This is a genomic window from Sphingobium sp. GW821-FHT02B05 (assembly GCF_059421905.1).
In genome coordinates this window covers 556,987-669,492 of record NZ_JBWKVW010000001.1, presented here as the reverse complement: position 1 = coordinate 669,492, position 112,506 = coordinate 556,987, and the positions used below count along the sequence as shown (strand labels likewise).

At 64.0% G+C, this 112,506-nt stretch carries 107 protein-coding genes, 5 tRNA genes and 1 other RNA gene (2 of these 113 cut by a window edge); 59 read left to right on the top strand and 54 right to left on the bottom strand.

Going from position 1 to position 112,506, the window contains the following annotated elements; translation table 11 throughout:
• Nucleotides 1–1,224, top strand: partial view of a bifunctional folylpolyglutamate synthase/dihydrofolate synthase gene (locus AC07UX_RS03430; protein ID WP_495190590.1) — the 3' portion only. Its footprint begins 111 nt before the window's first position; 1,224 of the gene's 1,335 nt are visible here — the last part of the coding sequence; its start codon lies beyond the left edge, outside the window; the stop codon is at nucleotides 1,222–1,224.
• A gap of 68 nt (nucleotides 1,225–1,292) precedes the next feature.
• The gene (locus AC07UX_RS03425) at nucleotides 1,293–1,733 is read left to right on the top strand and encodes a DUF6628 family protein (protein WP_495190589.1); all 441 of its coding nucleotides are present in this window, start codon (nucleotides 1,293–1,295) and stop codon (nucleotides 1,731–1,733) included.
• On the opposite strand, the gene AC07UX_RS03420 is transcribed toward AC07UX_RS03425, so the two are convergent.
• Both AC07UX_RS03420 and AC07UX_RS03415 read right to left on the bottom strand, forming a co-directional pair.
• On the bottom strand, nucleotides 1,718–3,034 hold the full coding sequence (locus AC07UX_RS03420) for an AmpG family muropeptide MFS transporter (protein ID WP_495190588.1): 1,317 nt from the start codon (nucleotides 3,032–3,034) through the stop codon (nucleotides 1,718–1,720). The two genes, AC07UX_RS03425 and AC07UX_RS03420, sit on opposite strands and share 16 nt — an antisense overlap.
• Before the next feature lie 81 nt (nucleotides 3,035–3,115).
• A complete protein-coding gene (locus AC07UX_RS03415; protein WP_495190587.1) occupies nucleotides 3,116–3,574 on the bottom strand; it encodes a response regulator in 459 nt (152 codons plus the stop codon).
• Nucleotides 3,575–3,730: 156 nt separating this feature from the next.
• On the opposite strand from AC07UX_RS03415, the gene AC07UX_RS03410 reads away from it, so the two are divergent.
• Nucleotides 3,731–5,116 carry a pseudouridine synthase gene (locus AC07UX_RS03410; protein WP_495190586.1) on the top strand — a complete coding sequence of 462 codons (1,386 nt, stop codon included), beginning with the start codon at nucleotides 3,731–3,733 and terminating at the stop codon, nucleotides 5,114–5,116.
• Nucleotides 5,113–5,652, top strand: a complete 540-nt coding sequence (gene rsmD / locus AC07UX_RS03405) for a 16S rRNA (guanine(966)-N(2))-methyltransferase RsmD (RefSeq protein WP_495190585.1) — start codon at nucleotides 5,113–5,115, stop codon at nucleotides 5,650–5,652. The genes AC07UX_RS03410 and rsmD overlap by 4 nt, the downstream gene beginning before the upstream one ends.
• Before the next feature lie 107 nt (nucleotides 5,653–5,759).
• Here the strand turns inward: rsmD and AC07UX_RS03400 are convergent, their stop codons facing one another.
• Both AC07UX_RS03400 and AC07UX_RS03395 read right to left on the bottom strand, forming a co-directional pair.
• On the bottom strand, nucleotides 5,760–6,236 hold the full coding sequence (locus AC07UX_RS03400) for a Fe-S oxidoreductase (RefSeq protein WP_495190584.1): 477 nt from the start codon (nucleotides 6,234–6,236) through the stop codon (nucleotides 5,760–5,762).
• A 127-nt stretch (nucleotides 6,237–6,363) separates the two neighbouring features.
• The gene (locus AC07UX_RS03395) at nucleotides 6,364–6,762 is read right to left on the bottom strand and encodes a GFA family protein (RefSeq protein ID WP_495190583.1); all 399 of its coding nucleotides are present in this window, start codon (nucleotides 6,760–6,762) and stop codon (nucleotides 6,364–6,366) included.
• Between the two features lie 116 nt (nucleotides 6,763–6,878).
• Here AC07UX_RS03395 and AC07UX_RS03390 point away from each other — a divergent pair, with 116 nt between their 5' ends.
• Nucleotides 6,879–9,155 (top strand): ATP-dependent helicase, encoded by a 2,277-nt coding sequence (locus AC07UX_RS03390; RefSeq protein ID WP_495190582.1) that lies wholly within the window; start codon nucleotides 6,879–6,881, stop codon nucleotides 9,153–9,155.
• Here AC07UX_RS03390 and AC07UX_RS03385 read toward each other — a convergent pair.
• The 4 genes from AC07UX_RS03385 to AC07UX_RS03370 form a co-directional block, all read right to left on the bottom strand.
• Nucleotides 9,143–9,661, bottom strand: a complete 519-nt coding sequence (locus tag AC07UX_RS03385) for a GAF domain-containing protein (protein ID WP_495190581.1) — start codon at nucleotides 9,659–9,661, stop codon at nucleotides 9,143–9,145. The genes AC07UX_RS03390 and AC07UX_RS03385 overlap by 13 nt on opposite strands.
• Nucleotides 9,662–9,781: 120 nt before the next feature.
• Nucleotides 9,782–9,857: transfer RNA gene (locus AC07UX_RS03380), tRNA-Ala, on the bottom strand.
• Nucleotides 9,858–10,019: 162 nt separating this feature from the next.
• Nucleotides 10,020–10,095: transfer RNA gene (locus AC07UX_RS03375), tRNA-Ala, on the bottom strand.
• A gap of 87 nt (nucleotides 10,096–10,182) precedes the next feature.
• The gene (locus tag AC07UX_RS03370) at nucleotides 10,183–10,515 is read right to left on the bottom strand and encodes a TIGR02300 family protein (RefSeq protein WP_093084864.1); all 333 of its coding nucleotides are present in this window, start codon (nucleotides 10,513–10,515) and stop codon (nucleotides 10,183–10,185) included.
• A gap of 147 nt (nucleotides 10,516–10,662) precedes the next feature.
• Here AC07UX_RS03370 and aroA point away from each other — a divergent pair, with 147 nt between their 5' ends.
• The 6 genes from aroA (at nucleotide 10,663) to AC07UX_RS03340 (ending at nucleotide 17,034) form a co-directional block, all read left to right on the top strand.
• Nucleotides 10,663–12,015: a 3-phosphoshikimate 1-carboxyvinyltransferase gene (gene aroA / locus AC07UX_RS03365; protein ID WP_495190580.1), complete on the top strand. Its 1,353-nt coding sequence runs from the start codon at nucleotides 10,663–10,665 to the stop codon at nucleotides 12,013–12,015.
• Nucleotides 12,012–12,647, top strand: a complete 636-nt coding sequence (locus AC07UX_RS03360) for a (d)CMP kinase (RefSeq protein ID WP_495190579.1) — start codon at nucleotides 12,012–12,014, stop codon at nucleotides 12,645–12,647. Before aroA ends, AC07UX_RS03360 begins: the two co-directional genes overlap by 4 nt.
• Before the next feature lie 168 nt (nucleotides 12,648–12,815).
• Nucleotides 12,816–14,528 (top strand): 30S ribosomal protein S1, encoded by a 1,713-nt coding sequence (gene rpsA, locus AC07UX_RS03355; protein ID WP_120249754.1) that lies wholly within the window; start codon nucleotides 12,816–12,818, stop codon nucleotides 14,526–14,528.
• A 177-nt stretch (nucleotides 14,529–14,705) separates the two neighbouring features.
• Entirely contained in the window at nucleotides 14,706–14,993 is a 288-nt protein-coding gene (gene ihfB / locus AC07UX_RS03350) for an integration host factor subunit beta (protein WP_120249753.1), read from the top strand.
• 102 nt (nucleotides 14,994–15,095) lie between these two features.
• Nucleotides 15,096–15,181: transfer RNA gene (locus AC07UX_RS03345), tRNA-Leu, on the top strand.
• Between the two features lie 68 nt (nucleotides 15,182–15,249).
• Nucleotides 15,250–17,034: a cation:proton antiporter domain-containing protein gene (locus tag AC07UX_RS03340; RefSeq protein WP_495190578.1), complete on the top strand. Its 1,785-nt coding sequence runs from the start codon at nucleotides 15,250–15,252 to the stop codon at nucleotides 17,032–17,034.
• On the opposite strand, the gene AC07UX_RS03335 is transcribed toward AC07UX_RS03340, so the two are convergent.
• The 6 genes from AC07UX_RS03335 to AC07UX_RS03310 all read right to left on the bottom strand — a co-directional run bounded on the left by AC07UX_RS03335 (nucleotide 17,031) and on the right by AC07UX_RS03310 (nucleotide 25,504).
• Complete coding sequence (locus AC07UX_RS03335; protein WP_495190577.1) at nucleotides 17,031–17,975, bottom strand: glutaminase; 945 nt, start codon at nucleotides 17,973–17,975, stop codon at nucleotides 17,031–17,033. The genes AC07UX_RS03340 and AC07UX_RS03335 overlap by 4 nt on opposite strands.
• A 27-nt stretch (nucleotides 17,976–18,002) precedes the next feature.
• Nucleotides 18,003–18,566, bottom strand: coding sequence for a nucleoside 2-deoxyribosyltransferase domain-containing protein (locus AC07UX_RS03330; protein ID WP_495190576.1), 564 nt, complete (start codon nucleotides 18,564–18,566; stop codon nucleotides 18,003–18,005).
• Between the two features lie 23 nt (nucleotides 18,567–18,589).
• Nucleotides 18,590–21,253 (bottom strand): alanine--tRNA ligase, encoded by a 2,664-nt coding sequence (gene alaS / locus AC07UX_RS03325; protein WP_495190575.1) that lies wholly within the window; start codon nucleotides 21,251–21,253, stop codon nucleotides 18,590–18,592.
• A gap of 114 nt (nucleotides 21,254–21,367) precedes the next feature.
• Complete coding sequence (locus AC07UX_RS03320; protein ID WP_495190574.1) at nucleotides 21,368–22,627, bottom strand: M24 family metallopeptidase; 1,260 nt, start codon at nucleotides 22,625–22,627, stop codon at nucleotides 21,368–21,370.
• Nucleotides 22,614–23,240, bottom strand: coding sequence for a glutathione S-transferase family protein (locus tag AC07UX_RS03315; protein ID WP_495190573.1), 627 nt, complete (start codon nucleotides 23,238–23,240; stop codon nucleotides 22,614–22,616). Before AC07UX_RS03315 ends, AC07UX_RS03320 begins: the two co-directional genes overlap by 14 nt.
• 152 nt (nucleotides 23,241–23,392) lie before the next feature.
• Complete coding sequence (locus AC07UX_RS03310) at nucleotides 23,393–25,504, bottom strand: malate synthase G (RefSeq protein WP_495190572.1); 2,112 nt, start codon at nucleotides 25,502–25,504, stop codon at nucleotides 23,393–23,395.
• A 94-nt stretch (nucleotides 25,505–25,598) separates the two neighbouring features.
• On the opposite strand from AC07UX_RS03310, the gene AC07UX_RS03305 reads away from it, so the two are divergent.
• From AC07UX_RS03305 to AC07UX_RS03295, 3 genes are read left to right on the top strand one after another with little or no spacing between them, the layout of a single operon-like run.
• Entirely contained in the window at nucleotides 25,599–26,504 is a 906-nt protein-coding gene (locus tag AC07UX_RS03305; protein ID WP_495190571.1) for a LysR family transcriptional regulator, read from the top strand.
• Between the two features lie 27 nt (nucleotides 26,505–26,531).
• Nucleotides 26,532–28,799: an NADP-dependent malic enzyme gene (locus AC07UX_RS03300; RefSeq protein WP_495190570.1), complete on the top strand. Its 2,268-nt coding sequence runs from the start codon at nucleotides 26,532–26,534 to the stop codon at nucleotides 28,797–28,799.
• Between the two features lie 52 nt (nucleotides 28,800–28,851).
• Nucleotides 28,852–29,541 carry a L,D-transpeptidase family protein gene (locus AC07UX_RS03295; protein WP_495190569.1) on the top strand — a complete coding sequence of 230 codons (690 nt, stop codon included), beginning with the start codon at nucleotides 28,852–28,854 and terminating at the stop codon, nucleotides 29,539–29,541.
• Nucleotides 29,542–29,547: 6 nt separating this feature from the next.
• On the opposite strand, the gene AC07UX_RS03290 is transcribed toward AC07UX_RS03295, so the two are convergent.
• Nucleotides 29,548–30,435, bottom strand: coding sequence for an EamA family transporter (locus AC07UX_RS03290; protein WP_495190568.1), 888 nt, complete (start codon nucleotides 30,433–30,435; stop codon nucleotides 29,548–29,550).
• Nucleotides 30,436–30,599: 164 nt separating this feature from the next.
• Between AC07UX_RS03290 and AC07UX_RS03285 the strand changes: the two genes are divergently transcribed.
• From AC07UX_RS03285 to AC07UX_RS03275, 3 genes are all read left to right on the top strand, one after another.
• Nucleotides 30,600–31,796 (top strand): MFS transporter, encoded by a 1,197-nt coding sequence (locus AC07UX_RS03285; protein ID WP_495190567.1) that lies wholly within the window; start codon nucleotides 30,600–30,602, stop codon nucleotides 31,794–31,796.
• Between the two features lie 41 nt (nucleotides 31,797–31,837).
• Nucleotides 31,838–32,977, top strand: a complete 1,140-nt coding sequence (locus tag AC07UX_RS03280; protein WP_495190566.1) for an aspartyl/asparaginyl beta-hydroxylase domain-containing protein — start codon at nucleotides 31,838–31,840, stop codon at nucleotides 32,975–32,977.
• Between the two features lie 90 nt (nucleotides 32,978–33,067).
• On the top strand, nucleotides 33,068–33,694 hold the full coding sequence (locus AC07UX_RS03275) for a YitT family protein (RefSeq protein ID WP_495190565.1): 627 nt from the start codon (nucleotides 33,068–33,070) through the stop codon (nucleotides 33,692–33,694).
• Here AC07UX_RS03275 and AC07UX_RS03270 read toward each other — a convergent pair.
• The 5 genes from AC07UX_RS03270 to AC07UX_RS03250 all read right to left on the bottom strand — a co-directional run bounded on the left by AC07UX_RS03270 (nucleotide 33,691) and on the right by AC07UX_RS03250 (nucleotide 36,080).
• Nucleotides 33,691–34,221, bottom strand: coding sequence for a hypothetical protein (locus tag AC07UX_RS03270; protein ID WP_495190564.1), 531 nt, complete (start codon nucleotides 34,219–34,221; stop codon nucleotides 33,691–33,693). The two genes, AC07UX_RS03275 and AC07UX_RS03270, sit on opposite strands and share 4 nt — an antisense overlap.
• On the bottom strand, nucleotides 34,208–34,603 hold the full coding sequence (gene hisI / locus AC07UX_RS03265; RefSeq protein WP_495190563.1) for a phosphoribosyl-AMP cyclohydrolase: 396 nt from the start codon (nucleotides 34,601–34,603) through the stop codon (nucleotides 34,208–34,210). Before hisI ends, AC07UX_RS03270 begins: the two co-directional genes overlap by 14 nt.
• 120 nt (nucleotides 34,604–34,723) lie before the next feature.
• Nucleotides 34,724–34,800 (bottom strand) — tRNA-His (locus AC07UX_RS03260).
• Between the two features lie 100 nt (nucleotides 34,801–34,900).
• On the bottom strand, nucleotides 34,901–35,497 hold the full coding sequence (locus tag AC07UX_RS03255) for a nucleotidyltransferase family protein (RefSeq protein ID WP_495190562.1): 597 nt from the start codon (nucleotides 35,495–35,497) through the stop codon (nucleotides 34,901–34,903).
• Between the two features lie 10 nt (nucleotides 35,498–35,507).
• Nucleotides 35,508–36,080, bottom strand: coding sequence for a septal ring lytic transglycosylase RlpA family protein (locus AC07UX_RS03250; protein WP_495191775.1), 573 nt, complete (start codon nucleotides 36,078–36,080; stop codon nucleotides 35,508–35,510).
• A gap of 196 nt (nucleotides 36,081–36,276) precedes the next feature.
• Between AC07UX_RS03250 and AC07UX_RS03245 the strand changes: the two genes are divergently transcribed.
• Nucleotides 36,277–36,876, top strand: a complete 600-nt coding sequence (locus AC07UX_RS03245; RefSeq protein WP_495190561.1) for a hypothetical protein — start codon at nucleotides 36,277–36,279, stop codon at nucleotides 36,874–36,876.
• Nucleotides 36,877–37,080: 204 nt separating this feature from the next.
• On the opposite strand, the gene AC07UX_RS03240 is transcribed toward AC07UX_RS03245, so the two are convergent.
• The 9 genes from AC07UX_RS03240 to AC07UX_RS03200 form a co-directional block, all read right to left on the bottom strand.
• Entirely contained in the window at nucleotides 37,081–37,353 is a 273-nt protein-coding gene (locus AC07UX_RS03240) for an HU family DNA-binding protein (protein WP_024019962.1), read from the bottom strand.
• Between the two features lie 182 nt (nucleotides 37,354–37,535).
• Complete coding sequence (gene lon, locus AC07UX_RS03235; RefSeq protein ID WP_495190560.1) at nucleotides 37,536–39,932, bottom strand: endopeptidase La; 2,397 nt, start codon at nucleotides 39,930–39,932, stop codon at nucleotides 37,536–37,538.
• A 252-nt stretch (nucleotides 39,933–40,184) separates the two neighbouring features.
• The gene (locus tag AC07UX_RS03230) at nucleotides 40,185–40,508 is read right to left on the bottom strand and encodes a YbaB/EbfC family nucleoid-associated protein (RefSeq protein WP_120249737.1); all 324 of its coding nucleotides are present in this window, start codon (nucleotides 40,506–40,508) and stop codon (nucleotides 40,185–40,187) included.
• Between the two features lie 3 nt (nucleotides 40,509–40,511).
• Entirely contained in the window at nucleotides 40,512–42,122 is a 1,611-nt protein-coding gene (locus AC07UX_RS03225; RefSeq protein WP_495190559.1) for a DNA polymerase III subunit gamma/tau, read from the bottom strand.
• 52 nt (nucleotides 42,123–42,174) lie between these two features.
• Nucleotides 42,175–42,272, bottom strand: an RNA gene (ffs, locus tag AC07UX_RS03220) — signal recognition particle sRNA small type.
• 154 nt (nucleotides 42,273–42,426) lie between these two features.
• Entirely contained in the window at nucleotides 42,427–43,392 is a 966-nt protein-coding gene (blaSGM, locus tag AC07UX_RS03215) for an SGM family class A beta-lactamase (protein WP_495190558.1), read from the bottom strand.
• An 8-nt stretch (nucleotides 43,393–43,400) separates the two neighbouring features.
• A complete protein-coding gene (locus tag AC07UX_RS03210; protein ID WP_495190557.1) occupies nucleotides 43,401–43,736 on the bottom strand; it encodes a 2Fe-2S iron-sulfur cluster-binding protein in 336 nt (111 codons plus the stop codon).
• Nucleotides 43,737–43,755: 19 nt separating this feature from the next.
• Nucleotides 43,756–44,844: a cysteine desulfurase family protein gene (locus AC07UX_RS03205; protein WP_495190556.1), complete on the bottom strand. Its 1,089-nt coding sequence runs from the start codon at nucleotides 44,842–44,844 to the stop codon at nucleotides 43,756–43,758.
• Nucleotides 44,841–45,887: a cysteine desulfurase family protein gene (locus AC07UX_RS03200; protein ID WP_495190555.1), complete on the bottom strand. Its 1,047-nt coding sequence runs from the start codon at nucleotides 45,885–45,887 to the stop codon at nucleotides 44,841–44,843. The genes AC07UX_RS03205 and AC07UX_RS03200 overlap by 4 nt, the downstream gene beginning before the upstream one ends.
• Nucleotides 45,888–46,039: 152 nt before the next feature.
• Here AC07UX_RS03200 and AC07UX_RS03195 point away from each other — a divergent pair, with 152 nt between their 5' ends.
• Both AC07UX_RS03195 and AC07UX_RS03190 read left to right on the top strand, forming a co-directional pair.
• Nucleotides 46,040–46,696: an alpha/beta hydrolase gene (locus tag AC07UX_RS03195; protein WP_017184627.1), complete on the top strand. Its 657-nt coding sequence runs from the start codon at nucleotides 46,040–46,042 to the stop codon at nucleotides 46,694–46,696.
• Nucleotides 46,697–46,956: 260 nt separating this feature from the next.
• Complete coding sequence (locus AC07UX_RS03190; RefSeq protein WP_495190554.1) at nucleotides 46,957–47,940, top strand: fatty acid desaturase family protein; 984 nt, start codon at nucleotides 46,957–46,959, stop codon at nucleotides 47,938–47,940.
• Nucleotides 47,941–47,980: 40 nt separating this feature from the next.
• Here AC07UX_RS03190 and AC07UX_RS03185 read toward each other — a convergent pair whose 3' ends face one another.
• Nucleotides 47,981–48,172, bottom strand: a complete 192-nt coding sequence (locus tag AC07UX_RS03185; protein ID WP_495190553.1) for a hypothetical protein — start codon at nucleotides 48,170–48,172, stop codon at nucleotides 47,981–47,983.
• Between the two features lie 120 nt (nucleotides 48,173–48,292).
• On the opposite strand from AC07UX_RS03185, the gene rpiB reads away from it, so the two are divergent.
• The 4 genes from rpiB to AC07UX_RS03165 all read left to right on the top strand — a co-directional run bounded on the left by rpiB (nucleotide 48,293) and on the right by AC07UX_RS03165 (nucleotide 51,803).
• Nucleotides 48,293–48,730, top strand: a complete 438-nt coding sequence (gene rpiB / locus AC07UX_RS03180; protein WP_495190552.1) for a ribose 5-phosphate isomerase B — start codon at nucleotides 48,293–48,295, stop codon at nucleotides 48,728–48,730.
• An 11-nt stretch (nucleotides 48,731–48,741) separates the two neighbouring features.
• Nucleotides 48,742–50,040 (top strand): serine hydroxymethyltransferase, encoded by a 1,299-nt coding sequence (glyA, locus tag AC07UX_RS03175; protein WP_495190551.1) that lies wholly within the window; start codon nucleotides 48,742–48,744, stop codon nucleotides 50,038–50,040.
• Between the two features lie 90 nt (nucleotides 50,041–50,130).
• On the top strand, nucleotides 50,131–50,592 hold the full coding sequence (gene nrdR, locus AC07UX_RS03170) for a transcriptional regulator NrdR (RefSeq protein ID WP_120251992.1): 462 nt from the start codon (nucleotides 50,131–50,133) through the stop codon (nucleotides 50,590–50,592).
• Between the two features lie 122 nt (nucleotides 50,593–50,714).
• Complete coding sequence (locus AC07UX_RS03165) at nucleotides 50,715–51,803, top strand: TrmH family RNA methyltransferase (RefSeq protein ID WP_495190550.1); 1,089 nt, start codon at nucleotides 50,715–50,717, stop codon at nucleotides 51,801–51,803.
• A 77-nt stretch (nucleotides 51,804–51,880) separates the two neighbouring features.
• On the opposite strand, the gene AC07UX_RS03160 is transcribed toward AC07UX_RS03165, so the two are convergent.
• Nucleotides 51,881–52,177 carry a chorismate mutase gene (locus AC07UX_RS03160; RefSeq protein ID WP_495190549.1) on the bottom strand — a complete coding sequence of 99 codons (297 nt, stop codon included), beginning with the start codon at nucleotides 52,175–52,177 and terminating at the stop codon, nucleotides 51,881–51,883.
• Nucleotides 52,178–52,421: 244 nt separating this feature from the next.
• On the opposite strand from AC07UX_RS03160, the gene rpsD reads away from it, so the two are divergent.
• From rpsD to AC07UX_RS03140, 4 genes are all read left to right on the top strand, one after another.
• Nucleotides 52,422–53,036: a 30S ribosomal protein S4 gene (gene rpsD / locus AC07UX_RS03155; protein ID WP_088183640.1), complete on the top strand. Its 615-nt coding sequence runs from the start codon at nucleotides 52,422–52,424 to the stop codon at nucleotides 53,034–53,036.
• 133 nt (nucleotides 53,037–53,169) lie between these two features.
• Complete coding sequence (locus tag AC07UX_RS03150; RefSeq protein ID WP_495190548.1) at nucleotides 53,170–54,828, top strand: M28 family peptidase; 1,659 nt, start codon at nucleotides 53,170–53,172, stop codon at nucleotides 54,826–54,828.
• A gap of 66 nt (nucleotides 54,829–54,894) precedes the next feature.
• Nucleotides 54,895–55,251, top strand: a complete 357-nt coding sequence (locus AC07UX_RS03145) for a hypothetical protein (RefSeq protein ID WP_495190547.1) — start codon at nucleotides 54,895–54,897, stop codon at nucleotides 55,249–55,251.
• The gene (locus AC07UX_RS03140) at nucleotides 55,251–56,387 is read left to right on the top strand and encodes a glutathionylspermidine synthase family protein (RefSeq protein WP_495190546.1); all 1,137 of its coding nucleotides are present in this window, start codon (nucleotides 55,251–55,253) and stop codon (nucleotides 56,385–56,387) included. The genes AC07UX_RS03145 and AC07UX_RS03140 overlap by 1 nt, the downstream gene beginning before the upstream one ends.
• Before the next feature lie 3 nt (nucleotides 56,388–56,390).
• On the opposite strand, the gene AC07UX_RS03135 is transcribed toward AC07UX_RS03140, so the two are convergent.
• Nucleotides 56,391–56,852, bottom strand: coding sequence for a DUF6265 family protein (locus tag AC07UX_RS03135; RefSeq protein ID WP_495190545.1), 462 nt, complete (start codon nucleotides 56,850–56,852; stop codon nucleotides 56,391–56,393).
• A gap of 101 nt (nucleotides 56,853–56,953) precedes the next feature.
• Between AC07UX_RS03135 and AC07UX_RS03130 the strand changes: the two genes are divergently transcribed.
• The 7 genes from AC07UX_RS03130 to AC07UX_RS03100 all read left to right on the top strand — a co-directional run bounded on the left by AC07UX_RS03130 (nucleotide 56,954) and on the right by AC07UX_RS03100 (nucleotide 60,984).
• Complete coding sequence (locus tag AC07UX_RS03130; protein WP_495190544.1) at nucleotides 56,954–57,943, top strand: agmatine deiminase family protein; 990 nt, start codon at nucleotides 56,954–56,956, stop codon at nucleotides 57,941–57,943.
• A gap of 94 nt (nucleotides 57,944–58,037) precedes the next feature.
• Nucleotides 58,038–58,412: a DUF2501 domain-containing protein gene (locus AC07UX_RS03125; RefSeq protein ID WP_495190543.1), complete on the top strand. Its 375-nt coding sequence runs from the start codon at nucleotides 58,038–58,040 to the stop codon at nucleotides 58,410–58,412.
• Between the two features lie 78 nt (nucleotides 58,413–58,490).
• Nucleotides 58,491–59,339 carry an N-carbamoylputrescine amidase gene (aguB, locus tag AC07UX_RS03120; RefSeq protein ID WP_495190542.1) on the top strand — a complete coding sequence of 283 codons (849 nt, stop codon included), beginning with the start codon at nucleotides 58,491–58,493 and terminating at the stop codon, nucleotides 59,337–59,339.
• A 6-nt stretch (nucleotides 59,340–59,345) separates the two neighbouring features.
• Nucleotides 59,346–59,606: a hypothetical protein gene (locus AC07UX_RS03115; protein WP_495190541.1), complete on the top strand. Its 261-nt coding sequence runs from the start codon at nucleotides 59,346–59,348 to the stop codon at nucleotides 59,604–59,606.
• A gap of 109 nt (nucleotides 59,607–59,715) precedes the next feature.
• A complete protein-coding gene (folK, locus tag AC07UX_RS03110; protein ID WP_495190540.1) occupies nucleotides 59,716–60,234 on the top strand; it encodes a 2-amino-4-hydroxy-6-hydroxymethyldihydropteridine diphosphokinase in 519 nt (172 codons plus the stop codon).
• Nucleotides 60,235–60,276: 42 nt separating this feature from the next.
• Nucleotides 60,277–60,352 (top strand) — tRNA-Lys (locus AC07UX_RS03105).
• A gap of 62 nt (nucleotides 60,353–60,414) precedes the next feature.
• Nucleotides 60,415–60,984 carry an NUDIX domain-containing protein gene (locus AC07UX_RS03100; protein WP_495190539.1) on the top strand — a complete coding sequence of 190 codons (570 nt, stop codon included), beginning with the start codon at nucleotides 60,415–60,417 and terminating at the stop codon, nucleotides 60,982–60,984.
• Here the strand turns inward: AC07UX_RS03100 and glgX are convergent.
• From glgX to AC07UX_RS03070, 6 genes are all read right to left on the bottom strand, one after another.
• Nucleotides 60,965–62,836: a glycogen debranching protein GlgX gene (gene glgX / locus AC07UX_RS03095; RefSeq protein ID WP_495190538.1), complete on the bottom strand. Its 1,872-nt coding sequence runs from the start codon at nucleotides 62,834–62,836 to the stop codon at nucleotides 60,965–60,967. The genes AC07UX_RS03100 and glgX overlap by 20 nt on opposite strands.
• Nucleotides 62,833–64,293 (bottom strand): glycogen synthase GlgA, encoded by a 1,461-nt coding sequence (gene glgA / locus AC07UX_RS03090; RefSeq protein ID WP_495190537.1) that lies wholly within the window; start codon nucleotides 64,291–64,293, stop codon nucleotides 62,833–62,835. Before glgA ends, glgX begins: the two co-directional genes overlap by 4 nt.
• 8 nt (nucleotides 64,294–64,301) lie before the next feature.
• Nucleotides 64,302–65,561, bottom strand: coding sequence for a glucose-1-phosphate adenylyltransferase (gene glgC / locus AC07UX_RS03085; RefSeq protein ID WP_495190536.1), 1,260 nt, complete (start codon nucleotides 65,559–65,561; stop codon nucleotides 64,302–64,304).
• Between the two features lie 49 nt (nucleotides 65,562–65,610).
• Nucleotides 65,611–67,773 (bottom strand): 1,4-alpha-glucan branching protein GlgB, encoded by a 2,163-nt coding sequence (gene glgB, locus AC07UX_RS03080; RefSeq protein WP_495190535.1) that lies wholly within the window; start codon nucleotides 67,771–67,773, stop codon nucleotides 65,611–65,613.
• Between the two features lie 18 nt (nucleotides 67,774–67,791).
• Entirely contained in the window at nucleotides 67,792–70,260 is a 2,469-nt protein-coding gene (locus AC07UX_RS03075; protein ID WP_495190534.1) for a glycogen/starch/alpha-glucan phosphorylase, read from the bottom strand.
• Between the two features lie 108 nt (nucleotides 70,261–70,368).
• Nucleotides 70,369–71,568, bottom strand: coding sequence for a serine hydrolase domain-containing protein (locus tag AC07UX_RS03070; RefSeq protein ID WP_495190533.1), 1,200 nt, complete (start codon nucleotides 71,566–71,568; stop codon nucleotides 70,369–70,371).
• A gap of 136 nt (nucleotides 71,569–71,704) precedes the next feature.
• On the opposite strand from AC07UX_RS03070, the gene AC07UX_RS03065 reads away from it, so the two are divergent.
• The 4 genes from AC07UX_RS03065 (at nucleotide 71,705) to AC07UX_RS03050 (ending at nucleotide 78,934) form a co-directional block, all read left to right on the top strand.
• Nucleotides 71,705–72,217: an RNA polymerase sigma factor gene (locus AC07UX_RS03065; RefSeq protein ID WP_495191774.1), complete on the top strand. Its 513-nt coding sequence runs from the start codon at nucleotides 71,705–71,707 to the stop codon at nucleotides 72,215–72,217.
• Nucleotides 72,218–72,272: 55 nt separating this feature from the next.
• Entirely contained in the window at nucleotides 72,273–73,202 is a 930-nt protein-coding gene (locus tag AC07UX_RS03060) for a FecR family protein (RefSeq protein WP_495191773.1), read from the top strand.
• Nucleotides 73,186–75,630, top strand: coding sequence for a TonB-dependent receptor (locus tag AC07UX_RS03055; RefSeq protein ID WP_495190532.1), 2,445 nt, complete (start codon nucleotides 73,186–73,188; stop codon nucleotides 75,628–75,630). Before AC07UX_RS03060 ends, AC07UX_RS03055 begins: the two co-directional genes overlap by 17 nt.
• 97 nt (nucleotides 75,631–75,727) lie before the next feature.
• Nucleotides 75,728–78,934: an autotransporter outer membrane beta-barrel domain-containing protein gene (locus AC07UX_RS03050; protein ID WP_495190531.1), complete on the top strand. Its 3,207-nt coding sequence runs from the start codon at nucleotides 75,728–75,730 to the stop codon at nucleotides 78,932–78,934.
• 143 nt (nucleotides 78,935–79,077) lie between these two features.
• On the opposite strand, the gene AC07UX_RS03045 is transcribed toward AC07UX_RS03050, so the two are convergent.
• The 6 genes from AC07UX_RS03045 to gatC all read right to left on the bottom strand — a co-directional run bounded on the left by AC07UX_RS03045 (nucleotide 79,078) and on the right by gatC (nucleotide 83,725).
• On the bottom strand, nucleotides 79,078–79,581 hold the full coding sequence (locus AC07UX_RS03045; protein WP_495190530.1) for a hypothetical protein: 504 nt from the start codon (nucleotides 79,579–79,581) through the stop codon (nucleotides 79,078–79,080).
• Nucleotides 79,582–79,698: 117 nt separating this feature from the next.
• A complete protein-coding gene (gene gatB, locus AC07UX_RS03040; RefSeq protein ID WP_495190529.1) occupies nucleotides 79,699–81,204 on the bottom strand; it encodes an Asp-tRNA(Asn)/Glu-tRNA(Gln) amidotransferase subunit GatB in 1,506 nt (501 codons plus the stop codon).
• Nucleotides 81,197–81,619, bottom strand: coding sequence for a type II toxin-antitoxin system VapC family toxin (locus tag AC07UX_RS03035; protein ID WP_495190528.1), 423 nt, complete (start codon nucleotides 81,617–81,619; stop codon nucleotides 81,197–81,199). Before AC07UX_RS03035 ends, gatB begins: the two co-directional genes overlap by 8 nt.
• The gene (locus tag AC07UX_RS03030) at nucleotides 81,616–81,909 is read right to left on the bottom strand and encodes an AbrB/MazE/SpoVT family DNA-binding domain-containing protein (RefSeq protein WP_495190527.1); all 294 of its coding nucleotides are present in this window, start codon (nucleotides 81,907–81,909) and stop codon (nucleotides 81,616–81,618) included. The genes AC07UX_RS03035 and AC07UX_RS03030 overlap by 4 nt, the downstream gene beginning before the upstream one ends.
• A 44-nt stretch (nucleotides 81,910–81,953) precedes the next feature.
• Nucleotides 81,954–83,438: an Asp-tRNA(Asn)/Glu-tRNA(Gln) amidotransferase subunit GatA gene (gene gatA, locus AC07UX_RS03025; protein ID WP_495190526.1), complete on the bottom strand. Its 1,485-nt coding sequence runs from the start codon at nucleotides 83,436–83,438 to the stop codon at nucleotides 81,954–81,956.
• Nucleotides 83,438–83,725: an Asp-tRNA(Asn)/Glu-tRNA(Gln) amidotransferase subunit GatC gene (gatC, locus tag AC07UX_RS03020; RefSeq protein ID WP_120249709.1), complete on the bottom strand. Its 288-nt coding sequence runs from the start codon at nucleotides 83,723–83,725 to the stop codon at nucleotides 83,438–83,440. Before gatC ends, gatA begins: the two co-directional genes overlap by 1 nt.
• Before the next feature lie 136 nt (nucleotides 83,726–83,861).
• On the opposite strand from gatC, the gene AC07UX_RS03015 reads away from it, so the two are divergent.
• The 3 genes from AC07UX_RS03015 to AC07UX_RS03005 all read left to right on the top strand — a co-directional run bounded on the left by AC07UX_RS03015 (nucleotide 83,862) and on the right by AC07UX_RS03005 (nucleotide 85,991).
• The gene (locus tag AC07UX_RS03015; RefSeq protein ID WP_495190525.1) at nucleotides 83,862–84,980 is read left to right on the top strand and encodes a DUF3089 domain-containing protein; all 1,119 of its coding nucleotides are present in this window, start codon (nucleotides 83,862–83,864) and stop codon (nucleotides 84,978–84,980) included.
• A 46-nt stretch (nucleotides 84,981–85,026) separates the two neighbouring features.
• Nucleotides 85,027–85,500, top strand: coding sequence for a Holliday junction resolvase RuvX (gene ruvX, locus AC07UX_RS03010; protein WP_495191772.1), 474 nt, complete (start codon nucleotides 85,027–85,029; stop codon nucleotides 85,498–85,500).
• An 80-nt stretch (nucleotides 85,501–85,580) separates the two neighbouring features.
• Nucleotides 85,581–85,991 carry a Rap1a/Tai family immunity protein gene (locus AC07UX_RS03005; RefSeq protein ID WP_495190524.1) on the top strand — a complete coding sequence of 137 codons (411 nt, stop codon included), beginning with the start codon at nucleotides 85,581–85,583 and terminating at the stop codon, nucleotides 85,989–85,991.
• Nucleotides 85,992–86,001: 10 nt separating this feature from the next.
• Here AC07UX_RS03005 and AC07UX_RS03000 read toward each other — a convergent pair whose 3' ends face one another.
• From AC07UX_RS03000 to serB, 3 genes are all read right to left on the bottom strand, one after another.
• Nucleotides 86,002–87,495, bottom strand: a complete 1,494-nt coding sequence (locus AC07UX_RS03000; protein ID WP_495190523.1) for a L,D-transpeptidase family protein — start codon at nucleotides 87,493–87,495, stop codon at nucleotides 86,002–86,004.
• A 68-nt stretch (nucleotides 87,496–87,563) separates the two neighbouring features.
• A complete protein-coding gene (locus AC07UX_RS02995) occupies nucleotides 87,564–87,821 on the bottom strand; it encodes a hypothetical protein (protein ID WP_495190522.1) in 258 nt (85 codons plus the stop codon).
• Between the two features lie 154 nt (nucleotides 87,822–87,975).
• Nucleotides 87,976–88,854, bottom strand: coding sequence for a phosphoserine phosphatase SerB (gene serB / locus AC07UX_RS02990; protein ID WP_495190521.1), 879 nt, complete (start codon nucleotides 88,852–88,854; stop codon nucleotides 87,976–87,978).
• Between serB and miaA the strand changes: the two genes are divergently transcribed.
• The 8 genes from miaA to leuA all read left to right on the top strand — a co-directional run bounded on the left by miaA (nucleotide 88,853) and on the right by leuA (nucleotide 96,979).
• Nucleotides 88,853–89,797, top strand: a complete 945-nt coding sequence (gene miaA / locus AC07UX_RS02985; protein ID WP_495190520.1) for a tRNA (adenosine(37)-N6)-dimethylallyltransferase MiaA — start codon at nucleotides 88,853–88,855, stop codon at nucleotides 89,795–89,797. The genes serB and miaA overlap by 2 nt on opposite strands.
• Before the next feature lie 112 nt (nucleotides 89,798–89,909).
• Nucleotides 89,910–91,661 (top strand): acetolactate synthase 3 large subunit, encoded by a 1,752-nt coding sequence (locus AC07UX_RS02980; protein WP_495190519.1) that lies wholly within the window; start codon nucleotides 89,910–89,912, stop codon nucleotides 91,659–91,661.
• Between the two features lie 10 nt (nucleotides 91,662–91,671).
• Nucleotides 91,672–92,046, top strand: a complete 375-nt coding sequence (locus AC07UX_RS02975) for a hypothetical protein (RefSeq protein ID WP_495190518.1) — start codon at nucleotides 91,672–91,674, stop codon at nucleotides 92,044–92,046.
• Nucleotides 92,046–92,561, top strand: a complete 516-nt coding sequence (ilvN, locus tag AC07UX_RS02970) for an acetolactate synthase small subunit (protein ID WP_495190517.1) — start codon at nucleotides 92,046–92,048, stop codon at nucleotides 92,559–92,561. Before AC07UX_RS02975 ends, ilvN begins: the two co-directional genes overlap by 1 nt.
• An 81-nt stretch (nucleotides 92,562–92,642) precedes the next feature.
• Nucleotides 92,643–93,662 carry a ketol-acid reductoisomerase gene (gene ilvC, locus AC07UX_RS02965; protein ID WP_495190516.1) on the top strand — a complete coding sequence of 340 codons (1,020 nt, stop codon included), beginning with the start codon at nucleotides 92,643–92,645 and terminating at the stop codon, nucleotides 93,660–93,662.
• A gap of 147 nt (nucleotides 93,663–93,809) precedes the next feature.
• Nucleotides 93,810–94,427 carry a YceI family protein gene (locus AC07UX_RS02960; RefSeq protein WP_495190515.1) on the top strand — a complete coding sequence of 206 codons (618 nt, stop codon included), beginning with the start codon at nucleotides 93,810–93,812 and terminating at the stop codon, nucleotides 94,425–94,427.
• Nucleotides 94,428–94,445: 18 nt separating this feature from the next.
• Complete coding sequence (locus tag AC07UX_RS02955) at nucleotides 94,446–95,072, top strand: YceI family protein (RefSeq protein WP_495190514.1); 627 nt, start codon at nucleotides 94,446–94,448, stop codon at nucleotides 95,070–95,072.
• A 233-nt stretch (nucleotides 95,073–95,305) separates the two neighbouring features.
• Nucleotides 95,306–96,979 (top strand): 2-isopropylmalate synthase, encoded by a 1,674-nt coding sequence (gene leuA, locus AC07UX_RS02950; RefSeq protein WP_495190513.1) that lies wholly within the window; start codon nucleotides 95,306–95,308, stop codon nucleotides 96,977–96,979.
• Between the two features lie 38 nt (nucleotides 96,980–97,017).
• Here leuA and AC07UX_RS02945 read toward each other — a convergent pair whose 3' ends face one another.
• Entirely contained in the window at nucleotides 97,018–98,385 is a 1,368-nt protein-coding gene (locus AC07UX_RS02945; protein WP_495191771.1) for a M20/M25/M40 family metallo-hydrolase, read from the bottom strand.
• A 192-nt stretch (nucleotides 98,386–98,577) separates the two neighbouring features.
• Here AC07UX_RS02945 and AC07UX_RS02940 point away from each other — a divergent pair, with 192 nt between their 5' ends.
• Both AC07UX_RS02940 and trmFO read left to right on the top strand, forming a co-directional pair.
• On the top strand, nucleotides 98,578–99,891 hold the full coding sequence (locus tag AC07UX_RS02940) for a dicarboxylate/amino acid:cation symporter (RefSeq protein ID WP_495190512.1): 1,314 nt from the start codon (nucleotides 98,578–98,580) through the stop codon (nucleotides 99,889–99,891).
• A gap of 27 nt (nucleotides 99,892–99,918) precedes the next feature.
• Nucleotides 99,919–101,262, top strand: coding sequence for a methylenetetrahydrofolate--tRNA-(uracil(54)-C(5))-methyltransferase (FADH(2)-oxidizing) TrmFO (gene trmFO, locus AC07UX_RS02935; protein WP_495190511.1), 1,344 nt, complete (start codon nucleotides 99,919–99,921; stop codon nucleotides 101,260–101,262).
• Between the two features lie 25 nt (nucleotides 101,263–101,287).
• Here the strand turns inward: trmFO and AC07UX_RS02930 are convergent, their stop codons facing one another.
• Both AC07UX_RS02930 and AC07UX_RS02925 read right to left on the bottom strand, forming a co-directional pair.
• On the bottom strand, nucleotides 101,288–101,752 hold the full coding sequence (locus AC07UX_RS02930) for an EF-hand domain-containing protein (RefSeq protein WP_495190510.1): 465 nt from the start codon (nucleotides 101,750–101,752) through the stop codon (nucleotides 101,288–101,290).
• A 44-nt stretch (nucleotides 101,753–101,796) separates the two neighbouring features.
• Nucleotides 101,797–102,474 (bottom strand): hypothetical protein, encoded by a 678-nt coding sequence (locus tag AC07UX_RS02925; RefSeq protein WP_495190509.1) that lies wholly within the window; start codon nucleotides 102,472–102,474, stop codon nucleotides 101,797–101,799.
• A 153-nt stretch (nucleotides 102,475–102,627) separates the two neighbouring features.
• On the opposite strand from AC07UX_RS02925, the gene AC07UX_RS02920 reads away from it, so the two are divergent.
• From AC07UX_RS02920 to AC07UX_RS02910, 3 genes are read left to right on the top strand one after another with little or no spacing between them, the layout of a single operon-like run.
• On the top strand, nucleotides 102,628–104,631 hold the full coding sequence (locus tag AC07UX_RS02920; RefSeq protein WP_495190508.1) for a TadE/TadG family type IV pilus assembly protein: 2,004 nt from the start codon (nucleotides 102,628–102,630) through the stop codon (nucleotides 104,629–104,631).
• Entirely contained in the window at nucleotides 104,628–105,224 is a 597-nt protein-coding gene (locus tag AC07UX_RS02915) for a TadE/TadG family type IV pilus assembly protein (RefSeq protein WP_495190507.1), read from the top strand. The genes AC07UX_RS02920 and AC07UX_RS02915 overlap by 4 nt, the downstream gene beginning before the upstream one ends.
• 29 nt (nucleotides 105,225–105,253) lie before the next feature.
• Nucleotides 105,254–105,886, top strand: a complete 633-nt coding sequence (locus AC07UX_RS02910; protein WP_495190506.1) for a TadE/TadG family type IV pilus assembly protein — start codon at nucleotides 105,254–105,256, stop codon at nucleotides 105,884–105,886.
• Between the two features lie 85 nt (nucleotides 105,887–105,971).
• Here the strand turns inward: AC07UX_RS02910 and AC07UX_RS02905 are convergent, their stop codons facing one another.
• The 4 genes from AC07UX_RS02905 to eno form a co-directional block, all read right to left on the bottom strand.
• Nucleotides 105,972–107,372, bottom strand: coding sequence for a pyruvate dehydrogenase complex E1 component subunit beta (locus AC07UX_RS02905; RefSeq protein WP_495190505.1), 1,401 nt, complete (start codon nucleotides 107,370–107,372; stop codon nucleotides 105,972–105,974).
• A complete protein-coding gene (gene pdhA / locus AC07UX_RS02900; protein ID WP_495190504.1) occupies nucleotides 107,372–108,451 on the bottom strand; it encodes a pyruvate dehydrogenase (acetyl-transferring) E1 component subunit alpha in 1,080 nt (359 codons plus the stop codon). The genes AC07UX_RS02905 and pdhA overlap by 1 nt, the downstream gene beginning before the upstream one ends.
• 242 nt (nucleotides 108,452–108,693) lie before the next feature.
• Nucleotides 108,694–109,005, bottom strand: a complete 312-nt coding sequence (locus AC07UX_RS02895; protein ID WP_120249688.1) for an FtsB family cell division protein — start codon at nucleotides 109,003–109,005, stop codon at nucleotides 108,694–108,696.
• 79 nt (nucleotides 109,006–109,084) lie between these two features.
• On the bottom strand, nucleotides 109,085–110,359 hold the full coding sequence (gene eno / locus AC07UX_RS02890) for a phosphopyruvate hydratase (RefSeq protein WP_495190503.1): 1,275 nt from the start codon (nucleotides 110,357–110,359) through the stop codon (nucleotides 109,085–109,087).
• 229 nt (nucleotides 110,360–110,588) lie between these two features.
• Between eno and AC07UX_RS02885 the strand changes: the two genes are divergently transcribed.
• From AC07UX_RS02885 to AC07UX_RS02870, 4 genes are all read left to right on the top strand, one after another.
• A complete protein-coding gene (locus tag AC07UX_RS02885; protein ID WP_495190502.1) occupies nucleotides 110,589–111,218 on the top strand; it encodes a hypothetical protein in 630 nt (209 codons plus the stop codon).
• Between the two features lie 63 nt (nucleotides 111,219–111,281).
• Entirely contained in the window at nucleotides 111,282–111,686 is a 405-nt protein-coding gene (locus tag AC07UX_RS02880) for a hypothetical protein (protein ID WP_495190501.1), read from the top strand.
• Nucleotides 111,683–112,006 (top strand): hypothetical protein, encoded by a 324-nt coding sequence (locus AC07UX_RS02875; RefSeq protein ID WP_495190500.1) that lies wholly within the window; start codon nucleotides 111,683–111,685, stop codon nucleotides 112,004–112,006. Before AC07UX_RS02880 ends, AC07UX_RS02875 begins: the two co-directional genes overlap by 4 nt.
• Nucleotides 111,999–112,506, top strand: the 5' portion of a protein-coding gene (locus AC07UX_RS02870) for a hypothetical protein (protein ID WP_495190499.1). The gene runs 122 nt beyond the window's last position; 508 of the gene's 630 nt are visible here — the first part of the coding sequence; its start codon is at nucleotides 111,999–112,001; its stop codon lies off the right edge, out of view. Before AC07UX_RS02875 ends, AC07UX_RS02870 begins: the two co-directional genes overlap by 8 nt.

The window sequence follows — 112,506 nt, the reverse complement described above, 5'->3', positions numbered from 1 at the left end:
CTGGATCGGCTGGGCAATCCGCATCGGTCGCTGCCCCCCGTCTTCCATGTCGCCGGTACCAATGGCAAGGGATCGACCTGCGCCTTCCTGCGCGCGGCGATGGAGGCGGACGGCAAAAGCGTCCATGTCTTCACCTCCCCCCATCTGGTTCGCTTCAATGAGCGTATCCGCATATCTGGCCAGCTGATTTCGGACGAGCAACTCGCTCGCTATCTGGAGCGGGTGCTCGATATCGCCGAAGGCGTGAACGCCAGTTTCTTCGAAGTGACGACGGCTGCCGCCTTCCTTGCCTTTGCAGAGCATGAAGCAGATGCCTGCATCATCGAAGTGGGCCTGGGCGGGCGGCTGGACGCCACCAACGTCATTGCCGATCCTGTCGTCTGCGGCATCGCCCAGCTTGGCATCGACCATCAGGCGTTCCTGGGCGACACGCTGGAAAAGATCGCGATGGAAAAGGCGGGCATCGCCAAGGCCAGCGCGCCTCTGGTGACGCAGCGCTACGCCGACTCGCTCATCCCCGTCATCATGGACGCGGTCGCCAGCGCATCCACCCGCTGGATCGGTCAGGGCGATGGGTGGGATGCCGCCGTCTATCGCGACCGCATTCATTATCGCGACGATCTGGGACGACTGGAAACGCCGCTGCCGCGCCTTGCCGGCGCGCATCAGGTGCAAAATGCCGCGCTCGCCTTTGCCATGTTGCGACATCAGAGCGCAGTGCCTTTGTCCGAAGCCGCACTCAAGGCCGCGCCGCTCTGGGCGCAGTGGCCCGCGCGGCTGCAACGGCTCGATCATGGCCCGCTGCTGCGATCCTTGCCGGAAGAGACCAGCGCCTGGCTCGATGGCGGCCATAATGCCGGTGCAGGCGAAGCGATCGGCGCCTTCTTCACCGATGAGCGGCTGGAGGGGCAGAAACTGCATCTCGTCATCGGCATGCTGGCGAACAAGGAAGTGGACGCTTTCCTCGCGCCCTTCGCGGGCAAGGTAGCCCACATACACGCGCTGCCGGTGCCCGGTCATGACCATCACCCACCCGAACGCTTCGCCGCCATCGCCGACAAATGGGGTATCGCCTGCTCTGCCCATCCGGATGTAAATCAGGCGATCGGCGCCGTGGCCGACGAATGCGCCTTCGCGGGCGACACCGCACCCAAGCTGCTGATCGGCGGCTCGCTCTATCTGGCCGGCGAAATTTTGCGACTGAACGATCAGTTGCCTGACTGATTATAGTTGCGACTAACTCGCAATAGCGTACCATGGCCTTCTCGGACCAATGTAGAAGGCGCGATTCTATGGCTTATGGAGAGACCTCCCCCCTCGACCTGCCCCGACCCATTCCGGGCGGCTATGGCAATCGCCTGTTCCTGTTCGTGATGCGCCGGATGGCGACCGCGGGCGTCAGTGACGCACATGCCGCCAACGCGATGCTGGGCGCGTTCGGACGCAGCTATCGCCGGCCGCTGGTGCTGATGCGGGCGATGATGCTGGAACTGGCCCGCGCGTCCAGCCGCAAGATTTTGGTCGCGCCCTGCTGCTGCGCCCGCATGACCGCAGACGAAGCGTTGATGATGCAGGCGACCGGTGCGGCGCTGCGCAATCCCAACGCCGCTTACGATCAGGTCAGCGAATTGCTGGGCAACGATCATGCGCTCGGAGCGCTGACCTGCCTGCAAGCGGTGGCGCAGGCGCATAGCGATCTGGGCCGGCCCTTGGACCTTTACGCGGGCGGCTGATCGCGCGCCGCCGTGCCGACACTGGCGTCGATCAGCCCAGCGCGCATCATCAGCCAGAAAAGCAAGATGCCGGGCACTGCCAGTGCGGTGGTGAACAGATAAAAATCGACATAGCCGAACCGCTCGATCAGGCCGCCCGCCGTCGTCCCGGTCAGGAAACGCCCGACGATGCTGGCAGCGGCAGAGATGAGCGCATATTGCGCCGCGGTGAAGCGCAGGTCGCAAAGGGCAGAAAAATAGGCGACGACGGTCACGCCGCCGATACCGCTGGCAAAATTTTCAAACCCGATTGCGCCGGCCATGCCCCAATTGCTCTTCCCCAGCGCGGCCAGCGCGGCGAAGCTGCAATTGGACACGCACATCAGGACCAGGCTGAACAGAACGGAACGCTTCATCCCCATGCGGGCGTAGAGGACGCCACCGACGAAAATGCCGATCAGATAGGTCCAAAATCCAATGCCCACATCATAGATGGCGATCTCGTCATTGGTGTAGCCCATATCGTCGAACAATAGTCGGAAGGTGAGGTTGGCCAACGTGTCGCCAATCTTGTGCAACAGGATGAACAGCAGGACCAAAAACGCGCCACGCCGGCGGAAAAACTCTACCAGCGGTCCGGCGATCGACTGCCAGACCTCAGCCATGCCGCGCCGTTCGATCGGATCGCGATGCCGTTCCGGCTCGCCCAGCAGCAAGCCGGTCAGCATGGCGGGCAATGCGAAGACGGCGCAGGCGAGATAAGCGCCCTGCCAGCCGATGCGCGACGCCAGCACCAGCGCCAATGCACCGGCCGCCACCGATCCGATGCGCCAGCCATATTGGGACATGCCCGACCCGACACCCAGTTGTTCCGGTTTCAGCGTCTCGATGCGATAGGCATCGATCACGATATCGAACGTCGCGCCGGCCACGCCAACCAGAATCGCGGCATAGGCGGTCTGGAGGAGGCCGGTCGAAGGATCAACCAGCGCCAGATTGGCGACGGCCGCCATGACCAGGATACCGGCAACCAGCAACCATGACACACGCTGTCCCAGCCGGCCGATCACCGGAAGCCGCACCCCGTCCACAATCCAGGCCCACAGCCATTTCAGATTATAGACAAGAAAAGCGAGGGTGAAGGCCGTCACCGCCTTCTTGTCGATACCGTCCTGTGCCAGGCGGGTGGTCAACGTCGCGCCGATCATCGCGTAGGGGAAACCGGACGACACCCCCAGGAAAAAGGCCGCGACCGGACCTTTTTGCACATAGGGCTTCACGGCATCCAGCCAGCTGTGGCTGCCCTGTGTGGCGTCGGTCATAAATGCGTGCGTCCCCAATGGCGTCTATTCGATGGCCACCATATGGCCAGATCGTCGCCAAGCAAGCCCGCTATGCGGCGATCAGCCCGGCAACTCGAACAGGCTGAGGCCCGGCGGCAGCTTCGGCCGCCTTGCGCCGCGCAGCAACGCATCGACCACGCCGATCGCGGCGATCAAATCGCGCGGGGCGTATGGCTTGGCAAGGCAACCGACCGCCAGCGTGCGCGCTTCCACCGGGCAGCGGCCCGTGACGAACAATACAGGCAGGCCTTGCAGCGCGGCATGGCGGGCGACGTCGATGCCGGTCTTTTCGCCGTGGATGGCGACATCGGCGATGACGAGGTCGACGCCCCCTTCGTCCATCACCCGGACGGCATGGTCATGGTCGTCGACCGTGGCGGCGATGCGATAGCCGGCCTGCGCCAGCGTATGCTCATTGTCGAAGGCAACGAGCGGCTCATCCTCTACCACCAATATGGTCCGGATCGCCTTGCGACGCTTCGAGATAGCGCCTCCCTCTTTCACCAGCCCGAAAAACATTTGCCGATCCGCCCTGATTCCGCCATGCACCCGAAGAAACGCCGCGCCCCCGCACCGGGTTGCCCGATGGACGGTCAGTCCCCCTCGCCCAAGCGCCGGAGCGGCACCATTCAGCCTGTTGCTGGCTTTCATCCCATATGGGAATAGCCAGTGCCCATGAAAAGGAATCCGCCGTTGCAACCGCCGAAAAAATCCGGACCACCCCGCAGGGGAGGACCAGGCGGTCCGAAACGCCCAACTGGCCCCGGTGGGGGCGGGCCAAGTCATGGACGTTCAGGTCCTCGCGCCGGCGGGTCTTCCGATCGTGGCGTGGGTCGTGCCGGTGAACGGGGCGATGCGAAGCCCCGTTTCTACAAGGGCGACGACAATCGTGCGGAACGCCCACGCGGCGAGCGTCCCGACCGGAGCAGCAGCGATGCCGGCGCACGTCCCGCCCGTGCAACAGGTCCGCGCGATGGTGCGGCCAGGCCGCGCGGTCCCCGTAGCGAAAGCGAACGGGGCGAACGCCCCCGGACCGAGCGTCCGCGCAGCGAACGCGCCAAGACCGAGCGGTCCGGCAGCGATGGTTTCCGCCCGAACGGCGTGCGGCAGGAACGGGCGCGCCCCGCCCGTCCCGACGGCCCACGCCAGGACCGTGGCCGGTCCGACCGTCCGCGTGACGACGCCGTCAAATCCTATCCGCCGCGTCGTCCGCGCGGAAAAGGGCCGACCCCGACCACCAACCCGCATCCCGCTCATGCCGCCGCCAGCGAGGGCAAGGGCGAGCCGCAGCGTATCGCCAAGCTGCTGGCCCGCGCCGGTGTTGCCTCCCGCCGCGAAATCGAGCGGATGATCGAGGAAGGCCGTGTAGCCAAGGACGGCGTGGTCATCGACACGCCCGCCACGCTGCTGACGTCGCTCTATGGCGTGACGGTCGATGACATCGCGGTCGCTGCGCCCGAACCTACGCGCCTGTTCCTGTTCCACAAGCCGACCGGCTATCTGACGACCGAGCGTGATCCTGCGGGCCGCCCGACCATCTACGACCGGCTGCCCGCCGATCTGCCGCGCGTCATGCCGATCGGCCGGCTGGACATGAATACAGAAGGGCTGTTGCTGCTGACCACCGACGGCGGCTTCAAGCGCGAAATGGAATTGCCCGCGACCGGCGTGCCGCGCACCTATCGCGCGCGTGCGTTCGGCGAGGTGAGCCAGCAGCAGCTGGAGGATCTGTTCGACGGGCTGGAAATTGACGGTATCCGCTATGGCCCGATCGAGGCGAATCTGGAACGGCGCACCGGGCGCAACCAGTGGATCGAAATGACCCTGACCGAAGGCAAGAACCGGGAGGTTCGCCGCGTGCTGGAGCATATGGACCTGAAGGTCAACCGCCTGATCCGCACCAGCTACGGCCCCTTTCATCTGGGCGAACTGCCGGTCGGCGCCGTCGAGGAAGTCCGCGAGCATGAACTGGCGCATTTTCGCAAGAGCTTGCGGGATGCGGGGAAGACGGCTGACAGAAAGGCAAAGCAGGACGGGGCTGACGGAGACGAGGACGCATGAGGATCATTTCGGGCCAATGGCGCGGCCGTCCCTTGACCGCGCCGAAGGGTGATGCGACCCGACCCACCGGCGACCGGACCCGTGAAACGCTATTTTCCATGCTGCTCAGCCGTATCGGATCGTTCGAGGGACTGACCGTGGGCGACTTTTTCGCCGGATCGGGCGCATTGGGGTTCGAAGCGCTGTCGCGCGGTGCCGCTTCCTGCCTGTTTGTCGAGCAGGACAAGCCAGCACTGGATGCGATCCGCGCAAACGGCGACCGTCTGGGCATTCGTCCGGACATCCGCGCTTCCAGCGTCTTGGCGCTGGGGTCAGCGCCTAAGCCGCTGGATCTCATATTCATGGACCCGCCTTATGGCACCGGCGCGGGTCAGGTGGCGCTCGATAAGCTCGCCCGTCTCGGCTGGACCAACCCCGCGAGCTGGATCAGCATCGAAACGGATCGCCGCGAAGATGTGGTGGTAAAGGGATTTGCCGTGGATGCCGTGCGCGATGTCGGCAAGGCGCGGATTACGCTGCTGCGATCGGAAGACTGAAGTCTGCACGCTCGCCATCAACGATACAGCGAGTTGGACAGCTATATGGCATTTTCAGCCGGCCGGGCGGCACTGATGGCCACCCGGCACGGCGCTGTTAGCCGCTGTTAGCGCTTGCGACCCTTGGGCGCTTCACCGCGATTGACGCAGCTGTCCTGCACAGTGCGGGTGCAAGTCGGATAGTCCTTCGCTTCCGTCGGCGCAGGCGTCATGTTGCCACCCACCGTTACCGGATTGGCCGATGAACCGACAGGCGCCGCCGGATCTTTCGGCACGCCAGCAGGCGCCGGCGCCATGCCCGGATCGGCCGGCACCGCCCCGGTCGGCTGGCCGGCGTTTGGATCGGCCTGTGGCGGCATAGGCGCAGCAGGCGTGGCGGGTGAGGCCGGCGCTGCTGGTGCAGCCGGAGCGACAGGGGCCGAAGGCGGCGTCGCAGCCGGATCTGCCGGCGCCGGCTCGGCCGGTGGCGTCATGGCGTCGGCAGGCGGCGGGCTGCTCTGAGCAGGCATATCCTGCGCGATAGCGGCACCTCCCGCCATGGTGAGGCTCAACATCGCAACGCCAGCAAGCATGATGGATTTCATCGGGATCATCCTTTCCTATTTTCTGTTCTTCGCCCCGTTCGGCGTAAAAACCGTAAGCATGACAGACCCGTTCCACCATGACGACGAAGCGGTGCATATACAGGATCGAATGAGCGGATTTTGCGGCCTATGGTCCTTCGGGATAGCGGGCGAACGACGGCAGGTCATGCGCCTTGTCCACCCAAGGCAAGGCTTCGGCCATCTGGATCTGCGCCTGGGGCGGCAAGGCATCGGGATCGTCCAGCGTCGCCGTCTGAATGTCGATCGCGCCGGGGAAGACCACCGGATTGGTGTAGAACAGGCCCGTGCCGCAAGTGCCACAGAAATGGCGCGTGGCATGTTCGGAGGATTGATACCGCACGACCTCCCCTTCGACCTTGACCGCCTCTTCCGGGAAGAGCGCCCAACCCACCATCGGCGCGCCCGTGCTGGCGCGGCAATCCTTGCAATGGCATAGCGCGCTATAGGCCGGATCGCCGGTCGCTTCGTAGCGGATTGCCCCGCATTGGCATCGTCCCGTCAGCATCGCCCCTTGCTCCCTTGCATGATTCGCCTTTTGTTCTCATAGAAGGGCCGTCGCTGCAAGAGGCCGTTCCCGTCGCGCCCCTTGCCCCTGCACCACCCCATGCCTAGTTGACCCATATGACCGTTCCTGCCCCCTCCCCCAATGATCCGCCCTATCTGGATGGGTTGAACCCGCCGCAGCGAGAAGCGGTGCTGACTACGGAGGGGCCGGTGCTGGTGCTGGCCGGTGCGGGCACGGGCAAGACGGCGGCGCTTACCGCACGGCTGGCGCATCTGATCGGCACGCGCCGCGCCTGGCCGTCCGAGATATTGGCCGTTACCTTCACCAACAAGGCGGCGCGGGAAATGCGCGCGCGGGTCGGCAGGATGATTGGCGATGCGGTGGAGGGCATGCCCTGGCTCGGCACCTTCCACGCCATCGCGGCCAAGATGCTGCGCCGACACGCCGAACTGGTGGGATTGCAATCCAATTTCACGATTCTCGACACCGACGACCAGTTGCGGTTGCTCAAGCAACTTGTGCAGGCGGAGGGGATCGACGAAAAGCGCTGGCCGGTGCGGCAACTGGCCGGCCTGATCGACCAGTGGAAGAATAAGGGCTGGACACCCGCCGACGTCGGCGCGGGTGAGGCGGAGGGCTATGCCAACGGCAAGGGGCAAACGCTCTATGCCGCCTATCAGGCCCGGCTGCGTGACGTAAATGCCTGCGATTTCGGTGACCTGTTGCTCCACACTCTCACCATTTTGAAGACGCATCGCGACGTGCTGGAGCAATATCAGCAGAAATTCCGCTACATCATGGTGGACGAATATCAAGACACCAACAGTAGCCAATATCTGTGGCTGCGGCTGCTGGCGCAGACGCGCAAGAATATCTGCTGCGTGGGCGACGACGATCAGTCGATTTATTCATGGCGCGGCGCAGAAGTCGCCAATATCCTGCGGTTCGAAAAGGATTTTCCCGGCGCAACCATCATCCGGCTGGAGCAGAATTATCGGTCCACTCCGCACATATTGGGTGCGGCGTCAGGGGTGATTGCGGAAAATGGCAATCGACTGGGCAAGACGCTGTGGACCGACATCGACGTCGGCGAAAAGGTGAAGGTCCTGGGCGTGTGGGACGGGCCGGAGGAAGCCCGGCGCGTCGGCGAGGAGATTGAAGCGGTCGAACGGAGCGGCGGCTCACTGGATGAGGTCGCGATCCTCGTCCGCGCCCAGCACCAGACCCGCGAATTCGAAGACCGTTTCATCCAGATCGGCCTGCCCTATCGTATCGTCGGCGGCTTCCGTTTCTACGAACGCGCCGAAATTCGCGATGCGCTGGCCTATTTGCGGCTGGTGAACCAGCCTGCCGACGACCTGGCGTTCGAACGGATCGTCAACGTGCCCAAGCGCGGCCTGGGCGACAAGGCGGTCGAGAAATTGCACCGGCTGGCGCGGGCGGAGGGCATCCCGTTGGCGTTGGCGGCGGCACGCATATTGGACACCGATGAACTGACGCCGCAGGCGCGTCGGTCGCTGGGCAATTTCATCGGCGATCTGGCGCGCTGGCGCGATCGGGCCGGGCAATTGCCCCATGCCGAACTGGCGCGGCAGATATTGGACGAGAGCGGCTATACCGCGATGTTGCAGGCCGAACGCACGACCGAGAGCGCCGGGCGGCTGGAAAACCTGTCCGAACTCGCCCGCGCGATGGAAGAATATGAAACGCTGGGCGCCTTCCTGGAGCATGTCTCCCTCGTGATGGATAATGAAGCGCAGGCGGACGAGCGCAAGATCACCATCATGACCATCCACGCCGCCAAGGGGCTGGAGTTCGACACGGTGTTCCTGGCTGGTTGGGAGGAGGGCATTTTTCCATCGCAGCGCGCGCTGGACGAAGGCGGTTTGAACAGCCTGGAGGAGGAACGCCGGCTCGCCTATGTGGCGATCACGCGGGCGCGCAGGCGCTGCACCATCCTGCACGCCGCCAATCGCCGCATCTACGGCCAGTGGACCAGCAGCATCCCGTCGCGATTCGTCGGCGAATTGCCGCCCGAACATGTCGAATCGGAAAGCAGCATGGCGGGCGGCGCGTCGCTTTGGCGGGCCAACTGGTCGGAACGGGACGATCCCTTCGCCAATGTCGCGCGCGGCAGCGGACGCGGCCCCGGCTGGCAGCGGGCGCAGTCCACCGGGCAGTTCAGCAAGGAACCGGTGCGGATCGTGGAGGCACGGGCATCGGCCGTATCGCTGGGCAATAAGGGGCGCAGCGACATGCGCTTGGGATTGCGCGTGTTCCACCAGAAATTCGGCTATGGCAGCGTCGCGGAGATCGAAGGCAACAAGCTGGAGATCGATTTCGAAACGGCCGGGCGCAAGCGCGTAATGGACAGTTTCGTTCAGCCGGCCTGAGGGCGGGACACTGACGGCGGTATCGATTGGGGCACGGCACAGATTTTGGCCGACAGGATAGCACTTACATCGTTGGCGAAAGCTTCGATGGTCGCCACTGTCGCCGGATCGCTGATCAGGCGCGGTTCGGGGTCGATCGCGCAGAGCGTGCCATAGAAGCTGCCGTCCGACAGGATGAGCGGGAACGAGGCGTAGCTTTTGAAGCCATAGAAGCGCGGCACCGGATGCCGTTGCCAGGCGATGTCGGCATCGACATGGTCGATCACCACATAATTTTCGGTCTGGCGGATATCGTTGCAGATGGTCATCTGCACCTCCAGCTCCGCGCCGGGTTCCAGCCCGAAGGCGATCTTGTCCAGCACCTGGCAGGCGATCCATCGATCCTCGGTCACCCGCGCAACGGCGGCAAAGCCCATCTGCGTGACCTGGCACAGGCGTGCCAATATCGCCCGGATCGTATCGTCATCGCCCTGCGCGGCGGCCTGAACGGCGAATTCATCTTTCATAGCAGCGGAATGGCAGGAAAGCGCGATGTTGACCAGTGGGGAGGATGTGGCGCGAGGAGAGAATTGCAGCGGCAATCGCGATGGCACCAGCCTGTGCTGCATATAGGATTAGATGAATATTGGTGGAGCCTAGCGGGATCGAACCGCTGACCTCCTGCATGCCATGCAGGCGCTCTCCCAGCTGAGCTAAGGCCCCATCCTGCGCGGCAAGGCCGTCGCATCATGGTCAGACCATGTCCGGCATTGCCGTCGGTCTTATATATAAACGCGAAGTCAGGGATAACTTCTCGTCTTTTCCCGCACTTGCGTCCGGGAATTTTCGGAAAAATGTCGCCCGGACATTTTTGGTCCCGAAAATTGGTGGAGCCTAGCGGGATCGAACCGCTGACCTCCTGCATGCCATGCAGGCGCTCTCCCAGCTGAGCTAAGGCCCCGTACCAGTGAGGCGCCGCTTGGGTTCGGCGCCTCGGAGGTCGCTGCCTCTAGGGTCGTGTGACCCCGTTGGCAAGCAGAAATTTCACTTAATTATCGTCGTTGTCGTCGTCACCGGCGGCATCGACGCCCAGGTCGTCGTCACCACCCAGATCGACGTCATTGTCCGGCGAATCGCCGTCGTCGTCGACGTCGATGTCCAGATCGTCGTCAGCCGTTTCCAGCTCGCCATCTGCGGTTTCGATCACCTTCTTGGGCGCCGCTTCCTCATAAGGCAGCGGCTGCTTCGATTTCAGCACCGGTTCCGGTTCCCAGGCACTGTTGCAGTTGATGCAGGTGACCGGATCGTCCTTGCCCAGGTCGTAGAAGCGAGTCGCGCATTTTGGGCAGGTCCGCTTCGTGCCCCATTCAGCCTTCACCATGTCCGGCCTGTTCCTTCTTCGATGCTTCAAACAGAAATCACGCGGCGCAACGCTTGTTGCCCGCGAAACGTCGGGCGCCTTGCCATAGCGGGATCGCGCTGTCAAAAGCCGCTCGCATTTTTTCGGTTCCAACACAATGGATACCCCGTGACCCAGCATGACGATCAACCCACCCCCCGCACCTTCTCCGCCGCGCCAGCCCTGGCGGGCAGCGTCACCGTGCCGGGCGACAAGAGCATTTCCCACCGGTCGCTGATGCTGTCGGCGCTGGCCGTGGGCGAAAGCCGGGTCGAAGGCCTGCTGGAGGGCGAGGATGTGCTGGCCACTGCCGCTGCCCTTCGCGCCATGGGCGCGACGATCGAACGCGACGGTGATGCTGTCTGGCATATCCATGGCGTGGGCGTCGGCGGCCTGCTCCAACCCGAAAACGCGCTGGACATGGGCAATAGCGGCACGTCGACGCGCCTGCTGATGGGCTTGCTCGCCAGCCATGACCTGACCGCGACCTTCGTGGGTGACGCTTCGCTGAGCAAGCGGCCGATGGCTCGCGTGACCGAACCGCTGTCGCGCACCGGCGCCAGCTTCACGGGCAGCCCCGGTGCCAATGGAAATATGACGCTGCCGCTGACGATGAAGGGCGCCTGCCCGGCCGTGCCGCTGGACTACGCTCTGCCCGTCGCATCGGCGCAGGTGAAGTCGGCGATCCTGCTGGCCGGACTGAATACGCCGGGCATCACCCGCGTCGTCGAGCCGATTCCGACCCGCGACCATAGCGAGCGGATGCTCAAGGGCTTCGGCGCGGACCTGACTGTCGAGGTGCAGGCGGACGGCACGCGCGTCATCACGCTGGTCGGCGAAGCGGAATTGCAGCCGCAGAATATCATCGTGCCGGGCGACCCATCCTCCGCCGCCTTCCCCATGGTTGCCGCGCTGCTGGTGCCGGGATCGCAGGTGACGATCGCCAATGTGGGCCTCAACGGCACGCGCGCGGGCCTGATCGACCTGCTGCGCGAGATGGGCGGGTCGATCGAGGTGGTGAACGCCCGCGAGGTGGGCGGCGAGCCGGTCGGCGACCTGATCGTCACGGCATCGGCCTTGAAGGGCGTCGAACCCGACCCCGCCCGCGCACCCAGCATGATCGACGAATATCCCGTCGCCTTCATCGCCGCCGCCTTCGCGCAGGGGCGCAGCATCTTTCGTGGGCTGGACGAACTGCGCGTCAAGGAATCCGACCGCATCGCCACCATGGCACAAGGACTGCGCGCCATCGGCGTAACGGTCGAGGAACTGGAAGACGGCATCATCATCGAGGGCAGCGGCGGCACGCTGCTGCCGGGGGGCGGCCCGATCGCCACCAAGCTCGATCATCGCATCGCGATGAGCTTCGCGGTCGCCGGTCTGGTGTCGAAGGACGGCGTGACCATCGACGATATGCGCCCGGTCGCCACCAGCTTCCCGACCTTCCTGCCCCTGCTCCAGTCGCTGGGCGCGATCGCATGATCATCGCCGTCGACGGCCCTGCCGCATCGGGCAAAGGCACCATCGCCAAGGCGCTGGGCCGCCATTATGGCCTGCCGGTGCTGGACACCGGCCTGCTCTACCGTGCGGTCGGCCTGTCCGTGCTGATGGCTGGCGGCGACCCGGATCTTGAGGCGGACGCGCTGGCCGCCGCCGGCTTTGGCGATCATATCCTGTCCGACCCGGCATTGCGCAGCGAAGCCGTCGGCAGCCTGGCATCGCGCGTGTCCGTGCATCAGAGCGTGCGCGATGCGCTGGTCAAACGGCAGCGCGACTTCGCGACGCAGCCGGGTGGCGCGATCCTGGACGGGCGCGACATCGGCACGGTCATCGCACCGGATGCCGACGCCAAGATCTTCGTCACCGCAAGCGTCCACATCCGGGCCGAACGCCGTTTCAGGGACGCGCTCAGCCATGGGGGCCATCCCGACATGGACAGCCTGATCGCCGACATTCAAGCCCGCGACACGCGCGACATGAGCCGCGATCATGCGCCCTTGAAGCAGGCCGATGGCGCGGACTTGCTAGATACGAGCGATTTGACTATAGACGCGGCCGTCCAGCGGGCCATCGCGCTTGTGGACGCTCAGCTTGAAGGTCGCTCCAACCAGTGACCCGACAAGGCGCGCGGCATTGCCGGGCGCCCTTTTCGCTTAACTCGTCTGCGCGTTTCACGGCCGTAACCCTTTGGATACGCGCCGGATATTCGGTCCTGCGCGTGGTTTGGCCAAAGACCATCGGATACAACCGATTGGCCAGCAATGATGAGTGAAGGACCAACCATGGCCTCTACGGCATTCCCCTCGCGCGACGATTTCGCCGCGCTTCTCAATGATTCTCTCGGTGGTGAAGACGGCGGCTTTGAAGGCCGCGTCGTCAAGGGCACCGTTACCGCCATCGAAAACGACCTGGCCGTCATCGACGTAGGCTTGAAGTCGGAAGGCCGCGTGCCGCTGCGCGAATTCGCCGCGCCGGGCCAGAAGGCTGACCTCAAGGTCGGCGACGAAGTCGAAGTCTATGTCGACCGCGTCGAAAACGCCCATGGCGAAGCCATGCTGTCGCGTGACCGCGCCCGCCGCGAAGCCGCCTGGGACAAGCTGGAAAGCGAGTTTACCGAGAGCGCCCGCGTCGAAGGCGTCATCTTCGGCCGCGTCAAGGGTGGCTTCACCGTCGACCTCGACGGCGCCGTGGCGTTCCTGCCCGGTTCGCAGGTCGATATCCGTCCCGTGCGCGACGTCACCCCGCTCATGGACATTCCGCAGCCCTTCCAGATCCTGAAGATGGATCGTCGTCGCGGCAACATCGTCGTGTCGCGTCGCGCCATCCTGGAAGAAACGCGCGCTGAACAGCGCAGCGGCCTCATCCAGACGCTGGCCGAAGGCCAGATCATCGAAGGCGTCGTCAAGAACATCACCGATTATGGTGCGTTCGTTGACCTGGGCGGCATCGATGGCCTGCTGCACGTCACCGACCTGTCGTACAAGCGCATCAACCACCCGAACGAGATGATCAACATCGGCGACACCGTCCGTGTCCAGATCATCCGCATCAACCGCGACACGCAGCGCATTTCGCTCGGCATGAAGCAGCTGGAAAGCGATCCGTGGGAAGGCGCCAGCGCCAAGTATCCCGTCGGCGCCAAGCTGTCGGGCCGCGTCACGAACATCACCGAATATGGTGCGTTCGTCGAACTGGAAGCCGGCATCGAAGGCCTGGTCCATGTTTCGGAAATGTCCTGGACCAAGAAGAACGTTCACCCCGGCAAGATCGTTTCGACCAGCCAGGAAGTCGAAGTTCTGGTCCTCGAAGTCGATCCCGAAAAGCGCCGCATCTCGCTCGGCCTCAAGCAGGCCCAGTCGAACCCGTGGGATTCGTTCGCCGAACGTCACCCGATCGGTTCCACCGTCGAAGGCGAAGTCAAGAATGCGACCGAATTCGGTCTGTTCATCGGCCTCGACGGCGACGTGGACGGCATGGTCCACATGTCGGACATCGCATGGGGCATTTCGGGCGAAGACGCGCTGGCGCTGCACCGCAAGGGCGAGGCCGTTCAGGCTGTCGTTCTCGACATCGACGTCGAGAAGGAACGCATCAGCCTGGGCATGAAGCAGCTTGAGCGTGGCGGCCCGGCCGCTGGTGGCACCGCTGCCGCGGCTGCCGGCCTCAACAAGAACTCGATCGTCACCGTGACGGTTCTTGAAGTCCGCGACGGCGGCCTGGAAGTCCAGGCTGGCGAAGACGGCGCTGCCGGCTTCATCAAGCGCAGCGATCTTGGCCGCGACCGTGACGAACAGCGTCCGGAACGCTTCCAGGTCGGCCAGAAGTTCGACGCCATGGTGACCGGTTTCGACCGCGCCAAGAAGCCGACCTTCTCGGTCAAGGCGATGCAGATCGCCGAAGAGAAGCAGGCTGTCGCACAATATGGCTCGTCCGACAGCGGCGCGTCGCTGGGCGACATTCTGGGCGAAGCGCTCAAGGCGAAGACGGAAGGCTAAGTCTTCTTTCGCTACTGAAGAAAAATGGCCCGCCGGATATATGTCCGGCGGGCTTTTTCATGCCCTGACAAGATCTTTCTTATGTAAACGTAACGATCGCCTTGTTGCCCGATTGTCAACGCCTTGCGGATTCTCTATGACATAGCAGGGGCACAGCAGAGGGGCGCTGGAGATCCAATGATCCGTTCGGAACTGATCCAGAAACTGGCCGAGGAAAATCCTGGCCTGAGCTTGCCGGAAGTAGAAAAGATCGTCGATCTTTTCTTCCGGGAGATTGTCGATCGACTGTCCACGGGCGGTCGGGTCGAATTGCGCGGTTTCGGTGCATTCACCACCCGCGCACGCGACGCCCGAACCGGACGCAACCCGCGCACCGGCGAACAGGTGCCGGTGGATGCCAAGCGCGTCCCCTATTTCAAGCCGGGCAAGGAAATGCGCGAACGGCTGAACGGCAAGGACGCCTGAGTCGGGCATAGACGATTGCTGAACGCGATCGGGCAGCGCTCGATCGCTCTTGACCTGCCGCCCGCCAGCCGCCACTGAGGCGCTGCCTGGCGACGAAGCCATGCGGACGTGGCGAAATCGGTAGACGCAGCGGACTTAAAATCCGCCTTCCCCTGGAAATGCGGGTTCAAGTCCCGCCGTCCGCACCAGCAAAGATGACAAGCTTTTTCCTGCCAAAGGACTGGCTATTGCGACCAGTTGCCGCGATGATGCCCATATGGCCGGTGCGATCAATCCCAACAGCTTCAGCGACTCCCTCGTCATCCTGGGCGCGGCCGGGCTTGTCATTCCCGGATTTGCCCGTTTCCGCATCAGTCCGGTCATCGGCTTCATCCTGGTCGGGCTGGCCGTAGGCCCCGCAGGGCTGGGATCGCTGGTCGATCAATATCCCTGGCTCTACCATGTGACCATATCCAACCGGGCGGCGATTGAGCCATTTGCGGAATTGGGCGTCATATTGTTGCTCTTCTCCATCGGACTGGAGCTGAGTTTCCGGCGATTATGGACGATGCGTACGCAAGTATTCGGCGTCGGTGCCGCAGAGTTGATCGGCGGCGCGCTGCTGATTGCCATGGGCCTTTATTTCCTGGGCCAACCGACCGCCGGCGCCATCGGCCTTGGCCTGGCGCTGGCCCTTTCCTCCACCGCCGTCGTGCTGCCGATGGTCGGCACGCAAAGCGCGGTCGGCCGCGCCGCCTTTTCCATGCTGCTGTTCGAAGATCTGGCTCTGGTGCCGATCATCTTCATGCTCGGCGCGCTTGCGCCCTCCGTCGCCGCCAGTCCTGATGGCGCATGGGGCGAAATGGCCAATACGCTGATGAAGGGTGGCATCACCATCGCCGCCATGCTGGTGCTGGGCCGCGTTTTCCTGCCGCATATGTTCAGCCAGGCCGCGCGTACCAAAAGCCCGGAAGTCTTTCTGGCCGCCAGCCTGCTGGTGGTCATCGTGTCCAGCCTGGCGACGTCGATCGCTGGCCTGTCGCCGATCGTGGGTGCCCTGCTGGCCGGTCTGCTGATCGCCGAGACGGACTATCATGGCGAGGTCGAGGTGATGACCGCCCCGTTCAAGGGGCTGGCGCTGGGCGTGTTCCTGATCACCGTGGGGATGAGCTTGGACATTCGCGTCATCCTGGCCAACTGGCCCAGCCTGATGATGGCGGTGGTCGGCGTGGTATTGGCCAAGACGCTGGTGACCGGCGCCCTCCTCTACTTCTCCGGCGCGCGAAAGGGCGTGGCGCTGGAGGTCGGCGTGCTCATGTCCAGCCCGTCGGAAACCACGCTGATCGTGCTGTCCGCGGCCGCAGCGGCGCAACTGATCCTTCCCTCCACAGCCGCCTTCTGGCAGATCGTGACCGCCATCGGCCTTACCATCACGCCGCTGCTGGCGCGGATCGGCCATGACATCGCCCGCCGGCTCGAAACCGCCCTGGGTGAGGAGACGATCGAAGCGACGGAAGACCATACCGAAGCCGCCGCGGTCATCATCGGCTTCGGCCGGGTCGGGCGCATGGTGTGCGACCTGCTCAAGACGCACAAGCAGCGCTTCATCGTCGTCGAATCGGACCCCGATGTCGTCGCGGATGCGCGGCGAATGGGCTATCCGATCCTTTTCGGCGACGTGGCGCGCGCGGAAATGCTCGATCGGCTGAGGCTGGGCCATGCCCGTGCGCTGATCCTGACCATGGACGACCCGGTATTGTCCGTGCGCGTGACCAGGCGGGTGCGCGGATGGGTGCCTGATCTGCCGATCATCGCGCGCGCGCGCGATACCGATCATGCCGCGCAACTCTACAAGGCCGGCGCCAGCGACGCGGTGCCCGAAACGCTCGAAAGCTCGCTGCAACTGGCGGAAACTGCCCTGGTGGACCTGGGAGTGGCGATGGGGCCTGTGATCGCGTCGATCCATCAGACGCGCGAGGACCTGCGCGTGGGCATCAAGGAAGCGGCACAGATGGAAACCGCGCCCAAGCTGCGCCGGTTGCGACAGGATGAAGTGTCTTAATCCCCTTCCTGCGGCGGGCTGAACACCGACCAGCCCGTCCGCCGCGCCAGCAGTTCCAGCGCCTGCGTGCCCAATTGGCTGTTGCCGCTGGCGTTGAGGCCCGGCGACCAGACCGCGATCGAGGCACGGCCCGGCACGATCGCCAATATGCCGCCCCCCACGCCCGACTTGCCGGGAATGCCCACGCGAAAGGCAAAGTCGCCCGACGCATCATAATGGCCGCAGGTCAGCATCAGCGCATTGATACGCCGCGCGCGGCTGGGCGACACCACCCTGCCCCCGTCGGGATGCCGCCCGTCCAGCATCAGATAGCGGCCGGCAAGCGCCAGTTGCCGGCAATTCATCTCGATCGCGCATTGGTGGAAATAGCTGCCCAGCACCAGATCGACGGGATGCCGCACATTGTCGAACGCGCGCATATAGTTGGCGAGCGCGATGTTGCGAAAGCCCGTCGCAGTTTCCGATGCGGCGACATCCTCGTTGATCGCGATGCTGTCGTCACCGGTCAGGTATCGCATGAACCGCAGCATCTCGCCAATCGCCACGCGCGGCTGATGCCCGCCAAGGTTGACGTCCGACACGACGATGGCGCCGGCGTTGATGAAGGGATTGCGCGGGATGCCTTCCTCCCGTTCCAGCTGCGTGATGGAATTGAAGGCATTGCCCGAAGGCTCCCTGCCTACCCGATCCCATAGCTGATCGCCGACCTTGCCAAGCGCCAGCGTGAGCGCGAACACCTTGGATATGGACTGGATCGAAAAGCCCGTGTCCGCGTCGCCGCCGGCCAGGATACGCCCGTCCGCCGTGGCGATCGCAATGCCGAATTGCGCCGGATCGACCTTCGCCAGTTCGGGGATATAGCTGGCGACCTGCCCGCGATCCTCGGCCTTCGCCGATTCAGATAGGATGTCGGAAAGGATGGCGGGCAAATCGATGATCATGGCGCGACCCTAGCCCAGGTCACGCGCTCAATCGAGACGGCGATTGACCTCACCGATGCGGGCCCGCACGTCGCGCAGCAGGGCGTCGAAGGACGACACTTGATGCGCGCCATAACGCGCTGCCGTGATATCGACGTTGCCCTTCCGCCAATAACCGTCCGGGCAGAAGATGATGAGTTTTCCCGATCGCGCATGCAGCCCCATTTCGAGCAGACTGACCGGACTTTGCGATCCAGGTACGAAATAGAGGATGATGATGTCCGCACTATCCAGCGCGGCCAGTTCCCATTCCACCTGTTGTCGAAAATGAGGGTCGCTCGCTTCGGGCTTCCACGCCGGATTCCAGTCCGGACGGCGGGGGTTGAGGATCGTCACGCGCTCTCCAGCCAGCGCGGCGATCATGTCTTGCTGCCAGTCGCGCGCCTTACCCATGTCGATGCTGCCGCCCAGAAACAGACGGGCGCTGTCATGCGCAGCCGGCAGCGGCTGGGGCGAGGTGACGGTCACCGCATCGGCCGCCCGTACAGCCATAGGCGTCACCAGCAACAGCGCGGTCAGGAAAAAACGCAACATGGCGACAGGCGGCGTCATGAACCGACGCCGCCCCGATCCGTTCAGGCAGGCACGCTGGCGAGCGCGGCCTTCACCGCGTCGATCGCGCCCTGCGCCTTGTCGCCGTCGGGACCACCGCCCTGCGCCATGTCGGGACGGCCGCCGCCGCCCTTGCCGCCCAGCGCTTCCACGCCGACGCGGACCAGATCGACCGCACTGATGCTGGCGACCAGATCGTCGGTCACGCCCACCGCGATGGTAGCGCGGCCTTCGACCACGGCCAGCACGGCTGATACGCCGCTGCCCAGCAGCTTCTTGTTGCCGTCCACGATGCCGCGCAATTCCTTGGGGTCGAGGCCCTCGATAACCTGGCCGAGGAAATCGACGTTGCCAATCTTTTCAGGACCAGCGGCCTGCGCAGAGCCGCCGCCGCCCAGCGCCAGCGCCTTCTTCGCGTCGGCAAGCTCGCGTTCCAGCTTGCGGCTCTGTTCGACCAGCGCGACGATCCGCGCGGGCACGTCGTCGGGCGAAGTCTTGAGCGCAGCCGCCGTCTGGCGCAGCTTGTCGTCACGGTCGATCAGCCAGAGGCGCGCGGCTTCGCCGGTCAGCGCCTCGATCCGGCGGACACCGCTGGACACGGCGCTCTCCGCCACGATCTTGAACAAGGCGATGTCGCCCGTCGCGCGGACATGGGTGCCGCCGCACAGTTCGACCGAATAGTTGTTGCCGCCCGGTTCGCCCGGCACGCCCATCGACAGGACGCGAACCTCGTCGCCATACTTCTCACCGAACAGCGCCATCGCACCCGCCGAAATGGCGTCGTCCGGGGTCATGAGGCGGGTCGTGACCTCCTCATTATGGCGGATCTGCGCGTTCACATCCGCTTCGACCTTCGCGATCTGCGCATGGGTCAGGGCTTCGGGGTGCGAGAAGTCGAAGCGCAGGCGCTCTGCCGCTACCATGCTGCCCTTCTGCGTCACATGCCCGCCCAGTTCCTTGCGAAGCGCGGCGTGCAGCAGATGGGTGGCGCTATGGTTGGCGCGGATGCGGTCGCGACGTTCGACATCGACGGTCAGGTTGACCGTATCGCCGATCTTGACGCTACCGGCGCCGATCGTCGCCTGATGCGCGTGCAGACGGCCCAGAGGCTTCGACGTATCCGCCACGTCTGCGGACAGGCCGCCCAGCGAACTGATCGTACCCGCGTCGCCATTCTGGCCGCCGCTTTCGCCGTAAAAAGGCGTCTGGTTGGTGATGATAGCCACCCTGTCGCCGACGGTGGCGCTGTCCACGCGGACGCCATCCTTGACGATGGCCAGCACTTCGCCTTCGCCCTTGGTGGAGGCGTAACCGACAAATTCGGTGCTGCCCAGCGTTTCGGCTATATCATACCAGATTTCGTCCGACGCCTTTTCGCCCGATCCCTTCCACGCGGCGCGCGCGGCGGCCTTCTGTTCCGCCATCGCGGCGTCGAATCCGGCGCGATCGACGGACAGGCCCTGCGTGCGCAGCGCATCTTCGGTCAGGTCATAGGGGAAGCCATATGTGTCATAGAGCTTGAACGCGGTTTCGCCCGGCAGGGACGCGCCTTCGGACAGGCCAGTGGTTGCTTCATCCAGCAGGCGCAGGCCGTTTTCCAGCGTCTTGCGGAACCGGGTTTCCTCACGCAGCAGCGTTTCCTCGATCAACGGCTGGGCGCGGACCAGTTCGGGGAAGGCCCCGCCCATTTCGGAGACGAGGCTGGATACGAGACGATACATCAGCGGATCTTTCGCCCCGATGATGTGCGCGTGACGCATGGCGCGGCGCATGATCCGGCGCAGCACATAGCCGCGCCCTTCGCTGGCGGGCAGCACGCCGTCGGCGATCAGGAAGCTGGTCGAACGCAGATGATCGGCGATGACGCGATGGCTGGCCTGAAATTCGCCATCGGTGGCGGTGCGGGTGATCGCGGCGGATTCCTCGATCAGCGCCTTGAACGTGTCGGTATCGTAATTGTTGTGGACGCCCTGCATGACGGCCGCGATCCGTTCCAGACCCATGCCGGTGTCGATGGACGGCTTGGGCAGTTCGCTGACGATCTCGTTGGCTTCCTGCTCATATTGCATGAAGACGAGGTTCCAGATTTCCACGAACCGGTCGCCATCTTCCTCCGGCGATCCCGGAGGGCCACCCCAGATATGATCGCCATGGTCGTAGAAGATTTCCGAGCAGGGACCGCACGGACCGCTATCGCCCATGGCCCAGAAATTATCCTTGGTCGGGATGCGGATGATCTTGTGATCGGGAAGCCCTGCGATCTTCTTCCACAGGTCGAACGCCTCATCGTCCGTGTGATAGACGGTCGCGGTCAGCTTGTCCGCGGGCAGGCCCCACTCCTTGGTCAGCAAGGTCCAGGCGTGGGTGATCGCCTGTTCCTTGAAATAATCGCCGAAGCTGAAATTCCCCAGCATTTCGAAGAAAGTGTGGTGCCGCGCGGTATAGCCGACATTGTCGAGGTCATTGTGCTTGCCGCCGGCGCGGACTGACTTCTGGCTCGACGTCGCGGTCTTGTAGGGGCGCGTTTCCAGGCCCGTGAAGACATTCTTGAACGGCACCATACCGGCGTTCACGAACATCAGCGTCGGGTCATTGTGCGGCACCAGCGGCGCGGACGGAACGATGGTGTGGCCGTTGCCCCCGAAATAGTCGAGGAAAGAGCGGCGAATGTCGTTTGTCGAGGTCATGCGCGCGATTTAGTGGGAAGCGGCCCGCCGCACAAGCGGGGGATTTGGTCGTTTAGCTTGCGCCGCCGTTATTCATGTCGTCGTCCCGGACATGGTCCGGGACGACAAGGGGCATTATCCCATCGGTTCCTCGATCGATACCGGCGGCTTGGAAAACCACGCCGGCCCTCCTGCTGTCATGTGAAAGCAGTCTTCCATGCGGATGCCCATGGTGCCGGGCAGATATAATCCCGGTTCGTTGGAAAAGCACATGCCCACATCCAGCCTGGTGGTTTCGCCATGGACGAGGTTGACCGGTTCATGCCCTTCCATGCCGATGCCATGGCCGGTGCGGTGGGACAGGCCGGGCAGTGCATAGCCGGGGCCATAGCCTTGCTTTTCATAATAGCCGCGCACCGCATCATCGACCGAACCGGCGGGGGTACCGAGTTTCGCGGCGGCGAAGGCGATCTTTTGCCCCTGCGACACGTCATTCCACACCTTGCGCTGCTGCGCGCTGGGGGCCGCGCCATAAACGAAAGTGCGGCTGATATCGGACTGATAATCCTCGACCGTGCAGCCGCAGTCCATCAGCACCACCTCCCCTGCCTTCACCGCCTGTGGCTTGCCTGATCCGTGCGGATAGGCGGCCGCTTCGCCAAGCAGGATCAGGTTGAACTCCACCTGCCCGCCTAACTGCTTGGTCGCCGCGCTCATCAGCGCGCCGATGTCGGCGGGGGTCATGCCGGCCTTCACCTGGGGATAGGTCCAGCGGTAGGCGGCCATGGTGACGTCCGAAGCCGTCTGCATCAGGGCGATTTCCGCCGTCGTCTTGCGCATGCGGATGGCGCGGGTGACGGGGTCTTTGACAAGCTTTGCGGCGGGCAGCGCGGTCTTGAGACCATCGACCGCGAAATAGCGGACCGTTTCCTCAATGCCGATGCGCCCCTTCGCCAGCCCCCTGGCGGTCAGGAAGTCGGCGATCGGGGCGTAGGGGCTTTCATGCTCCTGCCAGACGCGGACCTCTGCGGGGATGGCGAGCGACTCGTCGATCGAGGGCTTTTCGAAAAAGGGACAGACGACCAGAGGCGTGCCGCTGGCCGGGATGACCAGCGCGGTCAGGCGTTCGCTGCGGTGCCAGCGAATACCGCTATAGTAAATCAGGCTCGCGCCCGGTTCGACCAGCAGGGCGTCGATACTGGCCGCCTGCATCATCGACTGCGCGCGGGCAAGGCGATCGGCGCGTTCGGCCCTGCCGATCGGCGCGACGCCGCCGGTCAGAGAGTTGAGCGCCTCGGCCGCTTTCTCCTGCGCAAAGAGGCGCGGGCCGACAAGCGATGTGGCGATCCCGGCAGCGGCGTAGCGCAGCAATGTGCGGCGATCAGGCGTAGGCATATTTGCCTCCCGTCTTGAGGGCGGCCTGATAGGCCGGCCGGCCGTGCATATCGCTTAGCCAACGCATGATGTTCGGGCGCGATTCGCCGAGCCCGCCGCGCGCACGGGACGCCTCCAGCGGAAAACTCATCATCATGTCGGCGGCGGTAAAGTCGTCGCCCGCGAAATAGCGGCGCCCCGCCAGTTCGCTTTCCAGCCAGTCGAGATGATCGTCCAGCATGCGCTGCACCGTCGGGCGCGCGGGACGACCGAGCAGGCCAAGCTTGCCGACGATGAGCAGCGCCAGCAGCGGTGGCATCATCGACCCTTCGGCATAATGGAGAAACTGGCGGTAGAGGATAGCGCCCTGCGCGCCGGCGGGCGGTCCAAAGCGGTTGCCGGACCGGGTGACCAGATAGTCCATGATCGCGCCGGTTTCGATCAGGCGATGGCCATCCACCTCCACCACCGGCGACCGACCGAGAGGATGGATCGCGCGCAGGCTTTCGGGCGCGCGCATCGTCTTGCGGTCGCGTTCATAGCGTCGGACTTCATAGGGTTCGCCCAGTTCCTCCAGCAGCCAGAGGATGCGTTGCGACCGGCTGTTGTTCAGATGATGGACGATGATGGTCATGGCGTGGCCTTCCATACTGCGCGCCCGACAGGGCTAACGCAGCAGAGGAGGATTGCCAAGGCGCCCCTGTTCCCCGGCGCAGGCCGGGGTCCAGAGGCGTCGATCGCGGCGTTTCGAAAACTGGCCCCCGGCCTGCGCCGGGGAACCGTCAGTTACGCGACTTCCAGCGCCTCCGCCTTCTGCTCCGCGCGGAAGGCGTGGAGCAGGGGTTCGGTATAACCGCTGGGCTGCTCGACGCCCTCGAACACCAGAGCGCGTGCCGCCTGATAGGCCAGGCTCTCCGCCTCCCGGCCGCTCATAGGCTGATACAGCGGGTCGCCTGCATTCTGCGCATCGACCTTGGCGGCCATGCGGCCGAGCGCGGCATCGACCTGTTGTGCAGTACAGACGCCATGCAACAGCCAGTTGGCCATATGCTGCGAGGAAATGCGCAGCGTCGCGCGGTCCTCCATCAGGCCGATGTCGTGGATGTCGGGCACCTTGGAACAGCCGACCCCCTGATCGACCCAGCGGACGACATAGCCCAATATGCCCTGCGCATTATTGTCCAGTTCCTGCGCGATCTCCTCGTCCGAGAAGTTGCGGCCGACCGCGACCGGGATAGTCAGCAGCTTGTCGAGCGGCGCGATCCCTTCCGCCTTGCGCTCCTCCTGACGAGCGAAGACGTCGATGCGGTGATAATGTGTCGCATGCAGCGTCGCGGCTGTCGGTGAAGGCACCCAGGCGGTGTTGGCGCCGCTTCTGGGATGACCTGCCTTTTGCTCCAGCATGTCCGCCATGCGGTCCGGCGCGGCCCACATGCCCTTGCCGATCTGCGCCCGGCCACTGAGGCCGCAGGCCAGGCCGATCTGGACGTTGCGATCCTCGTACGCCATGATCCAGTCGCTGCTCTTCATCTCGCCCTTGCGGATCATCGGACCGGCCTGCATCGACGTGTGCATCTCATCCCCCGTACGGTCGAGGAACCCCGTGTTGATGAAGACGATGCGATCGCGAACCGCTTCGATACAGGCGGCCAGGTTCGCGGATGTGCGGCGTTCTTCATCCATGACGCCGACCTTGATCGTATGGCGCATCATGCCCAGCATATCCTCGATCGCGTCGAACAGGCGATTGGCGAAGCCGGCCTCTTCGGGACCATGCATCTTGGGCTTGACGATATAGACGCTACCCGCCCGGCTGTTGCCACCGTCGCGCTTCAGGTCGTGGATCGCGATGAGGCTGGTGACGATGCCGTCCAATATGCCCTCCGGCGCCTCCTCCCCATTGGGCAGGCGGATCGCCGGATTGGTCATCAGATGGCCGACATTGCGGACGAACAGCAGGCTGCGCCCCGGCAGGGTGAAGCTGCTGCCATCCGGCGCGGTGTAAGCGCGATCGGGATTGAGGGCACGGGTCATCGTCGCCCCGCCCTTTTCGAACGTCTCGGTCAGGTCGCCCTGCATCAGGCCCAGCCAGTTGGCATAGGCAGCCACCTTGTCCGCCGCATCGACGGCGGCGACGCTATCCTCCAGATCGCAGATGGCGGTCAGCGCGGATTCGAGGATGACGTCGGATATACCGGCCGGATCGGTCGCGCCGATGGGATGCGAACGGTCGAAGATGATTTCGATATGCAGGCCATTATGGCGGAACAGCTTGCCCTTTTCGCTCGCGCCGACATATTGCGAGGGATCAGCCAGGATGATGTCATCGCTTCCCAGATCCGCCCAGCTGCCGTCCGCCAGCGGAATGGCGTCGTCCAGGAACGCTTTGGCCCATGCGATGACCTGCGCGCCCCGCGCGGCGTCATAGCCTTTCCCTGACGCCGTACCGGGAATGGCGTCCGTGCCGTAGAGCGCGTCATAGAGGGTTCCCCAGCGCGCGTTGGCGGCGTTCAGCAGAAAGCGGGCGTTGAGGATCGGGACGACCAGTTGCGGACCGGCCAGCCGCGCAACCTCGTCATCGACATGCTCGCTGCCGATGGTGAAGGGTGCCGGTTCGGGGACCAGATAACCGATCTCACGCAGGAACGCCTGATAGGCCTGGCCGTCATGCGGCTGGCCCCGGCGCTGTTCGTGCCAGCTGTCGATCTGCGCCTGCAATGTGTCGCGCTTGCGCAGCAGGGCGGCGTTGTCCGGCGCGAAACGCGCGAAGATATCCGCGGCGCCGGTCCAGAAGGCATCGGGCGAAATGCCCGTGCCGGGCAACGCGCGGTTGTCGATGAAATCGGCCAGCGCCGGCGCGACCTGAAGGCCGGCCTTTTCGATCATGCGGTCTGTCATGGGTCCACTCCTTGATTACCCGCCTTTTAGACCTTTCCAATTATGCGGTGTAGGCGCTATTATTCGAAGACAGTCATTCTTCTGGTCAACGAATATGATGGACCCCGATCATGAATTGTTCGTGACCGTCGTGGACGAAGGCGGGCTGGCAGCGGCCGGGCGGCGGCTGCATATTTCGCCGGCGATGATGTCCAAGCGGCTGGCGCGGCTGGAGGACAGGCTGGGCGCGAAGCTGGTGCATCGCACCACCCGGCGGCTGGCGCTGACCCCGGCGGGCGAGCGGCTGCATGCCGACCTGCGCGGCATATTGGCGGCGCTGGACGATGCGGAACGGCGCGTGTCGGGCATATCGGCGATCGCCAGCGGGCCTTTGCGCATTACCGCCCCCACCTCCTTCGGGCGCATGCACCTCGCCCCCTATCTTCAGCGCTTTATCGACGCGCATCCCAGGGTCGATCTTACCGTCAACCTCTCGGATGACTTTGCCGACCTGATCGAAAGCCGCGCGGACCTCGCCATCCGCATCACCGCCGATCCGGGGCCGAGCCTGACCGCAAGACGGTTGGCGACCAACCGGCGGATATTGTGCGCGGCGCCCGCCTATCTTGAGCAGCATGGCACCCCTACAAAGATCGCCGATCTGAAAAGCCATCGCCTGCTGGCGGCGGAAGGACAGATGCCCTGGCGCCTCGTCGGGCCGAGGGGACCGGTCAGCGTCGAAGGGCGCAGCCATGTCCGCACCAACAGCAGCGAACTGGTGCGCGAACTGACGCTGGCGGGCGGCGGCATCGCACTGCGCTCGCTTTGGGATATCAGCATCGCGCTGGAACGGGGGGAAGTGCGGCAGATATTGGCCGACCATGAGGGGTCTGCCGACGTCGGCCTGTTCGCGGTCCAGTTGCCACAGGCCAATCCCCCGCTCGCCATCACCGCCTTCGTCGATTTTCTTGTTACACTTTATGTCCCGACGCCGCCATGGGAACGCGCTGGGTTGCTCTAGCGGAACCGAGGCTCTAAGGCCGCGGCCATGGACGATAACACCCGCCGCGCCGCCCTCGACTATCACCGCTATCCCCAGCCCGGTAAGCTCCGCATAGAGCCGACCAAGCGCATGGTGAACCAGCGCGACCTTGCCCTCGCTTATTCGCCGGGCGTGGCCGCGCCCTGCGTCGAGATCGCTGCCGATCCGGACAAGGCGATGGACTATACCGCGCGCGGCAATCTGGTCGCCGTCATCTCCAACGGCACCGCCGTACTGGGCCTGGGCGCGATCGGCGCCCTCGCCTCCAAGCCGGTGATGGAGGGCAAGGCCGTCCTCTTCAAGAAATTCGCCGATATCGACGTGTTCGACATTGAAGTCGACACCACCGATACGGACGCATTCGTGGATGCCGTCGCGTTGATGGAGCCGACCTTTGGCGGCATCAATCTGGAAGACATCAAGGCGCCTGAGTGCTTCGAGATCGAGCGCCGGCTGAAGGAACGGATGAATATTCCGGTCTTCCATGACGACCAGCATGGCACCGCCATCGTCGTCGCCGCCGCCGTGCGCAACGCGCTGGTGTTGCAGGGCAAGACGCTGGCCGACGCAAAGCTGGTGACGTCGGGCGCCGGCGCCGCTGCCCTCGCCTGCGTCGATCTGCTCGTGTCGATGGGCCTGCCGATCGAAAATGTGACGATGACCGACAAGGACGGTGTCATCCATTCGGGTCGCGAAGGCATGTTGCCCAACATGGCGCGCTATGCCCGCAACACCAACGCCCGCACCCTGCCCGACGTACTGCCGGGTGCCAACCTGTTCCTGGGCCTGTCCGCGCCGGGCGTGCTGAAGGCCGAATGGCTGCCGCTGATGGCGCCCAATCCATTGATCTTCGCGCTCGCCAATCCAGAGCCGGAAATCCGGCCGGAAGCCGCGCGCGAAGTACGCCCGGACGCGATCATCGCCACTGGCCGGTCGGACTATCCCAACCAGGTCAACAACGTCCTGTGCTTCCCCTATATCTTCCGCGGCGCGCTGGATTGCGGTGCGACGCAGATCAACGAAGCGATGAAAGTCGCCGCCGCCGACGCAATTGCCGCGCTCGCCCGCATGCCCGCGCATGATAGCGTGGCGCAGGCCTATGGCGGGCGCAAGCTGGTGTTCGGCGCCGACTATATCATTCCCACACCCTTCGACCCGCGCCTGATCGGCGAGATCGCCGTGGCCGTCGCGCGCGCGGCAATGGACAGCGGCGTTGCCAAGAAGACGCTGGACCTGGACGAATATAAGCGCAGCCTGTCGCGCCAGAATGCCCGTTCCGGCCAGTTGATGCTGCCGGTGTTCGAAGCCGCACGCGGCACCGAATGCCGCATCGTCTATGGCGAGGGCGAAGATGAGCGCGTGTTGCGCGCGATCCGCGATGCGCTGGACGAAGGCATCGTCCGCCCGACCATCGTCGCGCGTCGTCGCATATTGGAACAGAAGCTGCCCGACCTGGGCCTGGGCTTCGAACTGGACCGCGATGTCGAAGTCATCGACCCCGAAACCGACCATCTGGTGATGGGCGAACTGGTCGAGGCCTATCGCGCGGTCGCATCGCGCCGGGGCGTCCCGGCCGACGAAATATTGCGCCATGTCTATCGCCGGCCGACCATCACCGCCGCCATGCTGCTGCAAACCGGACGGGTCGATGCTGCTCTCGTCGGCGGTCGCTCCGAATATTGGGGCCAGGTCGAACATGTGTTGCGCATCATCGACCGCGCGCCCGATCACAGCCGCGTCTATGCCCTGTCCGGCCTGATCCTGGACGCTGGCGCGCTGTTCATCACCGACACCCATATGGTGCCGGACCCGACGCCTGAGCAGATTGCGGAAATGACGCTGGCCGCTTCGGCGGAACTCAAGCATTTCGGCCTGACGCCGCGCGCCGCCCTGCTCTCCCACTCCAATTTCGGCGCATCGCACACCGACAGCGCCCGCAAGATGCGCCGCGCATTCAAGATCGTGCGCGACGCCGCGCCGGACTTGGCGGTAGATGGCGAAATGCATGCCGACGCAGCGCTTAGCCAGGCCTTGCGCGAACGGCTGATCCCCGATTCGCGGTTCGAGGGGCCAGCTAATCTGCTGGTCATGCCCAACCTCGACGCGGCCAATATCACGCTGACTGCGCTGGCGGCCTCCTCCAGCTCGCCCACGGTGGGACCGATGCTGATGGGCCTGACCAAGCCGATCCATGTGCTGACGCCGGGCGTCACGTCACGCGGCATCCTCAACCTCACCGCGATCGCGGCGGCGGAAGTGGCGCGGGAAGGCTGAATTTAACCTTCTGCGCCTATGCTGCCGCTGACATGGAGGCGATGGGACGAAGATGGCGGATTTCCTGAAAAGGTTCGGACCGAAACTGGCGATCGGCGGCGTGGTGGCACTGACCGCGCTGGTCGTCGCCGTCTCGGTCGATCGCCCGGCCTTCGACGGCAAGGCAGCGCCGGAGACCGCGACGTCTGACAACGCTGACGTCCTCCCTGCGTCCGCCCCCACCCCCGCCAAACCCGCCGAATTGCGCAGCGATCAGGGCATGACGGTCGATCCCCATGCGCTGCGCGTGAAGCGGGTGCTGAAGATCGAGGGCCCGTTCCGCCATGGCGACTATGCCTGGGACGAAAAGGGCGCACCAGCCACCGGCCGCGTGATCGTAACCGTGGATCTGCGCGCGCAGACCTTGTCAGTGTTCCGCGACGGCTATGAAATCGGCGCGGCGGTTATCCTCTATGGCGCAACCGACAAACCCAGCCCCAAGGGCGCCTTCCCGATCACCCAAAAGATCGCGGACTATTATTCGCGCACCTATGACAATGCCCCCATGCCCTTCGCCCAGCGGTTGACCAGCGACGGCGTCTTCATCCATGGCAGCGATGTGCAGTGGGGCCGCGGCACCCATGGCTGCATCGGCGTACCCAAAGCCTTTGCGGAAAAGCTGTTCGGCGTGACCAAGGTGGGCGACCTGGTGGTGATAACCGACGGCAAGATGCTGGATGTCAGCAAGGCGCAGGTCGGCTGACTTCCCTTATTGCGGCGCGTCCTCGATCGCCGGCTTATGCCCGGCGGTCAGCGCACTGCCGGCCGATGCCGCCATGATGCACAGGATGGCGATCCACTGAAGCAGCGTGAGCCGCTCGCCCAGCAGGACAAAGCCGATGACCGCCCCAACGGCCGGCGCGGAACTGACCATCAGCCCGAAAACCGGTGCCGGCAACCGCCGCATCGCTTCCATGTCCAGCGAATAGGGCAAGGCGCTCGACAGAAATGCGATCGCCATGCCCAACAACAGGACATGGGGGTCAACCAGCGCCGCGTTTTGATGGGCAATACCCACAGGCAGGATCAGGATCGCCGCTATCACCATGCCCCATGCGACCGCGTCCCCGCCCAATGCGCCCGAAACATGCTTGCCGGTCAGGATATAGATGGCCCAGCAGGCTGCCGCCGCCAGGGCAAAGCCAACCCCCAGCGGATCGAGCGCCGCATCGCTGCGCACGGGCAACAGCAGCAGCATTCCGGCGACCGCCGCCCCCAGCCAAAGAAAATCGCGCGGCCGGCGCGATCCGAACAGGACGACGGCCAGCGGTCCGATCACTTCGATCGCAATGGCAATGCCAATCGGAATGCGGGCAAACGCCTGATAGATCAGGATATTCATAAGGCCCAACACGGCGCCATAGGCAATCAGCGGCCAGCGCAGCCCGGACGGCACGACCCGCCGCCACGGCCGCCGGAACAGCAACAACAGGATCGCGCCCAGCCCAACCCGCAAGCTGGTGATGCCATAGGCGCCGACCAGCGGAAAAAGGGTCTTGGCTATGGCGGCGCCAAGCGTAACCGAAGTCAGCGACGCCAGCACGGCGGACGCCCCGATGATGACCGCCCGCCCATCCTGCCCGATTTTCTCTGTCATGACGGTGGCTATAGCCGATCGATGCGGGCCGCTAAACGCAATTGATTGCAGCACACGCCGTCGCAAGTGCAATAAAGTCATACGAATGCAGGGTTGACCAACGCTGTCACCCAGCCCATTTGCAAGACGTCCGTATCTTTTTGCAACGCAGCATGGAGCTGGCCATGGGCACCCGTCCCCACAGCGCACACCCCGCGCTCGTCCTGTTTGCCCTGTCGGTGGGGGCCTTTGCGATCGGCACCACCGAATTTGCGGCGATGAGCCTGGTGCCCTTCTTCGCGCGCGATCTGGGCATCGACATCACCACCGCCGGCCATGCGATCAGCGCCTATGCGCTGGGCGTGGTGGCCGGGGCGCCGGTGATCGCCGCGCTGGGTGCGCGCCTGCCACGCCGGACGCTGCTGATCGGCCTGATGGCGCTGCTCGCCATCGGCAACGGCCTGTCCGCCTTGTCGCCCAGCTATCATTGGATGCTGCTGTTCCGTTTCCTGTCCGGCGTGCCGCACGGTGCCTATTTCGGCGTCGCCGCTCTGGTGGCCGCCAGCCTGGTGCCGCTCGAAAAGCGCACGCTGGCCATCGCAAAGGTCATGTCGGGCCTGACCATCGCCACGGTGCTGGGCGTGCCGGTCGCCAACTGGATGGGTCAGGCGCTGGGATGGCGCTCTGGCTTCTTCGTCGTGACTGCGCTGGCGGTGGCGACGGTGACGTTGGTGGCGCTCTATGCGCCGCGCGATGCAGGAGACGCAAAGGCCAGCCCGATGCGCGAGCTTACCGCGCTCGGCAAGGGGCAGGTCTGGCTGACATTGCTGACCGGTGCGATCGGGTTCGGCGGCCTGTTTGCCGTTTACACCTATGTCGCCTCCACGATGATGGAGGTCACCCATGTGTCGGAAACCTATGTCCCGTTGATTCTGGCCGTCTTCGGTATCGGCATGACGCTCGGCAATCTGGTCATCGCCTGGCTGGCAGACAAGGCGCGCAACCCCACCGTCATCGGCGTGCTGCTGTGGAGCGCGGCGTCGCTGGCGCTGTTCCCCCTGATGGCCGGCAATATCTGGACGCTGGCCCTGATCGTCTTCCTGATCGGCATCGGCGGCGGCATGGGCACGCCGTTGCAGGCTCGATTGATGGATGTGTCCGGCGATGCGCAGACACTGGCCGCCGCCTTGCACCACAGCGCCTTCAACATCGCCAATGCGCTTGGCCCGTGGCTCGGCGGCCTGTCGATCGCGGCGGGCTATGGCCTGGTATCGACCGGCTGGATCGGCGCGGCGCTGTCGCTGGGCGGGCTTGCCGTGTTCCTGGTCGCGATCGCGCTGGAACGCCGCCCGTCCGGCATGATCCCCGCCGCCGCCGAATAAGCCACTTTCCCCATGCGCGGTCGCCCGATAAGGCGTAGGGCATGAACGATCAGGCGAGAGAAGCGAAACTGGCGGATGCCGCGCTGGCGGCACTACGGCGCGGCGATGTTCCTGTAGCTTTGGCGACGTTGCGGGAAATGACCGATCCGCCGCCCATGCTGATGGCGCAGGCCTGTAATCGCAGCGGCGACCTGGACGGCGAGGCCGCCGCACTACGGCGCATGCTCGACGCCGATATGCGCAGCCTGCCCGCGCTGCTCGCCATGGGCCAGAACGCCGTGCGCCGGGGCGACGAGCGCGGATCGACCAGCTGGTTCCAGACCGCCCTGGCGCAGGCCGCCGCGACAGGTGCGCCGCCCCAGCTCCAACCGTTGCTGCAACAGGCGCAGGCCAGCATCGCGCAATCGGGCCAGCGTTTCGAAAATCACCTGACCGCCGCGATCCGCGACCTGCCGCCGCTGCCGCGCATCGCCCATGCCACCGAACTGTTGCTCGGCAAGCGCACACTTTATCTGCAACAGCCCAGCATGTTCTATTTCCCCGACCTGCCCCAACGCGCTTTCTACGAGCGCAGCGATTTCGACTGGGTCGCGCCGATGGAGGCGATGACCGACGCGATCGTCGCGGAATTGGCGGCGGTGCGGGCGCAGGAGGCGGATTTCGCGCCCTATGTGCAAACCCCCAAGGACCGCCCGGCACCCAATAATCCCCTGCGCGACGACACCAGTTGGGGGGCGCTGTATTTCTGGCAGAACGGCGCCCCGGTCGAGGAAAATGCCCGCCGCTGCCCATCGGTCATGGCGGCACTGGCGCTGGCTCCCATGCCGGTGATCGCCGGACGATCACCCTCCGCGCTCTGGTCCCTGCTCAAGCCCGGCACCCATATTCAGCCGCATCATGGCCTCCTCAACACCCGGCTGATCTGCCACCTGCCGTTGCTGGTGCCCGGCGATTGCGCGCTGCGCGTGGGCGCGGAAACCCGCCCCTGGCGCAAGGGGGAGATGCTGCTGTTCGACGACAGTATCGAGCATGAAGCCTGGAACCGCAGCACCGATACGCGCGTGGTGCTGTTGTTCGAAGTGTGGCGTCCGGAGATCGACGTGGACGAGCGGGAGGCGCTTGCCCGACTGTTTGAGGCGATCGACCTGTTCGGCCCGGCGCAGGTCGATACCGGCGGCTGAACCTTTGCAGGCGCGCGTAATGTCGTTATAGACGGACGCAATAATATAACAGGAGGATGTCGGGGCGTCACCGCTTCACGGATATCGTCCATGCCTCCTGTCATCCCCTCCCCGACACCATCCGCCCGGCCACACAGCCTGGCCGAGGATGGCTATGCCATCGCGATCGGCTGCGCGTTCATCGCCATGGGGCTGATGCTGCTGAAGGCGGCCAATCTGGTGACGGGCGGCATGGCGGGGATAGCCCTACTCCTGTCCTACATCATTCACTGGTCGCCAGCGGCGCTGTTCCTGCTCATCAACATCCCCTTCTTCATCTTCGCCGGGCGGGCGATGGGCATGGCCTTCGGCCTCAAGACCCTCTTCGCCAATGTCGCGATCATGGGCGTGGGCCTTGCCATGCCGGCCGCGCTTCAGATCGCGCGGGTCAGCCCTCTTTTCGCGGCGCTGTTTGGTGGCTCGATCATCGGGTTCGGCATCTTGGCGATCGCGCGCCACGGCGCGGGTGTCGGCGGCGTAGGCGTGGTGGCGCTGATCCTGCAACGGCGGCGCGGATGGAACGCAGGCCGCACGCAGATGCTATGCGACATCATGATCCTGCTGGCGTCTCTGCCGGTGCTGAGTGTCGAGCGGTTCGGCCTGTCGGTCCTGTCCGCCGCCGCCATGAACATGGTGCTTATCGTCAATCACAGGCCGGGCCGCTATATCGGCCACTAACCTTCACAAAGCGCGTCACCGCCGCCGTCGCGCGCGCGCAGGGCGCTCGCAGCATCGCTGGCGATCCGGGGGAAGCTGACGCCCTCCAGCGATCCGCGCCCTTCGCACAGATCGGCGCAGGCCATGTCGACCACGCCCGGCAGCGCCACCTGATCGCCATCATATTGGGCGACCACGATACAGCGATCCCCGCCCTTGAAGCTGAGGATCAGCTTGTCGCCCGCGCGCCGCGCCGTCCCCTGCCCCTTGCAGCTTTGATCCTCACCGAAATTAGCCTGCAATCCAAAACGAAAGGTCGCGTCCTTGGCCGGCATGACGCATAGCTGGTCGCGCCCGGCCTCGTGGCTGCGCTGGTACAGGCCGACGGGCGACGTCTTGCTGCTGTCGGTGATCGCGCCACTCTCGATCGCGGCGCGCTCCAGCCCGGATGCTGCTAAACCCGCCCCATCCGGCGCGGCATCGGCCGCCACCGGCGCACGCTGGCACCCGGCCAGCAAAAGCAGGATAGCGAGGCTAGTGCGCCGCATCGGCCGCAGGATCGACCACAGAATCGATCGGCGTCAGGCCATCTGGCCCGACCCGCCGAAAAAAGCAGGACCGCGCGCCGGTATGGCAGGTGGGACCGGCCGGCACGGCCTTCACCCAAACCGCGTCCTGATCGCAATCGATGCGGATATCGCGCACTTCCAGCATATGGCCGGACGTCTCGCCCTTCTTCCACAGCGACTGGCGGCTGCGCGACCAGAAATGGGCCAGTCCCGTCTCGATCGTCAGGGCCAGCGCCTGCGCGTTCATATGCGCGACCATCAACAGATCGCCGTCCATCGCGTCCGTCACCACGGCAGTGATCAGGCCGTTGTCGTCATATTTGGGATTGAGGGTCAGCCCCTTGTCGCGCGCTTCGGTCATGCGGGCGCTATAGAGCATCGGGCGCGAAAGTGGGAACCGCTTTTGCATGGCGCTGGCGGATAAAAGGTTGCGACCTCTGGCCGACAAAATTCCCCTGAAACGGGGAAAATCCTTGAAAAATGGGGCGATCGACGGGATCCGAACCCGCGACCTCCGGTACCACAAACCGGCGCTCTAACCAACTGAGCTACGACCGCCACAAGGGCTTATGCCCTGAGAGAAGGGCCACATATGCGGCCCGATAGCAGGCGTCAAGCGCGCAATTGCCATCATGCTGCAACGACGCACATTATCCTGTCATTTGTCGGCCAGGGGTCGCACCGCATCCGCCCAGGGCAGAATGATGAGATCGGGCCAGAGCGCCGCCCAGCGCCGCGATTTGCGCTCGTAAAAAACCCGATCGATCAATGTCGCATTGGCCCGGACACAGGGCGCCAGAAAATCATCAAGGCCAAAGGGCGCGGACAGTTGCGCATCATTGATCGCCACCGCCGACACGGTGGTGGGGAACGTCTCCGTCGCCGCCCGCGCCGAGCGATGGGGCGGGATCGGGATGCCGAAGCGATCGGGATACCATAGATGCACCCGCGCCTGATTCTTGACGTCCAGCCGAATGGGCAAGTCGGCGAACATCTGCGCGGCATGGGTCGCGGCGCGCGCCTCCCCCGCTTCGGACAAGTCATCTGGATCGCAATAGAGGATGTCGGCATCGTCGATCCCATGCAGCGGCGGCAGGTCGAAGCGGATATTCCACCACGCCTGCGCCAGCATGCTGCCGGAAAGCCAGGCGTCAGGCAGGCCCAGCTGCGACCAGCGGCGCAGCATCGGGCCGATGACGACATGCTCCATGGCGATGCCCCATACCGCCCGCTCTTGCGCCGCCTTGTCGGTCACACAGCGACTGTCATGGCATGGACGCCTGCAACTGCGCGCGCAGCCTGGCCAGGATGCGTTCGGGCACGCGCGGCCGGTCCGGCGCGGCCTTGCCCTTGCGCAGCTTCGCCCGGTCCTTTTCCGGCGGATCGACGATACGGACACGCACCGCCGCATGGCCCTGCGCGCGGATCCCCAGTTGTTCGGCCGCCCCACGCGACAGGTCGATCACTCGTCCGCGCCCGGCAAAGGGCCCACGATCGTTGACCCGCACCAATATCGTGCGGCCGCTATCCAGCGCCGTCACTTCGACATAGGTGGGCAGCGGCAGGGTGGTGTGAGCGCCCGTCACCCATTTAGCGCGGAACTGCTCGCCATTGGCGGTGCGATTGCCCGATTCCGATCCATACCAGCTGGCATAGCCCAGCATGTCGTAACCGGGATCGGCGGCGGGCACATAAGTGGTGCCGCGCACCTTGTAAGGCGGGCCGATCTTGACCGGCACGTCCCGAACCGGACGATAGTTGCCGCCGCCACAAGCAGATAGCGCCAGCATCGCCCCCAGCCACCAAACCGCCCCGATCACCCTGTCCGCTTGTCTCATCATGCGACTTCCCTAGCGCCGCGCTTTCGCGGGGTCGAGGGGCGCTCTGGCGGGAAAGCGGTTAGACGTAAGCGGCATGACATTGCCGCTCGCGACCAAATATTGTCGCGCCCAATCACAAGACGGCTTCCTGATTGCGGACGCTCCAAATCCAGCTATCATTTCAGGATCGGCGGGTTTCAGTTGAGGAACAGATATGATCGGGATGCGCCAATTTGCGATTTCCGCATTTGTTGCGGCTTTTGCTCTACCGGTTCAAGCTGGTCCATTTGATCCACCGAAGCCGGAAGCGTTTGCTCGCAAGGAGGATCAAGTGCGGGCGAAACTGCTGACAAAGCCTTGCTCCGAAACTGACATTGGGAACGGATGTCGCAAATGGGGTGGACGCATCATCCGAGAATCGCCTTGCACATATCTTGTCAGCGCGACGGCGATGAAGCGACTGCCACTGGATCAATGCTATAAAATGGAAAAGCAGCGAAAATATCGCGGTGTATGGATTGATGCCTTTGAAGGCCAGAGGTTCATGAGAGCAGATTTTAGCTTTCCCGATCAGGCAGGCAACAACGCAAAAATACTTGCTTGGCTGGAAAATGCTGAGCGTACCGCCTCCTCCCGCATTTGGCTTGATGTCAGCCGAACCAGATTGACACATGATTTTAGCGATGGCGGAAGGAAAATGCTCATTGAATTCGTGGGGCGCAAAACAAAATACGCCGGTCCTTCGGGTCACATGGGTGTGTTCGATCACACAATGATCGTGGATCGCGTGATTTCCGTGGTGAAAGTAGAATAGCGGTCAGTCCGTTCCCAACCCATCTCCACCACCAAAAAGAAAGGGACGAAAAGGCCCCGCCTGTTCATCCCTTTCGCCTTTCGGCGTCTCACGGCGCAGAGGCTTTGCTCCTCTCGCCGCACCACTCTCCTGAAAACTTTCCGGCCGCGATGCCGGACGGTCATCCAACGGTGGGCGCCCGCCGATCGGCAGGCGCCGCGCCGATCAGTTGACCGAATCCTTCAGGCCCTTGCCGGCCTTGAACTTGGGCTGGGCCGAAGCCTTGATCGTCATGGTTTCGCCGGTGCGCGGGTTGCGGCCGGTCGAAGCCTTGCGCTGCGAGACCGAGAAAGTGCCGAACCCGACGAGGCGGACTTCGTCGCCCTTCTTCAAAGCGCCGGTGATGGCGTCGAACACGCCCTCGACGGCCTTGGTCGCGTCATTCTTGCTGAGGCCGCTGCTTTCAGCGACTGCGCTGATCAGATCCTGCTTGTTCATGCCTTGGGAACCCCCTTGTGCTGTTTGGTTGTATAGGAATCGCGGCGTAGGGGGCGCAATAAGGCCCGGATTCCCGCGCCTGTCAAAGGGAAAGCGACAAACTCATCGGCTTCGACCGAAATTTGCGCTCCCCCACGCATGATCGATCGAAACCCGCTGATAGCCGCCGCTTTCTCCCTTTATCAGTGGCGCAGGGCGGGATCTCCGTCACGCCCCGCCACATTGTTCGGCTGGGCGGCAAGGTCGTCCTCTTCCGTCCAGGCGATCGCTTCAGGCACGGACGCCAGCGCTCGTGCCAGCACTTCATCGACATGCGACACCGGCACGATTTCCAGCCCCTCACGGATGTTGGCCGGAATTTCCGCTAGGTCTTTCTCGTTTTCCTGCGGGATCAGCACGGTCTTGATGCCACCGCGCAGCGCCGCGAGCAGCTTTTCCTTCAGGCCACCGATCGGCAGCACACGGCCACGCAAAGTCACCTCACCCGTCATCGCCACATCCTTGTGGACGGGGATGCCGGTCAGCGTCGACACGATGGTCGTCACCATGCCGATGCCGGCCGACGGCCCATCCTTGGGCACCGCCCCTTCGGGCAGATGGATATGGATGTCCTTGCGATTGAAGACGCTCGGCTTGATCCCGTAACCCGGCGAACGCGCGCGAACGTAGGAGAAAGCGGCCTGCACCGACTCGTTCATCACCTCGCCCAGCTTGCCGGTCGTCTTGATAAGGCCCTTGCCGGGAACAGTCACCGCTTCGATCGTCAGCAATTCTCCGCCGACTTCGGTCCAGGCCAGGCCCGTCACGGCGCCGATCTGGTCCTCTTCCTCGCCCATGCCGTGGCGGAATTTCCGCACGCCGGCGAAATCGGCCAGATTGTCGGGGGTGATGACGACCTTATCATAGGCGCCCTCAAGGATCTTGCGCAGCGCCTTGCGCGCCAGACGCGCGACTTCGCGCTCCAGCGTGCGGACGCCCGCCTCACGGGTATAGTAGCGAATGAGGTCGCGCACGGCCTCTTCCGTCACCTCGAACTCGCCGTCCTTCAGGCCATGCGCCTCGATCTGCTTGGCGATCAGGTGGCGCTGCGCGATCTCGACCTTTTCATCCTCGGTATAGCCTTCCAGCCGGATGATCTCCATGCGGTCGAGCAAAGGCTGCGGCAAATTCAGCGAGTTGGCTGTCGTCACGAACATGATGTCCGAAAGATCGACGTCGATTTCCAGATAATGATCCTGGAACTTGCTGTTCTGTTCAGGGTCCAGCACTTCGAGCAGTGCCGACGCCGGATCGCCCCGGAAATCCTGACCCAGCTTGTCGATCTCATCCAGCAGGAACAGCGGGTTCATCGTGCCAGCCTTTTTCAGGTTGGTGACGATCTTGCCCGGCAGCGAACCGATATAGGTGCGGCGATGGCCGCGAATTTCGGCCTCGTCGCGCACGCCGCCTAGCGACTGGCGCACGAACTCGCGCCCGGTCGCCTTGGCGATCGACCGGCCCAGTGACGTCTTGCCCACGCCCGGCGGGCCGACGAGGCAAAGGATCGGCCCCTTCAGCTTATTGGTGCGCGCCTGAACGGCGAGATATTCGATGATACGGTCCTTGACCTTCTCCAGCGCGAAATGATCCTCATCCAGGATATCCTGCGCCTTCTTCAGGTCGTTCTTGACCTTGCCCTTCTTGCCCCAGGGCAGGCCGAGCAACACGTCGAGATAGTTGCGCACGACCGTCGCTTCGGCCGACATGGGCTGCATGCCCTTGAGCTTCTTCAGCTCCGCCGTCGCCTTGGCGCGGGCTTCCTTGCTCAGCTTGGTCTTGGCGATCTTCTCGGTCAGCTCGGCGAGCTCGTCGCCTTCCTCACCCTCGCCATTACCCAATTCACGCTGAATGGCCTTCAGCTGCTCGTTCAGATAATATTCGCGCTGGGTCTTTTCCATCTGGCGCTTCACGCGGCCACGGATCTTCTTTTCGACCTGAAGCACGCCCAGCTCGCCTTCCATGAAGGCGAACACCATTTCGAGGCGCTTGACCGGATCAGCCTCGACCAGCAGCGACTGCTTGTCGGAAACCTTGACGTTGATGTTCGCAGATACAGCGTCGGCAAGCCGGCCCGCATCCTCGATCTCGCGCAGCTGTACCGGCGTTTCGGCCGGCAGCTTCTTGTTGAGCTTCGCGTAATTTTCGAACTGTTCGGCGACCGATCGCATCAGCGCGGCGGCTTCTGGCCCTTCGGCGGCAATCTCTTCCACATCGTCGACATTGGCGACGAGATAGGTGTCGCGCACCTCCATCGACTCCAGCTGGGCGCGATGCTTGCCCTCCACCAGCACGCGGACGGTGCCGTCGGGCAGCTTCAGCAGTTGCAGCACGATCGCCACGACGCCCGTGTCATAAAGCGAATCCCGACCCGGATCATCTTCCGCCGGGTCCAGCTGCGACACGAGGAAGATTTCCTTCGATCCTTCCATCGCGGCTTCCAGCGCGGCGACGCTCTTGTCGCGGCCGACGAAGAGCGGGACGATCATCTGCGGGAAGACGACGATGTCGCGCAGCGGCAGAAGGGGATATTGCACAGTCATTCAGTCTCCGGGGCCGAAGCGAAGCGGCCCTCTCCTACGGTTCATCGCCATTATGGGGATGCCCGTCGTGGCAATCAATTGCCCATGAAGCGAATGTCACATTCGCTTCACCATCTCCATCAGCTTGTCAGTGGCCCGAAACCGGGCCGCCAACGGTCATAATGGCGCAACGATGAACGAAGGGTGATCGATCCATCGTTTGTGAAATGCGCTTTCGCGCATTTCGGTAGCGGCACCAGGCCACTCCGCAAATCAGAAAGGCAGCTTGAAGCCGGGGGGCAGCGACAGGCCGGCGGTCATCTTGCCCATTTCGGCATTGCTGACTTCATCCGCCTTCTTGCGCGCATCGTTGAACGCGGCGGTGATCAGGTCTTCCAGCATCTGCTTTTCGGACGGAGCCAGCAGGCTGTCGTCGATCGACACGCCCAGGATACGACCCTTGGCCGACGCCTTGACCTTCACCAAGCCACCACCGGCCGCCCCTTCGACTTCCAGCTTGTCGAGGCCATCCTGCGCCCGCTGCAATTCTTCCTGAACACGGGTCGCCATGCCCAAAATGTCGTTCAAATCCTTCATATCTCACGCACTCCATTGTTCGAGCTTGTCGTCCAGCTCGGCATCGGGGAAGGCCGCCATCGCCGCCTTGACCACCGGGGTTTCCAAAATCTCCGCGCGGGCCGCCGCTTTTTCGGCTTGCTCCTGTTGTTGCAGGGTCGCCCCGCCGCCGCTTTCCTCCAGCCGCACGGTCCATTTCATGCCCGGCACCGCACTGTTGAGCGCTTGCGCCAGGTCACGCTTGAAATCGCCCTGCGGCCAGTCATGGGTCAATCGCACCGCGACATCGGGGGGGGCGAGCGATACCAGCGCCGCGCAATCGTTCAGATGATTGGCCAGCGACGGCTTGGATCGGTCGACCAGCGCGATCAGATCCTGCATCGTGCGGGGCAGCGCGGCGGACGGTTCGGACGCCAATCGTGCCTGTTCGCCGCCCTGCACCGCTGGCAGCCCGGCCGGCACGCCTTCACGCAGCATTCGCGCCAGTTCGCCCGGATCGGGCATGGTCGCGGCGTGCATGACGCGCAGCAGCGCCATTTCGCAGCTTTCGATCGGCAGGACGGCGCTTGCCACCTCGTCATGGCCCTTCAGCAGCAATTGCCACAGGCGATGCAGCGGCGCGAAGCCCAGTTGCGACGCCCATTGCGCAATCGCCTCCCGCTCTTCGGCCGACTGGCCGGGGCTGGCGATATCGCGCCCGGCCTTCACCAACGTCACCGCATGGGTGAGTTCCAGCAGGCCGCGCATCAGCGCCAGCGGCTCGACACCCAACGCATATTGATCGCGCACGGCGGTGAGCAGCGCGCCGGTATCGCCCTCCAGCAGCAGGCCGAGCAGCCGACGAGTGGACCCGCGATCGGACAGGCCCAGCATGTCGCGCACCTGGCTCGCCGTGACCAGCAGGGCATCATCCCCCATTTCGGCATGGGCGATCGCCTGATCAAGAATCGACAGGCCATCACGGGCCGAACCTTCGGCCGCCTGCGCGATCAGCGCCAGCGCATCGGCTTCGGCCGTCACGCCTTCCTTGTCACAGATATTGGCGAAATGATTGGCCAGCAGGTCGGCGGGAATACGGCGCAGATCGAACCGCTGACAGCGCGACAGCACCGTCACCGGCACCTTGTTCACTTCAGTCGTGGCGAACAGGAATTTCACATGCGCCGGCGGCTCCTCCAGCGTCTTCAACAGGGCGTTGAAGGCGTTTTTGGAGAGCATATGGACTTCGTCGATGATGTAGATCTTGTAGCGCGCCGACACGGCGGCATAGCGCACCGCCTCGATAATCTCGCGCACATCATCGACGCCGGTATGGCTGGCGGCGTCCATTTCGACGACATCGATATGCCGCCCCTCGGCGATGGCGACGCACGGTTCGCACAGGCCGCAGGGGTCGATCGTGGGGCCGCCCTGCCCGTCCGGACCGACGCAGTTCAGCGCCTTGGCGATCAGCCGCGCGGTAGAAGTCTTCCCCACCCCACGCACGCCGGTCATCAGAAAGGCGTGAGCCAGCCGCCCACGCCGGATCGCATTGCCCAGCGTCTGGACCATGGCATCCTGCCCGATCAGCTCGCTGAAACTGCGCGATCGATATTTGCGCGCAAGGACGCGGTAGGGCTGCGGGGAATCGGACATGGCTTAAGTCCTAGCCGCTTGTGCGGCCATTGTCGAAGCAGGATGATGTTTGAAAAGTAGGAGCCGGAACGACCCGTGACGAAATCACTGTGGCTGCTTCCGTCAGGACCTGACCCGGTTCGCGACGATCACGTCCGCCCGACTCCCGGCGCGGCATATGCAGAAGTGAGGGCGGGATGGCAAGGGGGCTTTCACGCCTCCTTATCCCCCCTGTCAGGGAGAGGTAGGGGTGGGTGCCTCACAAGGAGGCTCGCTACGCTCGCCCCAACCCCTTCCTTAAAAAGGGAGAGGAGAAAGAGGCTTCTTACTCCAGCCCGCTCTTCTGCGCCTTCGCGACGAAGGACAGCGCCGCCTGCGCCGTTTCCGCGATCGCGGCTTCCGCCTTCTTCGCATCCACGGTCGGCCGGTCGAGATAGATGGCCAATATATATTCGTCGCCATCGGGCGACTTCACCAATGCCACGTCATTATAGGCGGTGCCGCACGTCCCGGTCTTGCTGCCCGACGTCCATCCCTGCGGCAGGCCGGCCTTGATCCGCTTGTCGCCGGTGCTGCTGGCGTTGAACCAGCTGCGCAGCTTGTCGGCGCTGTCCCCCGCCAGATCGCGAAAGAAGAGCCGCCCCATCAGTCCGGCCATGGCGGCAGGCGACGTCGTATCGCGCTCGTCCCCTTCCGCATTTTCATTGAGCGTCGGCTCGTTGCGGTCGAGCCGCGAGACGCTGTCGCCATGGGCGCGCATGAAGGCGGTCAGCCCCGCCGGTCCGCCCAGCATCGGCAGCAGCAGGTTGGCAGCGCTATTGTCGCTCACCTCGACCGCCGCCTGCGCCAGCTCGCCCATGCTCATCCGGCCGCGCTTGAGATTCTTCTTCACCACCGGCGCATAATCGAGCAGGTCGTCCTTGCTAAAGGCAATCGTCCCCTCCAGCCCGAACTTGCCCCCTTCCGCGCCGGTCAGCACGGCGGCGGCCAGCGGCGCCTTGAAGGTGGAGCACATGGCGAACCGATCGTCGCGGTTGAAGCCCAGCAGCAGCGCGCCCGTCTTGTCGACCAGCGCCACGCCCAGCCGGCCGCCAGTTTCCTTCTCGATTTCCGCCGGGTTGCGGGCCGATGTCAGCGCCGATTGCGGCACCAGATACCGGGGCGCGGCCGGCATCAGCGAATCGAGCGCGCCGGTCGGCACTGGCTCCTTGGCCGGCGCCTTCTTCCTGTCGGCGGCCAGCGACGGGCTGGCGATCAGCGCCAGCGCGGTAAAAACGGTCAATATCTTCATGGAAGCCATCACATGCCCTGCATATTGTTGAATTCGCCCGGAATGTGGACGGTCAGCGCATCCAGCGCCCCATCCAGAACGATCTGACAGGCGAGGCGGCTGGTGCGGGTGGCGGCGGCGGCAAGGTCCAGCATATCTTCCTCATCCTCGCTGGCGCGCGGCAGCTTCGCGAAATCACCGGCATCGACGATGACATGGCAGGTGGAGCAAGCCATCTGCCCCTCGCATGTTCCCTCCAGCGGTTGGCCGGCGGCCTGCGCTATGTCGAGCAACACCGACCCTGCGGGCGCGTCCACATCCTGCCGCCGTTCGCCGTCGGCGCTGATGAAGGTGACCCTGGTCATGTTATGCGTGCGCTCCCTTTTACGGCGCCGCTTGTACGGCTGCCGCGTCCTGCAATGCTTCTGCTGCCCTCTCCAGCTCCTGCGGCGTGGTGTAGCGGCCAAAGCCGATCCGCACCGATCCGCGCGCCTGAACATCTGACAGGCCCAGTGCGCGCAGGACATGGCTTGGCCGCCCGGACCCGCTTGCGCAAGCGCTACCGAGCGAAAAAGCGACATTGCGGCAATGGGACAACAGTCGCGCGCCGTCTATTCCATCGCGCCGCAGGTTGAGATTACCGGGATAGCGATGAAGCGCGGACCCGTTCAGCGTCCAGGCGGCAAACAGGCCCCGCGCCAGCAGGGCAAGGCTTTCGACATGGGCGCGATCATCGTCCGCCCGTTCCCGCATCAACCGCGCGGCTACGCCGAAACCGGCACAAAGCGTGGGCGAGAGCGTGCCGGAGCGCAGGCCGCCCTCCTGCCCGCCGCCATGGATCAGCGGCGAGGGGCGGACTCCGTCGCGCAACCACAGCGCGCCGATCCCCTTGGGACCATGGATTTTGTGCGCGCTGATCGCCACCATGTCGCACGATGGCGGGATGGGCACGCGGCCATAGCCCTGCACCGCGTCGCACAGCAGCAGCGCGCCCGCCGCGTGGGCTAGATCGGCCAGCGCGGCGACCGGCTGGATCACGCCGATCTCATTATTCACCAACATTGCGACAACGAGTGAGACACCCGGAACGATCGCCTGCGCGGCGGCGGCCATGTCGACCAGCCCGTCCGATCCGACCGGCAGCACCGTCACATCCCGCCCGCTACGGCGCAGCACTTCCACGGTGTCGAGCACGGCGGCATGTTCGGTCGCGATGGTGACGATGCCGCCTGTCGCAGCGCCCTGTATCGCGATGTTCAGCGCCTCGGTCGCGCCGGAGGTGAAAAGCAACCTGCCACCATGCGGCAGCAGGCGGACGATCTCGTCCCGCGCCACCTCCACTTGCGCCGCAGCCGCGCGGCCCGGCCGGTGGGCGCTATGCGGATTGGCGAACTGATCGCGCAACAACGGTACCATTGCCTCGAACGCTTCGGGCGCAAGCGGCGTCGTTGCCTGATAATCCAGATATATCAATTTCTTACTCTTCCGGCCATGACGGTCCACGCTTCGATAAAGCTGTCCAACTCGCTGTAGCATGTCTGCGGACCAAAGCTGACCCGGACGACCTCCGACGCGGCGCCATCGTCCCAGCCCATGGCGCCCAGCACATGGCTGGTCTTGAGCGAACCGGACGAGCAGGCGCTGCCCGCCGACACGGAAATCCCCTTCATGTCGAACTGGATCAGTTGCGCGCGCGCCGACAGGCCGGGCATGCGGTAGCTGGCGATGGTGGGCAGGCGCGGCGCGTCGCGGGCCACGATGATGCCGCCCGCCGCCTCGATCGCCGCATCCAGCCGGGCGCGCATCGCAGCCGCTCGGGGCAACCAGTCCTCCCGTGCCTCCAGCGCCGCCGCCATGGCCAGGATCGCCGGCAGATTTTCGGTCCCGGCGCGATAGCCCTGCTCCTGCCCCCCGCTCGGCTCGATCAGCGCCAGATCGCGGAGCAACAGCGCGCCGATACCGGGCGGCCCGCCAAATTTATGCGCGCTGATCGCGATCATGTCCGCGTCGGGCAGCGGCAGCTTGCCAGCGCTCTGCGCGCAATCGGCAAACAGGATGGCGCCGTCGCGATCGATGGTGTCGAGCGGTTGGATCACGCCCGTCTCATTGTTGACGTGCTGGATGGCGAGCATGGCGTCATCCTCGCCTTCGCCGGGATGACGACGCTGTTGGACTATCCCCTTCCCATCCACCGCCAGCCGTTTCGCGTCCTTCGCCACGCGCAGTACGGCGTCATGCTCGACCGGGGATGTGACCACCCGCCCCGCCTTCGCGCGCGTCAGGCCGATGGCGATCGCCTCGCTCGCACCGGATGTGAAGATCACATGCCCGCTCCACCCCAGCGCCGCCGCAATGCGCCTGCGCGCATCCTCCAGCGCGGCGCGCGCGGCGCGGCCGTCGGCATGGGGGCTGGACGGGTTGGCCCAACTGGCCATCGCGCCCACCATCGCGGCCTGCGCAACGGGCAGCATGGGCGTTGTAGCGGCATGATCGAGATAAAGGCGGATAGCGGCCAAGCGGCATTACTCATTGATTGCGGAAATGGCGGCGGCATCTATATAGGCGGTTTGCCGCGCAGCGCCAGCATTAGCCTAAACGGTGCGCGCGATCCGCATCCATTCGCCATCGGCTCATCCGAGCCGACCGGCCCAGAACGATAACAGGTGCCATGCCCGACGTCATTTTCACCGGACCCGAAGGTCGCCTCGAAGGCCGTTTCAGCCCCCCGCCCCGCCCGCGGGCGCCGGTCGCCATGATCCTGCATCCACACCCGCAGGGTGGCGGTACGATGAACGACCGCATCACCCAGGCGCTCTACAAGACCTTCGTAAAGCGCGGCTTTGCCGTCTTGCGCTTCAACTTCCGGGGCGTGGGCCGCAGCCAAGGCACGTTCGACAATGGCATCGGCGAACTGTCCGACGCTGCAGCAGCGCTCGACTGGGTACAGAGCTTCCACCCCGAAGCGCAGACCACCTGGATCGCCGGCTTTTCCTTCGGCGCGTGGATCGGCATGCAGTTGCTGATGCGCCGCCCGGAAATTCGCGGATTCATCTCGGTCGCGCCGCCCGCCAACATGTACGACTTCTCCTTCCTGGCGCCCTGCCCTTCGTCGGGCATCATCGTGCAGGGAACGTCGGACGAAGTGGTGACGGCCAGTGCCGTGCAAAAGCTGGTGGACAAGCTGCGCACGCAAAAGGGCATCACCATCCATCATGACGAAATTCGCGGCGCGAACCATTTCTTCGAACATGAACTCGATCAGCTGATGAAGTCGGTCGACAATTATCTCGACATGCGCCTGTCGCCGGATTCGCCGATCCGCTGATCGCGCCCGACCAGAGAAACGGAAAAAAGGCCGCCCCGAAAGGCGGCTTTTTTTTTCGTCAGGAGAAAGGATGGAACCCGGCGGGTGGGGACTGGGTGTTGCCGGGTTCCATAGACTATGACGGCATCGCGCCCGTCCGCTTGATTAGACCTTGGTCGAAGAGGCGCAGGGTGGCAGGCGCCGGGCGCACCCCGCTTGACGCGCTTTGGCGCGAACCTATAGCATCCCCGACTGGCACGGCATCTGCGGGAAAGGCCCTCATGACAGACATCAAGGAGCGCGCGCCGGGCTATCGCTATTCGCGACGGGCAAGCTTGCCGCTGATCCGACAACTGTCCGTCGTCGACAATCGTCGCAATGCGCTGCTGCTGGCGCTGCAATGGATCATCACCGCCGGGGCGATCGCCATCGCGATCCGCGTCGACCATGTCGCCGTCTATATCCTGGCCGGCCTGGTCGTGGGCACCCGCATCCAGTGCCTGGCCGTCATGATGCATGATGCCTGTCACGGCCTGCTGTTCAGCAATCGCCGCGTCAACGACCTGATGGCCGACCTTTTCGTCGCCTATCCGCTCGTGCTCAGCATCGACCTGTATCGCGTGGCCCATATGGTCCACCACCGCCATACCAACACGATGCAGGATTATGACTATCGGGTGCAGCGCAAGGACCCCGACCAGCATTTCCCCAAAAGCGGCCGGGGGATGGTCCGTTTGTTTTTCCGCAGCCTCTTGGGCCTCAACTATTATCGCGTCGCGCGCGCGGCGCGGGTCTGGTCGCCCATCGCCAATTTCCACAATCCCCGCCGCTTCGGCTTCGATTATCGACTGGGATTGCGGCTGCGCTATGTCGCGTGGGCGGTGGTGGTCTATGGCCTGATCCTGTGGTCGCCTTGGCGCTGGCAGATATTAGGCCTCTATATGATCCCGCAATTCATCTGGGCCAATCTGTTCAACCGCATCCGGGCGATGGCCGAGCATGTCGGCGTGCCCGACCGGCTGGAACTCAATGGCACGCGCACCGTCATCCCCACTTTGCTCGACCGCCTGCTGATCGCGCCGTTCAACGTCAGCTATCATCTGGAACATCATCTGTTTCCGTCCGTGCCCTGGGCCAATTTGCGCCGGCTGCACATCCATATGATGACCGATCCCGACTATGCGGCGCACGCCCATATCACGCAGGGCTATTGGGGTGTGGTCAAGGAACTGATGCCCCCGCCAGTCGAAAGGAAAGCGGCCTGAGCAGCGCCGCATCCATCCTCGTCGATGCGGACGCTGCGAACTAACGCTGCTCCATCACCGGCAGGTCTGGACCTGGAATCGCGCTGATCGCGACATTGGCGAACATCACCAGCCCGGCAACGATCATCAGGCTGCCGCGCTTGCGGTCGCCCTTCTTCGCCATCGCGTAAATGCCGCCGCCTGTCAGCAGGACGCCCGCAAGCATCAATATCGATAAAATCGTGCCAGCCATGGGAGATGCCATAAGCGGCAAGCTGGACGGTGGCAATTGCCTGCCGCTCCCCCTATGAGGCGCGCAGAAACGAATCACCCATCGGTGCAGGCCCCCATTCCGGGAAGGAACGCTTCTCACATGAAAATCGCCATCGCTTCCGACCATGCCGCCGTCGATCTGAAGGCGGAACTCGCCCAGTGGTTGCGCGATGAAGGGCATGAGGTCGACGATCTGGGTCCGGCGACCGCCGACCGTGTCGATTATCCCGATTTTGGTTACAAACTCGCGACAGCCGTGGCGTCGGGCGCGGCGGAGCGCGGCATCGCGATCTGCGGGTCGGGCATCGGCATTTCGATCGCGGTCAACCGCAACCCCGCCTGCCGCTGCGCCCTGGTCGGCGAACCGCTGTCGGCCGTCCTGTCGCGCGAACATAATGACGCCAATGTCCTGGCCCTGGGCGCCCGCCTGACCGGCGTGGACATGGCCAAGGCCTGCGTCACCGCCTTCCTCACCACCGATTTCGGCGGTGGCCGCCATGCCGGCCGCGTCGAAAAGCTCTCCCAGCCCGCGCTCTGAAAGGATCTTTGATGAGCACCGACACCCTTTCCCCCATCCGTCAGGCCGGTTTCTTCAGCGAAGACCTCGCCAGCGCCGACCCCGAAATCTTCGGCGCGATCGGTAACGAACTCAAGCGCCAGCAGGACAAGATCGAACTGATCGCGTCCGAGAATATCGTGTCGAAGGCCGTGCTGGAAGCTGCCGGTTCGATCTTCACCAACAAGTACGCCGAAGGCTATCCGGGCAAGCGCTATTATGGCGGCTGCGAATATGCCGACGTCGTCGAAACGCTGGCGATCGAACGCGCCAAGCAGCTGTTCGGCGCCAACTTCGCCAACGTCCAGCCCAATAGCGGCAGCCAGATGAACCAGGCCGTGTTCCTGGCGCTGCTCCAGCCGGGCGACGTCTTCATGGGCCTCGACCTGTCGTCGGGCGGCCACCTGACCCACGGGTCGCCGGTCAACATGTCGGGCAAGTGGTTCAAGCCGGTAGCCTATGGCGTGCGCGAAGACGACCATACCATCGATATGGACGAAGTCGCCCGCATCGCGCGCGAAAACAAGCCCAAGCTGATCATCTGCGGCGGCACCGCCTATTCGCGCGTATGGGATTTCAAGCGCTTCCGCGAAATCGCCGACGAAGTGGGCGCCTATCTGCTGGCCGACATGTCGCACTTTTCCGGCCTCGTCGCCGGCGGCGCGCACCCTTCGCCGGTGCCTTACGCCCATGTCACCACCACCACGACCCACAAGTCGCTGCGCGGGCCGCGTTCGGGCATCATCCTGTCGAATGACGAGGCGATCGCCAAGAAGCTGAACAGCGCGATCTTCCCCGGCCTTCAGGGCGGCCCGCTGATGCACATCATCGCGGCCAAGGCTGTGGCGTTCAAGGAGGCGCTGACGCCAGAGTTCAAGGCTTACGCGCATCAGGTCGTCGCCAACGCCCGCGCGCTGGCCGAAACGCTCGCCGATGCAGGCCTGTCGATCGTGTCGGGTGGCACCGACAACCACCTGCTCCTGGTCGATCTGCGCCCCAAGAACACCACAGGCAAGGCGGCTGAAAAGGCGCTCGACCGCGCCTACATCACCTGCAACAAGAACAACGTGCCGTTCGACACGGCCAGCCCGTTCGTAACGTCGGGCGTTCGCCTGGGCACCCCGGCCGGCACCACGCGCGGCTTCCGCGAGGAGGAATTCCGCGAAATCGGCCGCCTGATCGCGCAGGTCGTCGAAGGCCTGAACCGCAATGGCGACGAAGGCGACGGCCAGGTCGAACAGCATGTCCGCGAAAAGGTGCTGGGCCTCACGGCGCGCTTCCCGATCTACTAAAGACTATCAAAGCCCCTCCCTTTCGGGTTTGAATGAGGCAGTGCCTCGATCGAACCTGATCGGGAGGGGCTTTTATTTGCGGAGACACTGATGCGCTGCCCTTTCTGCGCCCATGAAGACAGCCAGGTGAAGGACAGTCGGCCGACGGAAGATGGCAACGCCATCCGCCGCCGCCGCCAGTGCGAAGCCTGCGCCGCGCGCTTCACCACCTTCGAACGCATCCAGTTGCGCGACATATGGGTAGTGAAGAGCGAAGGCCGCAAGGAAGCGTTCGAGCGCGACAAGCTGGCCCGCTCCATCGGCATCGCCTGCCGCAAGCGCCCGATCGACCCCAGCCGGCTGGAAAAACTGATCTCCGGCATCCAACGCCAGCTGGAAACCAGCGGCGACAGCGAAGTGCCGGCCCGTGCGATCGGCGAAATGGTGATGGAAGGGCTCAAACGCCTCGACAGCGTCGCCTATATCCGCTTCGCGAGCGTCTATAAGGACTTCACCGACGCCAAGGATTTCGAGGAATTCGCCAGCACGGTGAAGGAAGTCGGACGGGAATAGCAGTCCCTTCCGTTCGGTTCGAGCTTGTCGAGAGCCTGGCAGAGCTGAACTATTGGTAAAGCCGTTTTACTGGCATATCCCAACACCCGTTCAGTTGGAGCCTGTCGAGAACCACACGCAACATGAATTTCTGGATCTACATCCTCCGCTGTTCCGACGGCACCTATTATACCGGGCACACGGACGATCTGGACCGGCGTATCGCGCAACATCAGATGGGCGAACTGCCAGGTTACACGCATGATCGCCGGCCTGTGGAGTTGGTTTTTAGTGAGACGTTCACGGATCGGATCGATGCTTTGGAACGGGAGCGACAGGTAAAAGACTGGTCGCGCAAGAAGAAAGAGGCGCTGATCCGGGGAGACTGGAATGCAGTCTCCGACGCTGCCCGTTCTCGACCACGGGTCTCGACTACGCTCGACCCTGGCTTGAACCGAACGGGAAGGCTAGAGGCCCAGCCCCTACTCAGGACGAACGAAAATATGAACGAAGTTGCTCCCCTCCCCCCCGTCATCGTCCTGGTCCGCCCGCAACTGGGCGAGAATATCGGGAAGGCCGCACGGGCCATGCTGAATTTCGGGCTGACCGAAATGCGGCTCGTCACCCCGCGCGACGGCTGGCCCAATCCCGATGCCGGACCGGCGGCGGCCGGCGCGGACTTCATTCTGGACAAGGCGCAGGTGTTCGAGACGTTGGCCGACGCGGTCGCGGATTGCGCCCATGTCTATGCCACCACCGTCCGCAAGCGCGGCGTGACCAAACCGGTCGTGACGCCGGAGGAAGCCGCGCGCGAAATCCATAGCGCTCAGGGCCGATGCGCCTACGTCTTCGGCCCGGAACGATCGGGGCTGGAAACGGAGGATGTTGCGGTCGCGCGCAAGATTCTGACCGTGCCGATCAATCCGGAATTCGGATCGTTGAACCTGGCGCAGGCGGTGATCCTGTGCGCCTATGAATGGTCGAAAAATGCCGACCTCAAGCAGCCGACCGTCACCGATCTTGGCGAACCCGCGCCGCAGGTCGAACTGGAAGGGATGATCGACCAGCTCAATATGTTGCTGGAAAAGGTCGGCTATTTCTTCCCGCCCGACCGCGCCCCCGCAACGAAGCTGACGCTGCGCAACCTGTTGACCAAGCCGGGCTGGAACCATCTGGAGGTGCGGACGCTGCGCGGGGTATTATCGCATCTCAATCGCCCGCGCGAACGCTGAAGCCCCCCCGTTCGGTTCGAGCGTGTCGAGAACATAGCGCATGGTTCTCGACACGCTCGAACCGAACGAAGGACGTTTTATCCCCGCGTCCTATCAAACTCAGCCATTTCATAGGCGATCGACGCCTCGACCAGCTGCTCCCACAGCCCCTCGATCAGGTCGCATGGCACACCCAGCTGCTCGGCCTCCGCGCAGGCATTGGCGATGACTTCCGCCTTGCGGGCTTCGTCGCGCACCGCGCTGCGATCGGGCTTGATCCGGGCAGCGGCGCGCATATGGGCAAAGCGCTGGGCCAGCAGGCCGACGATCTGCCGGTCGAGATTGTCGACGCCGGCGCGCACCTGCGCCATGGTGGAATAGCCTTCTGGGTTCATGCCTGAACAATTAAGCCGCCTCGTGCGCCGTGTCGAGGCTTGACATCCAACTGTCATCTGGTCATAGGCGCGCCTTCGCAATTGGCTCCGCATCCCGGTGAAGCGGTGGCCCTGCCCCTGAGCGCATGGCGCAAAACGGACGTAGGCGATACCGGGAGCAACATTCACTCTCCCCGAAAAGTGGGAACCGGTTTTCGGACTAGGAGAGTGGACAGACGTTAGACGCAATTATTAGGAATTATCTATGACGAAGCGCACCAGCGCCAAGTACAAGCTCGACCGTCGCATGGGCGAGAATATCTGGGGCCGTCCCAAGTCGCCTGTCAACAAGCGCGAATATGGTCCGGGTCAGCACGGCCAGCGCCGCAAGGGCAAGATGTCGGACTACGGCATCCAGCTGCGCGCCAAGCAGAAGCTGAAGGGCTATTACGGCGACATCACCGAAAAGCAGTTCAAGAAGAACTATTTCGAAGCCAGCCGCATGAAGGGCGACACCGGCCAGAACCTGATCGGCCTGCTGGAACGCCGCCTGGACGCCGTCGTGTACCGCGCCAAGTTCGCGCCGACCATCTTCTCGGCCCGTCAGATCGTTTCGCACGGCCACATCTATGTGAACGGCGTGAAGTGCAACATTGCGTCGCGTCTGGTGAAGCCGGGCGACGAAATCACCCTGGGCAAGAAGGCGCAGGAAATGGCGCTGGTTCTGGAAGCACAGAGCCTGCCCGAGCGTGACATCCCCGACTATGTCGCTCCCGACGGCGCCGCCAAGGTCAGCTATGTCCGCGTGCCGACGCTGGACGAAGTGCCCTACCCGGTGAAGATGGAACCGAATCTGGTCGTCGAATTCTATTCGCGCTGATCGGTTTTCCGAAGACAGTTTTGGAAGAGGGCGGGCCGCAAGGCACCGCCCTTTTTCTTTGCGCGCAACATTCTTGCGTCCCTGTGTCTGCGGTGGCATCACCCGCGCATTCGTAAAACAAAGGGGTCATCCCATGCGCACTTCCATCGCGGCGATCGCCGCCATCCTAGCCCTGTCCACGCCCGTCGTCGCCGATGCCGCGCCCGCCAAATCCGCCGCTACCCCGTCCGTCGACACGATGAAGCGGCTGGTGCAAGAGCTATCTTCCGACGCCTATGAAGGTCGCGCACCCGGCTCTGTCGGCGAGGAAAAGACGCTTGCCCTGCTCGCATCCGAATTCGGCAAGCTGGGGCTGAAGCCCGGCAACAGGGGCAGCTGGTTCCAGGATGTGCCGCTGGTGGAAATCACCGCCAAGAATGTGTCGCCGCTCGCCTTCACCGGCGGCAAGGCCGACGTCACCGCCGCTTATGGCGCGGAGATGGTCGCCGGCACCTATCGCACCACGCAAAAGCATATCGACGTCAAGGACAGCCCGGTCGTCTTCGTCGGCTATGGCATCAACGCCCCGGAAAAGGGCTGGAACGACTATGCCGGGCTGGATGTGAAGGGCAAGACCGTCGTCATCCTGGTCAACGATCCCGATTATGAGACGCAGGGGCTGACCGGCCCGTTCAACGGCCGAGCGATGACCTATTATGGCCGCTGGACCTACAAGTTCGAAGAAGCCGCGCGGCAGGGGGCCGCCGCCGCGATCATCGTGCATGATACCGTGCCCGCCGCCTATGGCTGGAACGTCGTGCAGTCCAGCTGGACCGGCGCGCAGCATGTCGCCGACAGCGCCAGCGGCAATGCCGACCAGAGCGCTGCCATCGGCTGGATCCAGAAGGACAAGGCCGCCGCCCTGTTCGCAAGTGCCGGGCTGGACCTCAACGCCCAGATGGCCGCCGCGAAGAAGCCGGGTTTCAAGGCCGTGCCGCTGGCCGGCGTGAAGGCCAGCCTGTCCTTCGACAACGACCTGCGCAAACATAGCTCCAAGAATGTCGTCGCGCTGCTGCCCGGCAAGACTCGGCCGGACGAATATGTGCTGTACAGCGCGCATTGGGATCATCTGGGCCATTGCGAAGCCGCGCCGGACGGCGACGACATCTGCAACGGCGCGGTCGACAATGCCACCGGCACGGCCGCACTGGTCGCGCTCGCGCAGGCCAATGTGAAGGCTGGCCCGACCGATCGCAGCCAGGTGTTCCTGGCGGTGACGGGCGAGGAATCGGGCCTGTTGGGTTCGGCCTATTATGGCAAGAACCCGGTCTTCCCCTTTGCCAAGACGGTGGGTGGCGTGAACATGGATGCCTTGAGCGTGGCAGGCCTTGCCAAGAATGTCGTCGTGATCGGCAAGGGCAAGTCGCAGCTGGACGCCTATCTCGACCGCGCCCTCGCCGCACAGGGCCGGGTCGCGACCACCGAACCGACGCCCGAAAAGGGCTATTATTATCGTTCCGACCATTTCAGCTTCGCCAAATATGGTTTGCCGATGCTCTATTTCGAAGGTGGCGAGGATCTGGTGAAGGGCGGGACCGCCGCCGGCATGGCCGCTGCGGAGGATTATACCGAGCATCGCTATCACGGGCCGAAGGACGAATATGATCCCAATTGGGACTGGACCGGCATCTCGGCCGACCTGAAGCTCTATTATGATGTCGGTCGTGCGCTTGCGACCACGACCGACTGGCCCAATTGGGTGGAAGGCGACGAATTCCGTGCCATCCGCGACAAGGATCGCGCCGGCAAATGACGTTCCTGGCTGGCGGCGGGCACAAGCCTGTCGCCAGCCCTTCATCTTGCCGTCTATACTGTCGGCATGACTCAGAAATTCGACCGGCGCGTCCTGCCGATCACCTCCGCCGTCGCGGCCGCCCTGCTCGCCACCGGTTGCTCGCGTGAGCCCGATACCGCCAATGCCGACGTGCGCGTCTGCCGCGATGCGGAAGGGCGCCGGGTGGACGACAGCCAGTGCCGCACCCATGCTGGCGGCGGCATCGCGACGGGCGCTTTCCTGTGGTATTATCTCAATCGCGGCAGCGCGGTCCCGCGGGTCGGTCAGCCGCTCAGCGGCGGGTCCATCGCCCCGGCTTTCGGCAAAAATTATCGCGAGGCGTCGCAGTCCACGGTGACGCGCGGCGGCCTTGGCCTTTCCGGTCGCAGCGGCCTGTCCTGATGGAGCGGATCGACTGCACGCCGCGGCCCTCCTGGCAGGCGCAGGTGGAATCGCTCGGCCTCGTCTGGCACGGTGCCAAGGATCTCCCCTATTGGGACGAAAGCGCCGCCTGGCGTTTCACCCCGGCGCAGGTCGATACGATCGAGACGGCCACGGCCGAACTCTACCGCCTGTTCATCGAGGCGGGTCAGCATGTGCTGGACCATGACCTGCTCAGCGACTTCGGCATCCCCGATTTCTGCCACGAACCGATCCGGCAAAGCTGGGACGGGGAGCCGGCCGCGCTCAACTATGGCCGGTTCGACCTGGGCTATGACGGGTCGGGTCCGCCCAAATTGTTCGAATTCAACTGCGACACGCCCACCAGCCTGCTGGAAGCGTCGGTCATCCAGTGGGACTGGAAGGAAGCGCTCTTCCCGAACGCCGACCAGTTCAACAGCCTGCATGAGCGACTGGTCGCCCGATGGCGTGCCATCGCGCCGCCGCGCGGCACATCCATGCTTCACCTCACCTATGTCGACGGCAATATGGGGGAGGATGCCGTGACGGTCGCCTATATGGCCGACACGGCGCGGGAAGCCGGCATCGACACGCACCTCATCCTGACCACCGACCTTGGCTGGGACAGCGGGCGGCGCCGCTTCGTCGACCTCGACTATCGGCCGATCGATGCGCTCTATCATCTCTATCCCTGGGAATGGATCGTCAACGAACCCTTCGGCCGGGAAGTGGTGGAGAGCCTGGACACGACGCTCTGGATCGAGCCGATTTGGAAGATGATCTGGAGCAACAAGGCGATATTGCCGATCCTGTGGGATCTGTTCCCCGACCACCCCAATCTGCTGGAGGCCAGTCCGCAGGCCATGGCCGGCGACCATGTGGTCAAGCCCCTGCTCGCCCGCGAAGGCGCGAATGTCCGCATCGTGCGCGACGGCACGACGCTGGCACAAAGCGGCGGCGACTATGGCGAGGAAGGCTTCGTTTACCAGCGGCTCTTCCCCCTGCCGGGCGACGGCGATCGGCGGCCGGTGCTGGGCAGTTGGGTCGTGGACGGCGAACCGGCCGGCATGGGCATAAGAGAAGATGGCCCGATCACCGGCAACGGCGCCCGCTTCGTCCCGCACATCATTGCCTGAGCGTTATTGCCCGGTGGGGGTTGCCGGGCTGTAGGTCCAGTTCTGCGCCCCGCTGCCGTCCATCTTCGCCGTTTCGGCCATCAGCAACCGCCCCTCGCGCCAATAGCGGATGCGTTGCGGATAATCATGGTCTGGATTGGCGAATGTCACGTCGCGCACGCCCTGCTCCACGGCGCGGAAAACGGTCGCCGGTCCACCCTCCGGCGCGGCATGGAGGGCGAGCGAGCCGTCGGCGGCGCGCACGATGCGCATCACTTCCCAACTGCGCAGGCTCTCTCCACGCCCGGTGCGCCCGACGCCGATCATCGTGCCACCGCGCGGCAGGGTCCACACCTCCTCGCTCCACCGGTCGCCGGCATTTTGCAGCCATTCGCCGGTCAGCCAGTCGGGCAATTCCCCTGCGCACACGGGCACAGACAGGCTGAGCAGCAGGCTCGCCGCAACGATCGAAATGTGTTTCCGCATGGCTTTCGCCCTCTGTCCAGACCCGGTCGGGCGCGCTATGGAGCGCGCATCATTTTCCCCTATCTACGGATCGGTTCTCCAACCGAGCAAGGATAAAAGCCATGACTTTCCGCATGCCTGCCGAATGGGCGCCGCACGACTGGACCTGGATCGGCTTCCCGACCAACCCCGCCGAATGGCCCGGCGCGTTCGAGGAGGCGCGCGCTCAGATCGCTGCCTTCGCCAGCGCCCTCCATGCCGATGGCAAGGGAGAGGAAGTCCGTCTGGTCGTCGCCAATGAAGGCGATGCGGATGCCGCCCGCGCGCTGGTCGCACCGGGCGTATCGGTCATCATCCATAATCTGGGCGACGTCTGGCTGCGCGACACCGCGCCCATCGCCGTACTGAACGGGGCCGGTGGTCGGGCACTCGTCGATTTCGGCTTCAACGGCTGGGGCGGCAAATATCAGATGCCCGGTGACGAGGATATCGGCGCGCGCCTCGCCGCAACCACCGACTTGCCCGTTTCGACCCAGAATTGGGTGTTCGAGGGGGGGGCGATCGACACCGACGGCACCGGCCTGTTCGTGACGACCGAACAATGCCTGCTCAATCCCAATCGCAACCCCGACCTGGACCGCGGCAAGATCGAGACGCTGCTCGCCGGCGCGCTCGGCCTGTCGGACATGCTGTGGCTGGGCGATGGCCTGCTGAACGACCATACCGATGGCCATGTCGACAATCTCGCCCGCTTCGTCGCACCCGGCAAGCTGGCCCTGCCGATCGCCACGACGCAGGACGATCCCAATGCCGCCCTCTATGCCGACGCCCGCGCCCGTGCGAAAGCCCATGGCGTAGAGGTGATCGACATCCCCTCCCCCGGTTTGGTGCTGGTGGATGGCGAGGCGATCCCGGCCAGCTACATGAATTTCTATGTCGGCAATGCCGCTGTCATCGTGCCCATCTATGGCCAGCCCAACGATCAGGCCGCGCTCGACGCCTTCCGCCCCTTCTTCCCCGGTCGCGATATCATCGGCCTGCGCAGCGACGCCATATTGTCAGGCGGTGGCAGCTTCCATTGTTGCAGCCAGCAAATGCCCATGATCGCCTGAGCAAGGGCGCCTGAGCAAAGCCGGTTGCGGACGGGCGCGGATGGGATCAGGCTTCACCCCGGTCCGGCGGAGTCGCCGGGCGGGGAGAATGATCATGATTCACACGTCCGTTCGCACCGCATTGGCCGTCGTCCTGCTGGCCGGAGCAGGTGCATCGTCCGCGCAGCTTGGCAATCTGGGCGGCCTGCTCGGCGGTGCCATGCCCGATATCGCATCGGTCGGCGCGGGCAATGCGGCCGGCGTGCTCAGCTATTGCGTGAAGAACAAGCTGGTCAACGCGACCGGCGCCTCGTCCATCCTGGGCAGGCTGACCGGCAAGCCCGGCGTCAAGGAATCGAGCGGTTTCAAGCTGGGCCAGTCCGGCACCATCCAGGGTGACGGCGGTGCGTTGCCCATCGCGGGCCTCAAGGACAAGGTGAAGACCAAGGCCTGCGATCTGGTGCTGCGCCATGCCGGATCGCTGATCTAACCGATCGCCCCTCTGAGCGGTAGCATGTCAGGGCGACATTCCCTATATGGCGCGCTGTTCCCCGCCATGGAGTGAAGAATGTCCCGCGTGACCGTCGCCGCCCTGCAACTCGCCTTCTCGGATGACATGCGCGCGAACATCGCGCTGGTGGCCGACCATGTGCGCCAGGCCGCCGCGCGCGGTGCGAAGATCATCCTGCCGCCCGAACTGTTCGAAGGCCCCTATTTCTGTAGGCAAGAGGATGAGGCGCTGTTCGCCAACGCCCAGCCGACCGACGAGCATCCCGCCGTGCAGGCCATGCGCACGCTGGCGAAAGAACTGGGCGTCTATATCCCGACCAGCTATTTCGAGCGGGATGGCCATCATTACTATAACTCGCTCGCCATGATCGACGATGAGGGCGAGATTATGGGCGTCTATCGCAAGAGCCACATTCCCGATGGCCCCGGCTATGAGGAAAAATATTATTTCCGCCCCGGCAATAGCGGCTTCAAGGTATGGAAGACCAAATATGGCACCATTGGCGTCGGCATCTGCTGGGACCAATGGTATCCCGAAACCGCGCGCTGCATGGCGCTGATGGGCGCGGAAATGCTCTTCTACCCGACTGCGATCGGTTCCGAGCCCTATGACAGCGACCTCGACACCAGCCGCATGTGGCGCCGCGCGATGATCGGCCATGCCGTCAGCAACTGCATGCCCGTCATCGCAGCCAACCGCATCGGCGACGAAGACGGGCAGCTTTTCTACGGCCACAGTTTCATCACCGACGAATGGGGTGATTTCGCCGCCGAAGCCGATGCGAAGGACCATGGCGCGCTGGTCGCGACGCTGGATCTGGCCAAGGCGCGCACCCATCGCGCCGGCATGGGCTTCTTCCGCGATCGCCGGCCCGAACTTTATGGCCGCATCGCGCAGGATATCTGATCTGACATGACCGACAGCGAAGCAACCGACGAAACCATCATCGAAGCGGCGGACGAGACGACGCCCGAACAGCCGGGCGACCTCAGCCGGCCACAGAAACGCCTGCTCAAGCGCCTCTACAACGCCCGCACCGTGCCGGTCATCGCCGACGAACGCCCCTTCCTCAGCTACAGGGAGGCGGCACGTTATCTGCTCTCGCTGGACGAGGAAGCGCGCCAATCCGCTTATGCGCAGATGAAGGCCCATGTGCGGGACAAGGTCCGCTAAGGGCGTGCCGGCCCTTTATCCGTTCGCTTCGAGCCTGGTCGAGACACCATGCGCAGCCCTGGCCGCGTCTCGACTATGCTCGAAGCGAACGGGTTAGGAGCAACGACTCATGCTTCCGGCTTTGCTGCAAAAAACATACGCCCGCCCCCATCGCTACGTCCTCGCGCTGGGATCGAACCGGCCGCTGTCCGTCAGCCTGACGCCCGCGCGTCTGTTGCAAGCCGCCACCGCGCTGATCGGAGAACAGGCCCGCGTGCTGCATGTCTCCCCCATCCTCGCCACGCCCCCGCTTGGCCCATCGAGGCGCCGCTTCGCCAATGGCGCATTGCTGGTCGAAAGCGCCCTGCTGCCGCCTGCCATGCTCGCCTTCATCCAGAACGTCGAAAACCGGCTTGGCCGACGTCGCTACCGCCGGTGGGGCGCGCGCAGTGTCGACATTGACATCATCCTCTGGTCGGGCGGCCAATGCACCACGCCCATGCTGACCATTCCGCATCCTGCCTGGCACGCGCGTGACTTCGTCCTGACCCCGCTTGTGTCGATCGCACCCGACTGGCGCGACCCCAAATCGGGCCTTTCCGTCCGCCATCTGCATGCCCGCCTGAAAAAAGCCGCACGCCAAGGTTGACCATCCGGCCCGTCGCCTTTAGGGCGACCTCCACCGCTCAAGGGGTCCATAGCTCAGTCGGTAGAGCAACTGACTTTTAATCAGTAGGTCACTGGTTCGAACCCAGTTGGACTCACCATCTCCTGTCATTGGCGTCTCGCCGTCGCTGCGTTAAAGCCGGACGGAACCGGAGAACGCCTGATGACAAGCATCCTGTCAACGCGCCCCCTCTATCAGGGGTGGCTCAATCTGCTGCTGGTCGCGATGCGGGCGCCCAATGGCGAGCAGTTCGAACGCCATGTCGTCGAGATGCGCCGCGCCGTCGTCGTCCTGCCCTATGATCCCGATCGCCGCGTCGCGCTGGTCGTGTCGATGCCACGCACGCCGGTCATGCTGGCGGGCCTGCCCGATTTCCTGGAGCCGATCGCGGGCATATTGGAGGATGAGCCGGCCGACTGCGCCCGGCGCGAGGCGCTGGAGGAGGCCGGCGTGCGCTTGGGTGAACTGATCCATCTCGGCCAGATCTGGAGCATTCCCACCGTGGTGACCGAGAAGATCGATTATTTCCTCGCCGAATATCGCGCCCAAGACAGGATTGCAGCGGGCGGCGGCCTGGACGAGGAGCAGGAACATATCAGCGTCCACGAACTGCCGCTCGATGCCTTATGGACGCTGTTGGCGGACAAGAAGATCGGCGATGGCAAGCTGGCAATGACATTGATGGCGCTGCGGCTGCGGCGACCCGACCTGTTCAGCGTTCCGGTCGGCTGATCCGCACGGATCGCGCAGCCATCGCCACATCGCCTTCGGGCAATTGGAAACGGCACGGCGCGTCCGCGCCATTGACGCAGATCGCCAGCCCGCTCGCCCGATAGCGCAATGCCAGCCGGCGGCGGACGGGGTCTTCCCACTGGCTGACCGTCAGCGCCTGCCCATCCTCGTCCAGCCATTCCACATCGGCTTCGGACAACATCTCCACGCCCTGCAAATCCGCTGTCTCGGCCCGGATCGCCGCCAACGCGAAACTCTGCGCCTCCAGCGCCCGGTCGCGGCCCGCCCAGTCTATCCAGCCGATTGCATTATCCTGCGCGTAGGCATTGTTATTGCCCAGCTGACTGCGCCCGAACTCGTCGCCAGCGGTCAGCATGATCGTCCCGCGCGACGCGAACAGCGTGCCGAGCAGCGCCTCCCGGTCACGCCGTCGCGCCGCCTCTACCGCAGCATCTTCGCTGCAACCCTCGACGCCATTGTTCCAACTGAAATTCTCGCCATGGCCGTCGCGATTCTGCTCGCCATTGGCTTCATTATGCCGTCGTTCGTAGGCCGTCAGGTCAGCCAAGGTGAAGCCGTCATGCGCGGCCAGGAAATTGACGCTGCGGGTCCGCCCGCCGCCGAAAATATCCGACGATCCCGCCAGCCGCGTGGCGAAAGCGCCCAACGTCCCCGCGTCCCCCCGCCAGAAGCGCCGCATATCGTCGCGATAGCGGTCGTTCCATTCCAGCCAGCCTTCGCCGAACTGGCCCAGCTGATAACCGCCCGGCCCGATATCCCATGGCTCGGCAATCATCACGCGGTCCGCCAGCAACGGATCGGCGCGCATCTCCTGCAACAAGGGCGCTTGCCGGTCGAACCCGTCCGCCATTCGCCCCAGCGCCGGGCCAAGGTCGAAGCGGAAGCCGTCCACACCCGCCTGCGCTACGAAATGCCGCAGCGAATCGAGGATCAGCCGCCGCGCCACCGGCGCGTTGCAGGCGATGCTGTTGCCCGTACCGGTATCGTTGATCAGGCCACCATCGGCCGCGTGCCGGAAATAGCCCCGCGCATCCAGCCCGCGCAGCGACAGGGTCGGCCCCATGGCATCGCTTTCCCCGTCATGATTATACACCATGTCCAGGATGACGCCGATGCCCGCGTCGTGCAGCGCCGCTACCGTGTCCCGCAGCTCCGCCATGCCGCCGGGCGCCAGTCTGGGATCGATCGCAAAATAGCTGACCGGATTATAGCCCCATGCGTTGGTCAGCCCCAGCGGCCCCAGATGCCGCTCGTCGATCCAGGCGTTGATCGGCATCAGTTCGATCGCCGACACATGCAGCTTTTGCAGATGCGCGATCACGGCCGGATGGGCGAGCGCGGCGATCGTGCCCCGCTGCGCCTCCGGCACGTCGGGATGCAGCATGGTAAAGCCGCGCACCTGCACTTCATAGATAAGACCGCCCGGCGCGAAGCATGGCGGTACGGGCGCAACCGTTGGCAACCTCGCCGTCACGACAGCTTTGGGCATCAACGGCGCGGTATCGCTGCCTTCCCCGCGCGGCGCGGCCAGGGCATCCTCATAAGCGAACGCCCGGTCGATCGCCTGCGCATAGGGATCGAGCAGCAGCTTGTCGGGATCGAACCAAAGGCCAGCCCCCGGATCATAGGGGCCATCGGCGCGAAACCCGTAGCGCGCGCCCTGTCCCACACCAGCCGCCTCGCCATGCCAGCAGCCGTCGGCATCGCGCAGCATCGGCAAGCGCGCTTCCCTATCCGCGTCATCGAACAGGCATAGCCACAGCTGCGCCGCATCGGGGGCCCAGACCGAAAAGCGCGTTCCATCCGCCCCGATCACCGGTCCCAATGTCACGCCGCGCCGGCGATCAACGCGCGGTAGAGATCGGCATAGCGCGCCGCGCTATGTGTCCAGCTGAAATCCGCGCGCATGCCCGCGCGTTGCATCGCCTCCCACACCCGCTTGTCGGCATGCAGCGCCGCCAGCCGGTTGATCGCCCCATGCAACGCCGCCGCATTGTCCGGCACAAAGACGATCCCCGTCGCCGCACCCGCACTGACCGCGGCCTCATTGGCGTCAATCACCGTATCTGCCAGGCCGCCGACCCGCGCCACGACCGGCACGCAACCATAGCGCAGCGCATAAAGCTGGGTCAGGCCGCACGGTTCGAACCGCGACGGGATCAGGATCGCGTCGCCCCCCGCCTGCATAAGGTGCGACAAAGGCTCGTTATAGCCGATCTGCACGCCGATCCGCCCCCGGTGCCGGTCCGCCGCGCCCAGCAACGCGCCCTCCAGCACATGGTCGCCCGACCCCAGCACAGCGAGCTTCCCGCCCAGTGCGACCAGATGCTCGGCCGCATCGATCATCAGGTCCATGCCCTTCTGCCAGGTCAGGCGGCTGACGATGATGCAGAGCGGCGCGTCGTCATGATCCAGCCCGAACCGATCCTCCAGCGCACGGCGGTTGACCGACCGCTTGCCCAGCGCGCGCGGGCCATAGGGCTTGGGGATCAGCGCGTCGGCCACCGGGTTCCAGATATCGGTATCGACGCCGTTCAATATGCCATGCAGCCGATCGACCCGCCCGTTGATCAGGCCATCCAGCCCCATCCCATGCGCTGGCGATCGGATTTCCTCCGCATAGCTGGGGCTGACCGTCGTGATCGCATCGGCCGATACCAGCCCCGCCTTCAAAAAGCCGGTGCCGCCATAATATTCGACGCCATCGACGCCCCAAGCTTCGGGTGGCAGGCCCAGATGCGGAAAAATCTCCGCCCCAAAACGCCCCTGAAAGGCGAGATTGTGGATCGTCAACAGCTTGGGTACATGGGCGGCCGGGCCGAAACGCATATAGGCGACCGTCATCGCCGCCTGCCAGTCATGGACATGGACGGCATCGGGTTGCCAGCCTTTGAGCAGCCCCTCTGCCACATCCGCCCCCGCCCGCGACAGAGCGGCAAACCGCCGCCAATTATCGGGCCAGTCATTGCCCCCATGATCGCCATAGGGCCCGCCATCTCGCGCAAAGAAGCCCGGCGCGTCCAGTATCAGCAGGTCCAGCCCTTCGACCTGCGCCGCCAACAGGCTGGCCGTGGCGCCGAACAGTTCGGAATAGCGATGCACGACCTTCGGCTTGCCCTTACCCGTACCCAGCTTCGCCATGACGGCCGGATAGCCGGGCACCAATGTGCGTACAGCCACGCCCTGCCCCGCCAGTGCTGCGGGCAATGCGCCCACGACATCGGCCAGGCCGCCGGTCTTGATGAGAGGAAAGATTTCGGACGCAACCGACAGCAGCTTGATCGTCATGGCGTCGTTCAGGCCGCCAGCCGGTCGATCATGGCCTGCGTCACCAGGCAAATGCCGCTTTCGGTACGGCGGAAACGCTGCGCATCGAATACCGGATCTTCCCCGATAATCAGGCCGGGCGGGATGAGTATCCCCGAATCCACCACGCATTTGTGCAGCCGCGCGCCGCGCCCAATCTGGCAATCGGGCATGATGACGCTGTCTGTCACCGACGAAAAACTATGCGTCCGCACGCCCGAAAAGAGCAGGCTGCGATGCAGCGACGAACCCGACACGATGCACCCGCCTGCCACAAGGGAGGATGTCGCCGACCCGCGCCGGCCATCTTCATTATGGACGAACTTGGCCGGCGGCGTGACCTCCGAATAGGTCCAGAGCGGCCAACTGCGGTCGTAGAGGTCGAGGCTGGGCACCACATCGGTCAGGTCCACGCTGGCCTGCCAATAGGCGTCGATCGTACCGACATCGCGCCAATAGGGCACGAGTTCGCTTTCCGCCCGTACGCAGCTGTTGGAAAAACGATGCGCCACCGCTTTGCCATGCTTAACGATATGCGGGATGATATCGCCGCCGAAATCGCGTTTGCTGGCCGGGTTGTCGGCGTCGCGGCGCAACTGTTCGATCAGGAACCGGGTGCGGAAGACATAGATACCCATCGACGCCAGCGCCATGTCCGGCTGGCCGGGGATACCGGGCGGATTTTTGGGCTTTTCGATAAAGGCGGTGATGACGTCCGCTTCATCGACGTGCATGACTCCAAAGCCTACCGCCTCCATGCGCGGCACTTCCAGGCACCCGACGGTGACGTCCGCGCCACTATCGACATGCTGCTGGAGCATCAATTCATAGTCCATCTTATAGACATGGTCGCCGGCCAGGATGACCATATATTCGGGCGCATAGGCTTCGATGATGTCGATATTCTGATACACGGCGTCGGCCGTGCCCTCATACCACTGGCTTTCCGATATGCGCTGACTTGCCGGCAATATGTCGAAACTCTCGTTGCGTTCGGGGCGCAGGAAGTTCCAGCCGCGCTGCAAATGGCGGATCAACGAATGCGCCTTATATTGCGTGGCCACTCCGATGCGGCGGATGCCGCTGTTGAGCGCATTGGACAGGGCGAAGTCGATGATCCGCGCCTTTCCGCCGAAATGGACGGCAGGCTTGGCGCGTCGGTCGGTCAATTCCGCCAGCCGACTGCCGCGACCACCTGCCAGGACATAGGCCATGGCGTCGCGCGCGATCGGCTGATATTTACTTTGCATAGGGCCTCTCCTCATGTCGCCCGCGACTGCCTGCACGCGCCGTCGGTGTTCAATAATCCAGTTCCAGCATCAGGGTTGCAAAGGGCGGGATGGTGATGTTGGCCCATCCTTCCTCGTCCGCTTCCACCTGTCCCATATTGCCTGCGCCGCTGCCGCCATAATCGGCCGCATCGCTGTTCAATATCTCGCGCCACAATCCGCCGGAGGGCAGGCGCATCCGGTATCCATGCCGCAGGACCGGGGTAAAATGGCTGATGACGACGATCGGCCGCACGCCCGGCGCACGCCGCTGCCAGGCGAAGACTGAGTCCGCCGCGCCATCCACCAGCACCCATTCGAACCCTTCCGCCTCGCAATCGCGCGCATGCAGCGCCGGGCGCGACCGGTAGAGATGGTTGAGATCGCCCACCAGCCGCTGCACGCCCAGATGCGGCGCATGATCCAGCAGATCCCAATCGAGCGCGCGCTCCTCGCTCCATTCGCTGCGCTGGGCAAATTCCTGCCCCATGAACAGCAATTTCTTGCCCGGATAGCCCCACATGAAGGCGTAATACGCCCGCAGCGTCGCGAATTTCTGCCAGTCGTCGCCCGCCATCTTGTGCAGCATCGACGCCTTGCCATGCACCACCTCGTCATGGCTCAACGCCAGCACGAAATTCTCGGTAAAGGCGTACATCAGGCCAAAGGTGATGTCGTCATGATGATGGGCTCGATGCACCGGGTCGCGCCGCAAATAGCGCAACGTGTCATGCATGAAGCCCATATTCCATTTGAACCCGAAACCCAGGCCGCCAGCATCCACGGTTTGCGACACGCCGGGCCAGCTGGTCGATTCCTCGGCAATGGTCATGATGCCGGGATGCGCGCCGTAGAGCGCCTTGTTCATCTGCTGGAGGAAGGCGACCGCCTCCACATTTTCCCTGCCACCATGGTCGTTGGGGATCCACTCACCCGGCCGGCGCGAATAATCGAGGTACAGCATCGAGGCGACCGCATCGACCCGCAAGCCATCGACATGATAGCGTTCGGCCCAGAACAGCGCGTTATTGACCAGATATTGCACCACTTCCCGTCGGCCGAAATTATAGATGGCCGTATTCCAGTCGGGGTGGAACCCCTTGCGCGGGTCGGCATGTTCGTAGAGCGCCGTGCCGTCGAAATGGGCCAGCCCATGCTCATCGGTCGGGAAATGGGCCGGCACCCAGTCGAGCAGGATGCCGATCCCAGCGCGATGCGCCCCGTCCACGAAGCGGGCAAAGCCATCAGGGTCGCCAAAGCGCGCGGTCGGCGCATAAAGGCCCAGCGTCTGGTACCCCCAGCTGGGATCGTATGGAAATTCGCTGATCGGCAGAAATTCGATATGGGTAAACCCTATCCCGACCACATAAGGGATCAACCGCTTGGCCAGCGCATCCCAGCTCAGGAATTCGCCCTGCTCATCCCGCTGCCATGATCCGGCATGGACTTCGTAGATCGATACCGGTTGGCGCCGCGCATCGACCTTGCGCCAATAGTCGCGATGCCGATCGTCTCCCCATGTGCGATCGGGCGGCGCTGCGACGATGGAGGCGGTGGACGGCCGCAACTCCGCTTCGAACGCAAACGGATCGGCCTTGAGCGGCAGAAGGACACCATCCGCGCCGACAATCTCATATTTATAGGCGCTGCCTGCTCCCACTTCGGGCAGGAAAATCTCCCACAGGCCCGCATCGGCGCGATGGCGCATCAGCCCGCGCCGCCCGTCCCATCGGTTGAAGTCGCCGACGACGGAGACCCGCAAGGCGTTAGGCGCCCAGACCGCGAAATGCGTGCCGGTCACGCCTTCATGGGTGATGACATGGGCGCCCAACTTGTCGAACAACCGGCCATGCGATCCTTCGGCCAGATAATGATCGTCCATCGGCCCCAGCACCGGCCCGAACCCATAGGGATCGACCAGCGCATAATTGCCGCCATCGCCATAGGTCGCGACATAGCGCAGCGGCTGGCGCTTTTTGACCGCGACCTTGCCGAAAAACAGACCGTCGCCATGGACCCGCTCCAGCACGCCCACGCGCTTGCCGTCCAGCGTCTGCGCCTCCACCCCCACCGCTTCGGGCAATAGGACGCAGGCGGTGAAAGCTTTTTCCGAGGGATGTACGCCAAGCGTGGCGAAGGGATCATCGTCCAGCCCGCTGACCAATCGGTCTATCTGTTCGGGCTTTAACGCCATCCTATCCCTTCATCCTCATCATGGTACGATCTTCCAGATATCGGCAGCATATTCGCGGATCGTGCGATCGGATGAGAACCATCCCATGCGCGCGACATTATGGATCGCCTTCTTCGCCCACAACGCCTGATCCGACCATAAAGTGTCGATCCGGCGCTGCGCGGCGGAATAGCTGTCGAAATCGGCCGCCAGCATGAACCAGTCATGGTCGTAAATGCCCTGCACCAGCCCCTTGTACCGATCCGGATCGTCGGGGGAAAAGACGCCGCTGGCAATGGCATTCAGCGCCTGCCCCAATTCCCGGCTCTGGCCGATGATGTCGCGCGGCACATAGCCTTGCGCCCGCCGCTCGTTCACTTGCTGCGCGGTCAGCCCGAATATGACGATATTATCATCCCCTACATGGTCGCGCATTTCGACGTTGGCGCCGTCCAGCGTACCGATGGTCAGCGCACCATTGACCGCAAACTTCATGTTGCCGGTGCCCGACGCTTCCATGCCCGCCGTCGAAATCTGTTCGGACAGGTCAGCGGCGGGGATCATCACCTCCGCCATGGAAACATTGTAATTGGGCACGAATTGCAGCTTGAGCAGCCCCTGCACCGCCGGATCATGATTGACCGCGCGGGCGACGTCGCCGGCCAGCTTGATGATGAGCTTGGCATTATGATAGCTCGGCGCCGCCTTGCCGCCGAACAGCTTCACGCGCGGCACCCAGTCCTTTTCCGGATGCGAACGGATCTGGTCGTAGAGCGACACCGCTTCCACGATATTGAGCAACTGCCGCTTATATTCATGGATGCGCTTGATCTGGATGTCGAACAGGGCCGCCGGGTCGATCCGCGCGTTGATCCGCTTGCGCAGCAGATTTGCCAGTTCCACCTTGTTGGCGCGCTTCACCGCCAGGAATTTCTCCTGAAACGCGCTGTCGTCGGCAAAAGCGTCCAGGTCGCGCAGCGCTTCGGCATCGTCCAGAAACCGGTCGCCTATCGCCTCGCGAATGAGGCCGGTCAGCCCCGGATTGCACTGCATCAGCCAGCGGCGGAAGGTGACGCCATTGGTCTTGTTGTTGATCCGCGTGGGATAGAGCGTGTGCAGGTCGGCAAAGACCGTGACCTTCATCAGGTCGGTGTGCAGCGCCGACACGCCATTGACGCTGTGCGACCCGGCAAAGGCCAGATTGCCCATCCGCACCCGCCGCTCGCCGCCTTCGTCGATCAGCGATATCGTGCCGATCGCATCGTCGCTGAACTTGCCCGACTTGCGCGCCTCGCCCAGCAACTTGCTGTTGATCGCATAGACGATCTGCATGTGCCGGGGCAGCAGCCGTTCGAACAAGGGCACCGGCCAGCTTTCCAGCGCTTCGGGCAACAGCGTATGGTTGGTGTAGCTGAAGGTACGCCGGGTTATGTCCCATGCCGCGCCGAAATCGATCCCGTGATCGTCCAGCAATATGCGCATCAATTCCGCCACTGCGACGGCCGGGTGGGTATCGTTCAGCTGGATCGCCGCCTTGTCTGCCAGCGTCTCGATACTGCCGAAATATTGAATGTGGCGTCGGACGATGTCCTGCAACGATGCGGAGGAGAAGAAATATTCCTGCCGCAACCGCAACTCCTGCCCAGCGGGCGAAGAGTCGGCGGGATAGAGCACCCGCGTCAGCGCCTCGGCCCGGTTGCTTTCGGACAGCGCGCCGATGTGATCGCCCGCGTTGAACTTGTCGAGCAGGATCGGGTCGATCGGCTGTGCTTCCCACAGGCGCAGGGTATTGATCCGCTTGCCGCGCCAGCCTGCGATCGGCGTGTCATAGGGGGTCGCGATCACCCGCTCGCTCGGCCGCCATTGCATCTGGTGCGGACCGGCGTCCTCACCCTCGGCCGGATCGACGCGGCCGCCAAAGCCGATTTCGTAACTCGCCTCGCGCCGTTCGAACTCCCAGGGATTGCCATGCGCCAGCCAGTTTTCGGGCAACTCGACCTGCCAGCCGTCACTGATTTCCTGCCGGAACATGCCATTGACGTATCGGATGCCATAGCCATAGGCGGGTACGTCCACCGTCGCCATGCTTTCCATGAAGCAGGCGGCCAGCCGGCCAAGCCCGCCATTGCCCAGCGCCGCATCCGGCTCCAGCGCGGCGATGATGTCGATATCCACGCCCAGCGACGCCAGCGCCGCCTGCATGTCGTCCAGCATTTCCATGTTGGACGCCGCATCGCGCATCAGGCGGCCGATCAGGAATTCCAGGCTCAGATAATAGACCCGACGTCCTTCTTCCTCATAGGTTTTCTGGGTGGAGATGATCCAGGCGTCGATCACGCGGTCGCGAATGGCCAGGATCACGGCATGCAGCCAGTCGTGCGGCTTGGCCGCGGCGGCATTCTTGCCGATACGATAGGTCAGCCGCTCGACAATCTCATGCGCCAGCACTTCGGGATCGACCTGACGGGGGGCAGGCTTGGGAAGTGTCGTCCGGGCTTCGAGAGTCATCGCGCAGTCCCCCTGATGAGTCACCGCAGATGATGGCACAGCGTCCGACACCACGCCATGCCATTTTTGCGGTGCAGCAATAACTTGCCGCGCCGCATTTCGATCCCTTCAATCTTTGCGCCGGGTCACAATCGCGTCCGCCACGCCGGCGCGCAACTGCCCCCGGACCGGATAGGTGCTGGACGGCAGATGCTGGGTCATGAACAGGCCGATCAACCGCTCGACCGGGTCGATCCAGAAATAGGTCGAAAAGACGCCACCCCAATAATATTCGTGGGTTGCAAGACCCATGGCAAAGCCCAGCCCGAAACCTACGCCCTGATAATCCGCCTCGCTGAACATCGCGCTCGACAGGCTGGACAGGTCGCCACCGCCCGGCAACTGGTTGCGGCGCATCTGATCGACCGTATCCGCCGTCAGCAGCCGCACTCCATCCAGTTCCCCGCCGCGCAGCAGCATGCGCGCGAACCGATGATAGTCCGCCACCGACGACACCAGCCCGCCGCCGCCCGACAGGAAGCGCCCGGTTCGCCGCCATCCGCTGCGCGCGCCAAGATCGGCCACGCTGATGCCGCCATCCTCATCCAGCCGCCAGGCGTCGGTCATCCGGTGCGCCTTCTCGTCCGGCAGCATGAAGGTCGTGTCGATCATGCCCAGCGGGTCGAGGATGCGCGAGCGAAAATAGGTCTCCAGATCCAGCCCGCTCAGCCGCTCCACCACCACGCCCAGCACATCGGTCGACACCGAATAATTCCATTTGTCGCCCGGCGAAAATTCCAGCGGCAGGCTGGCCAGGTCGGCGACGAACTGATCGGACGTGCGCGGCTGCTGAAATTCGTCCAGCCCCAGATCACGATAACGCGCGTCGATCGCCGTCTGGCGTTGCAAGCCATAGGTCAGGCCGGACGTATGGCGCAGCAGGTCGATCATCAGCATCGCCCTTTTGGGCTTGGCCCGACCGTCCTGCCCGACGCGCAGGTTGGCAAATTCGGGTATGATGTCGGCCACAGGCGTGTCGAGCGCGACCATGCCCGCTTCCACCAGCATCATGAAGGCGACGGATGTGATCGGCTTGGTCATCGACGCGATGCGATAAAGCGCGTCGCCCCGCAACGGCTCTCCACTCGCCCGCGCCTTCCCGCGCACCACCGATAGAAGCACCTGCTCATCCCGCGACACCAGTAACTGCATATGCGGCAGCTTGCCGCTGGCCAGATAGGTACGATCCAGATGGTCGACCAGCGCGCCCAGGCGATCGGGGTCCATCCCGGCCGCCAAAGCCGCCTTGCCGTCGATTCCGTCCATCATGCCGCCTGCCATTCCCGTGTCGCCCCCTCCCCGCTAACGCAGCGGGCCGGGCGCGTAAACAGCTTCGCCGTTGCCAAGACCCCATCCGCCCCTCTATGGCAACGCGCCAGAACAGCATAACTGGACCACCACAGGCATGGCCACCGGCCTCTCCGCTATCTTCATGGCCAACCGCCCCGCCCTGCTGCGCTTCCTGCGCGCACGCGGCGCGGGCGACGATGCCGAAGATCTGTTGCAGGACATGTGGATGAAGCTGGAGGCCAAGGATCTTGGCCCGGTGTCCGATCCTCTTCCCTATCTCTATCGCATGGCGAACAATCTGATGCTGGACCGCTATCGTTCCGCCACGCGGCGCGAACGGCGCGAACAGGATTGGGCGGAGGGCGCGGGCGGCGTGATGGCCGACCCGACCGAGGACATCGCCGTCGATGATCGCATGGTCCTGAACGAACAGTTGAACGAAGCCCGCGCCGTGCTGCGCGACCTTGGCCCGCGCGTCGAACTGGTGTTCCGCCGCTTTCGGATCGAGGGGGTGGGCCAGCGGGTCATCGCCGACGAACTGGGCGTCAGCCTGACCACGGTGGAGAAGGATCTGCAAAAGGCCTATCGGGCCATGCTGTCGCTCAAGCAGAAAATGGATACGGAATGAGCGGGCTGGCGGCGTCCTGTCTCGCAAGGGGCAAAAAATGAACGGGGCTGAAGCCATGATCAACGAGGAGGCGCTGGGTTGGGTCATCCAAACCCGCGATCCGGCATTTAGCGACTGGGACGGCTTCACCACATGGCTGGAGGCGGACCCTGCACACGCATCCGCCTATGACGCGCTGATGCTGGCGTACAGCGAGTTGGACAGTCTCGTGCCGCCGCAAGCCGTGACCATGCCCGTCGCCGCCAACGATCCGGGCGTCAGATCGCGCCGTCCGCTCCGCTGGATCGGCGGCGGCGCTGTTGCGGCGGCCCTCGTGGCGGCTGTCTCTTTCGGTGTCGCAAACCGGAGCGATATCTACAGCGTCACTACCCGCCCCGGCGAAATCCGCGTCATCGCGCTGGACGATGGCACCAAGGTCGAACTGAACGGCGGGACCACCATGCGTTTCGATCGCAAGGACGCCCGCTTTGCCGCGCTGGATGCGGGCGAGGCCGCCTTCACCGTGCGCCATGACACTGCCAATCCCTTCCGCGTGACCGTGGGCGATGCGGTGTTCGAAGATGCCGGTACCGTCTTCAACATCGTCCGGACCAACGCCGCGACCCGGATCGGCGTATCCGAAGGCAAGGTGATCTATAACCCGCAGTCCGAAGCGATCGCCCTGCCCGCCGGCCGCGCGCTGGCGGACGATGCGCAGGGCCTGCGCGTCATGGACATCGCGCCCGCCGCCGTCGCCAGCTGGCGTCAGGGGCAGCTGGTCTATAGCAACGCCCCCGTCACGCAGGTGGCCGAAGACGCCGCCCGCTCGCTGGGCCTGACCGTCCGCTTCACGCCACAGGCGCAGGCGATGCGCTTTACCGGTACGCTGCGGCTGGACCGCGACCCGGCGCGCTTCTTTGCGCAGGCCGCGCCGTTGATGGGCCTGTCTGCCGTGCGTCAGGGGGACGCATGGCTGTTGAAGGAGGGAAATGGGCCGCAGAACTGACCTTCTGATCGTCACCACGCCCCTTTTCGCGATCGCCATAGCGACAGCAACGCCCGCTCTAGGGGCGAACAGACAGGAAATCAGCATCGCCCCCGGCCGGTTGGGCGAGGCAGCGATCGCGCTCGGCCGTCAAACCGGCGTCAGCATCGGCATGTCCGACCAATCGCTCGCGGGCCTGCGCACCCCTGCCGTCCAGGGCCGTATCAGCGCCGAAGCGGCCCTGCGCATATTGCTCAAGGGCAGCGGCGCGAAGGCCCAGCGCGTCGGCGCCAATGGCTGGCGCATCGTCCGCGCCAAATCCCCGCCCCCGCCACCGGCCGCGCCCGCGCCGATCCAGGCCGCCCTGCTGGCCGATCAAACGCCTGCCGAAATCATCGTGACCGCCTCCAAGCGCGACACGCCGCTGCCCCGCTATGCCGGCATGGTGGAGACGCTGGACAGCAGCATGTTCACGACGGCCGAGGCATCGGGCGGCACCGCCACTTTGCTGGCGCGCGTGGCCAGCCTTAGCTCCACCCATGCCGGCGCAGGCCGCAACAAGCTGTTCATCCGCGCCATTGCGGATTCGGGCGTTGCCGGGCCGACGCAGGCGACCACCGGCCAATATCTGGGCGACATGCGGCTGAACTATGCCGCGCCCGACCCCGATCTCAAACTCTACGATGTCGGCCGGGTCGAAGTGCTGGAAGGGCCGCAGGGTACGCTGTACGGCGCAGGATCGCTGGGCGGCATCATCCGCCTGATGCCAAACGCCCCGAACCTGGCCGAATATGGCGGGCAGATGTCGGCTGGCCTGTCCGCCACGCAGCATGGCGATCCGGGGGGCGACCTGTCTGCCACGCTCAACCTGCCCATCGTCTCGGAAAAGCTGGCGCTGCGCGTCGTGGGCTATGGCGTACAGGACGGCGGCTATATCAACGACGTCAATCGCGGCAAGGACGACGTCAATCGGGTACGCACCTATGGCGGCCGCGCCGCGCTGCGCTTTGCGCCCGGCGACGACTGGCTCATCGACCTGAACGGCGTCTATCAACATATCGACGGCGACGACGCCCAATATGCGAGCCGGTCGGTCGGTCGGCTGCAACGCGCATCGGCCGTCGCCCAGCCCTATCATTCGGACTATCTGCTCGGCAACCTGCGCATCGAGAAGCAATGGGACAGCCTGCGCTTCGTCTCCTCGACCGGCTATGTCCGCCATATATTGGCGGAAAGCTACGACGCGACCCAGCCCGATGGGCCGCCCGCTTTGTTCCGCCAGCGCAACCGGGTCGATATCTTCTCGACCGAAAACCGTTTGGTGCGCGACCTGGACAATGGCCTGGGCTGGATATTGGGCGCTTCCTATCTGCAAAGTACATCGGACCTCAATCGCTCGCTCACCTCCTTCGGCACGGCCGAAGTCCAGCCCGCCATCATTCCGGGCGTCGCGATGTATGGCCGCGGCATGGCCGCACCGGCGACCGGCGTGCGCAACATGGTCAAGGAAGCGACCATGTTCGGCGAAGCCTCTTTCGAACCGGTCAAGGGCCTGATCGCCACCTTCGGCGGCCGCCTTACCAACAGCCGCCTGTCGGGCGAGGCGCTCGATCCGGTGGCGGCTCTTTCCGACAGCGAGCTGGCGCGGGCGGAAGCGCAGGCCGACCGCAGCGAGACGATCTTCCTGCCGTCCGCCTCGCTGCTGACCGACGCCATTGCCGACGTCACCCTCTATGCCCGGTTCCAGCAGGGCTTCCGCCCCGGCGGGCTGGCCGTGGATGACCAGCGTGTGCGCCGATACCAGAACGACCGCGCCTCCACCGTGGAGGTCGGCGCGCGCAAGGGCGTACCGGGTCGCGACATCTTCGCCGCCAGCGCCAACATCGCTTATACCGACTGGCGCAACATCCAGGCCGACGTCACCGACCGCATCGGCCTGCCCACCACAGCCAATATCGGCGACGGGCGCATCTATACGGTCGAAGGGCGCATCGTCGTACGGCCGATGGCGCGGCTGACGCTGGACGGCAGCGTCATCTATAATGACAGCCGCCTGACCCAGCCCACGAATTTCGTGCGCATGCTTTCCTATGACGGCCGATCGCTCAGCCTGCCCAATGTCGCCAATCTGGGCGGGCGACTTGCGTTTGATTATCGCACGACCATCGGCGCCGACATGCGCCTCAACCTGTCCGGCTCGGCCCGCTATGTCGGCAAATCGCGCCTCGGCGTCGGGCCGATATTGGGGCAGACCCAGGGCGATTATGTCGATACCAGCCTGTCCGCCAACCTGTCGCGCGGCGCGGTGCAATATTCGCTCTCGCTCACCAACCTGCTGGACAGCAACGGCAATCGTTTCTCGCTGGGCACGCCATTCGACCTGCGCACCGATTATTACACGCCCCTGCGCCCCCGCACTGTCCGCATCGGCGTCGATTTCGCATTCTGAACACCTATTCATCGCATTGACTGACGGAAGCCACGCGCCGGCGTCGTCCAAAGCGCACGCGCGCACTTGATACAGCGCGACACGCAGAGGAGACATCATGCGACATCTACTGGCCTGCACGGCCATCGCGCCCGTGCTTGTGGCCCTTACCGTGGCCGATGCGGCCGCTGAAACGACGATCAGCACCGCCACCACCGCTGCCGTCAAGACCTCCACCGTGGCCAACGGTGCAGCCGACGACATCACCATCAGTTCGGCCGGTTCGATCAAGCTGACCAGCGGCGCCGCCGTCACGCTCGACAGCAACAACAAGGTGTCGAACGCTGGCACCATCACCATCAACGACGCGAACAACGTCACCGGCATCCTGGTCGCCCCCGGCACCAGCGGCGCCATCGCCAACACCGGCACCATCACGCTGACCGAAGATTATACCGCCACCGACACGGACAGCGACGGCGATGTGGACGGCGCCTTCGCCAAGGGCACGGGCAAGAACGGCATTTGGGTTCAGTCCGGCGCGGCGCACACCGGCGCCATCGACCACAGCGGCACCATCACGATCGAGGGCAACCAGTCGGCGGGCATCCGCCTGGACGGCGCGCTGACCGGCAATCTGTCGACCAGCGGCACCACCAGCGCCGTGGGCGACAACAGCTACGGCCTGGTCGCCAACGACGTGACCGGCAATGTCACGCTGCGCGGCTCCACCTCGGCCGCTGGCGCCAACAGCATCGGCGCGGCGCTGCTGGGCGACGTGAACGGCGCGGTGAAGATCCAGGGCACGATCACCAGCACCGGCTATCGCACCACCACCCGCCCGACCGATGTGACCAAACTGGATGCCGACGACCTGCTCCAGGGCGGCTCCGCCGTGGTCATCGCCGGCAATGTGACCGGCGGCGTCATCTTCGACGTGGCCCCTACCTTGAGCGATACCGACACGGACGTCGATGACGACGGCCTGACCGACAGCAGCGAAGGCAGCGCGACCGTCGTTACCTATGGCAAGGCGGCAGCGGTGCATATCGGCGCAGCCGACAGCGACACCAGCATCGGCGCGGTCGCCGCCGGCAACAGCGGCTATGGCCTGATCGTGAACGGCTCCATCGCCGGCTATGGCATCTATGACGGCGTCGATGCCAACGGGCTGGCCATCGGTGGCCTGGGCGGCGACGTGTCCATTGCCAAGGGCGTGCAGATAAAGGGTACGGTCGCGGCCGTTTCCTATGACAGCAACGCCACGGCCCTGCGCTTGGGCTCCGGTGCGAGCGCCGGCACGATCGAGGTCAGCGGTTCCGTCGCGGCCAGCGGATCGACACTGGACGGCACGGTCGCACGCGGCATCGTGATCGATTCCGGCGCGACGGCCGGATCGATCGTCGTGAGCGGTACCGTGGCGGCCGTGGCAGGCAGTACCGAAAAGGGCAGCGCAACCGCGATCCTGGATTCGTCCGGTACCGTCGCCAGCCTCTCCAACACGGGCAAGATCAGCGCTTCGGGCGGCAAGAGCGGCGCCAACGTCGCTATCGACCTGAGCGCCAACAACAGCGGCATCACCCTGACGCAGGCGCTCGCCTCTTCCACCGCGTCCGCGCCCAGCATCGCGGGCGATATTCGCCTGGGGTCGGGCAACGACCGGCTGACCGTGTCGGCCGGCACCATCGCCGGCAACCTCAGCCTGGGCGCCGGCAATGACAGCGTCGCCCTGTCGGGGACATCCAGCCTGACCGGCAACATCGCCTTTGGCACCGGCACCAACAGCCTGACCATTGCGGACACGGCCAGTATCACGGGCGACGTCGATTTCGGCAGCGGCGCTGGCACGCTGACGCTGGGCGGCACATCGTCGCTATCGGGTGCGATCGCCAACGCCGGCAACGTCGCCGTGGTCCTGAACGGCGGTACACTCAGCAGCAGCGGCACCGGTTCGGTCGCGCTGGCTTCCTTGTCGGCCAGCGGTACCTCCACGCTGGGCATCACCATCAATGGCGCGACCGGCGCCAGCACCGTCTATGACGTCGCGGGCGCGGCCAGCTTCGCCAGCGGATCGCAGGTCAAGGTCAACCTGACCAGCGTCGGCGGGTCGGAAGGCGATTATGTCATCGTTCGCGCCGGATCGCTCAGCGGGTCGCCCACGCTCACCACCTCCACCTTGCTGCCCTATATGTTCAAGGGCAGCGTGGCGGGCGACGGCAGCGCGGGCACCGTCACCCTTTCGGTCGCGGCCAAGTCCGTGTCGGAACTGGGCCTGAGCGGATCGACCGCCAGCGCTTATTCGGCGATCTTCAACGCGCTGGACAATGATGCCGACGTCGCTGCTGCCTATCTGGCGATCAATGACGGGGCCACCCTGACCAGCAATCTGCGCCAGATGCTGCCCGACCATGCCGGCGGCACTTTCGAAGCCGTCACATCGGGATCGCGCGCTACCGCGCGCATCCTGTCCGATCCCAACGGCATCTATCGCACCAAGGACGGCCGCCTCGGCTTCTGGCTGCAACAGGTCGCCTTCGGCAGCGCCAAGAGCGTGGGCAGCACCGCATCCTACGACATCACCGGCTGGGGTGCTGGCGGCGGCTTGGAATATCTGAGCGACATCGGCGCATTCGGCGGCTCCTTCGCCTATATCCACGGCAGCGATAGTGCCGGGTCGAACAATGCGGTCGATTCCGACCAGTTCGAACTGGCGGCGCACTGGCGCGGCCAGTGGGGGCCGCTGCTCAGCTTCGCCCGCCTGTCGGCCGCGCGCATCAAATTCGATGGCACCCGCCATTTCGAAAGCGGCGACGTCACTCGCACCGCCGATGGCCGGTGGAACGGCACGCTCATGTCCGCGACGGCCGGCGCCGCCTATCAGATCGACATGGGCCGCTTCAGCCTGCGTCCGGCGGCCGGCATCGACTATTACCGGCTCAAGGAAGACGGCTACAGCGAAACCGGTGGCGGCGATGCGTTCAACCTGACCGTGCTGGGCCGTACGAGCGACGAACTGACCGCCAACGGCACCGTTACCGCCGGCTATGACTTTGGCAGCCTGAACAAGGAAGATGGCTGGGTGCGCATCGAACTGGAGGGCGGCCGTCGCCAGATCTTGGGCGGCTCGCTGGGCGATACGACCGCGTATTTCAAGGGCGGCGATCGCTTCACGCTGGTTTCGGAAGAGCGCACCAACGGCTGGACCGGCCGCGCCCGCCTCTATGGTGGCACCGACACATTCCGGGTCGGCGGCGAATTTGGCGCAGAAGAACAACAAAATCACGTCGCCATCTCATTTAGGGCGACGGTTAACTTCGTCCTGTGACGTCTTGAGGATGAAAGGACGGGCCACACCCCACAGACCCTCCCGGTCCGTCCTTTTCGCTCCGGCACATATCCCTCCCCAAGGGCGCCGGGCATAAAAGAGGGGCGTCGCTGGTCCCCCCGGCGGCGCCCCTTATGCGTTGGTCAGTGGGAAGCCTGGTCGATCTGGTCCAGCAATCGGTTCAACGCCTCGTCCATCATCTCATCCGCTGGAATCGCTTCATTCTTCTCGCGTTCTATGATGATGTGGGCAATTGTATTTGCAGTGGCACCGGCCTGACCGCTGGCCCATGCGAATGTGAACTCCGCCTGCCCGGACAAGGCCTTGCGGTCGCCAGTCCCAAATACGCCCCAGGATCGCGCGCACAATTTGACACGCAACATCTGCCAATCGATCCGAAGATCTCCGATATTTGCCAGGGGCCGATCGGCCTCACGCTCGGACAGCGCCCGCTGGACCATCAGCGGAAAATCCTTCGGCGATCGCAGGAAATCCCGGCCGCGCAGCTTGCCGTTGGGCATGCACAACAGCCCCGCCCGAACGGGACCGACGACCGTCGTCAGCGGAAATGCGATCGACGCAGTGACGGTCGGCGATGGCGTGGCCATAATGGGTTCGGCCAGAGCAGGCGTCGCCGCCAGCGCCATGATGACGGGCAGGATGCCCCAAAAGCTGAAGCGATACATATGATCCATAGCCCCTTCCCCAGAGACTATGGATCATATCTGTTCGTCGCACTCAAGCCCGATCGCAAGACTCGCGAATCAGCCCGCCAGCGCCTTCTTCACCAGTTCGTTGACGACCTGCGGATTGGCCTTGCCCTGCATCGCCTTCATCGTCTGACCGACGAAGAAACCGAACAGGGCTTCCTTGCCCCCACGATATTGCTCGACCTTGTCGCCATTCTTCGCCAGCACATCGGCAACCACCGCTTCGATCGCGCCGGTGTCAGACGTCTGCTTCAGACCCTTGTCCTCGACGATCTTGCCGGGCTTCTCGCCCGTCTCCAGCATGATCTCGAACACCTGCTTGGCGATCGTGCCGCTGATCGTCCCGTCGGCCACCAGCGCCAGCAATTGTGCGCCTTCCTCAGGGCTTACTGGGCTGTCTTCCAGGCTTTTGCCAATGCGGTTGAGCGCCCCGTACAGTTCCGACAACAGCCAGTTGGCAGAAGCCTTGGCGACTTCGCTCTCGCTCTTCTTCTGGATGCGCGCGGCTTCGGCCAGCAGCGCCTCGAACCAGCGGGCCGTGTCGGCGTCGGCGGTCAGCGTCGCGGCGTTATACGCGCTCAGGCCCAGATCCTGCGCATAGCGGCGCAGCTTGGCATCGGGCAGTTCCGGCAGCGACTGGCGGCACGCCTCCAGAAAGGCGTCGTCCAGTTCCAGCGGCAACAGGTCGGGATCGGGGAAGTAGCGATAATCATGCGCATCTTCCTTCGACCGCATCGACCGCGTCTCGTTCCGGTCCGGATCGTAAAGGCGGGTTTCCTGCACGATCTTGCCGCCCGCTTCCAGCACATCGACCTGGCGGCTTGCCTCATGCTCCACCACGGCCATGACGAAACGCACGGAATTGACGTTCTTCGTCTCCGTCCGCGTACCGAATTCCTCGCCCGGACGACGCACGGACACGTTCACATCGGCGCGCATCGACCCCTGGTCCATATTGCCGTCGCACGATCCGACATAGCGCAGGATGGTACGCAGCTTCGACAGATAGGCCCCTGCTTCGGCGGGCGACCGCATGTCCGGCTTCGACACGATTTCCATCAGCGCCACGCCCGACCGGTTGAGGTCGACATAGCTGCTCGTGGGATGCTGGTCGTGCATCAGCTTGCCGGCATCCTGCTCGACATGGATACGCTCGACGCCGACGACCTTCTTGCTGGCGTCAGGGTTCTTTTCGTCCAGCACGATCTCGATCTGCCCTTCACCCACGATCGGGTGATAGAGCTGGCTGATCTGATAGCCCTGCGGCAGGTCGGCGTAGAAATAATTTTTCCGGTCGAACCGCGACCATTTGTTGATCTGCGCGTCGATCGCCATGCCGGTACGCACCGCCTGACGGATGCATTCCATGTTCGGCACGGGCAGCATGCCGGGCATGGCCGCATCGACCAGCGACACCTGCGTGTTCGGCTCCGCCCCGAACGCCGTCGCCGCGCCCGAAAACAGCTTGGCGTTCGACGTCACCTGCGCATGGACTTCCAGGCCGATCACGACCTCCCACTCGCCGGTTGCGCCCTGGATGCGATAGGTTGATTCAGTCATTAGCTTCTCGTTCCGGCGTAATAAGTGGGACGGTAGGAAAATAGGTGCGATACCATCGTGGATCACGTGTCATTACGGTAGCACCAATCGCTTGGGCATGACCTCCGATAAGAAAGTCAGGCAACGCGGATTTGGGAGCGCCAGGCCCTCTGCGACTGCGATATACCTCAAAAGCCCGGCCTGCGAGAAAAGCACCCTCATCAGTAAGAGGCTCTAAAGAGATCAGCATAGCGACCAGTATCTCACGAAGATTATTAAACGCTTCAAATTTCGCTGCCAACTCTCCAATCACAATGGGATTCACAAAGAGATAGGCGCCAAATGCAGCACGACTTAAGTTGGCACGGGACCAATCGAACCAGTAGGGATCGCGATCAAAAACATCTATAAGCACGTTAGTATCAACGAGGATCACGGCTCGTAATTACCCCGAATCTCCCGCATATATTCGTCCGTACTCATTCCGTCTGGATTAGGATACTTCCCAGCGATCGCATTAATGGCCTCCCGTACGCGCCGCACCCGTGCGGCAGACTCTTCCGGGCTGAAACCCAGAGGCGCGACCACCACTTGCCCAGCCTCATTAACGACAACCTTGTAGGGCTGCCCCGGGACAAGACCGGCCGCGTCCCGAATGGCCTTGGGGATTAAAATCTGCCCCTTGCTAGTCATGGTTCCGGTTTCGATCTTGCTCGGCGCGTTCATAGTTACGTCTCCAGTGTTACCAAGGTAACACTTTGGTCATGCCATTACCACCATTTGCCCGGCCGCGCCGCAAAGCCCGAACGCTCCTCGATCGCGAGGCTTGCGTTCAGCACCGTCTGCTCGTCCAGCGCCTTGCCGATGATCTGCAATCCGATCGGCAGCCCGGCCGAATCCAGCCCGCCCGGCACCGCCATCGCAGGCAGTCCGGCCAACGAAGCCGGCACGGTGAAGACGTCGTTCAGATACATGGCCAGCGGATCGGCCTGCTTCTCGCCCAGCGCGAACGCCGCGCTCGGCGCGGTCGGCGTGAGCAGCAGGTCGCACTTTTCGAACGCCAGTTCGAAATCGCGCGCGATCAGCGCCCGGACCTTTTGCGCCTGCGTATAATAAGCGTCGTAGAAGCCCGCCGACAACACATAGGTGCCGATCATGATGCGGCGCTTGACCTCCGGGCCGAAACCGGCGGCGCGGGTCGCGGCATACATGTCCTGCAAGCCCGCCCCATCGGGCAGGTCGCGCTGGCCATAGCGCACGCCATCATAGCGGGCGAGGTTGGAGGATGCTTCGGCCGGTGCGATGATATAATAGGTCGGCAGCGCATATTTGGTATGCGGCAGCGACACTTCGACCACTTCGGCGCCCGCGTCCTTCAGCCAAGCGATACCGCGATCCCACATCGCGGCGATTTCGGCGTTCAGGCCATCGGGGCGATATTCCTTGGGAATACCGACAGTCTTGCCGCGCAGATCGCTCGACAACCCGGCTTCCCACTGCGGAACGGACAGATCGAGCGACGTCGAATCCTTGGGGTCGAAGCCCGCCATGACCTCCAGCAGGATCGCATTGTCGCGCACCGTGCGCGCCATCGGCCCGGCCTGGTCCAGCGACGAGGCGAACGCGACGATGCCCCAGCGCGAACAGCGTCCATAGGTCGGCTTGATGCCGCTGATACCGGTGAAGGCCGCCGGCTGACGGATCGAACCGCCGGTATCGGTGCCGGTCGCCGCAGGGCACAGCCGCGCGGAAATCGCCGACGACGACCCGCCCGAAGACCCACCCGGCGCCAGCGCAGCATTGTCGCCGCCAGCCCGCCGCCAGGGCGAAATCACATTGCCATAATAGCTCGTCTCGTTGGACGATCCCATGGCGAACTGGTCCAGGTTCAGCTTGCCCAGCATCCCCGCGCCCGCCGCCCACAGCTTGCCCGACACGGTCGATTCATAGGTCGGCACGAAACCTTCCAGCATGTGAGAAGCGGCGGTCGTCTGCACGCCCTGCGTACAGAACAGATCCTTCATGCCGATCGGCACGCCGGAAAGGGCACCCAGCGTTTCACCGGCCGCCTTTGCCTTGTCGGCGGCATCGGCCGCTTCCAACGCCTTTTCCGGGGTTTCCACGATGAAGGCGTTCAGCGCCTTTGCGGCCGCGACATTGGCGTTGAAGCCTTCCGCCACCTCGCGCGCCGAAAAATCGCCCGCGCGAAAACCATCGCGGATTTCCGCAACGGTCAGATCAGTAATATTCGTCATTATTCGATCACCTTGGGCACCGCGAAGAAGCCATGTTCGGCCTGCGGCGCATTGGCCAACACCTTGTCGCGCACATTGCCGTCGGTCACGGCATCCACGCGCAGCCGTTGATGGTTGGGGATGACGGCCGTCATCGGCTCTACGCCGGTGACGTCCACCTCGCCCAGTTGCTCCACCCAGCCCAGGATGTTGTTGAATTCTGGCACCATGGCTTCGGCTTCGGCGTCGGTCACCGAAATGCGCGAGAGGCTGGCGATCTTTTTCACGGTCTGAAGGTCTATCGACATGGGCCGCCGCTACCATCCACGCCCGTCCGCTTCAAGCGCGTTTCGCAGACGCCGCCCGCATGTCCGGTTTCGCAGCACCCCTTGCGCCCGCCCGCCCCATGCGCCAGACATGGCGCAATTATTTCGGAGAGCATGGGTGGCCCGCAAATTCCTCTATGTCATCGCAACGCTGGTCGTGCTGGTGATCGCGGCGCTGCTCATCTACCGGATATGGGGGATGCAGCTCATCCGCATGGTGATGGTGCCGCGCGAAGCCTATGCGCAACTGCAACCGCTGCCCGCCAATGCCTATGACGCTGCCGATATGTGGATCGCCCGGCCCGACATCGTGAAGGACAATGTCGCGCTCTGGACCCCGGCCGGCGTGGCCACGCCCCGCGCGGCACAACCGGCCGCCATCTTCTTCATCCACCCGACCAGCTATATCACCACCTTCGGCGACGCCCACTGGAACGCCCGATTGGGTGACAAGGATGCCGATGCCACCGCCCGCCGCTTCGTCATGGGCCAGGCCAGCGCCTTCAATGCCGCCGGCACCGTCTGGGCGCCGCGCTATCGCCAAGCCAATTACGGCGCCTTCCTGACCGACAAGCCTGCGGGCGACAAGGCGCTGGCGGACGCCTATCGCGACGTCGCCCAGGCCTTCGCCGCTTTCCTGAAGGCCAATCCCACCGGCCCGCTGATCCTGGCCGGCCACAGCCAGGGGTCGCGCCACCTGCTCCAGCTGTTGCGCGAACAGGTGGAGGGCAAACCCGTCGCCGACCGCGTCGTCGCCGCCTATGTCGTTGGCTGGCCGGTATCGGTGGAGGCGGACCTGCCCGCGCTCGGCCTGCCTGCCTGCGCGCGGCAGGATCAGGCCCATTGCATCGTCAGCTGGCAAAGCTACGCCGAACCGGCCGATCCGTCTGCCGTGGTCGAAAGCTTCGAGCGCAAGACAGGCTATACCGGCCGCCCGCGCAAGGGCACGCACATGCTCTGCACCAACCCCATCACCGGCGCGTTCAACGGCGCAGCCCCGGCCAGCGCCAACATCGGTACGCTCGACGCGCGCGAACAGGGCCAGCTGCCCAAGCTGGTCACCGGCGTCGTGCCGGCGCGCTGCGACACCAGCGGCGTGCTGATGATCGGGGAGCCGGTCGACATGGGGCCGTTCACGCTGCCGGGCAATAATTATCATGTCTATGACTACAGCCTGTTCTGGGGCAATGTGCGGCAGGATGCACAGAAACGACTGGCGGCCTTCCTAAAGAAGTGACTTGCGGCCCAGGACATGACAGGGCGCATTCATGACTAGCGCACCCATGAAACTGGTTACCACCGATCGCGTCGCCTTTCGAAAGGCTCTGCCGCAGGGCGGGCGGCTGATCGGCATGGATGTCGGCACGAAGACGATCGGCCTGGCACTGTGCGATGCGGAGTGGTCGATCGCCAGTCCGGCCTACACCGTCACCCGCGGCAAGTTCAGCAAGGACAAGATCGGCCTGGCCGCCTTCATCGAGCAGCAGATGGTGAGGGGCATCGTCATCGGCCTGCCGCTCAACCTGGACGGCAGCAACAGTCCGCGCAGCCAATCGAGCCGCGCCTTCGCCCATAATGTCGCCGACCTAGGCTGCCCGGTCCTGCTGTGGGACGAACGCTGGTCGACGCAGGCCGTCACCCGCACCCTGCTGGAAGCCGATGCCAGCCGCGCCCGCCGTGACGAACTGGTCGACAAACTCGCCGCCAGCTACATATTGCAGGGCGCGATCGACGGACTGGTCGCTGGGCTGGAGTAAAACTCTTCCTCATTCATCCGTCACCCCGTTGCAGGCTGGGGTCTCAGGCGAGATAGCACCAAGGCTGGAGATAGAGACATATGAACATGCACCCCCGCCTTTTCCGCTGCGCCATCCTCGCCGCGGCTTCCCTTGTCCCCACGGCTGCCAACGCCGGCTTCTACAGCGGGGACGAACTTTACGCGGCCTGCACGGCGGACAAGAACGGCAAGGATTATTTCGAGCGCAGCTATGAATGCCTGGGCTATATCAGCGGCGCAGTGGATGCGTTCAACACGACACGGGAAGCCAATAATCTCAAAAGCTGCCTGCCCGGCGGCGTGACGATCAACGAACTGCGCACCACCACGGTCAACTATCTGAGCAGGAACCCGATCGACCGCAAGAAATCCGCCTCCTCCCAGGTCTTCGCCGCCACCCGCAAGGCCTGGCCCTGCACGACGCCGAAGAAGGCGACAGCGAAGAAGAAGGCGGCGCGCAGGAAGCGGTAGCGCGGGTTAGTTAGTCCCCGTCCCGCCCATAGACATCGGGCAGGAACTGCACCCCGGTCGCGGTCGGCACGGCGGTGAGATAGGTCAGATAGACTGGCACGGGCTGCGGCAGCGGCTCATGCTGTTCCGGCGCGTCGCTGTCGTTCGTGGGCGTCTTGCCGAAGAACCAGCGACCCAGCCGCTGCGCATCCTCCAGCCGGACGCAGCCATTGCTGTAATGGCGGTCCTCCTTGGCGAACAGGTCGCGTTGCGGCGTGTCGTGCAGGTAGATGCCCAGATCATTGGGGAACATGAACTTGATCCGCCCCATGGCGTTGCTGCCGCCCGGCAATTGCCGCACGCGCACTTCGCTCTGCCCATCGGCCACCGCCTGCCAGTCGATCGCGCTCTGCGCCAGCGGCGCGGCGTTGGCGGTCCAGTCGGTCAGCGCCTCGTACCGCATCCCCTTGAGCGACCCGCCCGCCAATATCTTGGGCGCGACCTTGCGCTCGACCAGGTCGGTCGGGATGTTCCAATAGGGGTTCAACGTCGCATAGCGGATCATCCCCGCCATCAGCGGCGTCGGAGATTCCTTGGCGCCGGCCACGACCTTCATCGTGCCGTCCATCGCGCCCTTGCTGTAATAATAGAGCCGGGCCGACGCTGCATCCACCACCACATGCCGGGTCCATGGGCCGGGCAGCAGCCGCGCCCGCTCCATATTGATCGCCAGCAGATGCGCATAACGCTCCGGCCCATCGTTGAGCGCACTGATCGTCATCGTGCCGGCCACGCCATCGGGCTTCAGCCCGTGGTCGGTCTGGAACGCCTTCACCTTCGCCACCAGCGCCTTGTCATAGGCGACGCCGTCGCTCAGCCCCATCCGATGGCGCAGCAGTGCAATCTCCGGCACCTTGCCACCGGGGCGCAGCTTCACATCCGGCGGGATTTGTACCGCAGGAAGCCCACCCCATGTCTCCATATAGCCCGCCCGCGCCGCACGCAGCCGCATGTACAGCGGGCTCATCCATCCGGCGGACTGGATATAGTCGGTCAGCGACGGCGCGAGCGATGCCGCACGCACGATATCGGCCGGGCCAGGCGGCTTGGTATCAAGTTCGGGGTCGAGATAACGGATCTTCACGCCTCTGGCCGGGCGGCGCATATCGGCAACCAGATCGGCAAAGGCACGCGACAGGGCCAGATCAGCGCGGGCGAGCGCCTTGGGCGTGCCTTCGCTATCTGCCGCCTCGATCAGTTTCTCTAGGTCGCGCCCGCCATAACTGCGCGGGTTGAGGCCGTCGGCATCGCTCTGCGCGATCAGCGCCAGCAACGCATCCGCCTGCGGCCCGATGCGATCTTTTTCCACCCAGAGCGGCCAATAGCCGCGCGGGGCATAGAAATCCTTGTACTTGCCGCTGACCCCCGCGCGGATTTCGGCGGCCACGCTCGACCTGGCGGCGTCGGCGGCGGCATTGCCCTGCGCCAAGGCGACGGGCGCAGGCGTAGCGACCGTGACCAGCACCCCAGCGATCAGCGCAGCGAAGAGCGAGTGGGCGCGACATGGTCGCCGCGCCCTAAAAGCTGCGTGGATCAGCCGCGTTCTCCTCGACGCGACGGCGCCGGCGGCGGGGGTGGCGGCGGGCAAGGCGGACCCTGAACAGCATGATAGATGCCATCGGCGGTGTAATAGCCATCGACATAGCCGTCGCCGTCGCGGTCCGCCGCGACCGTGCCGGCGATGGCGCCGGGGCCGACCGGCGGTGCGGACGTCACCGGCGCGTCATTCTTGGAGCAGGCGCTCAGGGCCAGAAGCCCGCCAGCGGCCAAAGCCAGATATTTATACTGCATATACACTCCCTGTACGCCGGGGGCGGCAAAGCCGTCCTGCGCCGTTAGACATCTCGCCGCGACCCGCGCGGCTCGACGCTAACGTTCCAGGGCGGGATTCAATCCATTACCGTATCGAAATGACGGCGACCGGTGCCGCAACAGCGCCAGTCCGTTATGCAACCACCCATTGCGCCGACGGGATGCCCTGCGCATAGAGCAGCACCGACAGGTCGCCATGGACGATTTCCGCTGCCGCTGCCTCGCGGGTCTTGGGCTTGGCATGATAGGCGACGCCCAATCCCGCGCCCTGGATCATCGGAATATCGTTGGCGCCATCGCCCACTGCCAGCGTCAGCGCCCGGTCGATGCCGCCTGCGATCGCCGCCTCCAGTTCCGTCCGCTTGCGCGCGGCATCCACGATCGGCTTGGTCACGGTGCCCAGCAGCGCGCCGTCGGCAATCTCCAGTACATTGGCGACATGCACATCGAAACCGATCTCTTGTGCCACCGGCCCGGTAAAGCGCGTAAAGCCGCCCGACACCAGCAGCGTCTTCGCGCCCCGCGCCTTCATCGTGCGGACCAGCGCCTTGGCCCCGCCCATGATGACGACCCGCTCGGCACGGCACTGGTCGATCGCGCTGTCGGGCAAGCCCTTCAGCAGCGCGACCCGCCCATGCAGCGCGCCTTCGAAATCCAGTTCGCCGCGCATCGCCCGTTCGGTGATCTCGGCGATTTGCGGCTTTATTCCGGCATAGTCGGCCAGTTCGTCGATGCACTCGACGGTGATCATGGTGGAGTCCATGTCGGCGATCAGCAACGTCTTCTCGCGCGCCTCCACCGGCTGGACGATCACATCGACCTTGTCGCCCACGCCGGTCAGCGCCGCGCGGGCCGCGACCGGATCGACCGCGAAGAATATGTCGGCGGCCTTGTCCTGATCCAGCCATGCGACATCGCCCGGCTGGCAGCCGGCATCGCGCAGCCGATCGACCGCCAGCGCAATATCCCCCTGCCCGATCGAGCCACTTGCCACTAAGGTCGCGACGAACATGTCATACTCCGAACCAGAAACCGGCGAATCCCGCCCACGGGTCGCGCTTATTGCCGGGCCGACCGCCAGCGGCAAGAGCGCGCTGGCCATTGCCCTTGCCAAAGCGACAGGGGGCGTCGTCATCAATGCCGATGCCAGCCAGGTCTATGCCGACCTCGCCATCCTGTCCGCCCGCCCCTCGCCGGAGGAAATGGGCGATGTTCCCCACCGCCTGTTCGGCCATATCGACGGCGCGGAAGCCTGCACCGCGCCGCGCTGGGCGGCCGAGGCAAAGGCGGAAATCGCCGCTGCCCATGATGCTGGCCGGTTGCCGGTGCTGGTCGGCGGCACCGGCCTGTATATCCGCACCCTGCTGGACGGCATCGCCCCAGTGCCGGAGATCGACCCCGATATCCGCGCCACCGTCCGCGGCTTGCCGGTGGCGCTGGCGCACGCAGCCCTGTCCCGCGAAGACCCCGAAGCCGCCGCCCGCCTTGCGCCCGCCGACACCACCCGCGTCGCCCGCGCGCTCGAAGTGGTGCGATCGACCGGCACGCCGCTCAAGCAATGGCAGCAGCATAAGGAAGGCGGCATCGCCGGCCGGATCACGCTCGCCCCGATGATCCTGCGCCCGCCGCGCGACTGGTTGATCGAGCGGTGCGACCGCCGCTTCGCCCAGATGGTCGAGGCCGGCGCGATCGAGGAGGTGGCCCGGTTGCTCACCCGCAACCTCAACCCCGACTTGCCGGTGATGCGTGCCATCGGCGTGCCGGATATCGCCGCCTATCTGCGCGGAGACAGCGAGTTGGACAGTGCTATCGCGGCAGGAAGCCTGGCCACCCGCCAATATGCAAAGCGCCAATATACCTGGTTCACCAATCAGCCCCCGGCCGGCTGGCCGCGCGAAGGCCGCGCCATTAATGATAAGATCATTGGTGAATTAGCAACTAAATTACAACATTAGCGCTTGACCCGTCATTTTCTGTCCACTAGAGGCAGGCGCCTTGCCATTAAAGGCATGCGGGCGCAAAGCACGCCCGTATCGACGAATTTACATCAAACGCAGGAGTATCATCGTGGCCGAAAAGAGCGGCGCGGACATATTGGTTCAATGCCTGGTCGATCTGGGCGTCGAAGTCGTGTTCGGGTATCCGGGTGGCGCGGTGCTACCCATTTATGACGCGCTCTATAATCATCCCACGATCAAGCATGTGCTCGTCCGCCACGAACAGGGCGCGACCCACATGGCGGAGGGCTATGCCCGCTCCACCGGCAAGCCCGGCGTCGTTCTGGTCACGTCCGGTCCGGGCGCGACCAATGCCGTCACCGGCATCACCGACGCGCTGATGGATTCGATCCCGATGGTCGTCATCACGGGGCAGGTGCCCACGCAGCTGATCGGCACGGATGCGTTCCAGGAAGCGGACACGATCGGCATCACGCGCCACTGCACCAAGCATAATTATCTGGTGAAGTCGCCGGCCAGGCTGGCCGAGGTCGTGCACGAAGCCTTCCATATCGCCACCACCGGCCGCCCAGGCCCGGTTGTCGTCGATATCCCCAAGAACGTCCAGATCGCGACCGCGCCCTATGCCCGGCCGGAACTGAAGGTTCATGCCAGCTATCACCCGCAGACCAAGGCGGATGCGGCAGGCATCGACGCAGCCGTCGAAATGCTGGCCGCGGCCGAGCGCCCGATCCTCTATACCGGCGGCGGCGTCATCAATTCTGGGCCGCAGGCGACCGCATTATTGCGCGAACTGGCGGCGCTGACCGGAGCGCCCGTCACCTCGACCCTGATGGGTCTGGGCGCTTTCCCCGCATCGTCCGACCAGTGGCTGGGCATGCTGGGCATGCACGGCACCTATGAAGCCAACTGGGCGATGAACCAGGCGGACCTGATCCTGTGCGTCGGCGCCCGCTTCGACGATCGCGTGACCGGCCGGCTCGACGCCTTCGCGCCCAACAGCCGCAAGATCCACATCGATATCGACCGCAGCTCGATCAACAAGATCGTCGATGTCGACGTCGCCATCGTGGCCGATGTCGGCAGCGCGCTGGACGACATCATCGCCCTGTGGAAGCAGCGCAATCACCAGAAGGTCGATTTGACCGAATGGTGGGCGCGGATCGCGGGCTGGCGCGCCAAGCGCAGCCTCGACTATGCCGAAAACGGCGTCGAGATCATGCCCCAGCGCGCGATCGCCGCCCTGTATTCGGCGACCAGGGCGACCGGCAAGGACGTCATCATCACGACCGAAGTGGGCCAGCACCAGATGTGGGCGGCCCAGCATTTCGGCTTCGATGCGCCCAACAAATGGCTGACATCGGGTGGCCTTGGCACCATGGGCTATGGCTTCCCCGCCGCCATCGGTGCGCAGATGGGCAATCCCGACAGCCTGTGCATTTGCATCGCGGGCGACGCCTCGGTCCAGATGAACATTCAGGAACTGGGCACCGCCAGCCAATATCGCCTGCCGGTCAAGCTGTTCATCCTGAACAATGAATATATGGGCATGGTCCGCCAATGGCAGGAACTGACCTATGAAAGCCGCTATTCCAACAGCTATTCGGACAGCCTGCCCGATTTCGTGAAGCTGGGCGAGGCCTATGGCTGGACCGGCATCCGCATCGAAGGGCCGCAGGACCTGGAGGCGGGCATCCGCCAGATGCTGGAAACGGACGGCCCCGTGATCGTCGATTGCCGCGTGGCGAAAATGTCGAACTGCTTCCCGATGATCCCATCGGGCGCGGCGCACACCGACATGCTGCTCGACCCCAGCCAGGTGGAGGGCGTGATGTCCGACGAGGCAAAGGCTCTGGTCTGAAGGTGAAGCTGTGACCCGGCATCTGAAACTTCGCATCCATGTGACGGAGCCGTGGGATTTCGAAAGGATCGCCGGCACCGCCGAAATCCACGGCTGGACCATCGACCATGCCGATCCGGACAATGAAGAATGGGAAGTGCATCTGGACGCCGGGTTCGACTTTAACGGTCGGCATATCGGCACCCTGCTGGTCAGCCCTCGTTATGTCGGAGAACAGCTCACGCGCATGTTCGACGCTGTGGCGGGCTTCCCCGTCCGCCTCGCCCACGCCCAGGACGGCGGCTGGCACTTCGCCTTCGCCGCCATGATTTCACAGCGCCACGACAAGGCCGATGAAGACGGCCATGACCGGCACGAAGATACGGATAACGGGACGACCATCTGATGCACATCCAGGAAGAACTCAGCCAGCGGCACGTCCTGTCGCTGACCGTTTCGAACGAGGCGGGCATATTGGCGCGCATAGCGGGCCTGTTCACCGCGCGCGGCTATAATATCGACAGCCTGACCGTGGCGGACATCACGCAGGACCATGGCGTCAGCCGCATCACCATCGTCACCAACGGCCCGCCCAAGGTGATCGACCAGATCATCGCGCAACTCGACCGGCTGGTGCCGGTGCATAAGGTGACCGACCTCACGGAAAACGGCCCCTTCGTGGAGCGCGAACTGGCGTTGGTGAAGGTCGCCGGCACGGGCGAGGACCGGATCGAGGCGCTGCGCCTGGCCGACGTGTTCCGCGCCAAGGTGGTCGATACGACGATCGAAAGCTTCATCTTCGAAATCACCGGCACGACCGACAAGATCGACAATTTCGTCGGCCTGATGCGGCAGATCGGCCTGGTCGAAGTGGGCCGCACCGGCGTCGTCGGCCTGATCCGGGGCAAGGAAGCGAATTAATTCACGCCGTCCGTCCGGGCGGCATCATCCACCATGAATGTCTAACGCCTCCCGCATGGGAGGACGAGAAGGGGAATATCCATGAAGGTTTATTACGATCACGACGCGGACATCGGCCTGATCAAGGGCAAGAAGGTCGCCATCCTGGGCTATGGTTCGCAGGGCCACGCCCATGCGCAGAATCTGCGTGACAGCGGCGTCGCCGAAGTCGCGATCGCGCTGCGCCCCGGTTCGCCCAGCGCCAAGAAGGCCGAAGGCGCAGGCTTCAAGGTTCTGCCGAACAAGGAAGCCGCCCAGTGGGCCGACGTGCTGATGATCCTGGCGCCCGACGAGCATCAGGCCGCCATCTATGAAGCCGACATCAAGGGCAATCTGCGCCCCGGCGCCGCGCTCGCCTTCGCCCATGGCCTGAACATCCATTTCGGCCTGATCGAAGTGCCGGCCGACATCGACGTCATCATGATCGCGCCCAAGGGCCCTGGCCACACCGTCCGCGGCGAATATCAGCGCGGCGGCGGCGTCCCTTGCCTGATCGCCGTCCATCAGGACGCGACCGGCAACGCCCATGACATCGCCCTGTCCTATGCCAGCGGCGTCGGCGGCGGTCGCAGCGGCATCATCGAAACCAACTTCCGCGAAGAATGCGAAACCGACCTGTTCGGCGAGCAGGCCGTGCTGTGCGGCGGCGCGACCGCGCTGGTCCAGGCCGGTTTCGAAACGCTGGTCGAAGCGGGCTATGCCCCGGAAATGGCCTATTTCGAATGTCTGCACGAACTGAAGCTGATCGTCGACCTGATGTATGAAGGCGGCATCGCAGACATGCGCTATTCGATATCGAACACCGCAGAATATGGCGACATCAAGACCGGCCCGCGCATCATCACCGAAGAAACCAAGAAGGAAATGAAGCGCGTTCTGGCCGACATCCAGTCGGGTCGGTTCGTCAAGGACTTCATCCTGGACAACCGCGCCGGCCAGCCGGAGCTGAAGGCCAGCCGCATCGCCGCCAAGCGTCACCCGATCGAACAGACCGGTGAAAAGTTGCGCGCCATGATGCCCTGGATCGGCGCCAACAAGCTGGTGAACAAGGACAAGAACTGACGGCTGCAAAATAGCCCCTCCCTTGAACGGGAGGGGAGCAGACAGCGTAAGCGGGAACGATCCGTTTCCGCTTACGGCTCTGGCGCAATCGAGGGGCGTGGCTTATTCAAGCTGCGCCCCTTGAGCGTTTTACGGAGAGTCTGTCTCATGAAGAAATTTCTGATCCCCGCCGCCGCCCTGATCGCCATTGCCGGCGGCAGCGTCGTCATCGCCCAGGGTGCCGCCGCCCCCGGCACCAAGGATGTCGCCAAGGTCACCGGCGGCACCTATCAGGTCGAACCCAGCCACACCCAGATCGTCTTTGCCTATGACCATATGGGCTTCACCAACAATATGGGCGTGATCGCGCAGCCCACCGGCACGCTGACCCTGGACAAGGCCAACCCCGCCGCGTCCAAGGTGTCGATCGACGTCCCGATCGCCAACCTCACCACCGGCATCCCCGCGCTGAACGAGCATCTGGCCAAGCCCGAATTTTTCGACGTCGCCAAATTCCCCAAGGCGACCTTCGTGTCGACCGGCGTGAAGACCGACGGCCCGACCGGCGCGACCATCACCGGCAACCTGACGATCAAGGGCATCACCAAGCCCGTGACTCTGGACGCCGAATTTTACGGCGCCGGCGCGAACCCGATGAACAAGAAGGAAAATATCGGCTTCGTCGCCACCGGCACGATCAAGCGCAGCGATTTCGGCATGGGCATGGCGGTGCCGGTCGTCGGTGACGCGGTGGAGCTAAAGATCATCGCCGCGTTTCAGAAGTAACGGCCAGAAGTAAGCGCGATGCGCCTGCCGGCACGGTTCGCTCTGCTTTCCAGCATGATCGCGCTCGTGCCGGCGACCGCCGCGCCACCCATCGTGCCGCCGCCCGCGCCCACAGTGCGGGCGGCGCTCTATGCCCCCGGTCGCTATGCGGTCGATAGCGAAGCGACCAAGGTCCATTTCCGCGTAAAGGCGCTGGTCGGCAGTTATGAGGGCGACTTCCTTGCCCCTGAAGGCAGCGTCGTCATCGACCCCGCCCGGCCCGACCGCGCCAGCGTGGACGTGCGCTTCCCGGTCGAGAAGCTGACCACGGGCGACTCGTCCACCGATGCGATGCTGAAGGGCGACAGCTTCTTTGCCATGCGCGAATATCCGATCATCCGCTTTACGGCGCAGGACGCGCCACTGGTCGGCGGCGATGCCGCGAGCCCGGTTCCCGGCCAACTCACCATGCACGGGCAGACCCGCCCCGTCACCCTCTCCGTTCGACTGGTCGGCACGACCCCGGATGAAGCGCCGGGCCTTTCGGTGCTGCATTTCACCGGCACCATGACGGTGGAGCGCAGCCATTATGGCATGGGTTTCGGTCGTCCCTTCGTGTCCGACCATGTGGAACTGACCATCGACGCAATATTCCGTCGCGGCTGAACGGCTGTGCGACAGAAACATCTTTACCCGCGCCCCCGAAAAGGGTTAAGGGGCGGCATCATGCAGCGCGTCTCGCTTCTTACCCTGCTACGACTTACACGCCCTTAGGCGTGGCTTTTGTGCTGCCTTCCGGCTAAGGGCAGCGTCGATCCGCCTAAGGGCATTCATCACAGTCAAGTCGTACCCCGGAAGCGCCCATATGCGCGCTCCGTGTCAGGAAGTAGTTTGATCCCATGATGCTGACCGATCCCGCACAAAAATATCGCGCCTTCCCTCAGGTGGACCTGCCCAACCGCCAATGGCCGTCGAACGTCATCACCAAGGCACCCCGCTGGCTGTCCACCGACATGCGCGACGGCAACCAGTCGCTGATCGACCCCATGAACGCGGAAAAGAAGCGCCGCTTCTTCGACCTGCTGCTCAAGGTCGGCGTGAAGGAGATCGAGGTCGGCTTCCCGGCCGCCGGCGCGACCGAATTCGACTTCATTTCCGGGCTGGTCCGCGACGGCGCGATCCCCGACGACGTCATGCCGCAGGTACTCACGCAGGCGCGCGAAGACCTGATCGCCACCACTTTCGAAAGCCTGCGCGGCGCGAAACAGGCCATCGTCCATGTCTATAACGCGATCTCGCCCGCCTGGCGGAACATCGTGTTCCAGATGGAACGGCCGCAGATCCGCGACATCGCAATCCACGCGGCCAAGCTGCTGCGCGACAATGCCGCCAAGCAGCCCGACACCGATTGGCATTTCGAATATTCGCCCGAAACCTTCTCCACCGCCGAACTGGATTTCAGCCTGGAATGTTGCGAGGCGGTGATGGAAATTCTTGCGCCCACGCCGGAACTGCCGCTGATCCTGAACCTGCCCGCCACCGTCGAGTGCGCGACGCCCAATATCTATGCCGACCAGATCGAATGGATCTGCCGCAATATCTCCAAGCGCGACAGCGTGGTGATTTCGCTGCACACCCATAATGATCGCGGCACCGGGGTCGCCGCGGCCGAACTGGGCATCATGGCCGGCGCCGACCGCGTCGAAGGCTGCCTGTTCGGCAATGGCGAACGCACCGGCAATTGCGATCTGGTGACCGTTGCGCTGAACATGTACACGCAGGGTATCAATCCGGAACTGGACTTCAGCGACATCGACGAAGTCATCCAGACCGTCGAATATTGCAACCAGCTGCCCGTCCACCCGCGCCATCCCTATGCCGGTGAACTGGTGTTCACCGCTTTCTCCGGCAGCCATCAGGATGCGATCAAGAAGGGCTTTGCCGCGCAGGAAGCGCGCAACGACCTGTTCTGGAACGTCCCCTATCTGCCGATCGACCCCAAGGATCTGGGCCGGGACTATGAAGCGGTGATCCGCGTCAATTCGCAATCGGGCAAGGGCGGCGTCGCTTGGGTGCTGCAACAGGACAAGGGTTACAAACTGCCCAAGCGGATGCAGGCAGACTTCTCCAAGGTGGTGCAGGGCCTGGCCGACCAGTCGAGCCGCGAACTCAACGCCGCCGATATCGGGGAAGCGTTCGAAACGCATTATTGCCTGACCGGCGACCAGGCCTATAGCCTGATCGACTATCATGAAAGCGGCACGGCGGGCGACCGCATCTTCACCGGCAAGATCGCGCATGAAGGCGTCGAGCGTTCCATTTCCGGGCGCGGCAACGGCCTGCTTTCCTCGGTGCTGGCCGCGCTGCGCGACGAGTTCGGCGTACAGCTCGAAATTGCGGACTATAGCGAACATGCGATCGGCGCCGGCAGCGACGTAAACGCCGCCGCCTATGTCGAATGCCGCACGCCCGATGGCCGTACGGTCTTCGGCGTGGGCACCGACAGCGACGTTGCGACGGCTTCGGTCAAGGCCGTGTTGTCCGCCGCCAACGGGATTGCCGTACGGGGCTAACAGACTGCTCCCCGGCGCAGGCCGGGGTCCAGACTGACCTACCGTGCCAAGGCCCGGACCACCCTGTCCCACTGCTCCAGCGATTCCGGGATTCCCGCCACCGGCACCCGTTCGTTCAGCCCATGGGCAAAGCCGTCTTCCGCCTTCATGAACAGGCTGGACACGCCATAGCTGGGCACGCCCAAAGCGCGGAAATAGAGGCTGTCGGTAGCGCCCGCCGACATGCCGGGCATCACCGCGATGCCCGGCGAACGGGCCAGCACGGCACCGCGCACCGCCCGCATCACATCCCCGCGCAGGGGTGACGCATCGCTCGCCAGCGGATCGCCCAGCGTCTTCACCGTGGCGCTGGCGTCATTCACCACCTTCACCAGTTGCGCCTTCACATCTTCGATGCTGACGCCGGGAAAGATGCGGCAATTGACGCTGACCTTCGCGCTTTGCGGCAAGGCGTTGAGCGCATGGCCCGCCTGCGCCATGGTCGCGACGCAGGTGGTGCGCACCTGCCCGATAAATTCCGGGCGGGTGGACAGCAGGTCCGCCGCCGCCGCATCGCCGCTCTGGGCATAGCGCTTCATCGCCTGCCCCACCTCGCCGCCGATCCGGTCGGCGGACAGCGCCAGCGACGCCTTGGTCAATTCGTTGCGCATCGGCGGGAATTTATACGCCGCGATCGCATCGATTGCCCTGGCCATGCGATAGATCGGATTGCCCGGCGTCGGTGCGCTCGAATGGCCGCCAGCATCCGTGAAGGCGAATTCGAAATCGGCATAGCTCTTCTCTCCGGCCTGCAACTGGTACAGTACCGGCTTGCCCTCGTCATTGAGCAGCCCGCCACCGCCATCGCCGTTCAGCAGCAGTTCCAGATCTTTATATTGCTGCGACAATGCCTTGGTCGTCACCATGTCGGTTTCCTCGTCCCCCGACAGGATCAGGATGACCGACCGGCGCGGTTTCCAGCCTTCCTTTTTCAGCTGCGCCATGGTCGCGACCATCATCGCGACATCATATTTATTGTCCTCCGACCCGCGCCCGAAAATATAGCCATGCTCCTCCACCGGCACGAAGGGATCGCGGGTCCAGTCCGCCCGGTCCGCCGCAACGACGTCCATATGACCGATCAGGCCCAGGGCTTTCAGCTTCGGATCGCTGCCCTTGATCGTCGCGGTCAGGGTCGCCGTCTCACCCATCGGCGTGATGACGACATCCGCGTCGGCAAAGCCCGCGCTTTTCAGCACCCCGGCATAATAGGCCGCCAACTTGGGCACCTGCCCCTCGCCCTGCACCGTCTTCATCGCTACGGAGCGCATGAGGATGTCCTTGGCCACGCCCGCATCGGCCGCCGCCTGCACGGCTTGCGGCGCTGCCAGCAATGCCATCCCCATTATTGCGCCGCGCATCATCATATATTGAAACTCCCGGATGGATTGATCCGTCATATCTGGCATAGCGGATCAGCCGGGCCAATGCGTTTGACCGGTCGTAAGCGGAAAGAGGACCACCTTATCCGCGTTGCATCCCCCTGAAAGAATTGCTTGCGCGCAATCGGAGCGCCGGTTCCCATATTGCGCGTCAAAACGCCTACAGGATCGATACCCATGGCCATCAACTATCGCAGTTTCGGATTTCAGGTGCTGGCCGGCATGGTCGTGGGCCTGTTGCTGGGCCTCCTCGCGCGCCAGATGGGCGCAGGGCCGGATGGCGACCTCAACTGGCTGGCGACCACGCTCAAGACGGTGGGCTCCATCTTCGTGTCGCTGCTGAAGGCGATCGTCCCGCCCTTGGTCTTCGCCGCGATCGTCGCATCGATCGCCAACCTGCGTGCGCTCGACAATGCAGCGCGCCTCGCCGGACAGACCCTGCTCTGGTTCGCCATCACCGCCCTGATCGCGGTCGCCATCGGCATCGCCATCGGCGTCATCGTCCAGCCAGGCGCCGGCCTGCAAGGCGCGGCTTTGCCCATGGGCAAGAGTGACAGCATGGGCGGCTGGCTCGATTTCCTGAAGGGCCTGGTCCCCGGCAACAGCCTGGCGCTGTCAGCCGGCACCAAGATCACGGATGGCAGCGCATCCACCAGCATCAGCTTCAACATCCTGCAATTGCTGGTCATTTCGATCGCGGTCGGCCTTGCCACCTTGAAGGTCGGGGAAAAGGCCGATGCCTTTCTCGGCTTCGTCCGTTCGCTGCTGGCCGTGGTGCGCGCGATACTGGGCTGGGTGATCCGCCTGACGCCGATCGGCTCGGCCGCGCTGATCGGCACCGCCATCGCCACCTATGGCTGGAGCGCGCTGGCACAGCTTGGCACCTTCACCGCCGCCATCTATCTCGGCCTCGCGCTGGTGCTACTGGTCGTCTATCCGCTGCTGCTGATCGCCAATGGCCTGAAACCCGGCCCCTTCTTTGCCAAGGCGTGGCCGGCAATCCAACTGGGTTTCGTGTCGCGATCGTCGGTCGGCACCCTGCCCGTTACCGAAGCCGTGACCGAACGGCTGGGCGTCGACAGGGGCTATGCGGCCTTCGCCATTCCGCTCGCTTCCACCACCAAGATGGATGGCTGCGCATCGATCTACCCCGCGCTTGCCGCCATTTTCGTCGCGAACTTCTACGGCCTGCCGCTGCACGCTATCGACTATGCGCTGATCGTCTTCGTCTCGGTCCTGGGGTCGGCTGCGACGGCGGGGCTGACGGGAGCGATCGTCATGCTCACCCTCACCCTATCCACCCTCGGCCTGCCGCTGGCGGGCGTGGGCCTGCTGCTTGCCATCGACCCGATCCTCGACATGGGCCGCACGGCTGTCAACGTCGCGGGTCAGGTGCTGGTCGGGGTGATCGTCGCTAAGCGTGAGGGGATTTTGGACGAGGCCGCCTATTATGGCGCTCCCGATCCGACCGGCGAACAAGCGTTGACCTGACGCGCGCGTGGGACCATGGACGGCCCCATGACACAGCATCAGGTTCACATCATCGGCGGCGGCATGGCCGGTACCGAAGCGGCATGGCAATTGGCGCAGGCCGGCATCAAGGTTCGCCTGTCCGAAATGCGCGGCGGCGGGGATACGACGCCCGCACACCAGACGGATGGCCTTGCGGAACTGGTCTGTTCTAACAGCTTCCGGTCCGACGATGCGGACAAGAATGCCGTAGGCCTGCTGCATCAGGAAATGCGGCGCCTGGGATCGCTCATCATGGCCAGTGCCGAACCGGCCAAGGTGCCCGCCGGCTCCGCACTGGCGGTTGATCGCCATGTCTTCTCCGACGCCGTCACCCGCGCGCTGGCCGATCATCCCAATGTGGAGATCGTGCGTGAGCGGATCGACATGGTGCCGACCGAGGGCATGACCATCATCGCCACCGGGCCGCTGACCGCGCCCGGCCTTGCGCAGAGCATCGGCCAGGCGGCGGGCATGGAGCATCTGGCGTTCTTCGACGCGATCGCCCCCGTCATCCATCATGACAGCATCGACATGGACCAGTGCTGGATGGCCAATCGCTGGGACAAGATCGGTCCGGGCGGTGGCGAGGGCAAGGATTATATCAACTGCCCGATGGACAAGGACCAGTATCAGGCCTTCGTCCAGGGGTTGCTCGACGGCGAAAAGACCGAGTTCAAGGAATGGGAATCCAGTACCCCCTATTTCGAAGGCTGCATGCCGATCGAGGTGATGGCGTCACGCGGGCCCGAAACGCTGCGCCATGGACCGATGAAGCCGATGGGGCTGGACAATCCGCGCACCGGCCGCTGGCCCTATGCCGTGGTGCAGTTGCGGCAGGACAATGCCAGCGGGACGCTGTGGAACATGGTCGGTTTCCAGACCAAGCTGAAACATGGCGCGCAGGTCGAATTGTTCCGCACCATCCCCGGCCTTGAAAAGGCGGAGTTTGCGCGGCTGGGCGGCCTGCATCGCAATACCTTCATCCAGAGCCCCAAGCTGCTCGACCCGACGCTGCGCCTGAAAAGCGCCCCGCATATCCGCTTTGCCGGACAGATGACCGGCTGCGAAGGCTATGTGGAGAGCGCCGCGATCGGCCTCATCGCCGGGCGTTTCGCCGCCGCCGAACTACTGGGTCGCGAATTGACCCCGCCGCCGGCCGATACGGCGCTGGGCGCGCTGCTCGGCCATGTGACGGGCAATGTGGAAACGGCGGACTATCAGCCGATGAACGTCAATTTCGGCCTGTTCCCGACGCTGGCGGATGTGAAGAAGAAGAGCCGCAAGGAAGCCTATACCGCCCGCGCCCGCGCTTCCTTCGGGGTGTGGATGGGGGATATGGAGATCGCATAACGCACAGATCCGGTCGGTTTCAGCCCTAGCATTTGCATCTGGCCTTGGCCGCGCGCTTGGGCGCGGTAGCCGCGAACTCGGCCGGGGTCAGCTTGCCATCCTTGTCGGCATCCGCCACGCCGAACCGGTCCGCAGTCGCCACCGCCCATTCCTCGAACGACAACAGATTGTCGCCATCCTTGTCGAGCGCCTTGAACGCCCTGGTCCGGCTGCCCAACATCTCGACGCGGGTGATGACGCCGTCGCGATTGCGATCGTAGCGGGCGAAGCGCTTCTGCTCCCGGCTCTGAGGACTGGCCTCTCCCGGCATGGGGGGCGCATCGCCGACGGCATCAGGGTCGCCTTCGGGCAGGCTCTCGACTTCGGGCGGCGGTGGCGGTGCGGCGGCCAGTTGGGGCACCGGCGCATTGTCCGCCCGCCCCTGCCACCAAAATAATCCGCCTGCGACCAGCAACAGCGCTGCCATGCCGCCCGCCAGCAATCGCCCCATGCCGCGCTCCTCCGATCAAGCAGGCGCCAGCCTATCCTGACAATCTAGCGCCCTACAAGCGCGATTCGCAGCAATCGCCAGGCCAGCGCCCGCGATATCCCGGTCGGCGCCCCGCGCCCGTCCAGCACATCCTGACGCGCCAGAGTGAAGGCGATACGCAGCGGCTTTAAGTCCCGCGTCCAGCGCGCATCCTCCACCTGTGGCAATATGGCCTGCGCCAGTTCGATCGCAGCCTTGGCCAGCGCCTCATCCGCGACATGCCCCGCCAGATCCCACAACGCCCAGACCTGTCCCGCCGCCGTCAGCCAATCCGGCGCCTCCGAAGCATCGGCAAGCGCCCGAAACAGGCCACCGCCGCGCCCGGCCGCATAGTCGCTCAGGCCCGGCAGGTCGATTTCCGGCTCGACCACCAGCACTTCCCAACCGTCGATCAGCGCCGACAGTCCGGGCGCGCGTATCGCGCCGGTCGCCCGCATCGCATCGACCACCGGCTCGCCCTGCCCCTTCACGTTCAGCCCCTTCACGCCGGCCGCGTCGTCGATGACGTCATTCCACCAGGCCAGGCGCATCTGCCCGATCATCGCTTCGCTGGTGGTCCGCGCCACCTTCGCCAACCGCGCGTCGAACGCCCAGAGCGCCCGGTGCCGATCCCCCTGTCCAACGCTCGCATGCGCGCTCAGCAATATCGCCAACGGCGGCAACGCCTCTTCGGTCAGGCTCATCGCGCAACTCCCGCAATGCAGGGCGTTCGCCAAGTTATCGGTCCTTTAACCATCTTCCTCATACACATTCTAACGAGTGCGCCCGCATAGGCGGACAGGCTGCCCGGCCCGGATGTGGGGGGTATGAGGCGCGACATGGGTGATTGCAGGCGAATGGGCAAGGTAAACGAACAACCTATTGGTTTTCTACGGCGGCTGGCGGGCAACCAGTCCGGCAACGTCATGGCGATGGTCGCCGCAGCAATCATTCCGCTGGCCGCGCTGATCGGCGGCGGCCTGGACATGAGCCGCGCCTATATGGCCCGCGCCCGCATGCAGCAGGCCTGCGACTCCGCCGCGCTGGCAGGCCGTCGCGCCATGACCGGATCGTCCATGACCGCCGCCAACATCACCGAGGCCCGGAAATTCTTCGACTTCAACTTCCCTCAGGGTACGTTCCAGACCTCCGGTTTCGAACCGGTCATTCGAAGCAAGCCGGGCGAGACGACCACTGTCCAGGTGACGGCGGAATCGACCATCCCGACCACGCTGATGAAGATTTTCGGCTATACCACCCTACCGCTCAGCGTGACCTGCGAAAGCCGGTTCGACATCGGCAATACCGATGTGATGATGGTGCTGGATACCACCGGGTCCATGGCCTATTCCATCTCGGACGGTAATGGCGGCACCACGACCCGTCTGGCGGCGCTCAAGCAGGCAGTGAAGGATTTCTACGACACGTTGGGTGCGGGGTCGGACACCACCGGCCGCATCCGATATGGCTTCATGCCCTATAGTTCGACCGTCAATGTTGGTTATCAGTTGCCGTCAAATTATCTCGTCGGTGGGGCTAGCGGCGAGACATGGAATTATCAAACCCGGCGCCTCATCACCACCTATACCGATTCCAGCCAGACCGGTAGCTGGGTCTATAGTTCAGGCAACGTTTCGGGCTGGACTACGCAAAGCACCACATCCGGCGGCACTGCGTCGAGCTGCACCGCACCGGCTAACACGCTGACGACTAATACATCCGGACCTACGACGTCCAGCAACACCGCTTCCAACGGCACGATCACCAATTCATCGACCACCACGCGCGTGACGAATGGCCGCGAATACAGGGCGTCCTATACCGCCGCAACCGCAGGCTACTGGAATTGGTGGACATGGGTGCCGGGCACTCCCAGCAGCTGCACGATCCAGTATCGAACCTATACAAATTACACCGAAACAAAAACCGACTCGACGACCCGTACTCCTCAATATAGCTGGGAATATGGGCAATACCCCCTCGACGTATCTGGTTTCATCACCGGCAACGCTATCGCTAATCCCGCTTATAACAGCAGCGTGCCTAATGATGCTGAAGGCAACGCCGTACCGGCCACGACGACGTGGGCAGGCTGTATAGAGGAACGCAAGACAAATAACTCGATTACAGCGACGTCTTCGACATCCTCAATCCCATCGGATGCTCATGACCTTAACATAGATGAACTACCTAACGATACTGATACCAAATGGCGTCCTCATTGGCCACAGGTCGAATTTACTCGACTAGGTAGCTATCTCAACTCGCAATCCCGGATTGACGGCGGGTGGAATGCCTGCCCGTCCCAGGCACGCAAGCTTGCCAGCTATAGTAACCGGACATCGACGCCCACCGGCCAGAGCAGCAGCTTCAACAGTTATGTCGACGGGCTGATTGCGGTTGGCGGTACCTATCACGACATCGGCATGCTCTGGGGTGCGCGCTTCCTTTCCCCCAGTGGCATTTTCGCAGGCGACAATGCGAACGCACCAAACGGGTTCAATATTTCACGGCATATCGTATTCATGACTGATGGCGACATGAGCGCCTATCAAAGCGTCTATGGCGCCTATGGCTATCAGCTGCTGGACGGCCGCATCGCCGCGACCAATACGGGCGACACATCGTTGACAGCGATCCACAACAACCGACTGACGATGTTGTGCAATTCGATCAAGGGCATGGGCATCACCGTCTGGGTGATCGGTTTCCGCAACCAGTCGGAAGGCGACATCCAGGCTCCGCTGCAAGGTTGCGCCACATCGTCCAACCACTGGACGATGGCCTATACCGCCTCGGCGCTCAGCCAGAAGTTCAAGGATATCGCCAAGAATATCGGCGGGTTGAGGCTGTCGCAATGATCGGACGTCTCGCACGCTTCATCAGCCGCATGCGCCGCAATGCGCGCGGCGCGACGCTGGTGGAATTCGGGCTGGTCGCCGGGCCGCTGATCCTGACGATCATGGCGATCGGCGACCTGGGCTATCAATCCTATCTGCGCGCCGTGACGCGCGGCGCATTGGAAAAGGCGGCGCGGGCGGCGTCGGTGGGTACGCTCAACAGTACCCAGATCGACGCCTATATCGAAGCGCAGATGGCGACGATCAACACGAAGAACGGCACGACGTCGACTACCAAGAAAAGCTATTACAACTTTTCCCGCGTCGGAAAGCCGGAGAAGATCACGACCGATACCGCCCCGCTGGGCAGCTATAATGTCGGCGACTGCTATGAAGATGCCAATGGCAATGGCGCCTACGATTCGAACAGCGGCGCCAGCGGCCTGGGTGGCGCGGACGATATCGTCTATTATGAAGTGACGGTATCCCTGCCACGCCTGTTCCCGCTGGCCAAATTGCTGGGCTGGAGCGAGACGCAGACTGCCACCGCATCCACGATGGTGCGCAACCAGCCATGGGCGAACCAGACCACCCCGGCGATAAAGTGCAGCTGACGATGCGGAGACCCGATTTGCCCGCCTTTATGCGCCGCCTGCACCGCGACGATCGCGGGCTGGCCATGATCGAGTTCGCTTTTGCGCTGCCCGTGCTGCTCATTCTGGGCCTGACCGGTCTGGAATGTGCCAATCTGGCGATGGCGCATTTGCGCGTCAGCCAGGTCGCGATGCTCGTCGCCGACAATGCCGCGCGCGTCCGCACCTCGATCGACGAAGCCGACGTCAATGAAATCATGACCGGGGCCGACCTGTCCACCGACTCCCTAAAACTGAAGGCGAACGGGCGCATCTTCCTGTCCGATCTGGAACCCAACGGAAAGACCGGCAGCAGCGCTGGCAATTATATCCGGTGGCAGCGCTGCTGGGGCAGTGGCAACTTCACGTCCAGCTATGGCGTGGCGGGCAACGGGGCGAATGATGCGTCGATGAAGGACGGCATGGGGCCGGGCACTACGGCGGCAACCAAGGTCGCCCCGTCCAGCGGCACCGCCGTCATGTTCGTCGAAGTCGCTTATAAATACCAGCCTATGGTCAGCGACACGATCTTCGGCAGCAAGGTCATCCGTTACACCAGCGCCTTCAACGTGCGGGAACGGACCGATCAGGATATGAAGAATGCCGGCAGTTTGCCAACCAGCGCGCAGGCGGTGTGCACCTGACGGCTCGCCGAAGCGCACCATTCCGGGCATGAAAAAAGGGCGGCCCTTACGAGCCGCCCTTTCCTGTTTCTACCGATAGCCGGTCTTACTTGTAGCAGACCTTCTTGGCCGCCGCGACCACGCGAGCCGCGTCGATCAGCGCCAGCTTTTCAAGGTTGGCGGCATAAGGCAGCGGCACGTCTTCGTTGGTGACGCGCAGGACCGGGGCATCCAGATCGTCGAAGCCCTGCTCCATGACCACGGCGGCGATTTCCGACGCGATCGAGCAGGTCGGCCAGCCTTCTTCCACTACGACGAGGCGGTTGGTCTTCTTGAGGCTTTCCAGCACCGTCGCCGTGTCGAGCGGGCGCAGCGTGCGCAGGTCGATCACTTCGGCGTCGATACCTTCCTCAGCCAGCGTCGCAGCCGCGTCGAGCGCAAGGCCCACGCCGATCGAATAGCTAACCAGCGTGACGTCCTTGCCCGGACGCATGATGCGGGCCTTGCCGATCGGCAGGACATAATCATCGACCTTGGGCACGTCGAAGCTGCGACCGTAGAGAAGTTCATTCTCCAGGAACACGACCGGGTCGGTCGAGCGGATCGCGGCCTTCAGCAGGCCCTTGGCGTCGGCCGCGTCATAGGGCGCGATGACGATCAGGCCAGGGACCGCGGCATACCAGGGACCGTAATTCTGGCTGTGCTGCGCGCCGACGCGGCTGGCCGCGCCATTGGGACCGCGGAACACGATCGGGCAGCGCATCTGGCCACCGGACATGTAGTTGGTCTTGGCCGCCGAGTTGATGATGTGGTCGATCGCCTGCATGGCGAAGTTGAACGTCATGAACTCGATGACCGGGCGCAGGCCGCCCATGGCCGCGCCCGCGCCGATGCCGGCAAAGCCATATTCGGTGATCGGCGTGTCGATGACGCGCTTGTCGCCAAACTCGTCGAGCAGGCCCTGCGTCACCTTGTAGGCGCCCTGATATTCGGCGACTTCCTCACCCATCACGAAGACGCGCTCATCCTTGCGCATTTCTTCGGCCATCGCGTCGCGCAGCGCTTCGCGCACCGTCGTCTTGACGAACTCAGTGCCTTCGGGAAGGTCCGGGTCGGCCACGGTCGCTCGGGCTTCCGACGCCAGCTTGGACGTGCCGCTTTCGGCCTTCTTGGGGGCTTCCTCAGCCTTGGGTGCTTCGGCCTTGGGTGCTTCGGCTTTGGGTGCTTCGGCTTTGGGTTCAGGGGCCGGCGCGGCTTCTTCCCCGCCTTCGCCCGCCATCGTGGCGATCACGGTGCCGACCTTCACGCCTTCGCTGCCTTCGGCGATCAGGATCTTGCCGATCTGGCCTTCATCGACGGCTTCGAATTCCATCGTCGCCTTGTCGGTCTCGATTTCCGCCAGGATATCGCCCGACTTCACTTCGTCGCCTTCCTTCACCAGCCATTTGGCCAGCGTGCCCTCTTCCATCGTCGGCGAGAGCGCCGGCATCTTGATTTCGATACCCATTAATATTGCTCCACCAACACGTCGGTATAGAGTTCAGCCAGTTCCGGTTCGGGCGAGGTTTCGGCGAAGTCGGCGGCTTCGGCCACGACCTTGCGGATATCCTGATCGATCACCTTGATCTCATCTTCGCTGACGCCGGCTTCGATCAGATATTTCTTCACGCCCTCGATCGGGTCGGACTTGTCGCGCATCGCCTGCACTTCCTCGCGCGAGCGGTACTTGGCCGGGTCGGACATGGAGTGACCGCGATAGCGGTAGGTCTTCATTTCCAGCAGGATCGGGCCATTGCCCTCCTGCACCCATTTCAGCGCTTCTTCGGTCGCGCCACGCACGGCCAGAACATCCATGCCGTCGACCTGAAGGCCGGGGATGCGGAAGCTTTCGCCACGGCGATAGAGCTGGTCTTCCGACGATGCGCGGTTGACGCTGGTGCCCATGGCGTACTGGTTGTTCTCGATCACGAAGATGATCGGCAGCTTCCACAGTTCGGCCATGTTGAACGATTCATAGACCTGGCCCTGGTTGGCCGCGCCGTCACCGAAATAGGCTACGCACACGCCGCCATCGCCATTATATTTGTGCGCGAAGCCCAGGCCCGCGCCCAGCGACACCTGCGCACCGACAATGCCATGGCCGCCAAAGAATTTATGTTCGACACTGAACATATGCATCGAACCGCCCTTGCCGCGCGAGATACCCGCTTCGCGGCCGGTCAGTTCGGCCATGATCAGCTTGGGGTCGATGCCATAGGCCAGCATGTGGCCATGGTCGCGATAGCCGGTGATGACGCTGTCCTTGCCGGGCTTCAACGCCGACTGGATGCCGACGGCAACCGCTTCCTGACCGATATAAAGGTGGCAGAAGCCGCCGATGAAACCCAGACCGTACAACTGGCCGGCCTTTTCCTCGAAACGGCGAATGAGGACCATCTGCCGATAAAATTCCAGCAGCTCTTCCTTGCTGGCCTTGTAATCGGTCGGCGTTTCCGGGCGCGGCCGGTTATGGTCCGCACCGGCAGCGGCGGGTGCAGCCGCCTTTGCCTTTGCGCTTGCAGCGCGCGGCGTGGTTGGTTTCGCCAAGGCTATTATCCTTTTGCGTGGGGGTAGGATGGAAGGAAGTGCGATATAGCGACAGAGTTGCATATATTGCAACTGCGGACCCCCGGAATCCGGCCAGAACCAATAGCTATTACCGAAAAATGATGGCTTTGGACGCGCCAGTCACAGACTGGCAAAACGCGCTCGCAGCAAAATTGCGAACGGAAGGATATCTACGCAAAATCCTTTCGCGTACGTCACGCATCCGTAACGTCAATGCCCGTTCAGTTGAGGGGCACGACCACTTCGTCATGGTGAATCACGCCCAGCTGGCGACGGATCAATTCGTCGCTCAGGTCGGGGTCGACGCGGCGCGGATTGAGCAGGTCGACGCGATTGCGCAATTCGGCCTGTGCGTGGCGGGTCTGCTTCAATTCCGCCTGCGCGACATGCAACTGGCGCGAATAATCGCCCCATGCCAGCACCCCGTTGGCCCCCAACACGACATAGCCGGCGAAGAACAGCAGGAGGAGCAGCGCAATCGCAGGGCCGATAGCCGACCACAGGAGGAGACGAAGTTTCGCGATATGCGCCATAAGTCAGAAGAATCACAGGAAAAGGCCGGCCGCAAGCGAAAAATGCTTCGCTTGCGGCCGGCCGAGTCTCTTTGCGTTTTTAACGGAAGATCGAGCGTCCGGCATAGACGGCGATGTCGCCCAATTCTTCCTCGATACGGATCAGCTGATTATATTTGGCCAACCGGTCCGAACGGGCCAGCGACCCGGTCTTGATCTGACCGCAATTGGTGGCGACGGCGAGGTCGGCGATGGTCGAATCCTCGGTTTCGCCCGAACGATGCGACATGACCGCCGTGTAACGCGAACGATGCGCCAGATCGACGGCGGCCAGCGTTTCGGTCAGCGTGCCGATCTGGTTGACCTTGACCAGCAGCGAGTTGGCAAGCCCCTTGCCGATGCCCATGGCAAGACGGGCCGGATTGGTGACGAACAGGTCGTCGCCAACCAGCTGCACCTTGCTGCCGATCTTGTCGGTCAGCGCCTTCCAGCCTTCGAAATCATCTTCACTCATGCCATCTTCGATAGACTTGATCGGATAATCGGCGGTCAGTGCGGCCAGATAGTCGGCCATTTCGACCGGCGTCAGCGACAGGCCTTCGCCCGTAATTTCGTAACGGCCGTTCTTGAAAAATTCCGTCGCGGCGCAATCCAGCGCCAGCACGACGTCGTCGCCCGGCTTGTAACCGGCCTTCTCGATCGACAGCATGATGAAGTCGAGCGCATCGCGGGTCGATGCGATGTTGGGAGCAAAGCCGCCTTCATCACCAACCGAGGTCGCCAGCCCCTTGTCGTGCAGACCTTTTTTGAGCGTGTGAAAGATTTCCGAACCGATGCGGACCGCGTCGGCGATGCTCTCGGCACCGACCGGCATGATCATGAATTCCTGGAAGTCGATCGGATTGTCGGCATGTTCGCCGCCATTGATGATGTTCATCATCGGCACCGGCAGGACATGCGACTGCACGCCGCCGACATAGCGATAGAGCGGCAGGCCGCGCGCGTCGGCCGCAGCCTTGGCGGCGGCGAGCGATACGCCCAGGATCGCGTTGGCGCCCAGGCGCGACTTGTTTTCCGTGCCGTCGAGCGCGATCATCGCGGCGTCGACTTCGCCCTGATCCTCGGCGTCCAGGCCGATCAGCTCGCCGGCAATCTCGTCATTGACGGCGGCGACAGCCTGAAGCACGCCCTTGCCCAGATATTTGCTGGCATCGCCGTCGCGCTTTTCGACCGCTTCATAGGCCCCGGTGGATGCGCCCGACGGCACGGCGGCGCGGCCGAAGCTGCCATCTTCCAGCATGACGTCGACTTCGACGGTGGGGTTCCCACGGCTGTCGAGGATCTGGCGGGCGTGAATATCGAGAATGGCGGTCATGATCGCTCCTGCACTTAGCGTCGTGGCGGAGGGCCGTGCGGCCCTGAATGCGCGCTCCGCTTAGCCAGCGCCTTCCCTATTGGCAATGCGGGGGCTTGCGCAGACGCAAAAAATGCCGATGGTCGAAAATGTAACGGCAACGGAACTGTAGGCCGCTGCGAGGCATTTGACCCATGATGCCCGCCGGATTCGCCGGCCCCATGTGATTATGAAAGGGAGACTGAGGACGATGGCCGACACACCGGAAACCCCGCCCGTCAAGCGCGTGAAGAAGACGCCCGTCGCCAAGCCGACCAAGGCGAAAGCGGCAAAATCGCCGATCGCCAGCCCCTCCTCGCCTGCCGTGAAGACGGCGCCGGTCAAGAAGGCTGCCACTCGCAAGGCGCCTGTGGCCAAGAAGCCGGGCAATGGCGCCGCCTCGCACGGCTGGACCGCGCAGATCGCGCCGATCAAGGCGCAGGCCGAAAAGGCGGCCAAGGTCGCCACCGACAAATTCAATGCGGTCGATTGGAAAACCCATATTGACCCGATCAAGGAACAGGCCGGCAAGACCGCAAAGACCGCCGCTGGCGTCGCAAAGGACAAGACCGGCACGACGCTGCAAAGCCTGGCCAAGCTGATTGCCGACACCGCCGGCACGGTCGATTCCAAACTCGGTCCGCAATATGGCGATTATGCCCGTCAGGCGGCGGAATCGGTCGCGGGCGCAGCGGATTCGCTGGATGCCAAGGATGTCGATCAGCTGATCGGCGAAGCGCGTGATTTCGTGCGGAAAAGCCCGGCAGTCGCGATCGGTGCGGCGGCCGTTGTCGGCTTCGTGCTGATGCGCCTTGCCAAGGGATCGGACGACAAGGCGTAAGCCCTCGGACGATCTGCATATTCCGACCGACGCACAGGCCCGCAAGGCGGGGCGGAGGCCCAATTGACTGACGAACCAGCGGATACGGCGGCAACGCTGCCGACCGATGGGCAGCCCGACGGCGCGCCCGAAGATCATGCGCGCGACGAAAGCGTGAAAGAGGTGCTGGCGCGGCTCTACGCCGACGGCCGCGCCTATGCCGCCGCCGAAGCGGAGAAGCAAAAGCTGCGCGCCGGGATCATCGGTGCGGGCGTGCGCAATGCCGCCATCTTCGCCATGGTGGCGCTCATGCTAGCCTTTGCGAGCATCGTCGCCCTGCTGATCGGGCTGATCATCGCCTTGGCCCAATTGGTCGGGCCGCTCTGGGGCACTTTGATCGTGGTGGGCGGCGGATTGCTTGTCACCTTGCTGCTGCTGCTGGCCGCCAAGGGTTGCATCACCCGCATGAAGAAGGCGATCGCGCCATGAACCTGGAAAGCCGCTATCGCGCCGCTTGCGAACGGGCAGAGGCCGCAAAGGGTCGGCTCAACCTGACAGCGCAGGAGGCCAAGGCCCGCGTCACCCCCGCCCGGCTCAAGCAGGATGCCAGGGACAAGGCCAGCGGGGCCGTACGGGGCAGCATCGCGCAGATCGGCGCCAAAGTGCAGCAGCGTCCCGTCGCAATCGGCGCGGCAGCCACCGCCTTCGGCCTGTTTCTCTTCCGTCGCCCGCTGGCGGCACTTTTCGGGCGGCTGTACGTTCGTTTCAGGAACACAGACCCAGATAATTCGGAGAATGACGATGGCTGACATTCGCGCCCAGATCACCCGCGTTCGCGAGGCCGCCAATGATGCGGCCCTCAATGCGACGGACAAGATCAAGGACACCACCGACAAGGCGCGCGAAAGCGCCGGCGACCTGATCCAGACCAGTCGCGACAAGGCCAGCGAAGCCTATGGCGATGCCAGGGATCGCACCGCCCGCGTCGCGACCCGCGCCAATGAAATCGTGCAGGAACATCCAATCGCCGCAGTGGCCGGTGCAGTCGCCGTGGGTGCCGTCGTCGCCTGGATGTTCCCCAAGAGCCGCGCCGTCATGAAGGCGCTGCCGGGGCTGGCCGTCACCGCCGGATCGCGCGTAGTGGAGGCTGCCGTCGCTGCCCGCGCCGCAGCTGCGGAAGGCGCAGAAACGGTCAAACAGGGCGCGGCAAGCGCTATCCATGTTGCCGCCGATAGCGCAGGCGGCATCAGGAAGAGCGCTGCCAATGCCCTTCACGCCGCCAGTGACGTCGCAGCCGACGCGCGCGACA

Bases quoted from the DNA above. Each gene is read 5' to 3' on its own strand.
- AC07UX_RS03425 (WP_495190589.1), top strand. From the start codon at position 1,293: ATGGCTTATGGAGAGACCTCCCCCCTCGACCTGCCCCGACCCATTCCG.
- AC07UX_RS03420 (WP_495190588.1), bottom strand. From the start codon at position 3,034: ATGACCGACGCCACACAGGGCAGCCACAGCTGGCTGGATGCCGTGAAG.
- AC07UX_RS03415 (WP_495190587.1), bottom strand. From the start codon at position 3,574: ATGTTTTTCGGGCTGGTGAAAGAGGGAGGCGCTATCTCGAAGCGTCGC.
- AC07UX_RS03410 (WP_495190586.1), top strand. From the start codon at position 3,731: ATGAAAAGGAATCCGCCGTTGCAACCGCCGAAAAAATCCGGACCACCC.
- rsmD (WP_495190585.1), top strand. From the start codon at position 5,113: ATGAGGATCATTTCGGGCCAATGGCGCGGCCGTCCCTTGACCGCGCCG.
- AC07UX_RS03400 (WP_495190584.1), bottom strand. From the start codon at position 6,236: ATGAAATCCATCATGCTTGCTGGCGTTGCGATGTTGAGCCTCACCATG.
- AC07UX_RS03395 (WP_495190583.1), bottom strand. From the start codon at position 6,762: ATGCTGACGGGACGATGCCAATGCGGGGCAATCCGCTACGAAGCGACC.
- AC07UX_RS03390 (WP_495190582.1), top strand. From the start codon at position 6,879: ATGACCGTTCCTGCCCCCTCCCCCAATGATCCGCCCTATCTGGATGGG.
- AC07UX_RS03385 (WP_495190581.1), bottom strand. From the start codon at position 9,661: ATGAAAGATGAATTCGCCGTTCAGGCCGCCGCGCAGGGCGATGACGAT.
- AC07UX_RS03370 (WP_093084864.1), bottom strand. From the start codon at position 10,515: ATGGTGAAGGCTGAATGGGGCACGAAGCGGACCTGCCCAAAATGCGCG.
- AC07UX_RS03360 (WP_495190579.1), top strand. From the start codon at position 12,012: ATGATCATCGCCGTCGACGGCCCTGCCGCATCGGGCAAAGGCACCATC.
- rpsA (WP_120249754.1), top strand. From the start codon at position 12,816: ATGGCCTCTACGGCATTCCCCTCGCGCGACGATTTCGCCGCGCTTCTC.
- ihfB (WP_120249753.1), top strand. From the start codon at position 14,706: ATGATCCGTTCGGAACTGATCCAGAAACTGGCCGAGGAAAATCCTGGC.
- AC07UX_RS03340 (WP_495190578.1), top strand. From the start codon at position 15,250: ATGGCCGGTGCGATCAATCCCAACAGCTTCAGCGACTCCCTCGTCATC.
- AC07UX_RS03335 (WP_495190577.1), bottom strand. From the start codon at position 17,975: ATGATCATCGATTTGCCCGCCATCCTTTCCGACATCCTATCTGAATCG.
- AC07UX_RS03330 (WP_495190576.1), bottom strand. From the start codon at position 18,566: ATGACGCCGCCTGTCGCCATGTTGCGTTTTTTCCTGACCGCGCTGTTG.
- alaS (WP_495190575.1), bottom strand. From the start codon at position 21,253: ATGACCTCGACAAACGACATTCGCCGCTCTTTCCTCGACTATTTCGGG.
- AC07UX_RS03320 (WP_495190574.1), bottom strand. From the start codon at position 22,627: ATGCCTACGCCTGATCGCCGCACATTGCTGCGCTACGCCGCTGCCGGG.
- AC07UX_RS03315 (WP_495190573.1), bottom strand. From the start codon at position 23,240: ATGACCATCATCGTCCATCATCTGAACAACAGCCGGTCGCAACGCATC.
- AC07UX_RS03310 (WP_495190572.1), bottom strand. From the start codon at position 25,504: ATGACAGACCGCATGATCGAAAAGGCCGGCCTTCAGGTCGCGCCGGCG.
- AC07UX_RS03305 (WP_495190571.1), top strand. From the start codon at position 25,599: ATGATGGACCCCGATCATGAATTGTTCGTGACCGTCGTGGACGAAGGC.
- AC07UX_RS03300 (WP_495190570.1), top strand. From the start codon at position 26,532: ATGGACGATAACACCCGCCGCGCCGCCCTCGACTATCACCGCTATCCC.
- AC07UX_RS03295 (WP_495190569.1), top strand. From the start codon at position 28,852: ATGGCGGATTTCCTGAAAAGGTTCGGACCGAAACTGGCGATCGGCGGC.
- AC07UX_RS03290 (WP_495190568.1), bottom strand. From the start codon at position 30,435: ATGACAGAGAAAATCGGGCAGGATGGGCGGGCGGTCATCATCGGGGCG.
- AC07UX_RS03285 (WP_495190567.1), top strand. From the start codon at position 30,600: ATGGGCACCCGTCCCCACAGCGCACACCCCGCGCTCGTCCTGTTTGCC.
- AC07UX_RS03280 (WP_495190566.1), top strand. From the start codon at position 31,838: ATGAACGATCAGGCGAGAGAAGCGAAACTGGCGGATGCCGCGCTGGCG.
- AC07UX_RS03275 (WP_495190565.1), top strand. From the start codon at position 33,068: ATGCCTCCTGTCATCCCCTCCCCGACACCATCCGCCCGGCCACACAGC.
- AC07UX_RS03270 (WP_495190564.1), bottom strand. From the start codon at position 34,221: ATGCGGCGCACTAGCCTCGCTATCCTGCTTTTGCTGGCCGGGTGCCAG.
- hisI (WP_495190563.1), bottom strand. From the start codon at position 34,603: ATGACCGAAGCGCGCGACAAGGGGCTGACCCTCAATCCCAAATATGAC.
- AC07UX_RS03250 (WP_495191775.1), bottom strand. From the start codon at position 36,080: ATGAGACAAGCGGACAGGGTGATCGGGGCGGTTTGGTGGCTGGGGGCG.
- AC07UX_RS03245 (WP_495190561.1), top strand. From the start codon at position 36,277: ATGATCGGGATGCGCCAATTTGCGATTTCCGCATTTGTTGCGGCTTTT.
- AC07UX_RS03240 (WP_024019962.1), bottom strand. From the start codon at position 37,353: ATGAACAAGCAGGATCTGATCAGCGCAGTCGCTGAAAGCAGCGGCCTC.
- lon (WP_495190560.1), bottom strand. From the start codon at position 39,932: ATGACTGTGCAATATCCCCTTCTGCCGCTGCGCGACATCGTCGTCTTC.
- AC07UX_RS03230 (WP_120249737.1), bottom strand. From the start codon at position 40,508: ATGAAGGATTTGAACGACATTTTGGGCATGGCGACCCGTGTTCAGGAA.
- AC07UX_RS03225 (WP_495190559.1), bottom strand. From the start codon at position 42,122: ATGTCCGATTCCCCGCAGCCCTACCGCGTCCTTGCGCGCAAATATCGA.
- blaSGM (WP_495190558.1), bottom strand. From the start codon at position 43,392: ATGAAGATATTGACCGTTTTTACCGCGCTGGCGCTGATCGCCAGCCCG.
- AC07UX_RS03210 (WP_495190557.1), bottom strand. From the start codon at position 43,736: ATGACCAGGGTCACCTTCATCAGCGCCGACGGCGAACGGCGGCAGGAT.
- AC07UX_RS03195 (WP_017184627.1), top strand. From the start codon at position 46,040: ATGCCCGACGTCATTTTCACCGGACCCGAAGGTCGCCTCGAAGGCCGT.
- AC07UX_RS03190 (WP_495190554.1), top strand. From the start codon at position 46,957: ATGACAGACATCAAGGAGCGCGCGCCGGGCTATCGCTATTCGCGACGG.
- AC07UX_RS03185 (WP_495190553.1), bottom strand. From the start codon at position 48,172: ATGGCTGGCACGATTTTATCGATATTGATGCTTGCGGGCGTCCTGCTG.
- rpiB (WP_495190552.1), top strand. From the start codon at position 48,293: ATGAAAATCGCCATCGCTTCCGACCATGCCGCCGTCGATCTGAAGGCG.
- glyA (WP_495190551.1), top strand. From the start codon at position 48,742: ATGAGCACCGACACCCTTTCCCCCATCCGTCAGGCCGGTTTCTTCAGC.
- nrdR (WP_120251992.1), top strand. From the start codon at position 50,131: ATGCGCTGCCCTTTCTGCGCCCATGAAGACAGCCAGGTGAAGGACAGT.
- AC07UX_RS03165 (WP_495190550.1), top strand. From the start codon at position 50,715: ATGAATTTCTGGATCTACATCCTCCGCTGTTCCGACGGCACCTATTAT.
- AC07UX_RS03160 (WP_495190549.1), bottom strand. From the start codon at position 52,177: ATGAACCCAGAAGGCTATTCCACCATGGCGCAGGTGCGCGCCGGCGTC.
- rpsD (WP_088183640.1), top strand. From the start codon at position 52,422: ATGACGAAGCGCACCAGCGCCAAGTACAAGCTCGACCGTCGCATGGGC.
- AC07UX_RS03150 (WP_495190548.1), top strand. From the start codon at position 53,170: ATGCGCACTTCCATCGCGGCGATCGCCGCCATCCTAGCCCTGTCCACG.
- AC07UX_RS03145 (WP_495190547.1), top strand. From the start codon at position 54,895: ATGACTCAGAAATTCGACCGGCGCGTCCTGCCGATCACCTCCGCCGTC.
- AC07UX_RS03140 (WP_495190546.1), top strand. From the start codon at position 55,251: ATGGAGCGGATCGACTGCACGCCGCGGCCCTCCTGGCAGGCGCAGGTG.
- AC07UX_RS03135 (WP_495190545.1), bottom strand. From the start codon at position 56,852: ATGCGGAAACACATTTCGATCGTTGCGGCGAGCCTGCTGCTCAGCCTG.
- AC07UX_RS03130 (WP_495190544.1), top strand. From the start codon at position 56,954: ATGACTTTCCGCATGCCTGCCGAATGGGCGCCGCACGACTGGACCTGG.
- AC07UX_RS03125 (WP_495190543.1), top strand. From the start codon at position 58,038: ATGATTCACACGTCCGTTCGCACCGCATTGGCCGTCGTCCTGCTGGCC.
- aguB (WP_495190542.1), top strand. From the start codon at position 58,491: ATGTCCCGCGTGACCGTCGCCGCCCTGCAACTCGCCTTCTCGGATGAC.
- AC07UX_RS03115 (WP_495190541.1), top strand. From the start codon at position 59,346: ATGACCGACAGCGAAGCAACCGACGAAACCATCATCGAAGCGGCGGAC.
- folK (WP_495190540.1), top strand. From the start codon at position 59,716: ATGCTTCCGGCTTTGCTGCAAAAAACATACGCCCGCCCCCATCGCTAC.
- AC07UX_RS03100 (WP_495190539.1), top strand. From the start codon at position 60,415: ATGACAAGCATCCTGTCAACGCGCCCCCTCTATCAGGGGTGGCTCAAT.
- glgA (WP_495190537.1), bottom strand. From the start codon at position 64,293: ATGACGATCAAGCTGCTGTCGGTTGCGTCCGAAATCTTTCCTCTCATC.
- glgC (WP_495190536.1), bottom strand. From the start codon at position 65,561: ATGCAAAGTAAATATCAGCCGATCGCGCGCGACGCCATGGCCTATGTC.
- glgB (WP_495190535.1), bottom strand. From the start codon at position 67,773: ATGGCGTTAAAGCCCGAACAGATAGACCGATTGGTCAGCGGGCTGGAC.
- AC07UX_RS03075 (WP_495190534.1), bottom strand. From the start codon at position 70,260: ATGACTCTCGAAGCCCGGACGACACTTCCCAAGCCTGCCCCCCGTCAG.
- AC07UX_RS03070 (WP_495190533.1), bottom strand. From the start codon at position 71,568: ATGATGGACGGAATCGACGGCAAGGCGGCTTTGGCGGCCGGGATGGAC.
- AC07UX_RS03065 (WP_495191774.1), top strand. From the start codon at position 71,705: ATGGCCACCGGCCTCTCCGCTATCTTCATGGCCAACCGCCCCGCCCTG.
- AC07UX_RS03060 (WP_495191773.1), top strand. From the start codon at position 72,273: ATGATCAACGAGGAGGCGCTGGGTTGGGTCATCCAAACCCGCGATCCG.
- AC07UX_RS03055 (WP_495190532.1), top strand. From the start codon at position 73,186: ATGGGCCGCAGAACTGACCTTCTGATCGTCACCACGCCCCTTTTCGCG.
- AC07UX_RS03050 (WP_495190531.1), top strand. From the start codon at position 75,728: ATGCGACATCTACTGGCCTGCACGGCCATCGCGCCCGTGCTTGTGGCC.
- AC07UX_RS03045 (WP_495190530.1), bottom strand. From the start codon at position 79,581: ATGGCGCTGGCGGCGACGCCTGCTCTGGCCGAACCCATTATGGCCACG.
- gatB (WP_495190529.1), bottom strand. From the start codon at position 81,204: ATGACTGAATCAACCTATCGCATCCAGGGCGCAACCGGCGAGTGGGAG.
- AC07UX_RS03030 (WP_495190527.1), bottom strand. From the start codon at position 81,909: ATGAACGCGCCGAGCAAGATCGAAACCGGAACCATGACTAGCAAGGGG.
- gatA (WP_495190526.1), bottom strand. From the start codon at position 83,438: ATGACGAATATTACTGATCTGACCGTTGCGGAAATCCGCGATGGTTTT.
- gatC (WP_120249709.1), bottom strand. From the start codon at position 83,725: ATGTCGATAGACCTTCAGACCGTGAAAAAGATCGCCAGCCTCTCGCGC.
- ruvX (WP_495191772.1), top strand. From the start codon at position 85,027: ATGAAACTGGTTACCACCGATCGCGTCGCCTTTCGAAAGGCTCTGCCG.
- AC07UX_RS03005 (WP_495190524.1), top strand. From the start codon at position 85,581: ATGAACATGCACCCCCGCCTTTTCCGCTGCGCCATCCTCGCCGCGGCT.
- AC07UX_RS02995 (WP_495190522.1), bottom strand. From the start codon at position 87,821: ATGCAGTATAAATATCTGGCTTTGGCCGCTGGCGGGCTTCTGGCCCTG.
- miaA (WP_495190520.1), top strand. From the start codon at position 88,853: ATGTCATACTCCGAACCAGAAACCGGCGAATCCCGCCCACGGGTCGCG.
- serB (WP_495190521.1), bottom strand. From the start codon at position 88,854: ATGTTCGTCGCGACCTTAGTGGCAAGTGGCTCGATCGGGCAGGGGGAT.
- ilvN (WP_495190517.1), top strand. From the start codon at position 92,046: ATGCACATCCAGGAAGAACTCAGCCAGCGGCACGTCCTGTCGCTGACC.
- ilvC (WP_495190516.1), top strand. From the start codon at position 92,643: ATGAAGGTTTATTACGATCACGACGCGGACATCGGCCTGATCAAGGGC.
- AC07UX_RS02960 (WP_495190515.1), top strand. From the start codon at position 93,810: ATGAAGAAATTTCTGATCCCCGCCGCCGCCCTGATCGCCATTGCCGGC.
- AC07UX_RS02955 (WP_495190514.1), top strand. From the start codon at position 94,446: ATGCGCCTGCCGGCACGGTTCGCTCTGCTTTCCAGCATGATCGCGCTC.
- leuA (WP_495190513.1), top strand. From the start codon at position 95,306: ATGATGCTGACCGATCCCGCACAAAAATATCGCGCCTTCCCTCAGGTG.
- AC07UX_RS02945 (WP_495191771.1), bottom strand. From the start codon at position 98,385: ATGATGATGCGCGGCGCAATAATGGGGATGGCATTGCTGGCAGCGCCG.
- AC07UX_RS02940 (WP_495190512.1), top strand. From the start codon at position 98,578: ATGGCCATCAACTATCGCAGTTTCGGATTTCAGGTGCTGGCCGGCATG.
- trmFO (WP_495190511.1), top strand. From the start codon at position 99,919: ATGACACAGCATCAGGTTCACATCATCGGCGGCGGCATGGCCGGTACC.
- AC07UX_RS02930 (WP_495190510.1), bottom strand. From the start codon at position 101,752: ATGGGGCGATTGCTGGCGGGCGGCATGGCAGCGCTGTTGCTGGTCGCA.
- AC07UX_RS02925 (WP_495190509.1), bottom strand. From the start codon at position 102,474: ATGAGCCTGACCGAAGAGGCGTTGCCGCCGTTGGCGATATTGCTGAGC.
- AC07UX_RS02920 (WP_495190508.1), top strand. From the start codon at position 102,628: ATGGGCAAGGTAAACGAACAACCTATTGGTTTTCTACGGCGGCTGGCG.
- AC07UX_RS02915 (WP_495190507.1), top strand. From the start codon at position 104,628: ATGATCGGACGTCTCGCACGCTTCATCAGCCGCATGCGCCGCAATGCG.
- AC07UX_RS02910 (WP_495190506.1), top strand. From the start codon at position 105,254: ATGCGCCGCCTGCACCGCGACGATCGCGGGCTGGCCATGATCGAGTTC.
- AC07UX_RS02905 (WP_495190505.1), bottom strand. From the start codon at position 107,372: ATGGGTATCGAAATCAAGATGCCGGCGCTCTCGCCGACGATGGAAGAG.
- AC07UX_RS02895 (WP_120249688.1), bottom strand. From the start codon at position 109,005: ATGGCGCATATCGCGAAACTTCGTCTCCTCCTGTGGTCGGCTATCGGC.
- eno (WP_495190503.1), bottom strand. From the start codon at position 110,359: ATGACCGCCATTCTCGATATTCACGCCCGCCAGATCCTCGACAGCCGT.
- AC07UX_RS02885 (WP_495190502.1), top strand. From the start codon at position 110,589: ATGGCCGACACACCGGAAACCCCGCCCGTCAAGCGCGTGAAGAAGACG.
- AC07UX_RS02875 (WP_495190500.1), top strand. From the start codon at position 111,683: ATGAACCTGGAAAGCCGCTATCGCGCCGCTTGCGAACGGGCAGAGGCC.